118 protein-coding genes and 1 tRNA gene (1 of these 119 only partly in view) are annotated in these 115,026 nt (G+C 51.9%); 56 read left to right on the top strand and 63 right to left on the bottom strand.

Annotated elements, in window-relative coordinates:
• Positions 1-58 precede the first annotated feature (58 nt).
• The 4 genes from THS27_RS01585 to rph form a co-directional block, all read right to left on the bottom strand.
• Positions 59-145, bottom strand: a tRNA-Leu gene (locus THS27_RS01585).
• Between the two features lie 168 nt (positions 146-313).
• Positions 314-1,501, bottom strand: coding sequence for a radical SAM family heme chaperone HemW (hemW, locus tag THS27_RS01590; RefSeq protein WP_139835441.1), 1,188 nt, complete (start codon positions 1,499-1,501; stop codon positions 314-316).
• A 113-nt stretch (positions 1,502-1,614) separates the two neighbouring features.
• Positions 1,615-2,211 carry an RdgB/HAM1 family non-canonical purine NTP pyrophosphatase gene (gene rdgB / locus THS27_RS01595; RefSeq protein WP_085587277.1) on the bottom strand — a complete coding sequence of 199 codons (597 nt, stop codon included), beginning with the start codon at positions 2,209-2,211 and terminating at the stop codon, positions 1,615-1,617.
• 86 nt (positions 2,212-2,297) lie between these two features.
• On the bottom strand, positions 2,298-3,014 hold the full coding sequence (gene rph, locus THS27_RS01600; protein ID WP_085587278.1) for a ribonuclease PH: 717 nt from the start codon (positions 3,012-3,014) through the stop codon (positions 2,298-2,300).
• Positions 3,015-3,276: 262 nt separating this feature from the next.
• Between rph and hrcA the strand changes: the two genes are divergently transcribed.
• The 3 genes from hrcA to cobB all read left to right on the top strand — a co-directional run bounded on the left by hrcA (position 3,277) and on the right by cobB (position 5,938).
• Entirely contained in the window at positions 3,277-4,335 is a 1,059-nt protein-coding gene (hrcA, locus tag THS27_RS01605; RefSeq protein ID WP_139835442.1) for a heat-inducible transcriptional repressor HrcA, read from the top strand.
• Positions 4,336-4,387: 52 nt separating this feature from the next.
• A complete protein-coding gene (grpE, locus tag THS27_RS01610) occupies positions 4,388-5,032 on the top strand; it encodes a nucleotide exchange factor GrpE (protein WP_085587279.1) in 645 nt (214 codons plus the stop codon).
• A 144-nt stretch (positions 5,033-5,176) separates the two neighbouring features.
• On the top strand, positions 5,177-5,938 hold the full coding sequence (gene cobB / locus THS27_RS01615) for a Sir2 family NAD+-dependent deacetylase (protein WP_085587280.1): 762 nt from the start codon (positions 5,177-5,179) through the stop codon (positions 5,936-5,938).
• Here the strand turns inward: cobB and THS27_RS01620 are convergent.
• Positions 5,905-6,600 (bottom strand): helix-turn-helix transcriptional regulator, encoded by a 696-nt coding sequence (locus THS27_RS01620; protein ID WP_085587281.1) that lies wholly within the window; start codon positions 6,598-6,600, stop codon positions 5,905-5,907. The two genes, cobB and THS27_RS01620, sit on opposite strands and share 34 nt — an antisense overlap.
• A gap of 83 nt (positions 6,601-6,683) precedes the next feature.
• On the opposite strand from THS27_RS01620, the gene THS27_RS01625 reads away from it, so the two are divergent.
• The 3 genes from THS27_RS01625 to THS27_RS01635 are packed head-to-tail and all read left to right on the top strand — an operon-like array spanning position 6,684 to position 8,318.
• Positions 6,684-7,598: a DMT family transporter gene (locus tag THS27_RS01625; protein WP_085587282.1), complete on the top strand. Its 915-nt coding sequence runs from the start codon at positions 6,684-6,686 to the stop codon at positions 7,596-7,598.
• Between the two features lie 46 nt (positions 7,599-7,644).
• Positions 7,645-7,974, top strand: coding sequence for an NIPSNAP family protein (locus THS27_RS01630; RefSeq protein ID WP_085587283.1), 330 nt, complete (start codon positions 7,645-7,647; stop codon positions 7,972-7,974).
• Positions 7,971-8,318, top strand: a complete 348-nt coding sequence (locus THS27_RS01635; protein ID WP_085587284.1) for an antibiotic biosynthesis monooxygenase — start codon at positions 7,971-7,973, stop codon at positions 8,316-8,318. The genes THS27_RS01630 and THS27_RS01635 overlap by 4 nt, the downstream gene beginning before the upstream one ends.
• Positions 8,319-8,358: 40 nt before the next feature.
• Here the strand turns inward: THS27_RS01635 and THS27_RS01640 are convergent, their stop codons facing one another.
• A complete protein-coding gene (locus tag THS27_RS01640; RefSeq protein WP_085587285.1) occupies positions 8,359-9,315 on the bottom strand; it encodes a DMT family transporter in 957 nt (318 codons plus the stop codon).
• A gap of 250 nt (positions 9,316-9,565) precedes the next feature.
• Here THS27_RS01640 and THS27_RS01645 point away from each other — a divergent pair, with 250 nt between their 5' ends.
• The 7 genes from THS27_RS01645 to THS27_RS01680 all read left to right on the top strand — a co-directional run bounded on the left by THS27_RS01645 (position 9,566) and on the right by THS27_RS01680 (position 16,141).
• Positions 9,566-10,495, top strand: coding sequence for a LysR family transcriptional regulator (locus tag THS27_RS01645; protein ID WP_085587697.1), 930 nt, complete (start codon positions 9,566-9,568; stop codon positions 10,493-10,495).
• 102 nt (positions 10,496-10,597) lie between these two features.
• Complete coding sequence (locus THS27_RS01650) at positions 10,598-11,446, top strand: glycosyltransferase (RefSeq protein ID WP_085587286.1); 849 nt, start codon at positions 10,598-10,600, stop codon at positions 11,444-11,446.
• Positions 11,447-11,611: 165 nt separating this feature from the next.
• Positions 11,612-12,136, top strand: a complete 525-nt coding sequence (ppa, locus tag THS27_RS01655) for an inorganic diphosphatase (RefSeq protein ID WP_085587287.1) — start codon at positions 11,612-11,614, stop codon at positions 12,134-12,136.
• A 237-nt stretch (positions 12,137-12,373) separates the two neighbouring features.
• Positions 12,374-12,907, top strand: a complete 534-nt coding sequence (locus THS27_RS01660) for a L,D-transpeptidase (protein ID WP_085587288.1) — start codon at positions 12,374-12,376, stop codon at positions 12,905-12,907.
• Between the two features lie 70 nt (positions 12,908-12,977).
• Positions 12,978-13,952, top strand: coding sequence for a DUF2333 family protein (locus THS27_RS01665; protein WP_085587289.1), 975 nt, complete (start codon positions 12,978-12,980; stop codon positions 13,950-13,952).
• A gap of 149 nt (positions 13,953-14,101) precedes the next feature.
• Positions 14,102-14,674 (top strand): NifU family protein, encoded by a 573-nt coding sequence (locus THS27_RS01670; RefSeq protein ID WP_085587290.1) that lies wholly within the window; start codon positions 14,102-14,104, stop codon positions 14,672-14,674.
• A 477-nt stretch (positions 14,675-15,151) separates the two neighbouring features.
• Positions 15,152-16,141 (top strand): glucosaminidase domain-containing protein, encoded by a 990-nt coding sequence (locus THS27_RS01680; RefSeq protein WP_085587292.1) that lies wholly within the window; start codon positions 15,152-15,154, stop codon positions 16,139-16,141.
• Between the two features lie 161 nt (positions 16,142-16,302).
• Here THS27_RS01680 and THS27_RS01685 read toward each other — a convergent pair whose 3' ends face one another.
• The 3 genes from THS27_RS01685 to THS27_RS01700 form a co-directional block, all read right to left on the bottom strand.
• A complete protein-coding gene (locus tag THS27_RS01685; RefSeq protein WP_085587293.1) occupies positions 16,303-16,755 on the bottom strand; it encodes a hypothetical protein in 453 nt (150 codons plus the stop codon).
• A gap of 159 nt (positions 16,756-16,914) precedes the next feature.
• Entirely contained in the window at positions 16,915-19,182 is a 2,268-nt protein-coding gene (locus tag THS27_RS01690) for an NADP-dependent malic enzyme (protein ID WP_085587294.1), read from the bottom strand.
• A gap of 571 nt (positions 19,183-19,753) precedes the next feature.
• Positions 19,754-20,254, bottom strand: coding sequence for a hypothetical protein (locus THS27_RS01700; protein ID WP_085587296.1), 501 nt, complete (start codon positions 20,252-20,254; stop codon positions 19,754-19,756).
• Between the two features lie 161 nt (positions 20,255-20,415).
• On the opposite strand from THS27_RS01700, the gene mutS reads away from it, so the two are divergent.
• The 4 genes from mutS (at position 20,416) to trpS (ending at position 29,218) form a co-directional block, all read left to right on the top strand.
• Positions 20,416-23,112 (top strand): DNA mismatch repair protein MutS, encoded by a 2,697-nt coding sequence (gene mutS, locus THS27_RS01705; protein WP_371454916.1) that lies wholly within the window; start codon positions 20,416-20,418, stop codon positions 23,110-23,112.
• Between the two features lie 270 nt (positions 23,113-23,382).
• The gene (locus THS27_RS01710; RefSeq protein ID WP_085587298.1) at positions 23,383-26,127 is read left to right on the top strand and encodes a [protein-PII] uridylyltransferase; all 2,745 of its coding nucleotides are present in this window, start codon (positions 23,383-23,385) and stop codon (positions 26,125-26,127) included.
• A gap of 358 nt (positions 26,128-26,485) precedes the next feature.
• Positions 26,486-28,036 carry a murein biosynthesis integral membrane protein MurJ gene (gene murJ / locus THS27_RS01715; RefSeq protein WP_085587299.1) on the top strand — a complete coding sequence of 517 codons (1,551 nt, stop codon included), beginning with the start codon at positions 26,486-26,488 and terminating at the stop codon, positions 28,034-28,036.
• 180 nt (positions 28,037-28,216) lie between these two features.
• Positions 28,217-29,218 carry a tryptophan--tRNA ligase gene (gene trpS, locus THS27_RS01720; RefSeq protein WP_085587300.1) on the top strand — a complete coding sequence of 334 codons (1,002 nt, stop codon included), beginning with the start codon at positions 28,217-28,219 and terminating at the stop codon, positions 29,216-29,218.
• 185 nt (positions 29,219-29,403) lie between these two features.
• Here trpS and THS27_RS01725 read toward each other — a convergent pair whose 3' ends face one another.
• Together THS27_RS01725 and ribA are read right to left on the bottom strand one after the other, a co-directional pair.
• Positions 29,404-30,855 (bottom strand): hypothetical protein, encoded by a 1,452-nt coding sequence (locus tag THS27_RS01725; RefSeq protein ID WP_085587301.1) that lies wholly within the window; start codon positions 30,853-30,855, stop codon positions 29,404-29,406.
• A gap of 212 nt (positions 30,856-31,067) precedes the next feature.
• The gene (gene ribA, locus THS27_RS01730) at positions 31,068-32,204 is read right to left on the bottom strand and encodes a GTP cyclohydrolase II (protein ID WP_085587699.1); all 1,137 of its coding nucleotides are present in this window, start codon (positions 32,202-32,204) and stop codon (positions 31,068-31,070) included.
• Between the two features lie 240 nt (positions 32,205-32,444).
• On the opposite strand from ribA, the gene THS27_RS01735 reads away from it, so the two are divergent.
• Entirely contained in the window at positions 32,445-33,134 is a 690-nt protein-coding gene (locus THS27_RS01735; protein ID WP_085587302.1) for a response regulator transcription factor, read from the top strand.
• Between the two features lie 307 nt (positions 33,135-33,441).
• Here the strand turns inward: THS27_RS01735 and THS27_RS01740 are convergent, their stop codons facing one another.
• Positions 33,442-34,146, bottom strand: a complete 705-nt coding sequence (locus THS27_RS01740) for a YggS family pyridoxal phosphate-dependent enzyme (protein WP_085587303.1) — start codon at positions 34,144-34,146, stop codon at positions 33,442-33,444.
• A gap of 143 nt (positions 34,147-34,289) precedes the next feature.
• On the opposite strand from THS27_RS01740, the gene THS27_RS01745 reads away from it, so the two are divergent.
• Both THS27_RS01745 and THS27_RS01750 read left to right on the top strand, forming a co-directional pair.
• A complete protein-coding gene (locus tag THS27_RS01745) occupies positions 34,290-34,832 on the top strand; it encodes a thiamine phosphate synthase (RefSeq protein WP_168184799.1) in 543 nt (180 codons plus the stop codon).
• Positions 34,833-34,917: 85 nt separating this feature from the next.
• A complete protein-coding gene (locus THS27_RS01750; protein WP_085587305.1) occupies positions 34,918-36,144 on the top strand; it encodes a glycosyltransferase family 9 protein in 1,227 nt (408 codons plus the stop codon).
• A gap of 126 nt (positions 36,145-36,270) precedes the next feature.
• On the opposite strand, the gene THS27_RS01755 is transcribed toward THS27_RS01750, so the two are convergent.
• Complete coding sequence (locus tag THS27_RS01755; protein WP_085587306.1) at positions 36,271-37,341, bottom strand: porin; 1,071 nt, start codon at positions 37,339-37,341, stop codon at positions 36,271-36,273.
• Positions 37,342-37,876: 535 nt separating this feature from the next.
• Positions 37,877-38,929, bottom strand: coding sequence for a porin (locus tag THS27_RS01760; protein ID WP_085587307.1), 1,053 nt, complete (start codon positions 38,927-38,929; stop codon positions 37,877-37,879).
• 247 nt (positions 38,930-39,176) lie between these two features.
• On the opposite strand from THS27_RS01760, the gene THS27_RS01765 reads away from it, so the two are divergent.
• The 4 genes from THS27_RS01765 (at position 39,177) to holA (ending at position 42,057) form a co-directional block, all read left to right on the top strand.
• Positions 39,177-39,740 carry a DUF3576 domain-containing protein gene (locus THS27_RS01765; protein WP_085587308.1) on the top strand — a complete coding sequence of 188 codons (564 nt, stop codon included), beginning with the start codon at positions 39,177-39,179 and terminating at the stop codon, positions 39,738-39,740.
• Between the two features lie 90 nt (positions 39,741-39,830).
• Positions 39,831-40,493 (top strand): hypothetical protein, encoded by a 663-nt coding sequence (locus tag THS27_RS01770; protein ID WP_085587309.1) that lies wholly within the window; start codon positions 39,831-39,833, stop codon positions 40,491-40,493.
• 22 nt (positions 40,494-40,515) lie between these two features.
• Complete coding sequence (locus THS27_RS01775) at positions 40,516-41,007, top strand: hypothetical protein (protein ID WP_246832794.1); 492 nt, start codon at positions 40,516-40,518, stop codon at positions 41,005-41,007.
• An 18-nt stretch (positions 41,008-41,025) separates the two neighbouring features.
• On the top strand, positions 41,026-42,057 hold the full coding sequence (gene holA / locus THS27_RS01780) for a DNA polymerase III subunit delta (RefSeq protein WP_085587311.1): 1,032 nt from the start codon (positions 41,026-41,028) through the stop codon (positions 42,055-42,057).
• A gap of 450 nt (positions 42,058-42,507) precedes the next feature.
• Here holA and THS27_RS01785 read toward each other — a convergent pair whose 3' ends face one another.
• From THS27_RS01785 to THS27_RS01815, 7 genes are all read right to left on the bottom strand, one after another.
• Positions 42,508-43,743 carry a ParB/RepB/Spo0J family partition protein gene (locus THS27_RS01785; RefSeq protein ID WP_085587312.1) on the bottom strand — a complete coding sequence of 412 codons (1,236 nt, stop codon included), beginning with the start codon at positions 43,741-43,743 and terminating at the stop codon, positions 42,508-42,510.
• Positions 43,740-44,555 carry a ParA family protein gene (locus THS27_RS01790; protein WP_085587313.1) on the bottom strand — a complete coding sequence of 272 codons (816 nt, stop codon included), beginning with the start codon at positions 44,553-44,555 and terminating at the stop codon, positions 43,740-43,742. The genes THS27_RS01785 and THS27_RS01790 overlap by 4 nt, the downstream gene beginning before the upstream one ends.
• Positions 44,552-45,193 carry a 16S rRNA (guanine(527)-N(7))-methyltransferase RsmG gene (gene rsmG / locus THS27_RS01795; protein WP_085587314.1) on the bottom strand — a complete coding sequence of 214 codons (642 nt, stop codon included), beginning with the start codon at positions 45,191-45,193 and terminating at the stop codon, positions 44,552-44,554. Before rsmG ends, THS27_RS01790 begins: the two co-directional genes overlap by 4 nt.
• Positions 45,194-45,399: 206 nt before the next feature.
• Positions 45,400-47,286, bottom strand: a complete 1,887-nt coding sequence (gene mnmG, locus THS27_RS01800; protein ID WP_085587315.1) for a tRNA uridine-5-carboxymethylaminomethyl(34) synthesis enzyme MnmG — start codon at positions 47,284-47,286, stop codon at positions 45,400-45,402.
• A gap of 158 nt (positions 47,287-47,444) precedes the next feature.
• On the bottom strand, positions 47,445-48,860 hold the full coding sequence (gene mnmE, locus THS27_RS01805) for a tRNA uridine-5-carboxymethylaminomethyl(34) synthesis GTPase MnmE (RefSeq protein ID WP_246832795.1): 1,416 nt from the start codon (positions 48,858-48,860) through the stop codon (positions 47,445-47,447).
• A gap of 57 nt (positions 48,861-48,917) precedes the next feature.
• Positions 48,918-49,130 (bottom strand): hypothetical protein, encoded by a 213-nt coding sequence (locus tag THS27_RS27700; RefSeq protein ID WP_349595064.1) that lies wholly within the window; start codon positions 49,128-49,130, stop codon positions 48,918-48,920.
• 123 nt (positions 49,131-49,253) lie between these two features.
• Positions 49,254-49,502: a DUF6489 family protein gene (locus tag THS27_RS01815; RefSeq protein WP_085587317.1), complete on the bottom strand. Its 249-nt coding sequence runs from the start codon at positions 49,500-49,502 to the stop codon at positions 49,254-49,256.
• 290 nt (positions 49,503-49,792) lie between these two features.
• Between THS27_RS01815 and THS27_RS01820 the strand changes: the two genes are divergently transcribed.
• Both THS27_RS01820 and THS27_RS01825 read left to right on the top strand, forming a co-directional pair.
• Positions 49,793-51,844: a thioredoxin domain-containing protein gene (locus THS27_RS01820; RefSeq protein WP_085587703.1), complete on the top strand. Its 2,052-nt coding sequence runs from the start codon at positions 49,793-49,795 to the stop codon at positions 51,842-51,844.
• Positions 51,845-51,957: 113 nt separating this feature from the next.
• Positions 51,958-52,455, top strand: a complete 498-nt coding sequence (locus THS27_RS01825) for a methylated-DNA--[protein]-cysteine S-methyltransferase (protein WP_085587318.1) — start codon at positions 51,958-51,960, stop codon at positions 52,453-52,455.
• A 211-nt stretch (positions 52,456-52,666) separates the two neighbouring features.
• Here THS27_RS01825 and THS27_RS01830 read toward each other — a convergent pair whose 3' ends face one another.
• The 13 genes from THS27_RS01830 to THS27_RS01890 form a co-directional block, all read right to left on the bottom strand.
• Complete coding sequence (locus THS27_RS01830; RefSeq protein ID WP_085587319.1) at positions 52,667-53,212, bottom strand: HD domain-containing protein; 546 nt, start codon at positions 53,210-53,212, stop codon at positions 52,667-52,669.
• 265 nt (positions 53,213-53,477) lie between these two features.
• Positions 53,478-54,743 carry a transcription termination factor Rho gene (gene rho / locus THS27_RS01835; protein ID WP_085587320.1) on the bottom strand — a complete coding sequence of 422 codons (1,266 nt, stop codon included), beginning with the start codon at positions 54,741-54,743 and terminating at the stop codon, positions 53,478-53,480.
• A gap of 261 nt (positions 54,744-55,004) precedes the next feature.
• The gene (locus THS27_RS01840) at positions 55,005-55,361 is read right to left on the bottom strand and encodes a helix-turn-helix domain-containing protein (protein WP_085587321.1); all 357 of its coding nucleotides are present in this window, start codon (positions 55,359-55,361) and stop codon (positions 55,005-55,007) included.
• Positions 55,358-56,026: a Smr/MutS family protein gene (locus THS27_RS01845; protein ID WP_085587322.1), complete on the bottom strand. Its 669-nt coding sequence runs from the start codon at positions 56,024-56,026 to the stop codon at positions 55,358-55,360. The genes THS27_RS01840 and THS27_RS01845 overlap by 4 nt, the downstream gene beginning before the upstream one ends.
• Positions 56,027-56,224: 198 nt before the next feature.
• A complete protein-coding gene (locus THS27_RS01850; protein ID WP_085587323.1) occupies positions 56,225-56,941 on the bottom strand; it encodes an LUD domain-containing protein in 717 nt (238 codons plus the stop codon).
• Between the two features lie 14 nt (positions 56,942-56,955).
• Positions 56,956-58,386, bottom strand: coding sequence for a LutB/LldF family L-lactate oxidation iron-sulfur protein (locus tag THS27_RS01855; RefSeq protein WP_085587324.1), 1,431 nt, complete (start codon positions 58,384-58,386; stop codon positions 56,956-56,958).
• Between the two features lie 3 nt (positions 58,387-58,389).
• Entirely contained in the window at positions 58,390-59,178 is a 789-nt protein-coding gene (locus THS27_RS01860) for a (Fe-S)-binding protein (protein WP_085587325.1), read from the bottom strand.
• Between the two features lie 246 nt (positions 59,179-59,424).
• Positions 59,425-60,291: an ABC transporter substrate-binding protein gene (locus tag THS27_RS01865; protein ID WP_085587326.1), complete on the bottom strand. Its 867-nt coding sequence runs from the start codon at positions 60,289-60,291 to the stop codon at positions 59,425-59,427.
• A gap of 21 nt (positions 60,292-60,312) precedes the next feature.
• Positions 60,313-61,008 (bottom strand): DNA polymerase III subunit epsilon, encoded by a 696-nt coding sequence (dnaQ, locus tag THS27_RS01870; protein WP_085587327.1) that lies wholly within the window; start codon positions 61,006-61,008, stop codon positions 60,313-60,315.
• A 1-nt stretch (position 61,009) separates the two neighbouring features.
• A complete protein-coding gene (gene coaE, locus THS27_RS01875; RefSeq protein WP_085587328.1) occupies positions 61,010-61,612 on the bottom strand; it encodes a dephospho-CoA kinase in 603 nt (200 codons plus the stop codon).
• 20 nt (positions 61,613-61,632) lie between these two features.
• Positions 61,633-62,499 carry a shikimate dehydrogenase gene (locus THS27_RS01880; protein WP_085587329.1) on the bottom strand — a complete coding sequence of 289 codons (867 nt, stop codon included), beginning with the start codon at positions 62,497-62,499 and terminating at the stop codon, positions 61,633-61,635.
• Positions 62,500-62,556: 57 nt separating this feature from the next.
• On the bottom strand, positions 62,557-63,153 hold the full coding sequence (locus THS27_RS01885; protein WP_085587330.1) for a nucleoside triphosphate pyrophosphatase: 597 nt from the start codon (positions 63,151-63,153) through the stop codon (positions 62,557-62,559).
• Positions 63,150-63,980, bottom strand: coding sequence for a pyruvate, water dikinase regulatory protein (locus tag THS27_RS01890; RefSeq protein WP_085587331.1), 831 nt, complete (start codon positions 63,978-63,980; stop codon positions 63,150-63,152). The genes THS27_RS01885 and THS27_RS01890 overlap by 4 nt, the downstream gene beginning before the upstream one ends.
• Before the next feature lie 529 nt (positions 63,981-64,509).
• On the opposite strand from THS27_RS01890, the gene hemE reads away from it, so the two are divergent.
• The 3 genes from hemE to hemJ all read left to right on the top strand — a co-directional run bounded on the left by hemE (position 64,510) and on the right by hemJ (position 67,277).
• Positions 64,510-65,547, top strand: a complete 1,038-nt coding sequence (hemE, locus tag THS27_RS01895) for a uroporphyrinogen decarboxylase (RefSeq protein ID WP_085587333.1) — start codon at positions 64,510-64,512, stop codon at positions 65,545-65,547.
• 170 nt (positions 65,548-65,717) lie between these two features.
• The gene (gene hemH / locus THS27_RS01900; RefSeq protein WP_085587335.1) at positions 65,718-66,812 is read left to right on the top strand and encodes a ferrochelatase; all 1,095 of its coding nucleotides are present in this window, start codon (positions 65,718-65,720) and stop codon (positions 66,810-66,812) included.
• A 36-nt stretch (positions 66,813-66,848) separates the two neighbouring features.
• Positions 66,849-67,277 (top strand): protoporphyrinogen oxidase HemJ, encoded by a 429-nt coding sequence (hemJ, locus tag THS27_RS01905; RefSeq protein ID WP_085587337.1) that lies wholly within the window; start codon positions 66,849-66,851, stop codon positions 67,275-67,277.
• 127 nt (positions 67,278-67,404) lie between these two features.
• Here hemJ and secB read toward each other — a convergent pair whose 3' ends face one another.
• Positions 67,405-67,899 (bottom strand): protein-export chaperone SecB, encoded by a 495-nt coding sequence (gene secB, locus THS27_RS01910; RefSeq protein WP_085587339.1) that lies wholly within the window; start codon positions 67,897-67,899, stop codon positions 67,405-67,407.
• Between the two features lie 418 nt (positions 67,900-68,317).
• Complete coding sequence (locus tag THS27_RS01915) at positions 68,318-68,914, bottom strand: FxsA family protein (RefSeq protein WP_085587341.1); 597 nt, start codon at positions 68,912-68,914, stop codon at positions 68,318-68,320.
• Positions 68,915-69,222: 308 nt separating this feature from the next.
• Between THS27_RS01915 and THS27_RS01920 the strand changes: the two genes are divergently transcribed.
• The 3 genes from THS27_RS01920 to THS27_RS01930 all read left to right on the top strand — a co-directional run bounded on the left by THS27_RS01920 (position 69,223) and on the right by THS27_RS01930 (position 71,764).
• On the top strand, positions 69,223-69,921 hold the full coding sequence (locus THS27_RS01920; RefSeq protein ID WP_139835443.1) for a Tim44/TimA family putative adaptor protein: 699 nt from the start codon (positions 69,223-69,225) through the stop codon (positions 69,919-69,921).
• Positions 69,922-70,088: 167 nt separating this feature from the next.
• Positions 70,089-71,357: a murein transglycosylase A gene (locus tag THS27_RS01925; protein ID WP_085587345.1), complete on the top strand. Its 1,269-nt coding sequence runs from the start codon at positions 70,089-70,091 to the stop codon at positions 71,355-71,357.
• A 41-nt stretch (positions 71,358-71,398) separates the two neighbouring features.
• On the top strand, positions 71,399-71,764 hold the full coding sequence (locus THS27_RS01930; RefSeq protein WP_085587347.1) for a Dabb family protein: 366 nt from the start codon (positions 71,399-71,401) through the stop codon (positions 71,762-71,764).
• A gap of 79 nt (positions 71,765-71,843) precedes the next feature.
• Here THS27_RS01930 and THS27_RS01935 read toward each other — a convergent pair whose 3' ends face one another.
• The gene (locus THS27_RS01935; RefSeq protein WP_085587349.1) at positions 71,844-72,233 is read right to left on the bottom strand and encodes a helix-turn-helix domain-containing protein; all 390 of its coding nucleotides are present in this window, start codon (positions 72,231-72,233) and stop codon (positions 71,844-71,846) included.
• A gap of 52 nt (positions 72,234-72,285) precedes the next feature.
• Here THS27_RS01935 and THS27_RS01940 point away from each other — a divergent pair, with 52 nt between their 5' ends.
• A complete protein-coding gene (locus tag THS27_RS01940) occupies positions 72,286-73,263 on the top strand; it encodes an aldo/keto reductase (protein WP_085587351.1) in 978 nt (325 codons plus the stop codon).
• A 94-nt stretch (positions 73,264-73,357) separates the two neighbouring features.
• Here THS27_RS01940 and rlmN read toward each other — a convergent pair whose 3' ends face one another.
• The 6 genes from rlmN to THS27_RS01975 form a co-directional block, all read right to left on the bottom strand.
• Entirely contained in the window at positions 73,358-74,557 is a 1,200-nt protein-coding gene (gene rlmN, locus THS27_RS01945; protein ID WP_085587704.1) for a 23S rRNA (adenine(2503)-C(2))-methyltransferase RlmN, read from the bottom strand.
• 466 nt (positions 74,558-75,023) lie between these two features.
• Positions 75,024-75,575: an invasion associated locus B family protein gene (locus THS27_RS01950; protein ID WP_085587353.1), complete on the bottom strand. Its 552-nt coding sequence runs from the start codon at positions 75,573-75,575 to the stop codon at positions 75,024-75,026.
• A 242-nt stretch (positions 75,576-75,817) separates the two neighbouring features.
• On the bottom strand, positions 75,818-76,435 hold the full coding sequence (locus THS27_RS01955) for a hypothetical protein (protein ID WP_139835444.1): 618 nt from the start codon (positions 76,433-76,435) through the stop codon (positions 75,818-75,820).
• 3 nt (positions 76,436-76,438) lie between these two features.
• Positions 76,439-77,089, bottom strand: coding sequence for a polymer-forming cytoskeletal protein (locus THS27_RS01960; protein WP_246832796.1), 651 nt, complete (start codon positions 77,087-77,089; stop codon positions 76,439-76,441).
• Between the two features lie 153 nt (positions 77,090-77,242).
• A complete protein-coding gene (locus THS27_RS01965; protein ID WP_246832797.1) occupies positions 77,243-77,953 on the bottom strand; it encodes an EI24 domain-containing protein in 711 nt (236 codons plus the stop codon).
• A 599-nt stretch (positions 77,954-78,552) separates the two neighbouring features.
• Positions 78,553-79,266 (bottom strand): outer membrane lipoprotein carrier protein LolA, encoded by a 714-nt coding sequence (locus tag THS27_RS01975; protein ID WP_246832798.1) that lies wholly within the window; start codon positions 79,264-79,266, stop codon positions 78,553-78,555.
• Positions 79,267-79,467: 201 nt separating this feature from the next.
• Between THS27_RS01975 and gshB the strand changes: the two genes are divergently transcribed.
• The 5 genes from gshB (at position 79,468) to THS27_RS02005 (ending at position 85,146) form a co-directional block, all read left to right on the top strand.
• Positions 79,468-80,412, top strand: a complete 945-nt coding sequence (gshB, locus tag THS27_RS01980; protein ID WP_085587363.1) for a glutathione synthase — start codon at positions 79,468-79,470, stop codon at positions 80,410-80,412.
• A gap of 332 nt (positions 80,413-80,744) precedes the next feature.
• On the top strand, positions 80,745-82,208 hold the full coding sequence (locus tag THS27_RS01990) for an alkaline phosphatase D family protein (RefSeq protein WP_085587367.1): 1,464 nt from the start codon (positions 80,745-80,747) through the stop codon (positions 82,206-82,208).
• A 74-nt stretch (positions 82,209-82,282) separates the two neighbouring features.
• Complete coding sequence (locus THS27_RS01995; RefSeq protein ID WP_085587369.1) at positions 82,283-82,906, top strand: glutathione S-transferase family protein; 624 nt, start codon at positions 82,283-82,285, stop codon at positions 82,904-82,906.
• A 149-nt stretch (positions 82,907-83,055) separates the two neighbouring features.
• Positions 83,056-83,385, top strand: coding sequence for a hypothetical protein (locus tag THS27_RS27295; RefSeq protein ID WP_246832799.1), 330 nt, complete (start codon positions 83,056-83,058; stop codon positions 83,383-83,385).
• 243 nt (positions 83,386-83,628) lie between these two features.
• Positions 83,629-85,146, top strand: a complete 1,518-nt coding sequence (locus THS27_RS02005) for a YifB family Mg chelatase-like AAA ATPase (RefSeq protein WP_085587370.1) — start codon at positions 83,629-83,631, stop codon at positions 85,144-85,146.
• Between the two features lie 139 nt (positions 85,147-85,285).
• On the opposite strand, the gene THS27_RS02010 is transcribed toward THS27_RS02005, so the two are convergent.
• The 5 genes from THS27_RS02010 to THS27_RS02030 form a co-directional block, all read right to left on the bottom strand.
• A complete protein-coding gene (locus THS27_RS02010; RefSeq protein WP_085587708.1) occupies positions 85,286-85,897 on the bottom strand; it encodes a class I SAM-dependent methyltransferase in 612 nt (203 codons plus the stop codon).
• Positions 85,898-86,111: 214 nt separating this feature from the next.
• Positions 86,112-86,450, bottom strand: coding sequence for a phosphoribosylpyrophosphate synthetase (locus THS27_RS02015; RefSeq protein WP_246832800.1), 339 nt, complete (start codon positions 86,448-86,450; stop codon positions 86,112-86,114).
• A gap of 313 nt (positions 86,451-86,763) precedes the next feature.
• The gene (locus THS27_RS02020; RefSeq protein WP_085587372.1) at positions 86,764-87,252 is read right to left on the bottom strand and encodes a GNAT family N-acetyltransferase; all 489 of its coding nucleotides are present in this window, start codon (positions 87,250-87,252) and stop codon (positions 86,764-86,766) included.
• Between the two features lie 274 nt (positions 87,253-87,526).
• On the bottom strand, positions 87,527-88,471 hold the full coding sequence (locus THS27_RS02025; protein WP_085587374.1) for a glyoxylate/hydroxypyruvate reductase A: 945 nt from the start codon (positions 88,469-88,471) through the stop codon (positions 87,527-87,529).
• A gap of 325 nt (positions 88,472-88,796) precedes the next feature.
• Positions 88,797-89,216 (bottom strand): VOC family protein, encoded by a 420-nt coding sequence (locus THS27_RS02030; protein WP_085587376.1) that lies wholly within the window; start codon positions 89,214-89,216, stop codon positions 88,797-88,799.
• 111 nt (positions 89,217-89,327) lie between these two features.
• Here THS27_RS02030 and THS27_RS02035 point away from each other — a divergent pair, with 111 nt between their 5' ends.
• Positions 89,328-90,290, top strand: coding sequence for a LysR substrate-binding domain-containing protein (locus THS27_RS02035; protein WP_085587378.1), 963 nt, complete (start codon positions 89,328-89,330; stop codon positions 90,288-90,290).
• Here the strand turns inward: THS27_RS02035 and THS27_RS02040 are convergent.
• The 9 genes from THS27_RS02040 to hisB form a co-directional block, all read right to left on the bottom strand.
• Entirely contained in the window at positions 90,287-90,766 is a 480-nt protein-coding gene (locus THS27_RS02040; protein WP_246832801.1) for a DUF6314 family protein, read from the bottom strand. The two genes, THS27_RS02035 and THS27_RS02040, sit on opposite strands and share 4 nt — an antisense overlap.
• A gap of 264 nt (positions 90,767-91,030) precedes the next feature.
• Positions 91,031-91,402 (bottom strand): histidine triad nucleotide-binding protein, encoded by a 372-nt coding sequence (locus tag THS27_RS02045; protein WP_085587380.1) that lies wholly within the window; start codon positions 91,400-91,402, stop codon positions 91,031-91,033.
• Between the two features lie 36 nt (positions 91,403-91,438).
• On the bottom strand, positions 91,439-91,771 hold the full coding sequence (locus THS27_RS02050) for a phosphoribosyl-ATP diphosphatase (protein WP_085587382.1): 333 nt from the start codon (positions 91,769-91,771) through the stop codon (positions 91,439-91,441).
• An 81-nt stretch (positions 91,772-91,852) separates the two neighbouring features.
• Positions 91,853-92,614: an imidazole glycerol phosphate synthase subunit HisF gene (gene hisF, locus THS27_RS02055; RefSeq protein WP_085587384.1), complete on the bottom strand. Its 762-nt coding sequence runs from the start codon at positions 92,612-92,614 to the stop codon at positions 91,853-91,855.
• A gap of 15 nt (positions 92,615-92,629) precedes the next feature.
• Positions 92,630-93,358, bottom strand: a complete 729-nt coding sequence (gene hisA, locus THS27_RS02060) for a 1-(5-phosphoribosyl)-5-[(5-phosphoribosylamino)methylideneamino]imidazole-4-carboxamide isomerase (protein WP_085587386.1) — start codon at positions 93,356-93,358, stop codon at positions 92,630-92,632.
• On the bottom strand, positions 93,355-93,909 hold the full coding sequence (locus THS27_RS02065) for a GNAT family N-acetyltransferase (RefSeq protein WP_085587714.1): 555 nt from the start codon (positions 93,907-93,909) through the stop codon (positions 93,355-93,357). The genes hisA and THS27_RS02065 overlap by 4 nt, the downstream gene beginning before the upstream one ends.
• Complete coding sequence (hisH, locus tag THS27_RS02070) at positions 93,906-94,556, bottom strand: imidazole glycerol phosphate synthase subunit HisH (RefSeq protein WP_085587388.1); 651 nt, start codon at positions 94,554-94,556, stop codon at positions 93,906-93,908. Before hisH ends, THS27_RS02065 begins: the two co-directional genes overlap by 4 nt.
• Complete coding sequence (locus THS27_RS02075; RefSeq protein ID WP_085587390.1) at positions 94,553-94,993, bottom strand: DUF2628 domain-containing protein; 441 nt, start codon at positions 94,991-94,993, stop codon at positions 94,553-94,555. The genes hisH and THS27_RS02075 overlap by 4 nt, the downstream gene beginning before the upstream one ends.
• A gap of 86 nt (positions 94,994-95,079) precedes the next feature.
• Positions 95,080-95,679, bottom strand: a complete 600-nt coding sequence (hisB, locus tag THS27_RS02080; RefSeq protein WP_085587392.1) for an imidazoleglycerol-phosphate dehydratase HisB — start codon at positions 95,677-95,679, stop codon at positions 95,080-95,082.
• Between the two features lie 221 nt (positions 95,680-95,900).
• On the opposite strand from hisB, the gene hslV reads away from it, so the two are divergent.
• The 3 genes from hslV to THS27_RS02095 all read left to right on the top strand — a co-directional run bounded on the left by hslV (position 95,901) and on the right by THS27_RS02095 (position 98,743).
• Positions 95,901-96,470 (top strand): ATP-dependent protease subunit HslV, encoded by a 570-nt coding sequence (gene hslV / locus THS27_RS02085; protein ID WP_085587394.1) that lies wholly within the window; start codon positions 95,901-95,903, stop codon positions 96,468-96,470.
• Between the two features lie 85 nt (positions 96,471-96,555).
• Positions 96,556-97,866, top strand: coding sequence for an ATP-dependent protease ATPase subunit HslU (hslU, locus tag THS27_RS02090; RefSeq protein ID WP_085587396.1), 1,311 nt, complete (start codon positions 96,556-96,558; stop codon positions 97,864-97,866).
• 127 nt (positions 97,867-97,993) lie between these two features.
• A complete protein-coding gene (locus THS27_RS02095) occupies positions 97,994-98,743 on the top strand; it encodes a DUF3800 domain-containing protein (RefSeq protein ID WP_256376728.1) in 750 nt (249 codons plus the stop codon).
• A 153-nt stretch (positions 98,744-98,896) separates the two neighbouring features.
• Here the strand turns inward: THS27_RS02095 and THS27_RS02100 are convergent, their stop codons facing one another.
• A complete protein-coding gene (locus tag THS27_RS02100; protein ID WP_085587399.1) occupies positions 98,897-100,306 on the bottom strand; it encodes an ATP-binding protein in 1,410 nt (469 codons plus the stop codon).
• Positions 100,307-100,507: 201 nt separating this feature from the next.
• The gene (locus THS27_RS02105) at positions 100,508-101,089 is read right to left on the bottom strand and encodes a malonic semialdehyde reductase (protein ID WP_085587401.1); all 582 of its coding nucleotides are present in this window, start codon (positions 101,087-101,089) and stop codon (positions 100,508-100,510) included.
• Positions 101,090-101,407: 318 nt separating this feature from the next.
• Here THS27_RS02105 and THS27_RS02110 point away from each other — a divergent pair, with 318 nt between their 5' ends.
• The 7 genes from THS27_RS02110 (at position 101,408) to THS27_RS02140 (ending at position 107,643) form a co-directional block, all read left to right on the top strand.
• On the top strand, positions 101,408-102,574 hold the full coding sequence (locus tag THS27_RS02110) for a polysaccharide deacetylase family protein (protein WP_085587403.1): 1,167 nt from the start codon (positions 101,408-101,410) through the stop codon (positions 102,572-102,574).
• Positions 102,575-102,698: 124 nt separating this feature from the next.
• Positions 102,699-103,919, top strand: coding sequence for a bifunctional phosphopantothenoylcysteine decarboxylase/phosphopantothenate--cysteine ligase CoaBC (coaBC, locus tag THS27_RS02115; RefSeq protein WP_085587405.1), 1,221 nt, complete (start codon positions 102,699-102,701; stop codon positions 103,917-103,919).
• A 69-nt stretch (positions 103,920-103,988) separates the two neighbouring features.
• Positions 103,989-104,441 carry a dUTP diphosphatase gene (gene dut / locus THS27_RS02120; RefSeq protein ID WP_085587407.1) on the top strand — a complete coding sequence of 151 codons (453 nt, stop codon included), beginning with the start codon at positions 103,989-103,991 and terminating at the stop codon, positions 104,439-104,441.
• A gap of 77 nt (positions 104,442-104,518) precedes the next feature.
• Positions 104,519-104,974, top strand: a complete 456-nt coding sequence (locus THS27_RS02125) for an Rrf2 family transcriptional regulator (RefSeq protein WP_085587409.1) — start codon at positions 104,519-104,521, stop codon at positions 104,972-104,974.
• Between the two features lie 205 nt (positions 104,975-105,179).
• Complete coding sequence (cysK, locus tag THS27_RS02130; protein WP_085587411.1) at positions 105,180-106,127, top strand: cysteine synthase A; 948 nt, start codon at positions 105,180-105,182, stop codon at positions 106,125-106,127.
• Positions 106,128-106,403: 276 nt separating this feature from the next.
• Positions 106,404-107,204, top strand: a complete 801-nt coding sequence (locus tag THS27_RS02135) for a molybdopterin-synthase adenylyltransferase MoeB (protein WP_085587413.1) — start codon at positions 106,404-106,406, stop codon at positions 107,202-107,204.
• A complete protein-coding gene (locus THS27_RS02140) occupies positions 107,194-107,643 on the top strand; it encodes a DsrE/DsrF/DrsH-like family protein (protein ID WP_085587415.1) in 450 nt (149 codons plus the stop codon). The genes THS27_RS02135 and THS27_RS02140 overlap by 11 nt, the downstream gene beginning before the upstream one ends.
• Before the next feature lie 40 nt (positions 107,644-107,683).
• Here the strand turns inward: THS27_RS02140 and THS27_RS02145 are convergent, their stop codons facing one another.
• On the bottom strand, positions 107,684-108,376 hold the full coding sequence (locus THS27_RS02145; protein ID WP_085587417.1) for a LysE family translocator: 693 nt from the start codon (positions 108,374-108,376) through the stop codon (positions 107,684-107,686).
• A gap of 78 nt (positions 108,377-108,454) precedes the next feature.
• Here THS27_RS02145 and THS27_RS02150 point away from each other — a divergent pair, with 78 nt between their 5' ends.
• Positions 108,455-109,378 (top strand): LysR substrate-binding domain-containing protein, encoded by a 924-nt coding sequence (locus THS27_RS02150; RefSeq protein WP_210402809.1) that lies wholly within the window; start codon positions 108,455-108,457, stop codon positions 109,376-109,378.
• A 361-nt stretch (positions 109,379-109,739) separates the two neighbouring features.
• Positions 109,740-110,264 carry an MgtC/SapB family protein gene (locus tag THS27_RS02155; RefSeq protein ID WP_085587419.1) on the top strand — a complete coding sequence of 175 codons (525 nt, stop codon included), beginning with the start codon at positions 109,740-109,742 and terminating at the stop codon, positions 110,262-110,264.
• Between the two features lie 118 nt (positions 110,265-110,382).
• On the opposite strand, the gene THS27_RS02160 is transcribed toward THS27_RS02155, so the two are convergent.
• The gene (locus THS27_RS02160) at positions 110,383-110,787 is read right to left on the bottom strand and encodes a RidA family protein (protein ID WP_085587421.1); all 405 of its coding nucleotides are present in this window, start codon (positions 110,785-110,787) and stop codon (positions 110,383-110,385) included.
• Between the two features lie 153 nt (positions 110,788-110,940).
• Between THS27_RS02160 and THS27_RS02165 the strand changes: the two genes are divergently transcribed.
• Positions 110,941-111,537, top strand: a complete 597-nt coding sequence (locus tag THS27_RS02165; protein WP_210402810.1) for a TetR/AcrR family transcriptional regulator — start codon at positions 110,941-110,943, stop codon at positions 111,535-111,537.
• Positions 111,538-111,598: 61 nt separating this feature from the next.
• Here THS27_RS02165 and ddpX read toward each other — a convergent pair whose 3' ends face one another.
• A complete protein-coding gene (gene ddpX / locus THS27_RS02170) occupies positions 111,599-112,156 on the bottom strand; it encodes a D-alanyl-D-alanine dipeptidase (RefSeq protein WP_085587423.1) in 558 nt (185 codons plus the stop codon).
• Between the two features lie 19 nt (positions 112,157-112,175).
• Between ddpX and tsaB the strand changes: the two genes are divergently transcribed.
• Both tsaB and rimI read left to right on the top strand, forming a co-directional pair.
• Entirely contained in the window at positions 112,176-112,994 is an 819-nt protein-coding gene (gene tsaB, locus THS27_RS02175; RefSeq protein ID WP_085587424.1) for a tRNA (adenosine(37)-N6)-threonylcarbamoyltransferase complex dimerization subunit type 1 TsaB, read from the top strand.
• Positions 112,995-113,182: 188 nt separating this feature from the next.
• The gene (gene rimI / locus THS27_RS02180) at positions 113,183-113,686 is read left to right on the top strand and encodes a ribosomal protein S18-alanine N-acetyltransferase (RefSeq protein ID WP_246832803.1); all 504 of its coding nucleotides are present in this window, start codon (positions 113,183-113,185) and stop codon (positions 113,684-113,686) included.
• A gap of 169 nt (positions 113,687-113,855) precedes the next feature.
• Here rimI and THS27_RS02185 read toward each other — a convergent pair whose 3' ends face one another.
• Positions 113,856-114,113: a sulfurtransferase TusA family protein gene (locus THS27_RS02185; RefSeq protein WP_085587426.1), complete on the bottom strand. Its 258-nt coding sequence runs from the start codon at positions 114,111-114,113 to the stop codon at positions 113,856-113,858.
• A gap of 186 nt (positions 114,114-114,299) precedes the next feature.
• Here THS27_RS02185 and THS27_RS02190 point away from each other — a divergent pair, with 186 nt between their 5' ends.
• Together THS27_RS02190 and THS27_RS02195 are read left to right on the top strand one after the other, a co-directional pair.
• Positions 114,300-114,722 (top strand): Fur family transcriptional regulator, encoded by a 423-nt coding sequence (locus tag THS27_RS02190; protein ID WP_085578408.1) that lies wholly within the window; start codon positions 114,300-114,302, stop codon positions 114,720-114,722.
• A 163-nt stretch (positions 114,723-114,885) separates the two neighbouring features.
• Positions 114,886-115,026: the 5' portion of a GNAT family N-acetyltransferase gene (locus THS27_RS02195; RefSeq protein WP_085587428.1), read on the top strand. The gene runs 648 nt beyond the window's last position; the window shows 141 of its 789 coding nt (coding positions 1-141); the start codon lies at positions 114,886-114,888; its stop codon lies beyond the right edge, outside the window.

Below are 115,026 nucleotides of genomic sequence, written 5' to 3' on the forward strand. Positions count from 1 at the left end.
AGGCAAAATCAGCCCTGAAACAACAATACCCCAGCACATCGTTTGATGTACTGGGGTATGGTGCCCAGGAGAAGACTCGAACTTCCACGACCTTGCGGCCACTGGCACCTGAAGCCAGCGCGTCTACCAATTCCGCCACCTGGGCTTAGGGGCTGTCTGGTATGCCCCGGATTTGTCGTCCGGAACGGGGCGGAATATACGCGCTGACAAACAAGTGTCAACAAACTTTTTTGAAGTTTCTGCCGAAGTTTTTGCCGTTTTTTACCAAAGCCGTAAAAATGGCAAAAATCCGCCATTTCCACCACACCCGTTCCTAAACCGACTGATCGAAAAGATAGGCCAGAACCCCGTTCAACCGGTTACGGCCCTGCTGTGTCGCCCGCAAACCGGCATCGTCACACACCAGATCACCCGAAACAATCAGGGTTTCGAGGCGTTCAGCATCCAGCACATCACGTGGGCCAGCGTCCGCCACACGGTCAAACCGCGAGAGGGGAATCGCCTCGTTAAGGCGTAATCCCATCATCACCATTTCAATCAAACGTTCGTCGCTTTCCAGCGCGACTTCTTCCTGGGTGCCGTGGCCAAGCTTCTCGACCCGATCAAGCCAGATATCGGGCGCACGGTGACGGCGCACCGCCATCGGCGTAATATGCCCGTCTGTGCCCACCACGGCTTCGCGACCATGCGCGCCGGGGCCGATCCCCAGATAATCGCCATAACGCCAGTAAACCAGGTTATGGCGGCTTTCCTGCCCCGGTTTGGCGTGATTGGAAACTTCGTAACACCGATAGCCGGCCAGTTCGGTTTCTTCCTGGGTAATATCGTAAAGCTCTGCCGCCAGATCTTCACCCGGGACTTTCAGCTCGCCGCGCTGATGCAAGGTATAAAACCGCGTTCCCGGCTCAATCGTCAGCTGATAAAGCGAGATATGCCCATTGGCGATATCAAGCCCTTCGCGCAATTCGCGGCGCCAAGCCGCCGGGTTATGATCCGGCCGCGCGTAAATCAGATCAAACGAAAAACGATCAAATACAGTGGTTGCCACATCAAGCGCACGGCGGGCCTCTGTTGCATTATGGACCCGGCCCAGAAATTCCAGATCGCGGTCGTTCAGGGCCTGAATACCTAGCGATACCCGGTTAATACCATTGGCGGCAAAGGCCGAGAAACGGTCAATCTCAACCGTACCGGGGTTGGCTTCGAGCGTGATTTCAACATCATCGGCAACCCGCCAGTATGTTTTAATATCCGCAATCAGCGCCCCGGCGGTTTCCGGGTCCATCAGCGAGGGTGTACCACCACCAAAAAAGATTGATCCCACCACCCTGTCCGGATGCCGCGCAGCCCCCACCGCCAGTTCGGCCCGCAATGCGGCGCGCCAACGGGCGTGATCCACATGGCTGGCAACATGGCTGTTGAAATCGCAATAAGGGCATTTCGACAGGCAAAACGGCCAGTGGATATAAATACCAAACGGGACGGTTTCGGGCGTTATCAACGGTATGGTCTTTCATGGCAGCGGAAAACACAGCCCCACCCGGGGCTCATAAAATTCAGGCACCGCCGATATCAACCGACGGTGCCCGAGATCAGATAAGCCGGATCAGGCCTTTATGCAAAACAGGCCTTTACCAGCAAGTCAAAAGCTAGGGCACGATGGCTCATTTCATGTTTTTTGTCGGCAGGCATTTCACCAAAGGTTTGGTCATAACCACGTGGCTGAAACATCGGGTCATACCCGAAACCGTTTTTACCACGCTTTGGCCAAACCAGATCGCCTTCGATGCGGCCTTCGAAATTTTCAACATGGTCGTCCGGCCAGGCCAAAGACAGCGCACAGACAAAATCCGCCCGGCGGTCAGGATGGTTGCCCACCGCCGTTTGCACCTTTTGCATCGCCAGGTCAAAATCCCGGTCCGGGCCAGCCCAGCGCGCCGAATAAATGCCCGGCGCACCGTCCAGTGCCCAGACCGCCATGCCCGAATCATCGGCCAATGCAGGCAGTTTAGCCGCCCGTGCGGCGGCAAGGGCCTTTAATTGCGCATTGCCAATAAACGAGTTTTCGGTTTCTTCAGGTTCTGGCAAGCCCAGATCACCCGCCGAAACCACCTCGATTCCAAAAGGGGCAAGAAGCGCTGCAATTTCAACGATCTTGCCTTTGTTGTGGCTGGCAATCACCAGCTTTTTTTCCGTAAAGCGACGTACCATTTTCCGGCCTGCAAGTATCAGGATTAAACACGTTCAGTTTTTTGGTTTTTGGCCGTTAATCTTTGATCCCGGGCCAAAAACCCGTTTTACAGGCCCAGTGCAGCGCGCTGTTTGGCAAACAGCTCGTCACAGCCCTTGCGCGCCAGATCCAGCATCTGATCAAACGCATCGCGTTCAAACGGTACATCTTCGGCAGTCGCCTGAACTTCAACCAGCCCGCCCTTGCCTGCCAGCACAAAATTGGCATCGGCCCCGGCATTGCTGTCTTCGGCGTAATCAAGATCCAGAACCGGGGTGCCTTTGTAAATACCACAGGAGATGGCGGCAACAGCCTGGGTAAAGGGAATTTCCTTGATCAGGCCAAGGCGACGCACCCCCTGAAACGCGATATGAGCGGCAATATAGGCCCCGGTGATTGACGCGGTGCGCGTGCCGCCATCAGCCTGGATCACATCACAATCAAGGCGCATCTGCATTTCGCCCATGGCTTTAAGATCGGTGACCGCGCGGATGGAACGACCGATCAAACGCTGGATTTCCTGGGTACGGCCCGACTGGCTGCCCCGGGTGGCTTCGCGCTGCATGCGCGAATCGGTTGCGCGCGGCAACATGCCATATTCAGCTGTAATCCAGCCCTTGCCCGAATTGCGCATCCAGCCCGGCACCTTGTCTTCAACCGTTGCGGTACACAACACATGGGTATCGCCAAATTTAATCAGGCAGGAGCCTTCGGCATATTTGCTGACACCGGTTTCGATGGTGATATCGCGAAGCTGATCAAGGGAACGACCGGAAGGGCGCATGAAGGAAACCTCATAACAAAATGATTAAAGGACCCGAAATGCAATCCGGGCCAAATCTGGAATGGGGCCAAGCTAATGGTCCCTCCCCCAAAGGTCCAGTATTTTCGCCGGTTTCACCTGTATCGCTGACGTGAAAACAGCCGTACAATGGACAATCAGGGGAATTAACCGCCCGGCCCTGCCACAGCGCGCAATTGACGGCGCGATACGGGCTGTCTAAATTCAGCAAGATATAGCAAAACCGCATGGAACAATGTTTCAAATGGCACTTATGGACAACACAATGCTGGGCGATCTGAATGAGCGATCCCGCGAAGTGTTTCGCCAGATCGTAGATGCCTATGTTGAAACCGGCGAACCGATTGGCTCGCGGACCATTGCGCGGCGCCTGTCGGAAAAACTTTCGGCTGCCACCGTGCGCAATGTCATGTCCGATCTTGAAGATCAGGGCCTGCTGGTGGCACCGCATATTTCCGCCGGGCGACTGCCCAGCGAAAAAGGGCTGCGGCTGTTTGTGAATGCCTTGATGGAGGTTGGTGACCTTCCCAATGCGGAACGTGACCAACTGACCAAAAACTGTGAACGGGCGGGCTATTCGCTTGATGAAATGCTGGGCGAAGCCACCAGCATGCTTTCGGGTCTGTCGCGCTGTGCCGGGTTGGTGGTTGCGCCCAAAACCGACGGATTACGCCTTAAACAAATCGAATTCGTGCCACTTTCACCCGGCAAGGTGCTGGCTGTGCTGGTGGCACAAAATGGCAGTGTGGAAAACCGCATTGTCGATGTTCCGGCCAATTTGCCGACCTCGGCATTGACAGAGGCGGCGAATTATCTAAATACGCAGCTAGCTGGAAAGACTCTTGATGATGCACGCCTTCTGGTCGCGCGCGAGCGGGACCGCATTCAGACCGAGCTCGACGTTTTATCGGCCAATCTGATTGATGCAGGCATTGCGACCTGGGCAGGTGGTGTAAAAGATTCATCGCTGATCATTAAGGGGCAATCCCAGCTGCTGGAAAATATTGCGACCATTGAACAACTTGAAACCGTTCGACGGCTGTTTAATGTTCTGGAAGCCCGAGACCAGATGATCGAGCTTTTGGACGTTACATCAGAGGCGGAAGGGGTTCAGATTTTTATCGGAACCGAAAACAAGCTGTTTGGTGGATCGGGTTTGTCGATGGTGATATCGCCCTATCAGAACGCCGAAGGAAGCATTGTCGGCGCAATCGGGGTTGTCGGACCGACGCGGATCAATTATGCCCGCATAATTCCGCTGGTCGACTATACCGCCAAACTGGTCGGGCGACTGATTGGTTAAATTTTGTGGCGCTGCGTGTCAGGCCACACAACAAATGAAGGTAGTCCAACACATGACGGAAACCGCAAAAAACACCACCGAGGAAGAAATGCAGGACGCAACACCGGCCGAGCAGGTTGCCGCCGAAGAAGCCGCGCAGGAAGACATTGCGCAGGACGGGGCAAATGAAGCCGATGAAATCATCGCAGCCCTTCAGGCCGAAAATGCCGAACTGAAAGACCGGATGTTGCGCACCGCTGCCGAAGCCGAAAACATTCGCCGTCGCGCCAAAAAGGATGTCGAGGATTCGGCCAATTACGCAATTACCAAATTTGCCCGCGACCTTCTGGATGTCGGCGATAATCTGCGGCGCGCCCTTGAAGCAGCAGGCGATGGTGCCAACCAGAACGAAGCCATGAAAACGCTGATCGAAGGCGTTGAAATGACGGAGCGCACCCTGTTGAAATCGTTCGAGCAGAACGGTATTGAAAAGCTGGAACCGCTGGGCGAAAAACTGGATCCGAACAAACACCAGGCCGTGTTTGAGATGCCGAGTAACGAACATCCCGAAGGCCATGTCGCCCAGGTGATGCAGGCAGGTTACGTCATCAAGGATCGGCTATTGCGCCCGGCAATGGTCGGCGTTGCCAAAAAACCCGAAGGTTCCGCGCCTGATGCGGGCAGCGAACCGGGCAGTAATGTTGATACTTCAGCATAAGCGGTTAACACATTGATTTCGCAAAATGGCCCCGCACCCCCGGTGATCGGGGCCATTTTTTTGAGTTTGCCCGCAAACATTGATAAATTAATTTAAATATTGAATTAAAATCATTGTAATTGCACGTAAACACGAGGGGCCATCATGTCTCTTTCCCGCACTATTATTGATGTCTTGCGTGATGAGGCTGCGCCGATTGTCATTTTAACCGGAGCCGGCATATCGCGCGAAAGCGGGTTGCATACCTTTCGCGACCCGGACGGGATTTGGGCGAAATACGATATTTCCGAAGTCGCCACACCCGAGGCATTTGAAAACAACCCGGCCCTGGTTCACAGCTTTTATAATGACCGCCGCAAAATTTTGCACGACCCGGCCGTCATTCCCAATGCCGCCCATCATGCGCTTGCCGATCTGGAAAAGAACTGGCCGGGGGATGTGTTGCTGGTGACCCAGAATATTGATGATCTACACGATCGTGCAGGCAGCCAAAACCTGATCCATATGCATGGCGAGCTGTTAAAAGTGCAGTGCCTTCACTGCTTCGCCATTTCCCCCTGGCAAAATGACCTAGGCAGCGCAGATACCTGTGCCCGGTGCGGTCATACAGGTGGCTTGCGGCCCCATGTTGTGTGGTTTGGCGAAATGCCGCTGGAAATGGAACGGATTTACAGCGCGCTGGAAAAATGCGGGCTGTTTATATCGATTGGTACATCAGGCAATGTTTATCCGGCCGCCGGGTTTGTTGAAATTGCCCATCACCAAGCCGGGGCCGAAACCATCGAAATCAACCTTGAACCCAGCGATGGTGCCAGCCTGTTTGATAATGGTATTTATGGACCTGCCACCCAAACGGTTCCGGCCTTTGTCGATCAGCTGTTGGGTCGGGCAGAAAACAAATCGTAAAAGGCCCGCTCGCCTTTCGGCGTAAAATCCACCACGCGCGAGTCGCGTAACCGCCGTGCCCAGCCCAAATCCAGCATACGTTGCAATAATCCCGCCCCCAGCGCCCCTGCCAGATGCGAACGCCGCATCGACCAATCCAGACATTCACGACACAACGGGCGCCGCAATTGCCGCATATGAGCCAGATCAAGGCCAAACCCTGCGACAAAATCAGCCCCGGCATCGGTCAGCTTGATATCGCCGCCGGGCTCAAAGGTAACGAGCTGACGCTGTTGCAGGTTTTCAAACAGAACCACCCCCATTTCCCCGGCCAAATGGTCATAACAGATGCGGGCCTTGCGCAATGCCGGGTCTTTGGGGCCGGTACGCACACGATTCTGACCGGTGCGCTGGGCAATGCCCATCAGGGTTTCCAGCAATTCAACGATATCAGCATTACCAAGGGTGAAATACCGATGCCGCCCCTGTTTGCGGGCATCAATAATGCCGCCTTCTTGCAGCTTTGCCAGGTGCGAACTCGCGGTTTGTGCGGTTACCCCGGCTTCCTGTGCCAGTTCGGTTGCGGTTAAGGCACGGCCCGCCATCAGCGCGGTCAACATATTGGCCCGCGCCGGATCACCAATTAACGCCGCCACACGGGCAATGTCGGGTCCTTCTTTCATAGTTCGATGTTAATCGAAACATTGCAGTCGCACAATCGGGATAATGGCCAAAGTTCGTATGTTTTCCCGATGCAGGATCCATCATGCAAAACCCCAAAACCAGTTTGGCAACCGAGTTTCTGTTGCTGGCTATTCTCGCCCTTTTATGGGGGACGTCCTATATTTTCATCAAAATCGCCCTTGTGGACATTCCACCCATCACCCTGATTGCAATGCGGGTAAGCATTTCGGCCCTGTTTTTGACCGGTGTTGTTCTATGGCGGAATGATAAATTTCCACGTGATGGCAAAACATGGCGAATGTTGCTGGTTCAGGCCATTTTCAATTCGATTGGCGCCTGGACGGTGCTGGCATGGGGCCAGCAATATGTCGATAGCGGGCTTGCCAGCGTACTTAATTCCACATCCCCGGTTTTTCTGTTCTTTATCACCTTGTTTGTCACCCGCCACGAAACGGTAAACAAAGCAAAACTGATTGGCGCAATGCTGGGTGTTGCCGGTGTCGTCATGATTGTCGGCCCCGATGCTTTACGCGGTCTTGGCGCTAATATTGGTGGCCAGGCAGCCATATTGCCAGGCGCCCTGCTTTATGCCTGCGGGGCCATTTATGGCAAACATTTTGGCACACTTTCAGCACCCGTCACAGCGGCAGGCACCATGGTATGGGCCAGCATTTGCCTGATCCCAGCAAGTCTGTTGCTTGACCAGCCCTGGACATTAACCCCGGCACCCCGTGCGATTATCGCGGTTCTTATGCTGTCGGTATTTTGCACCGGTATGGCGCTGATGATTTATTTTCGGCTGGTGCGCACGCTAGGCTCGATGGGGGTTGCCAGCCAAAGCTATTTGCGCGCCGGAATTGGCGTTGCCCTGGGGGTTTTGTTCCTGGGTGAAAAAATCGGCCCTCTGACACTGGCAGGCATTTTCTGCGCCCTGTCCGGCGTTGCTGTCATCAATTGGCCGCGCAAACCGCGCCCGATTGCCACCAACCCCGCATAACTCCCCGACCCTTCATTTAATTTTTCAGCAACCAGGAAACCGTCAAATGCTGACCTGTTTTATCCGCTATGAAATCGACCCTTACAAAAAAGACGCCTTCGCCGAATATGCGCGTAACTGGGGTCAGGCGATCCCGCGTTGCGGGGCAGACCTGATTGGTTATTTCGCCCCGCATGAAGGCACAACAACCACCGCCTATGGGGTTTATTCGCTGCCCGATCTGGCGGCCTACGAGGCCTATCGCCAGCGCCTGCAAAATGATCCACTGGGGCAGGAAAATTACCGTTTCGCCCAAAAAGAACAATTCATTCGCCGCGAAGACCGGCAGTTTTACCGTCTGGCCTCTGGCCCGCATGGCACAAGGATCAAACCATGATCGCCGTTATTTTTGAAGTAACGCCCAAACCGGACCGGATAAACGACTATTTCGATATCGCCGGTACCTTGCGACCACTGCTTGATGAGATTGACGGCTTCATATCAATCGAACGCTTTGAAAGCATCAGCACACCGGGCAAAATTTTATCCCTGTCATTCTGGCGCGACGAGGATGCGGTTAAGGCGTGGCGAAACCTGGAGGCACACCGCCTGGCCCAAACCACAGGCCGTCACCAGATATTTCAGGATTACCGCCTGCGGGTTGCCACCGTGATGCGCGATTACGGCATGATCGCCCGTGATGAAGTGCCAGCCGATTCGCACCATCATCACGATATATAAATATACTTATTATACCGCCGGACCGCGCGGCCCGACATGATCAAACCTGTGCATCTGCACACTTCACCTTTGATGAAGAATCGTCTTTTAACGTTTTTTCATCCGGTTCATCGGCGGTGGCCGGTCTGGCCCCGCCTTTGAAATCAAGCAGCATCACCGCCAGCACCACCAACCCGGCCCCGACAAAAATAATCGGCATTGGCAACATGTCGAAAAAGATCAGATCCATCGCCATTGAGAACGGCAAAGCGGTATAGGCGGCGGGGGAAATAACACTGGCATCGGCAACACGAACAGCCCGCAAAACCATGTAATTGGTCGACATGGCAAAAAAGCCCGCCCCGCCCGACAGTGCCCAATCGGCGATGCTGGCCGGTTGCCACATGATAATGGCCACCGGCAACCAGATTACCACAGCAATCAGTTGCGGCCAGAACAGCATTGAAAAGTTGGTTTCAGTGCGGACCATAACCTTGGCAAAAAGGGTTTGGGCCGAAAAGCAGAACGCCCCGAACAATGCCGCAGCAATGCCCAGCGGCACGCCAAAACCGTCCATTTTGGGTACACACATCACCCAGACGCCGACAAGCCCCAATACCGTCGCACCAATTTTACGCGCCGTCAGTTTTTCACCAAAAAACACCACCGCCAGCATCACTGTCAGCAGGGCCTCGATAAACAGATAGGCGTTAACCTCGCTGATGCTCATTTGGCGCAAGGCAAAAAAGACACAAAAAAGCGAGCCATACCACAACACGCCCCTGGCAATATGCGCCATTGGGCGGCGGGTGCGGATTTGCCGGGTGCCCACAAAACAGACCACCACAACAAACACCACGACGGTTAAAATGGCACGCATCGCCAAAATCTGGGCGGTTGGAATTTCGGCTGAAACCAGCTTGGCGCACACATCGACAAAAACGCCCGACGCCATTGCAGCTGTCATCCATAAAACGCCGCGCAAATTTCCGCTCAGGCGCGTCAGCGTCCGGGTCATAGCCAAATTCCTGTGTTCAGATGAAAAGGATAAAGAGGGAGTTTCCAAAGCCGGGATCAGTCAGAACTGCGGGTGGCGCAAGGAGACATAGGGTATGGAAACCCTCTCTGGACGACATATTGCCCGGAACTATTCAAAAAAACGAATGAAGAGTTTTCACCGACCGATGAGAAAATTTTGTGCCAAACAAAATGCCGGTCCTGTTAAACAGAACCAGCCCACAATGCCTGTTAGCGGAAAACCATCCATCATGCGTCGCAAATTACCGCCCTTACGCGCCCTTGTCGCCTTTGAAGCCACCGCCCGTCATCAAAGTGTGAAGGATGCCGCCGAAGAGCTGAATGTTACCCAAAGTGCGATCAGCCACCAGTTGCGCCAGCTTGAAGAAAGCGTTGGTGTTGTATTGTTTGTGCGTAAGGGACGCGGATTATCGCTGACCAAATCGGCGCGTCAGCTATTACCGCGCCTGACCGCTGCCCTGGATGATATTTCCGGCATCACTAGCGAAATCGGCCCCGACAAGGGGCGTGCCATTCGCATTGGTGCGCTGGCAACCCCGGCCCTTAGCATCCTGATCGAAGAGCTGGAAAGCCTGAGAAACGCCATGCCCGGCGATATCCCGGTGCAATTTCGTAAAATCGAATTTGATGACGATCTTGATCCGTTAGAAATTGATATTGCCCTGCAAATCGCCCCGAAAGACCTGCCCGGCCCGGAGGGCTGGACAATGGAACTTCTAACCCCGGAAATTTACCATGCGCTGGTATCCCCGCAATGGCTGAAACAACGGGGCCTGAACGAAAACACTGTCGATGTTTCACGCCTTGAACCCCGCGACATTTTACTGATCGACAGCGACAGCGAACAGTTTTCGCAAATCAACTCGTGGTTTGAGGAAACACATTTCGCCCTGTCTGACTGCTGGACATTCAGCCACCATATATGGGCGCTGGAAGCCGCACGCGAAGGACATGGCATTGTCGCAAGTACCGATGTGGTGGCGCGCAAATATGTTGATCGCGGCGAACTGGTTGCCCTTAATTTCCCCGACTTCATGTCAAGCTGGTGGTACCGCTTGCTGATCCGCCCGTCGCGAGAACGCGACCCCGCCGTAATGGCCGCCGCGAACTGGATTCGCGACCAGATCGGCCCGCAATCGCGTGAAAACACATCACTGTAACCTTCACTTTGTTGCGAAATACCTTTCAGGCCTGTACAACCTTCTGGCACAATATTGTTGAGGGGCAATATTGGTATTAATCAGAATTCATCCGGGGGGAAGATGTCCAAGGTAAATCTGGTATCGGTTATCGTGACCACCTATAACTGGTCATCGGCACTTGCCATGGTTTTGCAATCACTGATTGATCAAAAAGACCGACATTTTGAAATCGTCATCGCCGATGATGGTTCTGATCGCGAAACCCGCGATCTTATTGAAAAATTTGCCAGCCGTTCCCCCGTTCCTGTTCATCATTTCTGGCAAAAAGATTCCGGTTTTCGTGTTGCCCGTGCCCGAAATGGCGCGCTTTCAATGTGTCATGGCGATCTGGTGCTGTTTATTGATGGCGATTGCTGTGTCATGCCCGATTTTATTGCCCGCCATCGTCAGGCGGCAACACCGGGTTGTTTTGTGACGGGAAAACGGGTTTTCCTTAAACGTCGCTTTACCGACTTGCTGTTGCGCACCCAGCTGGCCTTTCATAAATGGCCGCGGGCTGCCCTGTTCGGGCTGGGCCTGACCGGCCAGTGTAACCGCCCGTTCCAGTTTGTACCGATGTTGCAAACAGACAAAGGCCTGTGGAAACACGAAAATTGCTGGAAAAAGGCCCAAACCTGCAACCTTGCTGTTTTCCGCAGTGATATCGACCGGGTAGCAGGTTTTGATGAATCCTATGAAGGCCATGGAATGGAAGATTCGGACTTTGTCCTGCGATTGTTAAGGTCCGGTTTGCGGCGCAAAAACCTGGAATACAGCTCGCCAGTCTTGCATCTGTTTCATGGTCGAAAAATTGCCCAGCGCCATGCCGGTTCTGACAATAACGGGGTTCATTTCAAGAATCTTGAACAGGATGCAACCCGGTTCCTACCGGGAAAAAGCATATTTTTATCCCCCGAAGCCGCAGAATAACCCCCTACACGACCAAGGACGCACAAGCGCGTTCTTGGAACATGGCGCATTTCGCGATAAAAGGGCCGCATCATTTTTGCACGCCTGCCAAGGGCGCGTAGATGAATCCCATATCAAAGCCCGGCAACGGGCGATCTGAAGCAAACGCGAAAGGGTGTTTCCCCGATGGACCTCAGCAAGATTGCGGTTGGTAAAGACGTTCCCTGGGACGTCAATGTTGTTATTGAAATCCCGCAGGGCGGGCCGATCAAATACGAAGTCGACAAGGATTCCGGCGCCTTGTTCGTTGACCGTTTCCTGCATACCTCGATGTATTATCCGGTCAATTACGGCTTCATCCCCAACACCCTGGGTGAAGATGGCGACCCGGTTGATGCCATGGTCATGTTCCGCCAGCCTGTTGTTGCCGGTTCTGTCATTCGTGCACGCCCGATTGGCGTGCTGATGATGGAAGATGAAGCAGGCATGGACGAAAAACTGATCTGCGTGCCGCACGAAAAAGTTGATCCTTACTATAAGGACATCAAATCGCACGAAGATCTGCCCGAAATCCTGCGCGACCAGATCCAGCATTTCTTTGAACGCTACAAGGATCTGGAAAAAGGCAAATGGGTTAAGGTCACCGGCTGGAAAGGTGCAGACACCGCCGCCGAACTGATCAATGTTGCGATTGAACGTTTCGCAAAATAATGATGCCCGCCCGTTCTGACCAACATAACGGGCATGACTAATTTCAACGCCTCGCAGAAATGCGGGGCGTTGTTGTTTTTGGCACCGTCGAAATGGCGCAATATAGTATATATCATCTGAAAATATCGCAGCGATGCCAGCGACCATGCCGGGGCAAAATTCAATATCGCCCTAACCGCTCATGGTCATTTAAATGCGTTAACGTGTGTATCATTCCCCTGTCACAGGTACGACTTGATGGATAGTTTTGCCCCCAACCCGGCCCGACATAGCGACATCACCGTGAATAAAAACGGAGAGCTTGCCTTTGGCGGACAGACATACCGGGCAGCAATTGGCAAAACCGGAATGCAGCACAACAAAAACGAGGGTGATGGTGCCAGCCCGATTGGAATTTGGCATTTGCGATATGTGATGTATCGGGCCGACCGGGTTGCGCCACCGCGAACAAACCTGCCTGTTTATACCATAGCCAAAGACGATGGCTGGTGTGACGATGTACATAATGTGGCCTATAACCGCCCTGTACACCTGCCATTTGCAGGCAGCCATGAAAAACTTTGGCGCGACGACGGCATCTATGACCTGATCGTGACCCTGAACCACAATGACGACCCCGCAATACCGTGCTATGGATCAGCAATCTTCATGCATATTGCCCGCCCGGCATACGATGGAACCGAAGGATGCATTGCGCTGGCAAAAAATGATCTGGAAACAATTTTGGCAAATTGCGACGTCTACAGCCGCCTTTGCATTGGCATGACTTGAACATACCCTTGCAGGCAAACCTGCAACATCCTAGGTTCAAGGCCGTACATTTATCAGACCGGGACAGAACATGATCGAAGACGATTATCTATACACCAAGGGCGGCATTAAAGGATTTGGCGCAAAACTGCGCAAATTTTTTGGCAGCGGACGTTTCTGGCTGCGTGCATTTGCCGTCATTGTGGTTCTGTGCCTGATCTATTATCCGGTCGGGATGCTGATTGTTCAGAAAATCGACGATAATCCCGATTTTAGCGGCGATTACCAGGGCGGCAGCCACGCCGTTGCCACCGCCATCGGCCTGATTGACCGCGAAGTTAACCAGCATCAATGGACGGCAAATGACCCGTTCTTCATGCCCGGTGCCGCGCTGGACAATATGCCGAATTTCCAGAGCGGAATTATTTACGCCCTGTCGCGATTCGCAATCGAACTTTCAGACCAGATCGGTCGGGCGCGCGGCTCCAGCCAGGTCGATAGTGATCTCGATAACGCTGCCGGTGTTTTAAAATTCCGCGGTGACAAATGGGTATTTGATCCCAGCATTTCGCTTTTGCCCGGTGTGTCATCCGAACAGCAATACCGCCAGGCGATTTCAGCGTTGCGGCGCTATAACGAACGACTGGCAAGTGGGAACGCTGCCTTTGAACGCCGCGCAGACAATTTGCAGGAAACACTCGGACGGATCGCCAACGATCTGGGGTCCGCATCGGCCCTGATTGATAACAAGGTGATCAATCCATCCATTTTTGACACCACCGCTGATGACGTTTTTTACGCCACCAAGGGTCGGCTTTACGCCTATAGCCTGATTTTACGGGATTTGGGCACCGATTTTGAAAACATCCTTAACGAACGCCAGGTTAGCCAGGTGTGGGCAGAAATGGTGGCATCCTTGCAGGCCGCCTCCAGACTGGACCCGGTTGTCGTGATCAATGGCTCGGCCGATGGCATTATCCTGCCCAACCATCTTGCCGGACTGGGTTTTTACCTGTTGCGCGCACGCACCCAGATGAATGAAATCATCAGTATCCTGCAACGCTAGGCCCAATATGGTATTTTTCCGAATACCTGAGTTGCATGGTCGGACTTGATCTTTTATCAAAATTGGCCCATTTAGAGACCAAAGAGAAAGACATGAGGGCTGCCGCATGTGCCATGACTGCGGCGCCACAGCAAAAGGACTTGGTGAAAATGTTCATACAAACCGAACCCACCCCGAATCCGGCCACCCTTAAATTTCTTCCGGGCGAAGAAGTTATGGGACGCCAGGGTACCGCAAATTTCACCAGCAACGATGAACATGTGAAATCGCCGCTGGCGCGCAAACTGTTTGAAGTTGACGGTATTACCGGTGTGTTTCTGGGCGGTGATTTTATCACCATCACCAAAGAAGACAGCCGCGAATGGCAAACCCTGAAACCGCAAATTCTGGGCGGGATCATGGAGCACTACACTTCGGGCCAACCGGTTCTCGATCAGGGCAGCGATGCAACCAAAGCCACCAGCTCGGCGGCCGAAGGAGATGATGAACTGGTAACCCAGATCAAGGAACTGCTCGATACCCGTGTGCGTCCGGCCGTGGCCCAGGATGGTGGCGATATCGTTTTTCACAAATTTGAAGACGGCGTTGTCTATCTGGAAATGCATGGGGCCTGCTCTGGCTGCCCCAGCAGCACCGCGACCCTGAAAATGGGGATCGAAAACATGCTGCGTTATTATGTTCCGGAAGTTCAGGCTGTTGAGCCGGTGATGGCCGAATACTGATCGTATTCACCGTCTGACCAAGATATTTTCATATTCGCGCCGAATTTATGGGCTATTGGTGTTTGGTACTAAAAAGACTGACCGATAAAATATCGGCGCGAATATTGCGACCCGCTTGCGACCCTGTCGGCCACCTATCGGTTCCCTGCATGTGATATGCAGCACAGGAACCAATCTGCGCGTCATGTAAGATGCGTCTTACTATAGATGGTAGCCCAACAGGCACGGGGTACAAAACACAGTGTTTTGGCCCCATAAAAACAGGATGAAAACATCCATCATTAACCGATTCGTAACTATTTTTGCCCTGCGTGCGAACTTTTTCGCTCGCGATGCGTTGCTGTTCTGATCCGCAACGCAAGCATTGGTGGGGGTTTTTGCTGTGTGTATTTTTTCGGATTGCGCCAATACCGCGGTCCGGTCATAGATATTCATGCGCAGAAAACGAACAGGTTCAATGATCCTGGAGAGAGATGAATGAGTAGCGCAAATCAGAGTACATTTACCAAAGTCGCACTGGCGTCATTAGTTGGCGCTGTGGGATTACAGTATGTGCTGATGTTTGGCGGCTTCGATATCGCCCCGAAACCGGCCGGTATGGTCATTGATGCGTCAATTGTGGTGCCGGTCAAACCGGAAAAACCCAAGGTTAAAAAACTTTATCAGCGTGACCCGGAAGTGGTCGCGCTCGACCAGTATTTTAAAAGCATCGACTATAAACTGGCTAGTGCCGTTGAAATTCCGCGTGTCTATATCAAACGTGTCCCCAAGGGCCTGCGCGATCTAAGCTCGGTTGCGGAGCGCAAACAGATCTTTTTGCGCATTATCCTGCCGCTTGCATTGCGGGTAAACGAAGAAATTGCCGCCCGTCGTGATCGTTTGTTATCGATCCAAAGCAATGAATATGCCGGTGTTCCTGCCACCCCGACCCAGCAAAAATGGGTCGAAAAAATGATGAAACGCTATCGCGTAGACGGTGGTGGCATTGCCGCCCTGCTGGAACGCATCGACATCATTCCGCCTTCGCTTATTTTGGCGCAATCGGCTGAAGAAAGTGGATGGGGCACATCCCGCTTTGTGCGTAAGGGCAACGCCCTGTTTGGCCAGTGGGCCTATAACGAGGAAGAAGGCATTGTTCCCGAAGACCGCGAACTGGGTAAAACCCATGTCATCAAGGCGTTTGATACCTTGATGGATTCAGTCCGCGCCTATGCCGTGAATATCAATTCCCACCCGGCCTATGAAGCGCTACGCGAACAACGCGCCAATCTTCGGGCTGAAGGAAGCGATATTACCGGTTGGGAACTTGCCAAAACCCTGATCAAATATTCCGAACGGGGCGAAGATTATGTTCAGTCCCTGCATGCGATCATGAAGGCCAACGACCTTGATACGCTTGATGCAATGAAATTTGCCGTTGATGATGTGCCGCCGCCCCCCAATTTGCTGGCATCCCTGCAAGGCTAAGCAGCACAAAACAAAATGCAAAAACGACAAAAGGGTGCCAAATACGGCACCCTTTTTTATAATTCGATAGACGCCCTCTGAATGGGCGATTGGCATGGGCACAGTAAGTATCACCGGCCAATAATCGAAGGCCCTATCCGGTTTTGCTCAACCAGCTTACCTTATGGGCGATAGATCCAGCCTTTTTCGGACTTCACCAAACGGATTTCATTGCTAACCCCGCGACGATCCCCCACGGTAAAGCCGCCTTCTTTCAGGGCCAGCATTTTCATTTTCAAAACATCCACGGCGTCACGCGCAGCTGCCCCCGCCGCATCAAGATTTTCGGCCTGTTTGCTTTGTTCCACCACGTCATCGGCGAAATCGGAAATGCTGCGATCAAAAACCATGTCATAGCTGACCATGACAGTTACAGCACCTTCACCATCGCTAACGCTGTTGGTTTTATGGACATTTTCAACATGAGCCACCCGGGCATAAGGGTCATTGCGAAAACGTTCAATCACTGCCGTGGTAATTTCATCGGGGCTAGGTTCGGCCTTTACGGCATCATTACACCCCGCCAGTACCGGAAAAATCAGTAAAAATGCAAAAATACGGGCAAAACGCTGCATCAGGTGAAATCCTTCCTTATTTTGTCCGCGATTTATAACAGCCGTCTATGAAACAGATATGGCGGAAATCGGATTTTGCCAATTTCCGCCATATCAAAACATATCTTTTTCCCCATGCACAACCCACAGCCATGATTGGGGAGTTTACGGCATTCCGCCCTAGCCGTGTTCGGCTTCGTGTGCAGCAAGAGCTGCCAGATTAACCAGATCGTTCACAGTCGCACCCATCTGGGTGATCTGGGCCGGTTTGGCCAAACCAATCATGACAGGGCCAATAACGGTGCCCCCGCCAAGTTTACCCAGCAATTTGGACGCTGTGGTCGCAGCATGAAGGGCTGGCATTACCAGAACATTGGCCGGTCCTGACAAACGACAGAACGGATAGAGTTTTAAAAGTTCGGTATCAAGTGCGACATCGACGCTCATATCGCCGTCAAATTCAAAATCTACATCCGAATTTTCAAGGATCGACACCGCTTCGCGAATCCGGTCGGTATCCTTGGTCCAGGGATTGCCAAATGTGGAGTGAGAAATCATCGCCACACGTGGTTCATGCCCCAGCTGTCGCGCCTTTTTGGCCGCCTGAATGGCAATTTCGGCCAGTTGTTCAGCATCGGGTTCGTCATGAACACGGGTATCAGCAATAAACACCGTCCGACCCTTGGCAATCGCAATCGACAGACCCATCGGGATTTCGCCATCCTTGGCATCAATCACGGTGCTGATATCGGTGAAGCTGCGGTTAAAGTTCCGCGTTAACCCGGTAATCATGCCATCGGCCTGGCCCATGGCGACCATGGCAGCGGCAAACACGTTGCGCTTCTGGTTGACCATGCGCTGGCAATCACGCCACAAATAGCCTTTGCGCTGCAACCGTTGATACAGAAATTCAGCATATTTGCGGTTATCCGTGGTCAGGGCAGCGTTGGTAATTTCAACCCCGTCCAGGCTTTCGATCCCCAGCGATTTTGCCGTTTCGATAATACGGTCTTCACGCCCGACCAGAATGGGCGTGCCATAACCGGAATTACGAAACGCCGCAGCGGCACGAATAACGGTTTCTTCCTCGCCTTCGGCAAAGGCGATCCGTTTGGGATGCGCACGCACATAATCGGAAATCAGTTGCAAATGGGCCGCTGTCGGATCCAGACGGCTACGCAGCTGATTTTCATATTCAGCCATATCAAAAATCGGCTTGCGGGCAACACCGCTATCCATTGCCGCCTGGGCAACCGCCTTGGGCACGGCAATAATCAGGCGCGGATCAAACGGGGCGGGAATGATATATTCCGGTCCATATTGCAAACGACGGCCCGAATAGGCGGCAGCCACTTCGTCAGGTACATCTTCGCGCGCCAGTGCTGCCACCGCATTGGCGGCCGCAATTTTCATTTCCTCGTTAATCGTTGATGCCTGAACATCAAGTGCCCCGCGGAAGATATAGGGGAAACCCAGCACATTGTTGATCTGGTTGGGGTAGTCCGAGCGGCCGGTTGCACAAATCGCATCGCTGCGAATTTCGGCAACATCTTCGGGTGAAATTTCCGGGTCGGGGTTTGCCATGGCGAAAATGATCGGCTGTTTGGCCATGCTTTTGACCATGGCCGGGGTAATCGCCCCCTTAACCGACAGGCCAAATACGGCATCGGCCCCCTTCATTGCATCTTCAAGCGAACGGGCATCGGTATCGGCGGCATGGGCCGATTTCCACTGGTTCATGCCATCTTCGCGGCCTTTATAAATGACACCGCGTGAATCACACATGATGACATTATCGGGCGTCACACCCATGCTTTTGACCAGTTCGGCCACTGCAATGGCTGCAGCCCCGGCACCATTCACCACCAGCTTGATGTCTTCAAGCTTGCGACCAGTCAGATCGCAGGCATTGATCAGGCCCGATGCGGCAATAATCGCGGTTCCGTGCTGGTCATCATGGAATACGGGAATATCCATAATCTCGCGCAGGCGGCTTTCGATGATGAAACATTCAGGTGCCTTGATATCTTCAAGGTTGATACCGCCAAATGTTGCCCCCAAAAAGCGCACGCAATTAACGAATTCATCGACATCTTCGGTCGACACTTCCAGATCCATCCCGTCAACATCGGCAAAACGTTTAAACAGAACCGCCTTGCCTTCCATCACCGGTTTGGACGCCAGTGCGCCCAGATTGCCAAGCCCGAGAACGGCAGTACCATTGGAAATGACAGCAACCAGATTACCCTTGGATGTGTAGTCATAGGCAGTGGCAGGGTTTTTGGCAATTTCCAGACAGGGCACGGCAACGCCGGGCGAATATGCCAAAGACAGGTCTCGCTGGGTGGTCAGCGGCTTGGAGGCGGTAATTTCGATTTTTCCGGGGCGGCCACTGGAATGAAACAGCAGCGCTTCACGGTCACGAACCTTGATTTCTTTTTCTTCCATTATGTCTTCACTGACGCTTGCATGGTGGGTGAGAAAGCTGTGAACCCGCAAACAGAGTGTGGGACTGCCTGAGGGGGTCACCTAATAAATCAGGGTTCCGCACGCCGGTCAAAGGACCAGTTGATGAAAATCACGATTTTTCCTGCATTTTCCGTATGTTGCATCGCAGCAATATGGATACGGCAACATCAGCGAAATGTCATTTCCCGGAAAAGATGCAGGGTGTGGAATGCATTCTCAGGTTGAAAGGACAATCCTGGCGGGTAAATACGACCCCTTGCATTACTTTTTACGCAAATTCCCTGGCACCGAATGGTCTGCCCGTTATCAGGAAATTGAAAAGGTTTTGGGCTTCGATTTACCCAGGAATGCCCGGGAGTGCCCGGCAATATTCAGCATGGTGGTCCAATGAACGCCAAGGCTCACATACTCATGCAAGATCGTGGCTCGATGCCGGTTTCAAAACGAGCAACGTAAATATTACGGCAGAATCTGTGTTATTCTCAAAATAGTTAGGCGACCGTTCAAGATCGCCTAACTTCATAAATCTCAAAATAGCGTTCGTATTCACTTAATCGTTAGTGTGAATATGAACATTATGCGCGTTATTCAGCGCAAAAATCTCGCGGGCCTGGGCTTCCTTGCTGGCATCTTCCGGGTCCAGACGGACCCAAAGTGCTGCGGAACCTTCCCTGATCGCCTCGGCGAATTCTTCGGTATGGGGGGTGGATGTGACCTTGTCGATGAAATCAGTCAATGCCATTGTGCCCACCCCGGCACCAATCGCCAATGCAAGGGCCGCTGTAGCCGCCCCCCCAAACAGGGCAATGGCACCCGAGGCCACCAATGGCACCTCGTATTTGACTTCGCCAAACATTGCGGTCAGCACATCTGACCACGACTGACCATCCTTGCCGGCAACATCGATGGATTCATGTGTGCTAAGGGCGGAAAGGTCGGTATGGGCGAACCCGGCATCCGTCAGCGCACGCACCGCCGCATCAAAGGATTCTTTGGTATCAAACAGGCCGACCAGTTCCGGCACCTGGGCTGTGCTGTGTTGTTCAGACATTGTTGTTTTCTCCTGGGTCACTGGTCCGATAGAAATTCATACAAGTATTTTATCATATATTGCAAAACTTTAGGGCAAAATAACGGCCCCTCTCGCCAAGTGCGGCGGGGTTTGATATCAAGGCTTCCATGAACACAATGCCCGGATCACCTGACAAAACCATGACCGCACCCGATTTTAACCGCGATGGCGCAACCCCGATGATGGTTCAGTTCCTTGAACTGAAAGAACAGTATCAGGATTGCCTGCTGTTTTATCGTATGGGCGATTTTTACGAGCTGTTTTTTGACGATGCCGTCAAAGCCGCCGAAGCCCTTGATATTGCACTGACAAAACGTGGCAAACATCAGGGAAACGATATTCCGATGGCCGGTGTTCCGGTTCACAGCCATGAAACCTATTTGCAGCGTTTGATCCGCAAGGGATTTCGTGTCGCTGTATGCGAACAAATGGAAGACCCGGCGGAAGCCAAAAAACGCGGCGCAAAGTCGGTGGTCAAACGCGATGTGGTGCGCCTGATCACACCGGGTACCCTGACCGAAGACAGCCTGCTTGATGCGCGACGTCATAACTACCTTGCCGCCATTGCCGATGTGCGCGGGAAAATGGGGGTAGCATGGCTGGATATTTCGACCGGCGATTTTTATGTGCAACCCTGCACCATGGCCGCTCTGGGGGCCGCCCTTGCCCGGCTTGATCCCGGTGAAGTTCTGATTTCCGACCGGTTATTGAACCGCCCGGAAATGTTCGATCTTTATAACGACTACAAAAACATCATCACCCCGCAGCCTGCGGCCCGGTTTGATCCGGCCAATGCCGAATTGCGCCTGAAAAAGCTGTATGACGTGGCCGCCCTTGATGCCTTTGGCGGGTTTGAGACCGCCGAACTTTCGGCAGCGGGCGCGCTGATTGATTACGTTGAACTGACCCAAAAGGGTCAAATGCCGCGCCTGTCGCCGCCCACACGGATGGCACAAGGGGCGGCAATGGAAATTGATGCCGCAACCCGGCGCAGCCTGGAACTGACACAAACCCAAACCGGCGAGCGCAAGGGATCACTGCTATCGGTGATTGACCGTACCCGTACTGGCGCCGGAGCACGCTTGCTGGCCGCCCGTCTGTCGGCCCCGTTAACCGAGGCCGACAGTATTAATCGCCGCCTTGATCTGGTTAGCTATTTTCATGACCACGACGATTTGCGCAGCGATTTGCGGGCGTCCCTCGCTGAATGCCCTGATATTGAACGTGCGCTTTCACGCCTGTCGATTGGTCGGGGTGGCCCACGGGATTTGGCATCATTGCGCGATGGGTTGGCGTGTGCCTTTGCCATCCGTAATTTGCTCGATCGCCCGGCAGATAACAGCCTTGATACCCTGCCCGCATCGCTAAATGATCATTTAACCGAGCTGGGCCATCACGGTGATCTGGTTGATTTATTGCGCCGGGCCTTATCCGAAAGCCTGCCGCTTATGGCGCGTGATGGCGGTTTTATCGCCACGGGTTATCACCCGCCACTTGATGAATTGCGCATGCTTTCAAGCGAAAGCAAAAAACTGATCGCCAATTTACAGGCCCAATATACCGAACAAACCGCGATTAGCAGCCTTAAGGTCAAACATAACAACGTTCTGGGGTATTTTATCGAAGTGCCTGCCAAACAGGCCGATAAAATGATGGAAATTGACGAATTCATTCACCGTCAAACCATGGCCAATGCAGTGCGTTTTACCACCGTGGCCCTGTCCGAACTTGAAGGCCGGGTTTCCAAGGCCGGTGATCAGGCAATGGCGCTGGAACTCGACCTGTTTGCCGACCTGGTAACATCTGTTCTGGCCCATGCCGACCCGATTGCCCGTTGTGCCCAGGCATTGGCCGGGCTGGATGTTTCATCCTCTCTTGGCGAACTGGCCCGTGATCAGGGCTGCGTGCGCCCGGTGATTGATAACAGCCTGTCATTTGATATTCGTGGCGGCCGCCACCCGGTGGTGGAAGCGGCCCTTCGTACGGCTGGCGAATCACCGTTTGTTGCCAATGATTGCCGGTTGGAAGATGAACAAAAATTGTGGCTGATCACGGGTCCGAACATGGCGGGTAAATCGACCTTCCTGCGGCAAAATGCCCTGATCGCCGTGATGGCGCAAATCGGGGCTTTTGTGCCCGCACAATCGGCGCATATTGGTGCCATCGACCGGTTGTTTTCACGGGTTGGTGCCGCCGATGATCTGGCACGGGGCCGATCAACCTTTATGGTCGAAATGGTGGAAACTGCCGCCATCATTAATCAGGCGACCGACCGTTCGCTGGTTATTCTGGATGAAATTGGCCGGGGAACATCCACCTTTGACGGCCTTTCCATTGCGTGGGCAGTGGTAGAAAACCTGCACGAAATTAATAAATGCCGTGGGCTTTTTGCCACCCATTACCACGAATTAACCGCCCTTGCCGCCAAGCTGGACCATTTATCGTGTCATACCATGCTGATCAAGGAATGGCAGGGGGAAGTGGTATTTTTACACGAGGTCGGGCCCGGCAGCGCGGATCGGTCCTACGGTATTCATGTTGCCCAGCTGGCAGGTTTGCCCAAGGCCGTGATCAAACGGGCCGAACAGGTGCTTAAAACCCTGGAAAAAGGACAACAGGGCGGTGGTGTCGCCAAACTGGCCGATGATTTACCCCTGTTTGCTGCCGCCATGGCGCAAGTGGAAAAAGAAGAAAAATCATCGGTCCCTGCCCTGTCAGACCAGCAAAAAGCCCTGCTTGATGCCGTGGGCAATATGGACCCCGACGATATGTCGCCACGCGATGCGTTAGATGCCCTTTACCGGTTACGTGACTTGCAAAAGCAGGCTGCCTTTTGATCCGGGGGACCTGCGCTGTTTTGCCTGATCCCGGATTGAACACTGGAAAAAGCGGTTTCCTGCCAAATATATAAATAAACAACGGGCCAAAGTTTTTGCTGGTAATGCCAGGCATCGCACGCAAAAATCGCCGTTATATTGCCCGATCACAGATGAACGCTATATTCCCCCAAAGGGATATAAACGCCACTGTGACCCGAAAATCTGTCTGAAAATACCCGAAACGTGCCCGTTCCCTGCAAGCCCGGACCAAGGACACCGCATTCCATTATGCTAAAAGTTAAAAACCAGCGTGATATTATCGACCGTCGCACCGTTTATACCAAACTTGGCAATATTGGTCGGGATGGCGACTTAAAACCGCTAAAGCAACGGGCAGCCATACTGGGCTGTTTGAAAGAAACGCTGCAACAGGGACGCGACGAAATTCGCACCCGTTTTGAAGACAGCAATTCCGGGCACAATGCCGTTTTTTCATACAGCTTTCTAATCGATCAGATCGTACGTCTGATCCACGATTACGCCATTGAGTTTGTATACCCCCTGCATAACCCGACCAAGGAACAACGCATGTCGGTGGTGGCCGTGGGCGGCTATGGCCGGGGCGATATGGCACCGCATTCCGACGTCGATATCCTGTTTTTATTTCCCTATAAACAAACCGCGCACGGCGAACAGGTCGTTGAATACATCCTTTATATGTTGTGGGACCTGGGGCTAAAGGTTGGTCATGCCACCCGGTCGGTCGAGGATTGCCTGCGCATGGCCAAGCAGGACATCACCATTCGCACCAACCTGCTGGAAAGCCGGTATGTCTGGGGGGATGAAACCATTTATGACCAGTTCCGTACCCGTTTTATGGAAGAACTGGTCAAAGGCAGCGGCCTTGAATTTATTGAAGCCAAACTGAACGAACGCGATGATCGCCACATTCGCATGGGCGATTCGCGTTATGTGGTTGAACCCAACGTCAAGGATGGCAAAGGCGGCCTGCGCGACCTCCATACATTGTTCTGGATTGGCAAATACCTGTATCGCGTCAACACACCGATGGAACTGGTTGATCAGCGGGTTCTGACCAAAAAAGAAGCCCAGGGCTTTTTGAAAGCACAGAATTTTCTATGGTCTGTCCGCTGCTGGCTTCATTATCTGTCTGACCGCCCCGAAGACCGCCTGACATTCGACATGCAACGCGAAATTGCCACCCGTCTTGGCTATACCGACCATGCCGGTGCCAGTGGCGTTGAACGCTTCATGAAGCACTATTACCTGATGGTCAAACATGTGGGCAATCTGACCCGCATTTTCTGTGCGGCCCTTGAAGAACGCCATCAACGCCGCCCGCTGATCCGGTTTCCGGCGCGCTTTTTTGGCAATAAGGAAATTGACGGCTTTCAATTGCGCAATGACCGGCTGGCCGTGGAAAGCCGGGACGTGTTTCGCGAAGACCCGATCCAGATGTTGCGATTATTTCTGGTCGCTCATCAAAACGGGGTTGGCATTCATCCCGAAAGCCTGCGCTGGGTGACGCAAAATTTGCAACTGATTGACCAGAACTTGCAAAAGGACCCGGCGGCAAATGCCGTGTTCCTGCAAATTCTAACACATAAGGTCACACCCGATATTCCGTTGCGCAAAATGAACGAAGCTGGCGTTTTAGGCCGCTTTGTCCCGGATTTTGGCCGAGTCGTGGCGCAAATGCAGTACGACATGTACCATACCTACACCGTGGACGAACATACCATCCGCGCCATCGGGATTTTGAACCAGATCGAATGTGGCGACCTTGCCGAAGAAGCCCCGGTGGCAACATCCGTTATTCACAAGGTGATTTCCCGACAGGTTCTGTACGTGGCCGTGCTGTTGCACGACATTGCCAAAGGCCGTGGCGGTGACCATTCGGAACTGGGTGCCGAAGTGGCCGAAAAGCTGTGCCCGCGTTTGGGCCTAAGCCCGGCCGATACCGAAACCGTGGCCTGGCTGGTCAAGGCGCATTTATGGATGAGTGCAACAGCCTTTAAACGCGATTTAAACGACCCGACCACCATTCGCGCCTTTGGCGACCTGGTGCAGTCACAAGAACGTTTGCGTTTATTACTCTGCCTGACTGTGGCCGATATTCGCGCTGTTGGCCCCAATATCTGGAATGGCTGGAAAGCAACACTATTGCGCGAGCTTTATTATGCCACCGACGATTTATTGTCGGGCGGGTTAAATGCCGACAGCCGCGATTCCCGTGTGGCCCGTGCCCAGCAAAAAGTACGAGAAGCCCTGACCGGTTGGGATGCACAGGATATCGAGGATTTCATTGATCGCGGTTATCCATCCTACTGGCTGAGTTTCGATACCGAAACCCAGTTACGTCATGCCGAACTAACCCGGGATGCCAAAAAATCCGGTGCGGATATTACAATTAACACCCGCATCGAAACCGATATGGATGCCACCGAAATTACCGTTCACACCACCGACCATCCCGGCCTGTTTTCGCAAATTGCCGGGGCAATGGCAGTATGCGCCGCCAGCATTGTCGATGCAAAAATCCTGACGCTCAGCGACGGTATGGCCCTTGATACATTCTGGATTCAGGATGCCAATGGCGAGGCCTTTAACGACAAGGGCCGCATTGCCAAACTGCGTAAAACGCTGGAACAGGTTATTTCCGGGCAATTACGCCCCAGTGGCGAAATTAAAAAACGCCAGGTGGTGGATAACAAGGCGCGCACCGCCGTCTTTAAGGTGGAACCAAACGTTATTATCGATAACAAGGCAAGCCGCACCCATACCGTAATCGAGGTAACAGCACGTGACCGCCAGGGGCTCCTTTATGACATCACCCGGGTCTTGCGCGATCTGTCACTGCAAATTGCCTCGGCCCGCATTTCCACCTTTGGTGAACGCGCTGTTGACGTTTTTTATGTGAAGGATGTTTTCGGTTTAAAAATCGACAGCCGGACCAAGTTTGTCCAGATCAAGGAAAGCCTGACCGATATTTTAAGAAACGATGACCGGTAAAATTCGGGAAAAATCGAAAAGGACGACATGACGAGAGCAAGGGTATCACCACCGCCCGGGATCTACATTTTGCAGATCAGGCTTGCTCGGAGCTGACAGGTCGGGGGTCCCTGTTTTTTGCTCTCGTCAGTCAAATTTCCAAGTGCTCGTGTCCCAACAAAACTTGGTATCATTAAAATATACCGGCCCTTGTCGAGTTGCATGTGACAGCCATCACAAGCCATAAATATTTTGTGAGGGTGCGGCACCGCCTGGCGCCAAAATTACCAATTCTTTCACCTTCCAGTGGCAATCTCGCGACTGAAAAATTGCATCTGCCGCCTCTATAACCCTCGGAACCCTTCGGATTTAGAACATTATGTCGCTTGTTCGTTCAATTGCCACCGTCAGTGGCTTTACCCTGCTGTCGCGCTTGCTGGGGTTCGGCCGCGATATTCTGATCGCTGCAATGCTGGGTGCCGGAGGCATGGCCGATGCGTTTTTCGTCGCGTTCAAATTTCCCAACCTGTTTCGCCGCCTGTTTGGCGAAGGCGCTTTTTCGGTTGCCTTCATTCCCCTGCTGGCAGGTGACATTGAAAAACGCGGCATTGAAGAAGCCCGCGATTTTGCCGCTAATGCCCTGTCAATCCTGGTGGTCATCACCGGGTTTCTGGTCGCAATTATCGAAATTGTCATGCCATGGGCAATGCTGGTTTTTGCCCCCGGTTTTTCCGAAAACCCGGAAAAATTCCATCTGGCAATTGAACTTTCACGTATCACTTTTCCCTATCTGGCATTTATTTCTGCCGTTGCCCTGATGTCGGGCATTTTAAATACCCTGCACCGTTATGCCGCCGCCGCCGCCGCACCGGTTGTTTTGAACATTTTTATGATCGGTGCATTACTGGGGCTAAGCCCGATAACCGAAACACCGTCCCATGCCCTGGCATGGGGGGTTATGATGGCCGGGATTGGCCAATTTATTTGGCTGGTCATTGCCTGCAAACGGGCAGGTTTTGCCATCCGCCTGCAAATGCCCCGGCTTGATGACAAGGTAAAACTGCTGGGAAAACGCATGATACCCGGCATGATCGGCGTCGGGGTATACCAGCTGAATTTGCTGGTCGATACCATGCTGGCATCGATGGTATCTGACGGGGCTGTGTCCTGGCTTTATTATGCGGACCGGGTACATCAACTGCCACTTGGCGTAATTGGCATTGCCATTGGCACCGCGATGCTACCCACGCTGTCGCGCCAGTTGCAGGGCAAGGATCCCTCGGTTGCAATGTATAGCCAGAACAGGGGCATTGAAATTGCCCTGTTACTGACATTGCCAGCCGCTGTGGCCCTGGCCGTTATGGGCATTCCGATTATCAATGTTTTATTTCAACGCGGTGCCTTTACCGCCACCGAAACCGACGCAACCGGCATGGCACTTACCATTTTTGCCTGCGGGTTACCGGCATCAGTATTGGTCAAGGTTCTGGCGCCGGGCTTTTTTGCCCGCGAAGATACCAAAACCCCCATCCGTATCGGTATTATCTGCATGTTGCTTAATATCGGCATGATCGTGGTTTTCATGCCGTTCTTTGGTCATCTCGGCATTGCAGCGGCAACGGCCATTTCATCCTGGGTCAACGCCACATCGCTGGGAATGACCCTGCATAAACGGGGGCATCTGGTTCTTGATCCGCGCCTCAAACGCCGCATTCCACGTATTTTCCTGTCATCTACGCTGATGGGTTTAACATTATGGGCAGCCATTTTTGCCCTGTGGAATGCCGATAACAACGCAATCATGCGAATAACGACAATGGCCGGAATCGTAATTGCCGGAATGGTCGTTTATGCCGTTATCGCCCAGTTAAGTGGTGCCACCAGTTTTCGCGAACTTAAAACAACCCTGCGGCGTGGCAGCCCGGCCTGAATACCGCACAACACCATGGTAAACGGCATTTTTCCCCAATTTGCGACAAGCTGCTTGACCTGTCCGTGCTGCGGGGCTTAACTCCGCGCTCTATTCGTTTGCTCGTCCGCCGGCGGGTGTCCACAACCTGGCGGAGCATGCGGACCTTTTTTGAACCTTCCTGAAATGGACGATACACACATGCAACGTGTTTTTTCGGGCGCACAGCCCACCGGTAACCTTCATCTTGGCAACTATCTGGGTGCAATCCGTAACTGGGTTCCCCTTCAGAACGACTTTGAATGCATCTATTGTGTCGTCGATATGCATGCCATCACCGTGTGGCAAGACCCGACCGAACTGCGCGCCAACATCCGCGAACTTGCTGCCAGCATGATTGCGTCGGGCATTGATCCGGAAAAACACATTCTGTTTAACCAAAGCCAGGTTTCAGCCCATGCCGAACTGGCGTGGATATTTAACTGTGTGGCCCGTATCGGCTGGTTGAACCGCATGACCCAGTTCAAGGAAAAGGCTGGCAAACACCGTGAAAACGCCTCGCTGGGCCTGTATGCCTATCCTAGCCTGATGGCGGCTGATATTCTGGCCTATAAGGCCACCCATGTACCGGTTGGCGAAGACCAGAAACAACACCTTGAACTGACCCGCGACATCGCGATCAAATTCAACAATGACTTTAATGCCGAAGGCTTCTTTCCAACCCCCGAGCCCCTCATTCTGGGGCCGGCAACGCGGGTAATGTCGCTGCGTGACGGAACAAAAAAAATGTCCAAATCCGATACGTCGGATATGGCGCGGATCAACATGACGGACGATGCCGATACGCTATCTAAAAAAATTCGCAAAGCCAAAACCGATGCCGAACCACTGCCGTCCGAAGCAGAAGGCCTGGAAGGACGCCCGGAGGCCCGCAATCTGGTCACCATTTATGCAGCACTGCTTGAAAAACCGGTGGCCGATGTGCTGGCCGAACATGGCGGCACACAGTTTTCCGGCTTTAAACAGGCCCTGACCGACGTTGTGGTGGAAAAACTGGCCCCGATCACCGAAGAAATGGCCCGTCTGAAAAATGACACTGCCTATATCGATGCGTCCCTTGCCAAAGGTGCCGAACGCGCCAATGCCATCGCCCAGCCGATCCTGCGCGAGGTCAAGGAAGTGGTTGGCTTTCTCAACAGCTGATTGATCCGCATTATACAGTCAAAGGCCCGGTCCCGGTGAAAGGGAGCGGGCCTTTTTTATGTTGGAATTACGCGCAATTTGACTTCTGGCAACACAGATAAATCATACCAATGTTCGTTGATCATAAACGGTTACCGGAGCCCTTGCCTTTCACAGCACAGGCCGTTTTGTGACATCGCGCCTGATCAGATCGAACCCGAAGCCTTTTGCTGCTTTTGCATGGCCTGATATTTTTGCAAACCATCCATCATGGTCTGGCTAAACCATGCCCCGACCGGCGCCTCGCCAGCATTATGCTGTTCGGCTTCCTGCACAAGCGGGTGTTCGGCAAGCGGATCGGTGGGTGTTGCAGTGCTGGCAGATGTGGCAGATGCCCGTGCCGGTTCGTTGCGGCTGGCAACCGGGCGGCTATCATTGTGTGACTGCGACCTGGTGTTCCGATTTGTCGCAGTATCCGCCGCCTGGGTTACAGGGCCAAGCCCCAGCGCCGCATTAAACCGGGCCGCCATTTCGGCGGCTGATAATACCGGCCCACCCGCCGTTTCATCACTGGCAACCGCATCAGTCATCATTGCCGGATGTACATTTGCAGCAAAATCATCCTGTTTCGAGCGTGCCTTAATCAGTTCACCCTGAATTTCCGTGCCAAAAACCGGGCCGGAAACACGACCGGTATTTTCCGCCCGCTGCCATACTGTGGCACCTTTATCGTGATTAACATGCACATTTCCAGACCGCCTTGATGAGGATGTTACGGGGTCGCGCTGTGCCACCAGTTTGGAGGCGTAATCACTGTGCCCGGCCCGGGCCAGGGTAACGGCAAGTTCTGCCGGGTCGGCGTCGCTGGCGGCCTGGGTTGCTGCATCCTCGAATGAAGATCCCGAACGGGGGTTTTGCAATGTCGAGGCAGAATTATTTGCCCCCGAAAAAGGCATCCCGGCAGAAAATGCCGCCTGATTTGCCGCAGATACCGGGGTTGCCCCGATATTTTGGGCTATATTTTCGGAAACCGGGGTGGTGCCGCCAAAGGGCAATGTCTGATTATTGGCCTGTTCTGTACCAGTTTGGCTATCGGCCATAACCGATGCCATCGACGTATCGCCAGTCGACCACGGCAATACCAAACCATTTGCACTGGCAACCCCACCCATACCAACTGCCGATTCGGCGCCATTTTTCGCACCACCAGGCCCGTTATCGTTTTGGACGACTGCGGTTCCGGCCGCAGGGGCAGCGTCGCTGTCATCCCCTTCAAACAGGGCCAGAACATGCTCGCCGGTATCAGCCCCGGTCGTACCATCGACAACGGCATCAATTGCCGCCCCGGCCAGGCCAAAAATGCCACCGAAAAGGCCGCCACCGACAACACGGGCCGCATTTCCCATTTCATCGCCGGTCAATTCGCGATACAGCGCGCCGACAACAGGAATATGTTGCAGCGGATTAATCACATCAATGATGTCACCAAAATCAAAGCCATCATCACCAAACAGAAAACTGGCAAAACCACCGGATTCACCTTCTTTTGCTGTTTCTGGCGTGGTCGCACCGGCCCTGGCTGCACCTTGCTGTGCGCCATTTGCCGTTTGTGCCCCCACACCGGGCGATATTTGCCGCCAATCTGCACCTATCGACATCGCGATCCTCCTCTTGCCAAAGGATATGCAACCCTGATGCCAAATCGTATTGTTCGACGAATTTTTTCAAAACCGGTGAGAAACTGAAACGCCCGAAGCCCGTAAGAATGCCGACAAAACAATTGCCCAACATACAAAAATGCCCCGACAAAAGTGCCGGGGCAGAAATAATTTAGCTCGATACGTTACCCCAAACCAGGCGGAACCAGCCCTTAAAACAAATGACCGGCCCGTTCTTTTTTGGTTTTCAGGTAAAAAGCATTATGGCCATTGGACGGAAATTTATGAGGGACCCGTTCGCTCACTTTTACCCCCCAGCTTTCCAACCCGCGCAGCTTTTCGGGATTATTGGTTAAAATCCGCACCGATGAAAAACCAAGCTGACGCAACATTTCGGCTGCCGGGCGATATACCCGTTCATCGGCATCGAACCCAAGTTCTTCGTTGGCATCAAGCGTATCAAAACCCCGGTCCTGCAAAGCATAGGCCCGCAATTTATTGACCAGGCCAATCCCGCGGCCTTCCTGGCGCAAATACAAGACAATACCGCCTTTGCCGCTGGCCGATATTTCAGCGATGGCACCGCGCAATTGCGGCCCGCAATCGCATCGTAATGACCCGATCAAATCGCCGGTAAAACATTCCGAATGCAAACGTACCAGCACCGGCGCATCGGCGGCAGGTTCATCAATAATAATCGCAATATGCTCCTGCCCGCCATCGGCCGGGCGAAAGGCCACAACACGGGCATTTTCGGCATTTTCCAGCGGCACACGTGCTTCGCTTACCTGGCGCAGGGACCCGGCGGCGGCATCTTCATAGCCGTTTACCGATTCTGCAGCCAAAACCAGCAGATTTTCGCGGGCGGCAAAATCATCAACTTTTGCCGGATCAACCGGCACGGTCACAATGGCGGGTAACAAACGCGCCAGCTTTGCCAGCCGAATGGCAGCGTCTTCGCCCGTTTGTGTTTTGCGCCAGGTTGCAACCGGTTTTTCAACCATATCAAGCAACGGATTGGCCCAAACACCCAAAGCAAGGCTGTCGACCTCGGCATGATTTTGCGGCTGCAAGGCACAAAAGCCATTTTCAGCGTCAACATGGCCCAGCGCCCGGGCGCGTACACGCGGCAGCACCAAGGCAATACCGGCTGCATTTAACGCAATGACACGCAAACGTTCCAGCCCGTGATCAGACAGGGGTTCGGTTGCAATGGCGGCAATCGCCGTTTTGTCAGACCGGATCAGGATCATTTCGCCACGGCGCAAATCGGCAACGGCACGGGAAACCGAAATCAGCTCGGTTGTTGAAATTTCGGATCGGGCCGAAATGCTGTTGGGCGAGGTCATCGTCATACTTAATTTTATTACCGATTTAGGGTCAAAGCGATCACAACATCGCGATCAGGCCGGTATGGGGCTGGATCATTCGTTCGTCAATGTCTAAAGCCAAAACAGTTTGTTCTTGAAAAAGTGACGATTAGAGTGTGAGACTTGTTTATATTGCAAATAGGCAACGCACACCTAATTGCCACAAAAAAGAACAGGGCCTGAATATAGACCGAATTTAGGGACCAGCAAGGGATGGCAATGACGACAGGAAAACAGGTTTTAGTGGTTGAAGATGACGCAGCGTTAAGCCAGTCACTCACCGAACAACTTCGCCTGCATGAAGAATTTGATTGCGTTGTTGCCCATAGCGGCCAGGAAGCGCTTGAGGCGGTTAAAGACAACTATTTTGACGTCATTCTGCTTGATGTTGGCCTGCCCGATATTGATGGCCGCGACGTGTGCAAACTCATGCGCCGCGCCGGGGTGAAATCGCCCGTTATCATGCTAACCGGGGCCAATAGCGATTCTGATACCATTTTAGGGCTCGAATCGGGTGCAAATGATTATGTCACCAAACCGTTCCGCCTGAATGTGTTACTGGCCCGGATCCGGGCCCATATTCGCCAGCATGAACAAAGCGAAGATGCCGTTTTTGCCATCGGCCCCTACAGCTTTCAGCCCAGTGCCAAAATTCTGGTAGAAACAGCCACGGAAAAGAAAATCCGCCTAACGGAAAAAGAAACCTCGATCCTGAAATTTCTGTTCCGGGCGGGCGACAAACCGGTTTCACGTGAAACCCTGCTTGATGAAGTCTGGGGATATAACGCCGGGGTAACGACCCATACCCTGGAGACCCATGTATATCGGTTACGGCAAAAAATAGAAAAAGATCCGTCGAGTGCGACCATTCTGGTAACCGAACCAGGTGGCTATAAACTGGTCCCCTAACGGTCATATCGGTCAGTATTGAAGACATGCTGGCGTCACATTGCCCTAACATAGCCTAAAATAATTACAGGATAACAATGGTGCATTGTTATCCTGTTTTTGTTGCCGTGTTCTGACAAATGAAAAACGTCGTCACAAAATAATCGCAACAGCGTCTTTACATCTTGGCCATGATTCCATCATCTCACCCAATAGAACATTTCAACCTTGGGCGCTTTTACAAAGAGCATGAAGTACGAACGATTCCCGATAGATTTAACGCCAGAAGCACGGGTTTTTATCCTTTTTTTCCCAAAAATCAGCCGTTTTAATCAATATTATAGGCGCGATGCCCAAAAATTGCCGTTCCAACCCGGATATGAGTCGCTCCAAGACGAATTGCGCTCTCGTAATCGCCACTCATCCCCATGCTCCGAACTTTTAAACCATGACGGTCGGCAATTTTGCCCAACAAGGTAAAATATGGCGCAGGTTCTTCATCAACAGGGGGAATGCACATCAGGCCTGTCACCGGCAATTTTAAATCTTCAATACATTCGCGAATAAAATCATCCGCATCTTCCGGGGCGATGCCAGCTTTTTGCGGTTCGCAACCAATATTGATCTGAATATAAAGGTCGGGGCAGTGGCCGGTTTCATCACGCAAACGGGCAAATGTTTTTGCCAGCTTGGGCCTGTCCAGGGTTTCAATGACATCAAATAACGCGATTGCCTCGCGCGCCTTATTGCTTTGAAGCGGGCCAATCAGATGTAGCTCAACACCCTGATAATCCTGCTTCAATAACGGCCATTTTTCAGCGGCTTCCTGCACACGGTTTTCGCCAAATATCCGGCGCCCGGCTTCAAGCGCCCCGCGCACATGGTCTGCCTCATGGGTTTTGCTTACACAAACCAGGGTAACCTCATGGCTATCACGCCCAACAACAGTCGCAGCCTGATCGATATTTTCCTGAATGCGGGCAAGATTGGCAGCGATATCGACATCGCCAGATGAAACGCTATGATCGCTCATGATATGCGAGATATCCTGGTTAAGTGCCCAAAGAAGGACGTTACAACGCAATGGAGCCCAACCTAGCAAAACTTGCCCGGCAACTCAATTTACGTAACGCCGATAGACCCCCTCTCCTTCGGTCCCTGCCTGCTGTCATACTCATGACCGACGATCATCGCCTTGTCGATCCCATACCTGCGCTTGCCAGGCTTCCTTTACACAGCATGGTTATTTACCGGCATTATAACCATCCTGATCGCGATAAACTTGCATGGCGGGTTCGGCAGGCATGCCGTAAATATGGCCATCTGTTTTTTGTATCGGCGGATATAGGGCTCGCAACTCGCATTGCCGCACATGGCCTGCATTTACCCGACCGTGCACAATCACACCTCCGCCATGCGCTTCAAACCGCACAATCATGTGGCCTTATGGTCAGTGCATCAGTTCATGGTCTGTCACAGCTTAACCGGTTACGGGTCTTTGCCCATAATATTGATGCCGTAATTATTTCACCGGCCTTTGCCACCCAAAGCCATCCAGGGGCCAAACATTTATCACACCAGGTATTTAACCAACTTGCCTGCCTTGCCTATCGGGCCGGGATTGCACCCTACGCATTGGGCGGCATTAATTATAAACATTTGCTGCAACTTAAATCCGCCCCCCTTTCCGGCATTGCCGGAATTGGCTTTGCCACCTAAATTGGCTTTGGCTGTGATATAGACCATAGCCGAACATTAATATCCGCCGGTTTTCCCGATTTCTGCCATTCCAAGGATCGTTACTTTGGCATCCACATCCCTGCATTTGTCTCGCGCCCGTTTTACCCGTTTCAAGACGAAGCAGCCCTTTGAATTTGGCCTGCCCAATGTTGCAGCCAATATCCGCCAAAAATCCGATGGCAGTGCCAGTTATTTAACCCGGGTGTCATCCCTTTTGCGCCAGCAAATCCTGCCTAAGGCTGCATCGGTTAAAATTGTCTCAGACACCATTCATCTGGATGTGCTGCCGCGTGATCACTGGCAACATCCTTTTAACCGCAAACGCATATTATTTTTAATACCGGCCGATGCCCTGGGCGATTGTGTTGGTATGACGATGTTTTTACGCGCTTTTCAAATAGCCTATCCAACTTGCAAAATAGGTTTGCTAAATACCGGCAGCGCCAGCGACATCTTCGCCAGCTTGACGAATATTGAAATCTTTCAGCTTTTCATTTCCGCCAATCAGCTTAAGCGGTTTGATATGCTGATTGATTTGTCTGAAATGGCAGGCTGGAAAGATATCGCAACGGCACCGGTTGATTGCGAAGGTGTACTATGTCGCGAATTTGCGATACCGCCTGTGCCTGAACCAGTGCCGGCACGACCAACAACTGAAAAGTTGCGAATCGGCATTTTACCAATGGCTTCCTCACCGCTTCGCACGCTGCCACCGCAATTTGTCGCGAAAACGATATCGGCAATTACCGATCAGGCCAGCGATATCTCGGTTGTCCTTAATGCCTATCAGGGCGTCAAGGATGCGTATAAGTCCGCCATTGGGCCGCTCCCGACAACGATAAACCTGATCGACGGCTTTAAAACAATTGCCGATCTGATGTCGTTCATTGGCACGTGCGATTACGTCATTGTTGCTGACAGTGGCCCGGCCCATATCACCAAACTTTATGGTATTCCGGGAATCGGCGTTTATACGTCGGCATCACCGACGGTGCTGCATGGCAGATTTACCAATATTACAGCATGGCAAAGTGATTATCACGGTGACTATTGCTCGGCCCCGTGTGGGCTTGCCAAACTGCATGCGACCGAAAACGGCGAAATCGGCTGCATGGGCAGCCTTGAAACATCGCGTGAAAAGCTTGTGGCCTTGCCATCCCGTCGTGATCCGGCGCTTGTCCAGCGTCTTTCAACTGTTCAACCCGTACCATGTGTCAGCCACCTCGTAGCAACATATGAACGGTTTAAAATATCCCTTACCGCAGATATCGCTGCCCGCTGCCATAGCTGATCTGTTGTTAAAAATCATTTTCTATGGACAGCCACTCGGCCCACGTCGCATAGCTGATAATATCGTTCAAAAAAAAGAGGGCGCCAAAGGCACCCTCTTTCTCGCGATTGCTGATCGTCAACTTGATTAGAAGTCGAGACGCAGACCGGTAACAGCGCCGTAGCCGTCATTGTCGGCAGCAGAGTTGTCATTGTCATCGTCGAACCAGAAGATCGACGATTTCCATGCAACGCCAGCGCCGAGCTGATAAGCGAGACCAAGATCCACCGTGCTTATTTCGCCATTTGCACTCGGACTAATGTTGTTGCTCATAGCTTTGGTCGAACGATTACCGTAATCAGAGTAAGCGTAGCTCAGGGAAACACTTGCTGCGTCCATGGCATAAGCGATACCGATGTCGTAGTTGTTGGTGTCCTTGGTAGCCTCAGTTTCCCGGTCGTTAATGCCATAATCGTCTTCAATTTGGCTCCAAGAACCACCAAATGTAAAGTTCCCAAAACCAACATTTACACCAAGGCCGTACCAGTTACCCTGACCTTTATGTTCGCCAACAGCGGACAGGCCAAGTGCAACACCATCAAAATCATGGTCGTAAGACAGACCAGCAGAAACAACCGGCAGACCTTCAGTTGTGCCCTGACCCAGATTACCACCGCTACCACCAGCATTTTTCGACTCGTCGCTATCGGTGTAAGAAACACCAGCGCGGAAGCCGCCCATGACCGGGGTGAAGTAGGTGATCTTGGGATCATCACCAGAACTCTGGACTGTGTCAGGAAGATAAGTGTCAACCCAGTTAGTCAAGTCGCCGTCATTGACGCCAACCGGGCCGACTGCCGGTGCTGTGAGTCCCATGTCGTCGGCTGCACCGTCGTCTTCGCCCATTCTGATCTGACCAAACGAACCATTAATATAGAGATACTGTTCGTCAACCTGATCGTCAGAAGTTTCACCTTCAAGTTCAACAACGGCGCCAACTTCGATGCCGTTATCAAGAATGGTCGAACCCGAGAAATGAATTTCGGTATCGGACTGGAAAGCATTTTTGTTATCAAATGCATCATCCTGCGAGGTGATACCGGCCCACTGTTCCATGTAACCACCGACCGAAAGTTTGATCGGTTCGGATGCGCTGGCAGAAACGGCGAAACCGGAAACGGCGACAAGTGCCGTGGTCGCAACAAGAATCTTTTTCATCTTTTCCCTCATTGAAAACAAACGCTGTTGGCGTTGGTTAGCAGAACATTTTTCTGTTTGCTGAGGACTACCTAATCCAATAAATGACCTTCGGTCAATTAAAAGAGATGATTTACGTGATGTTTTTGCCAAGTACGTGACAAAAAAATCACACTTCGCTCTTACACAGTTAATTTGGCTGATTCAAGCCATCGCTTCGGACTATTTTACACTGGTTGTAGCACGTACAAAACTGAAATGAGTTTATTTAATGACCATAGGTCACTTTGCGAGCATATTTTAAAGACGAGGCACCGACTTTACTTAATTCATTATCGAAAAAAACCACATCAAAGGCCCAAAGAAAGAATCGATTCCATCCCTGCAAAGCCCGCAATATCAAGACTGCATGATGTTCGCTGGCATCCAAAAATACAGCAAGACAGCTCTACGACGATTTTTGAGCGCCCTGAGGAGCAAAATTCAATCCAATTCAGACAAAAAAAGAAGGGAGCGAAAAACGCTCCCTTCTCCATTCGTCGATCTAATCGAAAGATTAGAAGTCGAGGCGAAGACCGGTAACGGCACCAAAACCATCATTGTCGCCAGCACCGCCAGCAGCTTTGTCGTCGTTGTTAAACCAGAAGATCGAGCTTCTCCAGCTAACGCCAGCACCAAGCTGGTAACGCAGACCGAGGTCAACGGTATCAATCTCGTTGCCGGTCGAAGCTGCGCCAGCATCATTGGTAACAATGTCACCATTTGCATAAGACAGAGAAATCTGGGCTGCATCCATTGCATAAGCAACACCGATGTCAAAACCGGTGGTGTCATCAGCAAGTTTGGTCGCGCCGCCTTTTACGCCGTAATCGTCGCTCTTCTGACCGTAAGAACCACCAACAGTGAAGTTACCAAAACCAACGGTGGTACCGACACTGAACCATTCGCCTTCACCTTTGTGCTCGCCAACAGCCGCGAGGCCGAGGCTTACACCGTCAAAGTCACCGCGATATTCGAGGCCAAGCGAGGTAACCGGCAAACCGCCAGTGGTGTTCTGGCTGCTTGTTGCAGAACCGTCATTCTTGGAGGTGTCGCTATCGGTGTAAGAAACACCAATGCGGAAGCCGCCCATGAACGGGGTGTAATAGGTGATTTTGGGATCATCGCCATCATCCCACACGGTGTCCGGCATTGCAGCGATATCAACCCAGTTTGACAGGTCACCATCGTTCACACCAACTGGACCAACAGCCGGAGCAGTGATACCCATAGCACCAGCAGCGCCGTCGCCTTCACCCATGCGGAACTGACCGAAAGAACCGTTGACATACAGATACTGTTCGTCGATCTGGTCGCCAGAGGTTTCGCCTTCGAGCTGAATCATGGCACCAACTTCGATGCCGTTATCAAGGGTGGTCGAACCCGAGAAATAAACTTCGGTGTCGGACTGGAAAGCGTTGATGTTATCATGGCCATCATCCTGGGACGCGATACCGGCCCACTGTTCCATGTAACCGCCAACCGACAATTTAATCGGTTCAGAGGCCTGTGCCTGGCCTGCTGCTGCAACAGCGACGAGTGCGCTGGTAGCAATAAGAATCTTTTTCATCTTTTCCCTCAACGTCTTCTTCAACCCGCTTAAGCGGTTATTTGAAGTGTGAACGACAATTATGGTGTCGCCCGGTTCGACGCTATGGAGCCAGCATTTTGCCCCCCCGTCAACCAAACTGTGGCGACAATGTAACATTTTTGGGGACCCGTGGCAAAAAGGACACACTTGTTTTCTTTGCCCTCCTCGCAATTGCTGCTTATAGTGCGCTCAGCATTGCCATTGACTGATCAGAAGGCCGCACAAAGTGACTGTTTCCAAATTAAAATTGATTGCCGCTTGCACCCTAGTTTCCGCGCTTGCTGCTTGCAGCGGTGCTTCACAATCAGACTATGACAATTACCCCGGATCTGCGCCTGGCAACGACCGTGTTCTCGGTCGTTCGGCAACTATTGCAGACAAGAAAAAACAGGGAAGCGTTTTTGGCGATGATGGGCTGAACATTTTTGGCAGTGACAGTAAAAAACAGCAAGGCGGTACAGGTATCGGTGTAAACAGCTTTTTGTGGCGTGCTACGCTCGATACGCTGTCTTTCATGCCGCTGAATTCTGCTGATCCTTTTGGTGGCGTCATCATTACCGACTGGTACAGCCCGGCTGAAACGCCGAATGAACGGTTCAAGATTACCGGATATATTCTGGGTGTTGCCTTGCGTTCAGATGCTGTCAAGGTTGCCATCTTCCGCCAGGTTCGCGCCGGAGGCAATGAATGGGCAGATGCTGTTGTTGATCCGAAAACCGTGACTGCAATGGAAGATTCGATTTTAACACGCGCCCGCCAGTTGCGTATCGATAGCGCCAGCAATCAGTAAATAGTACCAATGTGCTTAACTGGTGCAGACACCCGATATACCTCGCCAACATACAATCCCCATTCGCTTAATCGCCGATGGGGATTGTTTTTGTCCGAGAAAAAGCAAGAAATACCGGCAGCCTTCACCGCCGGAAGTGATCTTAAAAGCGACACTGCAAGAAACTTTCGTGAAAACCTTGGCTTTCACATCCAGAACAATCTGGTTCAAATACCCTGTTTATTATCAGCAACGAATAGCCTTGACCTTGCGGGCAAACCGCCATCGCATCATCGTCAGGATAATATTGTCGGCCCCATCATTTTGCATGATGGCATAACCGATATCCCAACCCTGATAGACGAGGTGGGAATCGACATTGTGACCCTGGCCGTATTATCAGACGTACCATTACACCGTCCGCGCCGCCTTGAACTTGAAGATCTGGTCAGCCAATGGCGCTGGTTACGCCAGGTTTGGCAATTTTTCTGTCGAACTAAAGTCGACAATTCTCACCATATCAGCTCGAATGAAGCAGACCTTATTACGGCAAGGTCTGCTAATATTGTTCGTGAAATCAGCCAGGCTCGATACAACATCGCGATTGCCGACATGCGCGCCATGTTTCAGGGTTTGAAAAAAGCACCTGATAATTGCAACGAACCAGATCAATTGCAGTTTCTATACCTGATGCGTTTGTTTTGCCCTTACATCGGGCATGAATTATTGTATCGCTATGGATTAGTCGAAAAGCCTGACCAATCGGAGTCCTGAAACGATGTTACTGCGTCCCATCATGTCATTATTTCTTTGTCTGGCAGTACCATCTCTGGGTGCATGCGGATTTCACCCGCTTTATGCACAAAATCAGGCCAATGAAACAACTTCGGATGTCTTATCCAGGATAAAAATCGATTTAATCGAAAACCGTGTCGGACAATTAACCAGAAGCGTCCTGCTGGAAAACCTTACGCCAAAAGGTGCTCCGGTAAATGCGGAATATGAACTGGTCGTCGACTTAAACGAAACCACAAACGATCTTGGCTTCACCAAAGCAAATGAAGCCACCATTTCCGACTATATTCTGGCCGGAACTTACAAACTGATCCGGATTTCCGACACCAAAATTATACGTAGCGGCACATTGCGCGCACGAACCAGCTTTAACCTTGTCCAATCTGATTTTGCCAGCCTTGAAGCCGAAGCAACCGCCCGCGAAGATGCGGCACGTAATCTGGCAAGACAAATTTCGAATCAGGTTGTAATTGGCGTCAACAATGCTGAATAAATTCAGTTCCGTAATTTTATGAAACTCAAAGCAGCCCAGGTCGAGTCGTTTTTACGTTCCCCCGATGCCAAGGCACAGTTCATCCTGATTTATGGGGAGGATGAAGGCCTTGTGCGCGAGCGAGGTGCCACACTGGCGAAAACCGTTGTCGATGACCTGAAAGACCCCTTTCGTGTCGTCGAACTTGGCCCTTCGCATTTAAAAGAAGACGGCGGGCGATTACGCGATGAAGCAGCAGCCATAAGTTTTGGTGGTGGCAGACGCGTCGTACGACTCCGTGATATCGGTGATGCCCACGCAGCCGTCGTCTCGGACTTTCTGCAACACCCCGCTGGCGACGCCTTGATTGTTTGTGAAGCAGGAAGCCTGCCTTCCCGCTCAAAGTTGCGGCAGGCCGTTGAAAAAGCCTCTAACGGCATGGCCCTGCCCTGTTATGCCGACTCGGGACGGGATCTGGAAGGCCTGATCAAATCTGTGATGGACGAGCATCATCTTCAGATTGAACGGGATGCAACGCGTTATCTGATTGCCAATCTTGGCAGCGACCGCATGATTTCCCGCAACGAGCTACAAAAACTTGCCCTTTATGCCTTAAATCAGCAGCAGGTAACCCTGGCTGATGCCATGGCCTGTATCGGCGATAGTTCTGCCCGCCATTATGATGACGTGCTTCAATCTGTTTCTGCTGGAAATGTCGCCAATCTTGATCTTGCCCTCACCCGACTGGTCGAGGAAGGCCTTAACCCCGTTGGCGCCCTGCGCATGATGATCGGATATTTTCAGAAATTACATTTGGTGAAGGGTCAGGTTGCCCAGGGTACATCTGTTGAACAGGCGATGAAATCCTTACGCCCGCCCCTGTTTTTCAAAGCTGCGGACCAGTTTCGCGCCAATTTATCCTACTGGCCGCTACCGCATATTCAGCGGGCCTTACAAATATTTCTTGAAGCTGAAAAAGACTGTAAAAGCGGCTTGGCAGTGCCTGAAACCCTTGCGCATCGGGCCATGATCAAGGTTACCGTAGCCCGGCAAAAACAGGGCCGTCGCTGATCACGATTTCCCAGTTGTACGCCGGGCTAACGTTCATCCTTCAAACGCCTCAGTTGGCCGCTATATACGTAAAATCATCAGCTTTTCGTAATTTCAGCCCAGGGAACGCAACTGCATCCTAGCGGCACGCTATCGCATTTTCGTGCGTACGCCCCTTTTCATCATATGTAATGACAGCTTCTTAAAAGCTACTCCGGACGATACACAAGACCATATCTTACCCGGTCGACGTTTGCTTTTCCTGGGCCTCACGGCTTGGATTCCAACGAGTCGGTATCTATCCGAATCAGGATATAACGAAAAGTAACAATGCTACCGGTTGGTCAAATGCAGCCAGATTTGAACAACAAATTTGGTCTCGTCAAAAGCAAACTCAAAAAGAAATAAGGCCGGTTTTCAAAGAAAAACCGACCTTATTGCAGTGCAGCATTTAACGTTCTGTCGTTGCAATTATCGACGCTCGTTATCCTCTTCTGCAATAACATCAGCTAAAACGTCATCGTCAACTTCTTCACGAGACATCGGAGCATCTGCTTCCGGTGCTGTTTGACGATCGCTGTCATCCTCGTCCTTGCTTAAATCAAGCATGATGCCCGACGTGTCAGCAATCGACTCCAGCTCCTTTGTAATATCTTCGTCCGCATGGTTATTTTCGTCGATATCAGCCGAGTCGTCCATGAACATCGAGTCAAATTCATTTTCGCCAGCATCCGAGGCGTCAGACATGTTAGTACCGTCCTCTGCCGTCACACTATCAGCGCGCCCATGCGTTAACCGCTGAAGAATATCATCAAGTTGTTCAAGCGTGTCATAACGTACGGTCAAACGGCCACCCGCTCCGTCAAAATCAATGCTAACCGCCAATCCCAGCATATTGCTGAGGTCTCGTTCCAGCGACACAGTATCCGGATCTTTTTGCGGGCCGGACGCACCTTTTTCCCGCTTGGGTCGCGATGCCTTGCCACCATCGGTCTTAACCAGCTTTTCGGTCTGACGAACATTCAAACCTTTTTTAACAATCTGGGTTGCCAACTCTACGGCATTATCTGCACCTAGCAATGCCCGTGCATGCCCTGCGCTTAATACCTTGTCAGATAACATCTGTTTAATCGGCGACGGCAAAGACAAAAGCCGCAAGCTATTGGCAATGTGGCTGCGACTTTTACCCAGTGCCTGCCCCAGGGCTTCCTGGGTATGCGAAAATTCCGCCATTAACCGGTTATAACCTTCGGCCTCTTCCAGAGCCGACAAATCCTGCCGTTGCAGGTTTTCAATCAGGGCAATTTCTGCCGTTTCGCGGTCGTCAAATTCCCGCACCAGGACCGGTACTTCGTGTAACTGGGCTCGTTGAGCCGCACGCCAACGCCGTTCACCCGCGATAATTTCGTAAACTGTTGCGCCGGTCGACGATGCCCGCACCAGAATTGGCTGAATAATCCCTTTTTGCCGGATCGACGCCGCCAGATCATCAATGGCCTCGTCATCGAAATTACTGCGTGGCTGGAATGGTGATGGTGCCAGGTCACTAATCGCGACCAGCTGCGTCGTCCCGCCAGGACCAGGATGTGCCACGTCGGACGAACCCGCAACATTACCACCACTTACCGCAGCGCCAACTTCCTCGTCTTCTTCGCCCAATAACGCCGAAAGCCCTCGTCCCAAACCGCGTTTTTTTGCTTCACTCATGCCTTCACTCCTTCGCGTTTCAGGACTTCGCTTGCCAAATTCAGATACGCCTTTGAACCGGGGCATTTGATATCATAAACAAGAACTGGTGCCCCATGGCTGGGTGCTTCGGAAACCCGCACATTCCGCGGAATGACGGTTTTATAAACCACATCACCAAAATAATCCCGCACGTCATTGGCAACCTGAGCCGACAAATTATTGCGCTTGTCATACATGGTCAACACGATGCCCTGAATTTCCAGCTTGGGATTAAAGGCCTTTTTCACCCGTTTGATGGTCCGCACCAGATGGCTGATCCCTTCCAGCGCAAAAAATTCGCACTGCAACGGCACCAAAACGGCATCAGATGCCACCAGCGCATTAAGCGTCAACAATCCCAAAGATGGCGGACAATCGATCAATACATAATCAACGTCTTGCGGCAAACGCGACAACGATTCCTTAAGCTGCATTTCCCGGCGTTCAAAATCGACCAATTCAATCTCGGCGCCGGACAAATCCATGCCGGACGGCACAATATTCAGGCGCGGAATCGCCGTCGGTCGACGGGCTTCCATTAAGCTGGCCCCATTGATCAGCACATCATAAGAACTGATATCGCGTTCCGACGGTCGTAAGCCCAAACCGGTGCTGGCGTTGCCCTGCGGGTCAAGATCAACAATCAGAACACGCTGATCGACAGCCGCCAGCGCCGTTGCCAGATTGATGGTGGTCGTTGTTTTACCCACCCCGCCTTTCTGGTTGGCAATGGCGATAATACGAGGGCGTCTACCGCCCGTATTTACGGGCAAGTCAATCACATCTGTCATCGCTCTACTCCCTCAAGAATCATCACCACGCCCTCCGGATCAACAAGCCCCGGAAAGGTTGTTACAGAAAAACGCCATCCGGCGTCCCGCGCATCGGCCAGTTCACTTTCAAAGGCACGTCCTTTTAGCAGCACATATTTTCCGCCTGGTTTTAAATGGCGCTGCCCCATTTCCAGCAATTTAGGCAAAGGCGCAAAAGCCCGGGCGGTAATAATATCGGCATTTTCGGGCTTTGCGGCTTCGATTCGCTCTCGGGCGACACGGGTCTTATCCAGGCATCCACCAACCCGGCAGGCCTCGGTCAAAAAGACCGTTTTTTTGGTAACGCTCTCCATCATGGTCACATGGTTTGCACCCAAAATGGACAAAACCACCCCCGGAAATCCGGCACCGGAGCCAAAATCAACAATTTTTGTATCGGGTTTTTGGGCAATATCGGCAAGATGCGGCCAAATTTGTGCCGAGTCCTGTAAATGACGTGCCCAAACGTCTTCGGCCGTGCTGGCGCCTACAATATTAATACTCGGCTGCCACTTCACGACCAGATCGGCATAATGCTCCAGGCGAGACAGTGTTTCACGTGAAACATGAAGTTCAGTCTCAAACCATTTTTTGACAGATTCTGTGTTTGCTTGCATAAATTTCTTATAAAACTGGATTGATCACCACGCCAGCGTTGTTTTTGCCAAACATCGGTTTAATGCATTTATTTCCAAATTTTTTTGAAAAAAAAGCTGCCAATGTTTCACGTGAAACATTGGCAGCCAAAATTTATACCTAAAATCGTTTTCAATAACAGTTGATAGATAGAGAGATCTCCCTACTCCAACGGCCGTCTACACGATCAGGCAGATTTTTGATTGATTGTCTGATGACGATGCGACCGGATATGCCCTAACAAAGCGGTCACCGCCGCCGGGGTAACACCCGGAATGCGTGACGCAGCGCCAATGGTTTCTGGCATGATCTGCTGAAGCTTCAACCTGATCTCGGTCGACAATCCACCAACCCGGCCATAATCCAGATTGCGCGGCAAGCGCAGCTCTTCGTCGCGACGAAATGCCGCCACATCCGCTGCCTGACGATCAAGATAACCTTTATATTGTGCATCAATGGCAAGCTGCTCGCGGATCGCCGGAGCAACATCACGAAGCTCCGGCCAAACATCGGCAAGCTGATCATAGGAAATATCCGGGTATGCCAGCAGGTCAAAGGCACTACGGCGCACACCATCCTGATTAACCCTGATCCCGTGTTTGACCAGCTGATTAGGGGTTTCAGCCAAATCGCCAATCCGCTGCTTGGCCGACGCCAAGGCATCGCGTTTATCCGTCCAGGCATTTTGACGGGCCGATGCGACACAGCCAACAGCCATGCCCAACCCGGTCAAACGCTGGTCGGCATTGTCGGCCCGCAACATCAAGCGGTATTCCGCGCGGGAGGTAAACATACGGTAAGGCTCGCGCGTGCCCTGGGTCACCAGATCGTCAATCATCACACCGATATAAGCATCAGCCCGGTCGAGAACAAATTGCTGTTCGCCACCATCGGCGACCAAGGCCGCATTCACGCCGGCGATCAATCCCTGCCCTGCGGCCTCTTCATAGCCCGTAGTACCGTTGATTTGCCCGGCGAAAAACAACCCGGCAACTTTCTTGGTTTCAAGCGTATGGCGTAGCTCGCGCGGGTCGACAAAATCATATTCCACCGCATAACCGGGGCGGAAAATTTCGACCTTTTCCAACCCGGGGATACTGGCCAACAATGCCAGCTGAACATCCTTTGGCAGCGATGTTGAAATCCCGTTGGGATACACCGTCGGATCATCCAGCCCTTCGGGTTCAAGGAAAATCTGGTGCTCGGATTTATCGGCAAATCGAACCACCTTATCCTCGATCGACGGGCAATAGCGCGGGCCGCTGCTGCTGATCTGGCCGCTATACATGGGCGCACGATGAAGATTATCGCGAATGATCTTGTGCGTTTCTTCGGTGGTATGCGTCATATAACACGAAATCTGCGGCACCGTGATCGTGTCATTCAAGAATGAAAACGGCTCTGGCGGGTTATCGCCAGGCTGTTCAATTAACCGCTGCCACTCAATCGTGCGGCCATCCAGCCGGGCCGGCGTTCCGGTTTTTAGGCGACCCAAAGCAAATTCGTATTTGGCCAGCGTATCGGACAATCCCATAGACGGGGCATCGCCCATACGGCCCGCCGCCATGGTTTCTTCGCCAATATGAATAATGCCGCGTAAAAACGTTCCGGTCGTCAATACAACCGCCCCGGCCAGATACTGCGCTCCCTCGCCGGTTATAACGCCACCGACCCGGTTATTTTCATCAATAACCAAATCTTCAACCGCAGCTTCAATAACCGTCAGGTTTTCCTGCTCGGCCAGAATATCCTGTACAGCATTGCGATACAGCTTACGGTCGGCCTGCGCACGCGGGCCCCGTACGGCTGGCCCCTTGGAGCGATTAAGCATCCGAAACTGAATACCGGCACGATCAATGGCGCGGCCCATCACGCCGTCAAGCGCATCGACCTCGCGCACCATATGGCCCTTGCCCAACCCGCCAATCGCCGGGTTACAAGACATTTCGCCAATACGATCAGCACGATGTGTGATCAGGGCGGTTTGCGCCCCCATGCGTGCAGCGGCAGCCGCAGCCTCACATCCGGCGTGGCCACCACCGACCACAATCACATCAAAACGGTTCTGTGACATCAGTTCCTCATGCCCGCAACGGGCGGTTTCTAGCGACGCAACCCCCAGGACGAATTTCCCGGATTGCTTTTACGGTCAACTTAATCGGGCATTATCCCGGCATCGGAATCGGTACTGTTTCACGTGAAACATATTCAATTAAACCTATTGCCAGATAACTATTTACCAATGCAGAAATCACCAAAGATGATATCGAGCAAATCTTCAACATCTACACGTCCGGTAATCTTTCCGATTTCCCGCACTGCCAGGCGAATATCCTCGGCAGCCAGTTCGGCAATATCGGTCCCCAAGCCCCGTTGAAGATGGGACAGCGCCTGTTCAAGGGCGCGACGATGACGCATTCGCGTCAGCGGGACAGGCCCGGCAAAATCGAGCCCCTCTTTTACGCGACTTTCCAGCAGTTGCAAGAGACTTTCCATCCCCGCCCCGGTCATAGCCGATATCGCCAAAACCGGTAGCTCCAGCGCCGGCCCTGAGGAGTCCACACCCGACCATACACGTCCGGACGGCTGATCATGTAACGGGGCGGCGGCGATAACCTCCCCATCCTGATCCGCCTTGTTAATCAGAATAACGGTGTTGCAATCAAGCAACCGTGCGGCTTCGGCATCGATATTTGGCCAATCGGCACGGTCAATAACGACCAGCCTAAGATCGGCATTTTCCGCCCGCTGGGTTGCCCGGCGCACGCCTTCGGTTTCAATCGCATCGCCGGTTTCGCGCAGGCCCGCCGTATCGACCATCGTCACCGGGAACCCGCCCAAATCAAGATGGATTTCAATCGCATCACGCGTAGTGCCGGCAATGTCAGAAACAATTGCCGCATCACGCCGGGCCAGCCGGTTTAACAGGCTTGATTTTCCAGCATTGGGTGCACCAAGAATAACAATCTGAAACCCTTCACGCAGCCGCTCTCCGCGCCGGTTATCGGCCAGGTGGGCAGCAATTTCCCCGCCGATCCGATCCAGATCGCCGCGCAGCACCGCAACAATACCGTCGGGCAGATCTTCGTCGGGAAAGTCAATATCAGCTTCGATATGGGCAAGAGCCCGCATCAGGCGCAAGCGCCAGTCTTCGTAAAGCCGGCCCAGTTCCCCAGCCATTTGCCGTACGGCCTGGCGACGCTGTGCTGCGGTTTCGGCATCAATCAAATCGGCAATGCCTTCGGCTTCCGTCAGGTCCATTTTACCGTTCTGAAAGGCACGGCGGCTATATTCCCCCGGCTCTGCCAATCGCAAACCGGGCTGACGACCAAGGCATTCCAGCACGCCCTCGATCACCGCCCGCCCGCCATGCACATGCAGTTCCACCACATCTTCACCGGTAAAACTGGCCGGGCTTGCAAAATACAGGGCAATGGCATCGTCCAGCCGTTCACCACTCTGCGGGTCGGCGATGGGCGCATACACCGCCACACGCGGTTTGGGCGGCGTTTTACGGCCCAACAGCGCACATAAGACCGGCAGTGATTGCGGACCCGACAGGCGTATAACCGCAACGCCTGCCCGGCCTGCACCGCTAGACAGGGCAAATATCGTATCAATCATGGGGGTAGGACCGTGCAAAACCATATTCCGTATCCTGGCAGTGTAAAAAATGGCCGCCTGTTTGGCGGCCTTTGTTAAATCTTACTGATCAGGTTGCAATTGCAATCGTTCAACCACCCGGCCTTCTATCAAATGTGTTTGAAGAATTTCCTCGATGTCATCCTGATTTTCATAGTGGTACCAGGTTCCCTGAGGATAAATCACCATTACCGGTCCCAGTTCGCAACGGTCCAGGCAACCGGCCGTGTTGACCCTGGTTTCAGGTAATCCCAGTTCCTTAACCCGAACCTTCATATAATTGCGCAGCCGGGTTGCTCCTGCAGCCTGACAACATCCACGTGGATGCCCCTCTGGCCGCTCATTTTGACACACAAAAATATGGGACTGATAAAAATGTTCTGTATCACTCAAGTCCGGTCAATCCTTCTTCATGGGGCCACCATTGTTAAACTGGTTCCAGAATGCCTTTTGCATCTGTTCCCAGTTTTGCATTCCCTGCGGCAACCATGTTTTTAACATGGTTTCCGGGTCCATCGCCTGCAGATTGGCCTTCATCCGGTCTTCAATTTCCTTCATCAGGGCCTGCTGCATCGGCTGGACATCGGGCAATCCGAAAAATGTGCGTAACTCTTCCGGACTGCAATCGATATCAACTGAAATTTTCATAACCAAACCTCCTGACTGACCCGTTTTTATTTTATGACAATGGCCGTTTACAAAAGCTGAAAACGGCACTTTTTTGCTATTGCCAGACTTTATCCCTGGCCCATCTTCGTCGCATTTCCTTTATATGGCAATTGTGCAAAGCATTTTCCTTTCTTTTCAATAGTTTTGACCCTATTTTATGAAAATAAGAATTTGCGAATTTACCTTTTTCAATGTGGCGGTGCCCTATCGACGCCACACTGAAGGGCAACCCTGAACGCAATCAAACCAGCTTGGGACAGCATGTGATTATGGATTTTGGACGCAACAATCTGGGTCAGGAAACCAGCCCCTATCTTTTGCAACACCAGACAAATCCGGTCCATTGGCAACCATGGTCTGAACAGGTGCTTGCCGCCGCACAGGCCGCAAACAAACCCGTTTTATTATCGGTGGGTTATGCCGCCTGCCATTGGTGCCACGTTATGGCCCATGAAAGTTTCGAGGATCCCGAAATCGCCGCGCTGATGAACGATCTGTTCATCAATATCAAACTTGACCGCGAAGAACGCCCGGACCTTGATGCCCTGTATCAAAACGCACTGGCGTTACTGGGCCAACAGGGTGGCTGGCCGCTAACCATGTTTCTCACCCCCAAAGGTGAACCCTTTTGGGGCGGAACCTATTTCCCCAAGCACGCCAAATACGGTCGGCCGGGATTTGACGATGTTTTAAATTCCATTGCCAATATCTATAACAGCGAACCCGAAAACGTCGCCCATAACGTCAAGCAGATAAATACAGCCCTGATGCGTATGAATACGGCACGAAGTGGCGATGTACCCCTGCTTGAAACGATTGACGAATTTGGCAAAAGCTGCCTGCAATTAATGGATCTGGAAAATGGCGGTACCAAAGGTGCTCCCAAATTCCCCCAACCCACGCTGCTGGCATTTTTATGGCGAACAGCGGCACGCACCCGCGACGAAAACCTTCAAAATGCCGTCACTCTGACGCTGGATCGCATGTCACAGGGCGGCATTTATGACCATCTGGGCGGCGGTTATGCCCGCTATAGTGTCGATGACCAATGGCTGGTGCCGCATTTTGAAAAGATGCTCTATGACAATGCCTTGCTGATCGAAATGCTGTGCGATGCCTGGCGTGTCACTGCCAATCCGCTTTATGCCCAACGGATAGAAGAAACCATCGACTGGATCCTGCGCGAAATGCGGGTTTCCGGCGGGGCGTTTGGCGCCAGCCTTGACGCGGACAGCGAAGGCGAAGAAGGCAAATTTTATGTCTGGAACGCATCCGAAATCTCCGGTTTGTTAAACACCGCAGGTGTAAGCCTGTTTAATCGTTATTACGATGTTACACCGGCAGGCAACTGGGAAGGCCACACCATCCTGAATCGCACTTCATCAGGCTTGACACTGGCAGACCATGACGCCGAAGCAGCCCTTTCCAATATGCGCCAAACCTTGCTGGCAAGCCGTGACAAACGCATCCGCCCGGGGTGGGATGACAAGGTTCTGACTGACTGGAATGCGATGGCAATTGCAGCCCTGTGCGAAGCCGCAATGACGTTTCGGCGTTCCGAATGGCTGGATTACGCCAAACTGGCCTATAATTTCATCCGAAAAACCCTTGGCAACAACGATACGTTATTGCACAGCTATCGGGCCGGCCGGGCGCAACATGCCGGTATGCTCGAAGATTATGCCCATATGATTCGCGCCGCCTTGCGACTTTTTGAAATTTCAGGTTCTGCATCCTATCTGCGCGATGCCATCAGCTGGGCCGAACAGGTGGAAAACCAGTTTGTCGACCATAAACAAGGTGGATATTTTCAATCTGCCGCCAACAGCAACGACCTGGTCGTACGCAGCAAACCGGCTACAGATGGCGCTGTTCCCTCGGGCAATGGCATTATGGTGCAAAACCTTGCCAGGCTTTATGCACTAACCGGTGACCAGCGGTATCAAACACGCGCCGAAACGACCCTGGCCTGCTTTGGTGGCCGTCTGCGTGACCAGTTTCCCTCCATGCCGGGCCTGTTGCTCGGCGCGGAAATGCTGCAAAATACAGTACAAATTGTTATTCTCGCATCTATTGGCAGCGCAGAATTATACGCCATGCGCCGGGCCGTTTTTGCCACCTACCTGCCTAACCGGGCGCTCACAATTCTGGGCGACGAGCATGACCTTCCCCAAAACCATCCTGCTTTTGGCAAAACCCGCATAAATGGCAAGGCAACCGCCTATATTTGTCGCGGTCCCGTATGCTCCGCCCCGATTACCGATATCGATGCACTGGCCAAGTATCTTGATGAAATTGCAAAGGGCGAAGATCCGGCCTGAGAGACAGCCTCCTTTTCACCAATTAACCTTGCGACACAAAGGATAAAAACGGCATATAAAGCAATTGAACGTGGTTTTAATGCCGATATTTTCCGCCAACAGGAGCCAGAACAATGCCACAGATATCCTTCAACAGCCCTGTTGGCGCGCTGACAATTTTTGAATTTGACGATCAGATTGTGTCGCTGGACTGGGGGTTTGTCGAAGATATGGAGCCAAGCCCGGTACTTAACGAAGCAAAGTCACAAATTAACGCCTATTTCGCCCGCAAGCTGGACCGCTTTGACTTGCCACTCGCACCTGGTGGAACAGCTTTTCAGGCCGCTGTATGGGCTGCCATGTGCGAAATTCCGCTAGGACAAACAGCCACGTATCAGGACCTCGCCCGCGCCGCAGGCTCCCCAAAGGGATTTCGCGCTGTTGGCATGGCCTGCGGTAAAAACCCTATCCCAATCGTGATTCCCTGCCATCGCGTCCTTGCCACCGGTGGCAAACCGGGCGGATATTCGGGTGACGGTGGCCTGGAAACCAAGGAAATATTGCTGAAACTTGAAGGCGTTGACTTGTACCCTGCTTCAAAAACCCGCAATCAAACAGAACTTGATCTTTGATTGGACTATACTTTTAGGCTGAAGATAATATCTTAATTTTCAAAATAACCCGTAAAAGTCAGGTATATTTTTGAAAATTGATCAAATGCATATATCTATTTTCATCACAAATTTTGTGATTTTCCGGCTTCGCCACAATCTATATCCCTTCCTTATCGGCGGGCTACCTCGCTGTCGTTATGATACCCGGCGAAAATCCAGCTTTTAAAAATCAGGCTCCGCCATTACTGGCGTGCCAGGCACGAACGTCACGGCTGATCGCATCAAAACGGTCACTTAAGTTCTGGCTTACAGCGCGGCACGGGGTAACAACAGCTTCCGCCCAATCGACATATCCTAAAATCTGGCTTTGGTCCCAACCTAGCGGGGTGTCGGTCAACATTGCCCCGACATTCGCAATTTTATCGGCCAAACGCACCAGCTTTGCATCATTGCTCAGTTCCGGTGCCTGCTTAATTTGCATTGCCTTGCGCTCGTCGCGGGGCAATGCTTTGTCGTCGCTCACCTCCAAAACGATATTGGCAATATTTTCATTAAAGCAGGAGGCAATTTCACCGTGCGTTGCACCGCAATCCTCGATCACGTCATGCAATATGGCCGCACATAATACATCTTCGGCGGTGTCTGGTTCGCATTCGACAATTAAACGCGAAACTTCAATCGGATGATTAATATAGGGTTCCCGGGCAGGTCCCTTGCGGCGTTGATCACGATGGGCACGGGCGGCAAAATCGACAGATTTTAAAAGAAGCTGCATGTTCCTGACGGTCATTGTGAATAATTAATCACAGCGTCCCATGCCTTGGCAAAAGCTGCAAGTCCCGATCCACCCATATCCGGTTCAATACCAGCATCGCCCCCCCCTGCCCTGTTAAAGATGAAGCGGTAAAACGGCGAAGTATCGCCCAAATGTTTCCCGTGAAACATTTCTTGCCAACATGAACACAAAAAAAACGGAGCCCGATGAAGACTCCGTTCTAATCTGCCTGGATCAATATACCAGATATTCCGACAACAACGTTTTATCCGTTCATCGAATCGAAGAAATCATCGTTATTCTTGGTCGATTTAAGTTTACCAAGCAGGAATTCCATCGCGTCCTGCGGCCCCATCGGGTTGAGGATACGGCGCAGAACCCACATTTTGGAAAGCTCGCTTTTGCCAACCAGCAATTCTTCCTTACGGGTACCCGATTTAAGGATATCAATCGCCGGGAAGATACGCTTGTCAGCCAGTTTCCGATCAAGAATAAGTTCGGAGTTACCCGTACCCTTGAATTCTTCAAAGATGACTTCATCCATACGCGAACCGGTATCGATCAGCGCGGTTGCGATGATGGTCAGCGAGCCACCCTCTTCGATATTACGAGCGGCACCAAAGAAGCGTTTCGGGCGCTGCAGGGCATTTGCATCCACACCACCGGTCAAAACCTTGCCTGAGCTTGGGACAACGGTGTTGTATGCACGCGCCAGACGGGTGATCGAGTCGAGCAGGATGACAACATCATGCTTGTGTTCGACCAGACGCTTGGCCTTTTCCAGCACCATTTCCGTCACCTGAACGTGACGCTGCGCCGGTTCGTCAAAGGTCGAACTGATCACTTCGCCTTTTACCGAACGGTCCATGTCAGTCACTTCTTCCGGGCGTTCATCAATCAGAAGAACGATCAGATAGGCTTCCGGATGGTTTTCCTCGATCGCATGGGCAATATTTTGCAGCATCACGGTTTTACCGGTGCGCGGCGGTGCCACGATCAGGGCGCGCTGGCCTTTACCCAATGGCGACACAAGTTCGATCACCCGGTTGGTGATGTCCCTGTTATTGCCGTCCTGGTCCAGATTGCGCTCCATTTTCAGGGGCTGATCCGGGTAAAGCGGGGTCAGGTTATCGAAATTGATGCGATGACGGACTTTTTCCGGCGCATCAAAATTGACCTTGTCGACTTTTAACAGGGCAAAATAACGTTCACCTTCCTTGGGCGAGCGAATTTGTCCTTCCACAGTATCACCGGTACGCAGGCCAAATCGGCGAACCTGGCTTGGCGAGACATAAATATCATCCGGTCCAGCCAGATAGTTGGCTTCCGGGCTCCGCAAAAAGCCGAAGCCATCGGGCAATACTTCCAGGACACCCTCGCCATAAATAGCGTGGTCGTTCTCTGCAAGCTGCTTGAGAATGGCAAACATCAGCTCCTGCTTGCGCAAGGTGCTGGCATTTTCGATTTCGAGCTCTTCCGAAAGGGCAAGAAGCTCGGTCGGAGATTTAAGTTTCAGGTCCTGGAGATGCATATGTGCGTATGATGATCTGTGATTGCCGGGGAAAGGGCGAATAGGTCAGGAGGGGCGATTTTTGAGTGCAGTTTTCTATGCCGCATTAAAGAACACGACGTTAAAATACCGAAAATAAACCGCTGATTGCTTAAGGTAGGAATGTTTCGTGCAAGAGTGACGAAACATGAGAAACAGATAACGCCGATCCGACAATTAGTCAAACCGGTTTGGTCCAAACGGCCACCGTCATTGTGATTGAGGTCACACTGGCAGGCTTTTTCAACCGCGTTCCTGCACAATTCGCAAGATTCGCGTCAATTGATCCTGATTTAATCCCGCAATACGTTCGGCCAGCAGATTGGCAAGCTCCGTCGCAGCAGGTTCAAGGCCAGCGGTATCAACTGTCACTTTGGGATGAGACAATTGCGCCAGACGCTTTATCTCATCGACTTCATCCCAAATCAAATTAAAATAACCACAAATTTGCTGAACCAGCCCCGGGCTTGGTCGGCCGCGGTGCCCATGCTCCAATGCAGACAAATAGGCAGGCGACAATTGCAGCGCATTTGCCATTTCTGTCAGGGTTACATTCTGGCGCGTTCGCAATTCGCGAATGCGATTGCCAAAAGGTGTCACACGCGTCTCCGTTTCAACAAAACATAAAAGGCACCTGCCCCGCCATGCCCGATCTGCGCCTGGCTTACCGCCAATATATGCGGGCGCAGACGCGGCGCGCTTAGCCATTGCGGCAATCGTTGCCTCAACAAACCGGTCCGGCCATATTCATCAGCCCGGCTGCCTTTACCCGTAATCACCAGCACACACCGTTTATCACTACGCCAGGCGCTTTCAATAAACGCATTAAGGGCATGGTGCGCCACCTCCTGGGTCATACCATGCAAATCGATCCGACCTTCAATCGCCATGCGGCCTTTTTTGAATTTATCGGCAGTCGATTTGTCAATTCCGGCCGTTTTGCCAGTTTGCAAGTCTTCCAGGCCTTTGGCCCGGGCACCGGGTTTCCGATCGGCATCGCGGGCAGATGGCAAATTACGCGCCAAACGGGTTGCTTCAGACCGGGCAATTTCCTCGCCTAGCGAGGCAGTTGGCGGCAAAGCCGTTTCGCCCCCCGTTATCGTGGCTTCTGTCCCTACTGCATCTGCAAACGCGCTGGCATCTTCATCGCTTAACCCCTTGCGGCGCGCACGCAAAGGCGCAACATCACGGGTAAAAGCCTGCCATAGGGCTTTTTCCGACTCAGTTACGTTACGGCGCTTTCGGTGGTTCTTGCGATCTGTCATCGGCTAACATATAGCCGCATTGTTTTAAAAATGCACCGCCGGGAAACAGTAAAATCATACGAAATTGACCAAAAATCAGGTCAAAACGGCATAGATCATCAAAAAAACCGGCAGGCAGAGCCACCGGTTTTCATGATTTGATAAAATTACCCACGCGACATATGCATCAATTCCGCGCCAACTGCCCGTTTTCACAAATTAATCAGGCTGGGCAACGGGCGTCTCACCAGTATCATCAACCAGAATAATATGCAGGCGGCGCGGGCCATGCGCCCCCAACTGCAAAGTCTGTTCAATATCACCGGTACGTGATGGGCCAGTCACCCACAAAAATGTACGGGGCATTGTCCCCCGGCCCTGACTTTGCCGTTGCAACCCCCACACTTCTTCATAAGTGCCCACAATCTGGCTGGCGCGAATCACAACGATATGGGTATCGGGCAGCATATTAAGCGTATAGGGCTGATCCGGCCCGGATCGCAGCATCAGGCTGCCGGTTTCTGCCACACCCGCAAAAGCCGGCGTCACACTCACCAGATCCAGCGGCCCGGCAACGCCAGACGATATTTCCAGCGTCGTCTTATCCCAGTCCAGCCCGGTAATAAACGAGTCCGGTGCCAGGCGCACCACCGCGGGCTGGTTATGCTCGGCAAGATATCGCGAAACCTCGCCCACAATAGCCTCGCTATTTTCAATCCGGCTAACACTGGCATTCACATCCCCGGCCATTTTGACAAACAGGTCCAATTGCTGGTCATGGGGGATTTGCGCGCGGGCGGGCGTAATGTTGCGTGGCGGGTTGCCAAGCCGGGCAACAACCTCGGCCGGGGCATCCTGCGGGCTAGTATCGCGGCCCAGATTTTTGCGAATCCGCCCTAAAATGGCATTTCGCGATGACGATGATGACTGGTTCATTTACGGCTCCGGGATCAGGCTTTTTTCGCGGCTTGCTGTTCCGCCCAAAGCTGTTTGAATGTTTTACCCTGCGGGGCTGGCAAATCGCGAATGTCAGTCCAGCCACGCGCCAGCGGCAATTTATGAATGGCGCGCTTGCGGCCCCCCATTGATTTTAGAACTTTGGCGGCAAAACCGGTGGTAAGCTGATACAATTTTGGTCGGCTGGCCATCCAGGCCCAGGCCTGAATGCCGAACCGCATTGATTGCGGACCCAAATGTTTTTCAAATTCGCGTTCGCGCCAATGGCGCATCATTTTTGGCAAAGGAATGCGCATCGGGCATACTTCTTCGCATTTGCCACAAAAAGTCGATGCATTGGGCAAATGCCCGGCTTCGTCCACACCGATAAGGGACGGTGTTAGAACCGACCCCATCGGCCCCGGATAAACCCAGCCATAAGCATGGCCGCCCACCGCCCCGTAAACCGGACAATGGTTCATACAGGCGGCACAGCGAATACAGCGCAACATTTCCTGAAATTCGGTGCCCAGCATGTTGGACCGGCCATTATCAAGCAAAATCACATGATATTCTTCTGGTCCGTCAAGGTCTTCGCCCCGGCGCGGACCCGTTGAAAATGTAGTATAAGACGACATTTCCTGCCCGGTGGCCGAGCGGGCAAGAACCCGCAAAATCGTTGAAGCATCTTCAAGGGTTGGCACCACCTTTTCCAGGCTGGCAATCGCGATATGCACCTTGGACAGCGTCTGGGTTAAATCGCCATTGCCTTCATTGGTGACAATCACCGACGTCCCGGTTTCCGCGATCAAAAAATTGGCGCCGGTAATGCCAATATCGGCTGCAAAAAAATGCTCGCGCATCACTTCGCGGGCTTCATCAAGCAAATCGCGCGGTTCATCAAGCGGACGGTTAATATCGCGCCCTTTGTGGGTTTCACGGAAACTGTCTGCCACCTGTTCCTTATGAACGTGAATGGCCGGGGCAATAATATGGCTTGGTGGTTCGTTGCGCAGCTGAATGATATATTCGCCAAGATCGGTTTCAACGACCTTCAAATCCTGCTTTTCCAAAAAGGCATTCAGGCCGATTTCCTCGGAAATCATTGACTTGCCCTTAAGGACCGATTTGGCTTCTTTATCCTGGCAAATTTTCAAAACCGTTTGCCGGGCTTCCTCGGCATCAGCACACCAGTGCACATGGCCGCCATTGGCAATCACATTGGCTTCAAACGCTGTTAAATAATGGTCCAGATTGGCCAGGGTATGATTTTTAATATCGCGCGCGGCGTCACGCAGTTGCTCAAATTCCGGCAATTGGGCAATGGCAGCGGTGCGTTTATCCTTGAACCCGGTTTTCAAACGGCCAAGGGCACGCTGCAAACTGGCATCATTTAAAGCATCATGGGCGTTTTGTTTGAAATTGGGCGATGTCGAATGTTCCATGACTTAGCCCTTCTCCGATCCGGCAATGCCAGGGGCTGCCATTGTCATATCCGCCAAAACCTCGGCCACATGGCGAACTTCAATGTCCGAGCCTTCACGGCGCAGCTTGCCTGCCATATTCATCAAACAGCCCATATCCCCGGCCAGCAGCATGTCGGCGCCACTGTTTTTAATATCGGTGGTTTTATCGCCCACCATTTTCCCGGAAATTTCAGGATATTTGACGCAAAAAGTGCCCCCAAAACCACAACAGGTTTCAGATTCCTGCAATTCGTTAATCGAAAGGCCCTTTACGGAGCGCAGCAATTTGCGCGGCTGTTCCTTAACCTTTAATTCGCGCAAGCCCGAACAACTGTCATGATAAGTGATGCTGCCATCAAAAGCAGCGGCAACACCATCAAGTTTCATAACATCGGTTAAAAACGATACCAGTTCCCAGGTTTTTGCCGCCAAAGCCTTGACCGGTTCTGCCAGTTCCGGGTCATTGGCAAATAATTCAGGAAAATGCTTGATCATCATACCCGCGCACGAACCGCTAGGGGCGACCACATAATCATGATCAGCAAACATCGCGATCAGGGGCTTTGCCACCTTGCGCGCCGATGCCAAATCGCCCGCATTAAAGGCAGGCTGACCACAACAAACCTGTTCCATCGGCACATCAACAACACAACCGGCTTCTTCAAGCAGCTTAACCGCCGAAAAACCGACCGTTGGGCGAAACATATCAACCAGACAGGTCACAAACAGACCAACCCGGGGCTTGGACGTGGACGACGGCGCGAAAGACATCCTGGTTCCCTCTCTGATAGGCACATTGGCAAACATGATTTGCGGGATCTGTTTGCTCTATTGCCAAAAACATCTAACTGGTATTACCAATTTTAAAAACCATGGTCCAGCACTTGATGAGCAACACCATGACCATTTAACTGGTACCAACCAAAAATGCACACAGCCCTAGCGATAGGCCAAACCGTTAAATCTCTCATTTTTTCAAAATAGGATTAAATAGAAATTCTTATTTAAAATATAAAACTATTCGACATCAATACAGCCAACATTACGGTTGGCGGGGTCCTGAATGGCCTGAATAAAATCACTTTCAGGATTGGCGTTCAGGTCAAAACCCATACGCATTCTTAAAAAACGCCCACTACGATAAAATTCATCGAGGCTGTTTTGCAATTTATCGACATCTGTTTGCGGGCTATCCTTGCTTAACGCAAAATACAAATAACAAACGCGGTAACTGGCTAGGCGGCCGACATTTTGTACGGCTGCGTTTTCGGCATCACTTTTTAAAAAACCAAGCGGTGAAGCCCCCATCGCCAGCACATCTACCCGATCTGCCAACAGCATCGCCAATAACTGATCATCGCGTTGAACGGCAACAATATCTTTTACGCCGCGCAATTTCAGATAATTTTCCCGGGCCGATCCCATCGCCACACCAATACGGGCTGACTTGAAAATATCCCCTGGTTGACGGTGCGCCCAACCAGCATTTTTCAACCCGTATAAATTCCATACCGTCCGGCTCACCGGACCAACCCATTTCAAATCATCTTCACGATCTGTGGTGCGGGTTGTTGGATAAATAACATGGCGCGGTCCATAAATCGTTTCCTGATAGGCACGCTTCCATGGCTGTTGATCCTGTTCGATAAAGGGCAAACCTGCATTTTTGAAAACGGATCGTGCCAGTTCGTCAAAAAACAACTGTTCAGGACGGCCTTCATCAGCATTGTTCGGGTAACTTTGATGCAGAACATACGGGATCGTATTTGAAACTGATGGTGCTTCTGCCAATGCCGTTCCGATAAAACCACACAACATCAGAACAACTATAAAACCAGCCCGTCCAGCCAGACAAAAAAGCTGACCCTTTTTTTGCCCCATCATCCCCACCCCGAATAATGTCTGCTATTTCAACCAGACCGCATCTTTAATTTTTTCGCTGATATATGCCTGATGTGCCGAGATTTCCTCGGGCTTGGCTGCATGTGGACGCGGAGCCCGAAACGGCTTGGCCGATGTACCAGCCCGCATCCCTTCGTCATTGTTCGCCTGTCCCTGCCCATTGGTATCAAGAATTAACCCATGTTGGCGCCCGCCCAGTAATTCCAGATACACCAGTGCCAGCAAATCGGAGTCAAGCAAGGCACCGTGCAAGGTACGATTGGAATTATCAATTTTAAACCGGCGGCACAGTGCATCCAGACTAACCGGGGATCCCGGAAATTTCTTGCGTGCCATTTGCACGGTATCAATCGCCCGGTCATTGGCGATCAGCGGCTTGTTCAGCCAGCCCAGTTCCGCATTCAAAAACTTCATATCGAAGGCGGCATTATGAATAACCAGCTTTGAATCATCGCCGATAAATTCAATAAAATCATCAACCACTTCGGCAAAAACCGGCTGCTTTGCCAAAAATTCATCACCCAATCCATGCACGTCAAAGGCTTCCTTGGGCATGCTGCGCTGCGGATTGATATATTGGTGATACTGTTTGCCGGTCGGCATATGATTGATCAGTTCGATACACCCGATTTCAACCAGCCGATGGTCTGAATAAGGGTCAAGGCCGGTGGTTTCCGTATCGAGAACAATTTCACGCATGTCAGGTCCGTTTATTCCGGTTGTTCAAGTACGCGATAATGGACTGAATGGATCGAAATGTCACCGCACGACCCAACCCAGTAGGAATAATAAAATCCGCCCGGCGACGTTTGTCATAATCTGGCACCTGTTTTTGTAAAATTCCGGTGAATTTCTGTTCGTTCATACCCTCCCGGCGCAACACACGCTGGCGTTGAATAAACGCCGGCGCCGATACGACCGCCACATGGTCACAGTTTTTGTCACCACCGGTTTCAAATAATAACGGAACATCCAGCACAACCAGCGCATATCCCACCCGCCGGCAATTGCGAATAAAGGCATCGCGTTTGGCACGAATTAACGGGTGCAAAATTCCTTCAAGCCGGGTTAATGCATCGGCATTGCCAAAAACATGTCCCCCCAAAAGGTGCCGGTCAATTTTACCCCCCACAATCACATCAGGAAACAAACTGGCGATCTCGTCAAATGCTGCGCCACCTGGCATTGTTAAATTATGGGCATTGGCATCGGCGTCATAAACCTGCACTCCAAGATAGCGAAACATGCCCGCTGCCGTCGATTTTCCCATACCGATTGATCCGGTCAGGCCAAGAATAACCATTTTGGAAATATCCTTTGTTCTTAAACCGGCGAAAGAACGAATTCGCACAATTCCGGCGTCACAACAGGATCAATGCCAAACCATTTATGAAATCCCGGCCGCGCCTGATGCAATAACATGCCCAGGCCATCCACCACCCTGTTGCCACGGGCCTCGGCCTGTAACAGAAGGTCCGTTTTCAATGGCGCATAAACGATATCGGTCACCACAGCATTTTGTCCCAAACCATCCAGGTCAATGTTCAATGCCGGTTGCCCGACCATGCCCAAACTGGTGGTGTTTACCAGCAAGGCAGCATCACAAAGGGTTTCCTTGCCAATTGGCCAATCCACCACAGTGACACGATCATCACCAATTTCACGGGCCAAATCATGGGCACGGCTGGCAGTTCGATTAGCCAGGCGAATTTGCGGGCAATTTTCATCCAATAACGACACAATAATTGCTCGCGATGCGCCCCCTGCGCCCAACACAACCGCCGGGCCGGATGAAAAATCGATATCAGGCACATGCTGACGCAAATTTTCGATAAACCCGAAACCATCGGTATTATCGCCGTGAATTTTACCATCGGCCAAAAATGTAACAGTATTTACCGCGCCAATGCGTTTCGCCCGATCGGTTAATTCATCACAAACGGCAAAAACAGCCTGTTTATGGGGAATGGTTACATTAACCCCGGCAAACCCCAAATCCCGCAGGGATTTAACCGATACCGCAAAATTTTCCGGGGCAACAGGCAATGGCATATATGTGCCATCAATACCGTATTTTACCAGCCAATAGCCCTGTAACCGCGGCGATTTTGAATGGGAAACAGGCCATCCCATAACACCGGCCAGCCGGGATGTACCAGTTAATGTCTGTATCGATACCGGGTTATTCATTTATCGTTTTCCGCTTCTTTGGGCAAATTCGGGTTGTCAGGATTAAAAGGATCAAATCTATGCTTTTAAAATTCCATGATCGCGTAAAAACCCGATCAGAGGCAAAAGCGGCATCCCCAGAACGGTAAAATAATCGCCCCTTATCTCGGTAAATAACTGTGCGCCCAAACCTTCAAGTTGATAGCCGCCAACACATTGAAAAATGTCTTCACCAGCAGCATCAAGATACCATTCCAGCCATTCATCACTGAAATTGCGCATGGTTAAATGGGCGGTATCAATTTTGCCCCAAATCCGCGAACCTTCCTTATAAACCACAGCCGCTGACACCAGTTGATGGCGCTTGTTACGCAGGGCTCGCAATTGTGCTCTTGTCTGATCACAATCGGTTGGTTTGTCAAACCACACCCCATTGCATTCCAGCATTTGATCAGCAGCGATCACAATGGCGTCGGGTCGCTGGCGATACATCCGCAAGGCTTTCATTTCTGCCAGGGTTTCGGCGGCTTCCATCGCCGATGCGCCTTCGGCTTTCATCGCCTGCTTATAACCATCTTCGTCAATCATCGACGCAACGGCTTCACAATCTATCCCGGCATTTTGCAACATTTGCTGCCGGGCCTTGCTGCTTGATGCCAAAACAAGACGGTTCATTCATTTTCCTCCCGGCGGTCGTTTAATGTCGCCATAATCATTGCTGCTGTTTCTTCAATGGATCGGCGGGTTACATTGATAATCTTCCAGCTGCGTTCGGTAAAATAACGCCGTGCCTGAAAAACTTCGGCACGAACAGCAACCGGATCAACATAATCACCGCCCTCGCCCCGTTCGATTTGGCGTAAACGGTTTTTACGAATGGAAACCAGTTGATCCACATCCTTGATCAGGCCGATTACCAGCGGGTTTTTCAACTGGTCAAGCTCTGGTGGTAACGGACAACCCGGCACAAACGGAATGTTTGCCGTTTTGATCCCGCGATTGGCCAAATAAACCGATGTTGGTGTTTTTGATGTACGTGATACGCCAACAATCACCACATCAGCTTCTTCCAGGTCCCAGGTTGCCTGCCCGTCATCATGGCTCAGAGCATAATCAATCGCTTCAATGCGATTAAAATAATCCTCGTCCATTTTATGAAGGGCACCAATGCGCCCACGTGATTGCTGACCCAAATATCCAGCCATCATGGTGATGGTTGTATCAAGAACATGACTATGAGGTACCTGCATTCGACGGCAGCCTTCTTCCAGCTTGCGGCGAATTTCACTGTTAAAAACTGTATAAAGAACAATCCCGGGATGACGTTCAATATCGGCAAGAACCCGGGCAAGCTGGGCATCGGTTCTGATCAGGGGCCAAACATGTTCATGGGCCTGAACATCGGGAAACTGCGCTACACAGGCACGGGCGACCCCGTCCACGGTTTCACCTGTTGAGTCAGAAACAAGGTGCAGATGAAAAATGCTGGTTTGGTCGCTCATATCTGCTCCATCGCGAATGCCTGTTTTTTACGCACTAAAAAATCGCTTTTTCCAGAATCGGAGTCGGGCCTGTGGATAAATGTGCATAACGGGTGCGACTCCGGCAAAATTCATCAGACAAATTTTATCCTCAACCCTTTACAATTTTCCTCAAACCAGTTGTCCCGCTATGGATAACCGGAAAATTTTTTACCTGATAGCAGGGATAACGGGCACAAAACCAGTTTAATCCCCACTATCCCCATTATTCAAAATTGTCTTTTCCCAAGGTAGAGCCTAAGAGTCGTTCGGAGTCGTCCCCAGTTTTCCCCAAGATTGATTGCGACGGATCAATTTATCCGAGTCGCAATGTGGATAAGATGTGAACCAAATTTAATCCCGGTTATCCACAGGCATCCACTAACAAACAACATCCTTTTTTATTTAAAGTGGTTTTGTTAGAGAGACGGTGGAAAAAACGCATGGATAGGCCACGACCCATTTCGGACATCGTGGACCGGGGATCGAAAAACAGGAACTGGACAGACATATGCCTAACCAAAAAAAACTGTTTCTGCGTGCGTTAGCTGGCGAAACACTGCCAACGCCACCTATCTGGCTTATGCGTCAGGCAGGACGTTATTTGCCCGAATATCGCGCTACCCGCAGCGAAGCAGGCTCGTTCCTCGATCTATGCTATAACCCCGATCTGGCCTGCGAGGTTACATTACAACCTTTGCGCCGATATGACTTTGATGCTGCCATTCTGTTTTCCGACATTCTGGTCATCCCACAGGCGCTAGGCCAGCATTTGGCCTTCAAGCAGGGGGAAGGCCCCCAATTGGACCCTATTCGCGACCAGGCAGGCCTTACACGCCTGAATATCGATGGTATTCACGATGTGCTGGGTCCCATTTACGAAACAGTTGCCAAATTATCCTCTGCCATTCCTGAGCATACCACACTTATTGGCTTTGCCGGTGCCCCCTGGACCGTTGCGACCTATATGGTTGAAGGTAAAGGCAGCAAGGATTTTGCCAATATTCGCCGGTTTGCCTATGGCGATCCTGACGGTTTTTCAAAACTGATCGACATTCTGGTCGAAGCAACCACCCAGTATCTGTTAGCTCAGGTCAAGGCGGGGGCCGAAACCATCCAGCTATTTGAAACCTGGGGCGGAGTGTTATCAGAAAACGGCTTTCATCGCTGGGTGATCGAACCAACCCGTAAAATCGTGCAAAGCATCAAGGCTGAATATCCGGATATGCCGATCATTGGCTTTCCAAGGGGAGCCGGTTTGCATTTATTGGATTTCAAAAACCTGACTGGTGTGGATGCGGTTGGCCTTGATAGTGGTGTTCCATTGAAATGGGTTGCCGAAAACCTGCAAAAGCTGGGCCCGGTTCAGGGTAACCTTGACCCGATGTATCTGATTACCGGGGGCGATGAAATGCTGGCCGAAACCCGCCGTATTTTAAAAACCCTGGGCAAGGGTCCGTTCATTTTTAATCTTGGTCACGGCATTACCCCGGAAACATCGCCGGAAAATGTTGGAAAGCTGGTGGATTTCATCCGCAAGGGCGCATGATTTCTTTAATCAATGAAATCCATTGAAAAAATCAATTCGTAATCAAAGCAGACTTGATTGCTTTTAGGAATTGTACCCGTCATCCTTCGTGCCGGATGACGGGAGGGATTTTATAAATTAAGGATTTACACCTGTTTTCCGGTTTTCTGGAACGCCAGAAGGATTTTTCGATGCCTGATCATGCTCAAAAAAAACGCGCCATCATTCTGTTTAATCTGGGTGGTCCCGACAGCCCCGAAGCTGTAAAGCCGTTTTTGTTCAATCTGTTCAATGACCCGGCAATTATCAGCTTGCCTAATCCGTTTCGTTATTTGCTGGCAAAATTGATTTCATCGCGCAGGGCCCCGGTTGCCCAGGAAATTTATGCGCATCTGGGCGGTAAATCTCCTTTGCTGGAACTTACACAGGACCAGGCCAATGCATTGCAAACCAGTTTGAATGACAGTGATAACGGTTTTGAAAACCGCTGTTTTATTGCCATGCGATATTGGAAACCATTTGCCAGTGAGACTGTAAAACAGGTGAAAGACTGGGGCGCAGACGAAATGATTTTGCTGCCGCTCTATCCGCAATTTTCTACTACCACCAGCGGATCATCTGTAAAGGACTGGAAAGAAGCCTGTAAAACGGCAGGCCTTGCCATTCCAATGAAAACAGCCTGTTGTTACCCAACCAATTCGGGTTTTGTTAATGCAACAGCCGATATGGTCAAGGAAGGGTACGAACGCGCACGGGACCAGAACAAAGGTGTGCCACGTTTGTTATTTTCGGCGCATGGTGTGCCCAAAGCCGTTATTACCAGGCGCAACGATCCTTATCAGTCGCAAATTGAAAAATCGGCACAGGCCGTGGTTGATAAAATGGCTATTCCCGATCTGGACTGGCTGGTGTGTTATCAAAGCCGGGTGGGGCCAATGGAATGGATTGGTCCTTCGACCGAAGATGAAATTAAACGCGCTGGCAAGGATGGTGTGCCATTGGTGATTGTTCCAATCGCTTTTGTGACCGAACATTCCGAAACTTTGGTCGAACTTGATATTGAATATCGCGAAATTGCCGATCATTTGAAAATTCCGGTCTATGAACGGGTAAGAACCGTATGTTCGCATTCAAAATTTATTGCCGGTCTCGTAAACGTGATCGATGAAACGCAAATGGCTCTCGACCAGAACGGTATTGATAATGATAGTGCTCAAACCCGTGGTTGGTGGTGCCCTGATGATCATGTTTGTGCAACTGCACAACAGCCAGGGGCACATCGTTAGTCCGTTTGAATTTTAAAAATCATAACCGAGAGATCGATGGATTTATTTAGCATTATCAAATCATTACACGTCATCAGCGTTATTGCCTGGATGGCGGGAATGCTATATTTGCCCCGGCTTTATGTTTATCATTGCGACGTAACCCCTGGTTCCGAGGCCGATGAAAAGTTCAAAATCATGGAACGGCGTTTGCTTCGCGCCATTATGAACCCGGCGATGATCGCGACCTGGATTTTTGGGGGCTATCTGATTAGCGCAACCGGTGCCATGACCGAAGGCTGGTTTCACGTGAAACTTCTTTGCGTGGTCCTGATGACGATTGTGCATATGGTTTTGTCGAAATATCGTCGTGTTTTTGCTGCTGGTGCCAATACCAAATCCCCAAAATTCTATCGTATTTTAAACGAAGTTCCGACGATTCTGATGATTGTAATTGTGTTTATGGTTATCGGAAAACCTTTCTGATTTTGAAAAAATCGACAAATACGATTTTTCGTCACGGATCAAACATAAAAAAACCCCGCTAAAGACTAGCGGGGTTTTTGCGCATTAGATTATTCATCTATGCTTAAATTCCGATAATCCTGATTAATCAGGCATTGCCAGCCGGGGTGCTTTCAGCAGCCTGGGCATATTTTTTACGGAACAGGTCGGCAAAATCGATCGGATGCATCATCAGCGGCGGGAAACCACCATCTGCGGTCAGATCAGCAACAATTTTGCGGGCATAAGGGAACAGAAGACGCGGCACTTCGATCAACAATACCGGCAGGCGATGTTCATCAGGAACATTCAGGGTAACAACCGCACCATATTGCAAATCGATCACAAAGGCTGTTTTGTCAGCAATTTCAGCTTTGACATCAATTTTCAAAACAACTTCATGCAAACGCTGGTCTTCGGTTGTCCGGGCCTGAACATCAACATCAATGTTGATCTTGGGCTGCTGTTGCAGAGCAACGCTTTCCGGTGCGTTCGGATTTTCAAACGACAAATCCTTGGTATACTGGGCATGAATGGTGATCGGATTGCCAGCTTGCTGTTGTGCTGCGTCCGTGCCTTCTGCACCGGTGGTATTTTCAGCCATTAAAAGATAACTCCCTAATATCTTGGAATTTGGTCAGGAAAAAGCCGTTCAACCCTGACGAAACCAGTTGCCGACGGCCGGTTTATTTCCGACGGGGCACACTGTAATTTTGGCTGAAGGCGGCTTTTTTCTGACACCGTGAGGTTCGGTTCCCGGGTTTTGACAACACGAAAATAACGCCTGATGGCCTAGCATGTCTGGAACAGGTGGGCAAGATCAAGGCAGGCTGTTATGTGGTTTTTAGCAGCACGGGGACATATCCCCTGGCCGGGCCGGGGCAAAGGTTAAGGCAAATTTTTTGACAGGCTGGATTTTAGGGGTTTGACAGAAAAAAGCCGGGCAAAGTTTACCCGGCTTTTGAATTTTTCATGATCAAACGACGTTAAAATCTGCCTGTCAGACGACAGTGGCAGCTTCTTTAGCCGCGTGGTGGCAAATTCTGTTTTGTATCGGTGTCGTCCTTGTCATCAGAATCATTGGCTGATGTGTCTTTTTGCTGATCAAGGTTTTCGTAATCGCCATCAATAACAGGGCCGCCGCCAGGGCCACGTTGCCGGTGCGATCCGCCGGCACTGTTGGTACCGGTTCCGCCAAACGGGTCGTTCTGACGATAAGCCCGGCCACTTGACCCGGCACCAAATGACATGCGCATTTTTCCCGATTTCATCATTTTCAGGATCAATCCGGCGCCAATTACCCGGCGTAGCGGTGGGATGAGTAATAAAAAGCCCATCGTGTCGGTGACAAAACCGGGTGTTAGCAGCAAAATGCCTGCAATCAAAATGCAGACCCCGTCAAACAGCGGGCCGAGGGGCATTTCGCCCTGGTCAAGTTCCTGCTGTGCTTTGGCCAGGGTTTGTAACCCCTGGACCCGCATTAACGATGTGCCCAGAATGGCGGTTAACACGACAATTGCAATGGTCGGCCACAAACCGATCAGTTCGCCCGCCTGAATAAAAACGGCGATTTCGACGATCGGCATCACGACAAAAATGCCAAAAAGAATAAAGCCCATAATTGCTCCGTCTGGCGCTGGCTATTTGTAAATAAACAGAACTCACCAAAAGGCGAAATTCTGCATTAAATGATAACAGATGATAAATCCACGCTGGTGCGATACCGACATAACTGGACGAAAATGCGGCAGCGTGCCAGCCACGCTATGTCGTTTTAGCATGTTTGAAGCTGTTCTGGTGAAGTTGATCACATTTTTCCAAGTTCGATAGTTGCCCTTGCATTCAGATAAGGTCATACCATTTCACGAACACAGGCTGTATGATGGCGGTTGCCGTCCGTCGACACCCCAAAAGCAAGAGTCCGGAATTGCAATATTTTGATATTATTCTTTTTGCGCTGATCGCCATCTTTCTGATTTTGCGCCTGCGTAGTGTGCTGGGCCGTAAAACCGGCAATGAAAAACAGGGACCGACCGATGTTTTCGGGCGGCGTACCCACGAAGATGCCGCTGGTCAAAACCAGAAAGACGGCAATGCTCCGTCGGGTGAAGATAATGTGTATCGTTTACCTGATACCAGCCGAAATTCCGAAACGGAAAATCAGGTATCTAACCCTGCCCTCACCCAGATCCAGCTTGCCGACAGGTCTTTTACCCAGCAGGATTTCCTGAATGGGGCGCGCATGGCGTTTGAAATGATTGTCGAAAGTTTTGCCAAGGGCGACAAGGAAACGTTGAAATCATTGTTGTCGCCGGAAGTTTACAAAAACTTCGCTACAGCAATTGATGATCGTGCCTCCAGTGACGAACATGAAGAAACAACCCTGGTTGGAATTAAGTCCGCCGTTATCCATGATGCCAATGTGGAAGGCCGCACAGCTTATATCACTATTAAATTTGTATCCGAGGAAGTGTCGATTGTTCGGAACAAGGCAGGTGATGTGATTTCAGGTGATCCAAATAACGTGATCGAAGCCGAAGATTTGTGGACATTTGCTCGCAATATGGAAAGTTCCGATCCAAACTGGCAGCTTGTTGCGACCGAAACCCCCGATGATGAAAACTGATATCGGTTTTCCGGGGTTTTAATGATGCAAAGGCGGTTTCCCGAAAGGCGAAGCCGCCTTTTTGATATTTGGTGTTCTTTTTATTTGCCGACATGGCTGGCGCTTTTGGTTTTTTAACCGTTACCACCGACACTGTGCAGATCTGAATTTTGGTTCCGGTTTGTTTAATGGCGGCCTTTTTGATTAAAAAACGATCCCCCTTGCTGTTTGGTGTTTTGCTGGCATTTATGGCGATCATCCTTGTTGGCAGTGCTGTCTGGTTTTTTTGGCCCCGGATTGTCGAATATGTCACACCGCCCGAAAAGCCGGACCATTTAACCCTGTCTCCGGCCCGTTTTAGCGACCTGGATGGCTGGCAAACCGATAACATGCAACCAGCCCTGATTGCCTTTCAACGCTCGTGTGAGCGGATATTAAGGCGGGCAGACGACAAGGATATTGGCCCTGACCCCCGTGTGGGGACGGTGGCGCAATGGCGACCGGCTTGCGAAACAGCACTGGAAATTAATGCCCAAACTGTACGCAGCGAAGATTTGCGCGTTTTTTTCCAAACTGCGTTCAAACCCTGGCGGGCGGGCAATAATAACGATCCCGTAGGATTATTTACCGGTTATTACGAGCCGGAATTGCGCGGCAGTTTAACCCGGCATGACCAGTTTCAAATTCCGCTTTATTTAAAGCCGGATGATATGGTCGATATTGATCTTGGTGCCTTTCGTACGGACCTGAAAGGCCAAAAGGTTGTGGGCCGTGTGACCGGCAAAAAAGTGGTGCCTTATTATAACCGTACCGACATCGAGGCCGGTGCCCTGGCAGATCGTGGTCTTGAACTGGTTTGGGTGGATGATGCGGTTGATGCGTTTTTCCTGCAAATTCAGGGATCCGGCCGGGTGGTGCTTGATGATGGCAATATTTTAAAAGTGGGATATGCCGCTACCAACGGGCAGGCCTATTTTGCTATCGGTCGGGAATTGATCAAACGTGGCGCGTTAACGCCGAAAACCGTGTCGTTGCAAACCATTCGTCAATGGCTGCATGATAACCCCGATCAGGCCGATGACGTGATGAACCTGAACGCCTCCTATGTGTTTTTTCGTCAATTGCCCGGGGATCCTGATGCCGGTCCGATCGGGGCGCAAGGGGTGCCGTTGGAAACGGAACGATCCCTGGCCGTTGACCGGCGCTTTCATGCCATGGGGGTACCGATCTGGCTTGAAACCCGTGATGCAATGAATGCTGATCGTAAGTTTCACCAGCTTATGATTGCGCAGGATACCGGCGGGGCCATTCGCGGGCCGGTGCGGGGTGATATCTTTTTTGGCCCCGGTGAAAAGGCCGCCCTGCATGCCGGGCATATGAACCGGCAGGGGCAAACGTATCTTTTGTTACCGGCCGGTATTTCGATTGATGAATCCCCGTTAAACCGTCAGGATTAACCAGGGAAATTTCAATAAAATAGCAGGCAGGAATCAATGTGATGATTCGTCATATTGTTTTGGTACAGGTGCCCTATCATGCTGACCCGGTTGAAACAGCGGCGGTGTTTTCCGGCATGAAAGAAATTGCCGAAAATGTTGAAGGGATGCTTGGTTTTGTCGGCGGGCGAAACCTTGATAAAGATGGCCTGCATCAGGGTTTCACCCATGCCTTTACCATCGATTTTGTCGATATTGCCGCCCGCGATGCCTATGTGGTCGGGCTTGACGAAAAACAGATCGGTCATCGTCTGACCAAACTGGCGCAAGGCGGGTTGGGTGGCATTATGGTGATGAATACCGCCATAAACAGCACATCGGTAACCGGGCCTAAACGTCCGCGTAAACTTGAAGCCAGTTGGAGCTAAAGCAAATAATTTTTATATAAGTATAATTAATAATATCTAATTTTCAATTATATTGGATTAATATCCGATTTTATCTTGGTTAAGGAACATTGGCATCACCCTGATTTTTTAGCGAAACGCCGATTTTACGTAACATTCGTAGTGGATCGCGCAGGGAACTGCCCAGTTCCGTCAGGCTGTATTCTACTTTGGGCGGAATCTCCGGGTAAATATGACGGCTGATAAATCCGTCCTGTTCCAGCTCCCGCAATTGCTGTGCCAGCATTTTTTGCGAAATTCCGCCAATATTGCGTTCCAGTTCCGAATAACGGCACGGCTGATACGCAAACAATGAAAACAGGATTTCAACCTTCCAGCGGCCAGCCAGCGCGGAAAGGGCATCCGATACATGTTCTGCCGACCCTCCGGCACTAAAACAGGGGCCCTTACCTTTTGGTAAGTTACTGTGAATATTGTGCGTTCTTCCCAATTTCTACCAATCCTTCTATGTGTCAAACCATCATGACACGCGGAGAAGGTTGATGAAATATCGATTATTGGGACGCAATACTGGTGTTGCGGTGTCGCAACTGGCCCTGGGTACGGCACGAATGGGGCGCCTTGAAAATGGTAAAAGTGACCCGGCCGAATCGCAAAAAATCCTGCATCATTTTGCTCATGCTGGCGGCAATTTTATTGATACTTCCAGTGCCTATCAGGGTGGGTTTTCCGAACAGATGGTGGGGGATTTTTTAAACGCATCATCCCGCGATGATTTTGTGATCGCCTCGAAATATTGCCGGACACCTTTAAAGCAACCAGGTGCCGCCACCCATGGCAACCATCGCAAAGCGATGATGGCCGAGGTCGAAGGCAGCCTGAAGCGGCTTAAAACTGACTATATCGACGTTTATTTCGTGCATTTTGACGATAGTATTACACCGATTGCAGAAATGATGCGCGGGCTTGATGATCTGGTACGTGCAGGCAAGGTTTTATATATCGGCCTGTCAAATATGCCGATGTGGCGCCTGGCATCGGCCAACATGCTGGCACAATGGCGTGGTTTGAGCCCGGTTAGTGTGATGCAGATTCAATATAACCTGCTTGAACGGGCCATTGAACGGGAATATATGCCCTTTGCCGAAGCAACCGGAATGGCTGTTATGGCATGGTCGCCACTTTTTGGGGGTGTTTTGGCAAAAAAGGATACGGAACATCCTGAACATGCCGCTTCATTGCAGGCGTTGGGTCACATTGCCGATCAACTGCAAAAAAGCCCGGCTGAAATTGCCCTGGCCTGGCTTTTGGCAAAAAATACATTTCCGGTATTGGGGCCACGCACCCTTGATCAGCTATCAAGTGGGATAAAGGCGCTAGATGTTGTTTTGTCTGCTGCCGATATCGCGGCACTTGATCAGGCTTTTGCCTTTGCGACCGGATATCCCTACGATTTGTTGTCAGCCACCCAAACTAAAGCGGGATATGACGTGTTACGTTCTGACTATCCGGTTTTGTAACGGGTTATTTTCATAAAAACGGGCAGGAACCACGCCCTGCCCGTTGATATTGGCTGGTATTTCAGTGTTGGTTGGCCGGTAAATTTATCGGGTATTACTGGGCAGCAACCGTGTCACTATTGGTGGTATCGCTATGGCAGGCGCGCGACTTGCGCAGGCGCTGGCTTTCGGATTTAAGCTGGCCACAGGCTGCCAGAATATCGCGGCCGCGGGGCCAGCGGATTGGTGCCTCATAGCCACATTCATTCAGGGTATTGGCAAATTTCTTGATGCCAGCCGTTGGCGTGCATTCATAATCCGAACCCGGCCATTTGTTAAACGGGATCAGGTTAAACTTGCAATTTACCCCTTGTACCAGCTTGGCCAGTGCACGGGCATGTTCGGGTTGGTCATTCACCCCTTTTAACATCACATATTCCATTGTGATGGGGCGCGAATTGGACATGCCGGGATAGTGGCGGCAGGCATTCATCAATTCTTTAAGCGGGTATTTTTTATTGATCGGCATGATTTCATTGCGCAAATCATCGTCCGGGGCATGCAGCGAAATTGCCAGGCCAACGCCCAGTTCTTCACCTGCACGGACAATTTCCGGCACTACGCCCGATGTTGAAAGCGTAATGCGGCGCCGCGAAATCGAAATGCCTTCGCCGTCCATGGCAATGCGCAGGGCATCGCGCACATTTTCATAGTTAAATAACGGTTCGCCCATGCCCATCATAACGATATTGGACAGGCGACGAATGCCATTGGCCGGGGTCGGCCATTCGCCGTAACTGTCGCGTGCGACCATGAACTGGCTAATAATTTCGCCCGGTGTCAGGTTACGCACCAAAAGCTGGGTGCCGGTGTGGCAAAACTTGCAGGTCAGTGTACAGCCCACCTGGGAGGATACACACACAGCGCCCCGGTCTTCATGCCGGTCGGGAATATAAACGGCTTCGGCTTCGTTACCATCGCCAAAGCGCATCAGCCATTTGTGGGTATCGTCTGAGCTTTTTTGATCCGCGGTCAAAACCGGGCGGCCAATGACGTAATCCTGGCTGAGCCTTTCGCGCAGCTTGACCGAAATATTGGTCATGCCGTCGATGCTGGTCACACCCCGGTTATACATCCAGTTCCACAGCTGTTTGACGCGAAACTTGCTTTCCCCCATGCCCGAAAGAACTTCGGTCAGTTCCTCGCGCGACATGCCGATCAAATCCTTGCGGCCATCCGCTGTCAGCCCACCTTTGGCACGGGCGACAAAATCAGACAGGCCCGGCTGGCTTGCAGCGGCGGGTGCGGCAGGCATGGTATGGTTTTCGCCTTGGGTACCGGAATTTTCCACATCCATGCGGGTTCCCTGATCAGCGTTTTGGTGCTGCGGGGTTATGTCGCTTTTAGATGCGTGTAAGACATCGCTGTCGGTCATTCCGGTCTCTCTCTTGTCTGGCAAGGGGTATTTTGATGTTTTGGTCTGGCATGTGCAGGGTGCCCGTGGCAGCCAGCCATAACATATTCAATTCACCGGTCATATGGTCATGACATTTGAGAATGCAAATGCCGCCGGAATTGCCATGTTGCGGTTTTGGCTAAAACAGGTGTTTCGCGGGTATTGTAACTGGCACGCCAGCATGAATTAAAAAACCAATCGCCCCGCATATAGCGGAGCGATGGTTAATTATAAACGATAAAATTCACATTGCAGCTATCAACCGGAAACAGGGGGAATTTTGAATTCCGGTCGAGATCGTGTTTTGCAATGGTTTCGCAAGGTTTTAATCAACGGGCTTGGTACCACAAGCCTTTGAAATTGCATTATAGGCGTCGGTAAAACCGGAAAGTGAATAGGTGTCGGTGGTTTTCGTGTCTCGCGATGAAAAACCAACGACCGACATTTTGATACCGGCTTTCATGGCCTTGACCAGCTTGCGGTCTTCTTCGCTGTTCACGGCCCAGGCTGAATCGTCATAGGTAAAGAGTTTAAAACGATTCGAATCGACCCGGACATCAACCTCGCTGTTTTTCTTGTAGGTGTAGCCGGTGATAAAGCTGACTTCGTTAAACAGTTTCAGGGCGGGGCGATGGGTTACCATCACATAGATTTTCCCACGCTTGCTGTAGTCACCTTTGGCCGAGGTCGGCTGGCTGCCCATATAGCAAACTTTTTTGCCTTTTTCCGTATAGGTATAGGCTTCCCACTTATTATAGACGTCGATCAATTCCGGGGAATTTTGCGCAAAGGCTGAACTGCTGCCGGTCACCGACACCATCAGGGCAATTGCGCCGAGAAGAGTGCTTTTGACGAGACGATGTACTGCTTTTTCCATGGTATCCGCGTAACTAATCTGTGGTTATCAGGATCTTGGTGCCGGCATTTTGGGCCGACAAAGGCATATCATGCGATTAAAACAGCGGACCAAACCGGAAAATCCCGTGTCAGACGCCTTTGTTTTCATCACATTATAAACCGAAGAAATTATTACCCATCAATGTGGCGTGGAAAGGTAAAGATTCGACCAAGGAATGGCAGGTTATTCGGTATTTATAGATGTATCTGCACAGGTGAAATTCATCCCTTGTGCGATTGCTTGTCTTTTACCACTTCGTCAAGGCAGTCCTGTAACGCAATTTCGCCGTTTCCGTCACGCAATCGGGCCAGCATATGAACCAGTACAGGCTGCTTTTTGCCCCCTTGCGGATAGAAAAAAACATCCAGAGCGCAACGATCAGACCGGTATTGCCAAACTTTGGCTGAGCCCTCGCCGCGTTGCATTTCCGGTTTGCCAAGTTTGGCCTCAATTGCTTTGCTATCAAGGTTGGCAAGGCTGGCGGCCTTGATCTGAACAAACGGGATTGCGGCGGTTTTTTTCGGTTTTACATCGGGTCTGATCGGCGGTTTACGGGCCGCCAGGGATGCGGCCTGGTTATTTGGCACGGTATTATCGGTTTTTTTTGCCGCATTGCGCGCCGGTGCTTGCGCCATACCGTCGCTATAGGATGCGCCGTTCAGGGTATTTTTGCCGTAATCTGTGTTGGTTACCCCGGGGCCAACCGCATTACCGGCACAGGCTGCCAGTAACCCCGATAACAATGTTACCGATATAATCGCGCCAAGCCGTTTCCGGGCGCTGCCTGGCAGCGCACCGGTAAAGTCGGGCATGAATTTTAAACAAATTGCGGCGCGCACGGATCAGGAATCGTCGCTTTTACGTGGAATGGTAATGGCAGCCGACGGTGCCTGGCGGCTCGACGGGTCATCATTGCCTTCGATATAATCAAGGCTGCCCTTGATCCGCGCGCCATTTTCAATTTGCAGGCTGCCGTAATTAATGGCGCCCTTGATATCGGCCGTACCCAGAATGGATACACGACGGGCGTTAAGTTCGCCCTGGAAATTGCCGCTGATTTCAGCTTCATCAACTTTGACTGTGCCGACAAAGGTGCCGCCGTCGCAAATTTCGATGCGCTGGCAATCGTTGATCTGGGCTTCAACATGGCCTTCAACGACCAGAATGTCGCAAGACCCGATTTCACCTGACAAACGAATATCCCGGCCAACAGTCAGCTTTTTGCCCTCGGTATTTGAGACCGGGGTGCTGGGACGGTTGGCACTGCCACGGGTCGGAATTTCCAACGGACGTTTCGGAATTTCCGGGCGGAAGTTGGTGGAATGGGGTTTGCTGGACATTGCGGGTTCATCCTTGGTGCGCGTCTGGGTAAACAGGCGCGGCTCACTACGTTTTTCAGGTGTATCTTCCGGCTTTTCTACCGGTGACGGTCCGGTCTTTACCTCGGGCCGGTTCGGCGTATCTTCCGTCTTCCCGGCAACTGCGGGTTCCAAAGATGTATCCGACGAAGCGGGTCTGCTGTCGACTGTTTTGTTGGCTTTTTTCTTACCGAACATGGGATTGGTCAATCCTTGTCTTGCAGTTTCCGGCGCGAGGTAACGCCATAGGGTTGGTTTTGCGAAATAATCAGGTCAAATTAAAAATTGTCAGGCGGCCACACCGGGCTGGAAGGCGCCAAGACGAATGCAGTAATGAACCATGAAAGCCGTTGCAATAATCGGGGCGATCAGATTAACGAAAGGCACTGTCATTAAAAATGTCAGTGCGACACCGGCAATCCACAATTTCATCTGGCGGCGCTTACGAAAGGCCGTCATGGTTTGCACATCATAACGACGTGCTGCAACCAGTTCAAAATATTCACGCGACAGCAAATAACCGTTCATCGCATAAAAAGCCACGATGTAAACCGGCCCCGTGATAAGCAAGGGCAGGATCAGAATATTAAGCAGCAATGCCGTCAGGGCAAATTTAAGGCCGTTGATCAGCGCTTCGAAAAATGGCTGATGCCGGGGTTGGGGCAAATGCGGGTAATGTTTGTTTTCAACCGCTTCGGCCACCTGGTCCAGCAACAGACTGCTGATCAAAACCGTCATTGACGGGAACAGCAGCAAGACCAAAACAGCCAGACCAACACCAAGCAACCAGTCGGCCGCGGTTTCCATCCAGCCGCCATCGGTGAAAAAAGTTACCGAATTCAGGCCAAAACCGATTAGTCCCCACAATGCCAGAATGGTCAGGATGGCACCGCCAACCCCGATCAGGACCACACGCCGAAACCGGGGGTCCGAAAACTGGGCCAGTGATTTCATGAAGTCGTTGATCATTTCTCTGGTCGGGTCCTGTTCTGGTAGCATTTGTCATTTAGCATCATGCCCGATCCTGGCGACCGGCTCGGGCACGCAATTTTCAACATGCATCATACTTGATAGGCAATGAAAATTAACAGCGGGTGAAGCTGTTGCTCTGCTTTTGTCAAAATCGTTAAGAAAGATGAAAAAAATTATTCTTTGGTCGCAAAGGCCCCCGAAATTCGGGCTTTGATCAACATTCAAGGCCTGAAAATATCGGTATTTTTACTGGGAAGGGTATATTGCGGACAAAAAAGAGGCGTCCGGCCAGGGGGGTAACCGGACGCCAGCGCTCCAATATTCTGGAGTGTCGAGGAAACGGTAGGGGAAACCGCATCCTCACACCGGCTTTCCTGAAAATAAGGAAGCCTTGTGACAAGTGATGATATGGGAATGTGATGCGCTGTTTACCAGTCTTGCTAAGGACATGGCGGCTATAAATTTAATGCATGGCAGCGGGTGTTTTTCCGATTTTGGGCCGGGCAAAAAATTACCGGCCAAAACGCACATCAGGTTTTGGCCGGCGGAAAATTTGTATTGTTTTGAATTTGCAGCGATTTTTTAAAAATCGCGCCAGCTTTGCAATCATTCGAGCCTTATCAGCCCTAGTTGCCGTTGCCGATCCAGATACGTTTAAATTCAAACAATTTTTGATCCAGTTTCATGCCTTCTTCGGCATTAAACAGGGTAACCGTGGTTTCAATACCGGTGGCATCCTCGACAACCCACTGGCGCAACTGCATTGGATTATCCTGAAATACCAGGGTGACATTGCCAGCACCGGGGTCGGATTTGCGCACCAGCTTGACCCGGATGGTTTCAGCCGTACGGCGAAAATCAATGATTTTAACATCACGGCTCAGCGAGACATTCTCAGCCAAAATCAACCCGGCAGGGGTTTCGTCGATATCAAAATAGGTCGGCGCGTTGATTTCCTTGTCGTAATAAATGAAATCATGGCCAGTCGCGACCAGCAGAATTTGGGAAGGCGGTGCATATTCAAACCGCATCTTGCCCGGGCGCTGCATATAAACGGTGCCCTTGGCGGCCCCGCCATCCGACGAGATTTGTACAAAATCGGCTTTCAGGGTGGTGATTGCGTTTAGATAGTCTTCAATCCGTGCAACATCCTGCTTGTCCTGGGCGTCAAGCGTTGCGGCGGCATCCGCAGCGTGTGCAATTCGTGCCCCCATAAGCGTTGTCGCCGTAAATGGCACAATCGTGATCGCTGCACCGGCCAGCATGGTCGATGTTGCAAGCGGGCGAATGAAGGTAGCAAGTTTTCTGGCAATACTGGCGAAGCGCAAATCTGAACCCATTTATGTAGCCTGTTTATCAAATCTGCTTCGCGCAATGGCGATTGCGAAAGACAGATGGCAGATGATAGTAATTTCATCAAACATTTAACATATCGCATCATTTGGGGCACAAGGCCAGTCTGGTCAAGCTGTGCCTGCAAATGATCACAATTGGCGGAAAATTGCCCGAATTGGCACCCGCGACAAGGAGATACCCGGAAGATGAGCCGTATTGTCGCCATCCAGATGGACCCGGTTGAAGATATCAATATCAAGGGTGATTCGACCTTTGTAATGGGTCTTGAAGCACTTGAACGTGGTTATCAGCTTTATCACTATCACCCCGATGACATGTTTTATGATCAGGGCCGGGTGAAGGCACAGGTCCGCCCGCTGGTCCTGCGCAATGAAGCAGGCAATCATTATGACTTGGGCGATGCAAAGATCATTGATCTGGCGCGTGAAACCGATGTGATCCTGATGCGTCAGGACCCGCCCTTTGACATGAATTATATCACTGCCAGCCATTTGCTTGAGGCAATCCACCCGGAAACCTTTGTGGTTAACCATCCCGGTCATGTGCGCAATGCACCGGAAAAGCTGTTTGTTACCGAATTTCCCGATCTGATGCCGCCCACCATGATCACACGGTCGCTTGAACGGATCAGGGATTTCCGCAAACAGCATAAAGACCTGATCGTAAAGCCGTTATTTGGCAATGGCGGGGCTGGTGTCTTTCACATCAAACCTGATGATGAAAATCTGGCATCCCTTGTGGAACTGTTTGCGGTGCAGTCTCGCGAACCCTTGATGGTGCAGGCTTATGTTCCTGCCGTGCGCAAGGGTGATAAACGCATCATTCTGGTTGATGGCAAACCGGTGGGTGCGATTAATCGTGTGCCCGCCGATGGCGAAGCCCGGTCAAATATGCATGTGGGCGGTGTTGCTGAAAAATCGATGCTGACCGATCGTGAAAAGGAAATTTGTGACCGCATCGGGCCGGAACTTAAAAAACGCGATCTGATTTTTGTTGGTATCGATGTGATTGGCGATTATCTGACTGAAATTAACGTTACTTCGCCCACTGGTCTGCAGGACATTAACCGGTTTGACGGGTCAAAACTTGAAGCATTGATCTGGGATGCGATTGAAACCCGCCTGCCCTGATCAACGACAGTTTGATCAGGGATTATAGGCCCGGTTTATGATGAGGCCTGTTTTCACAGTTTGATCGCCGGTTGATCGCCGATTTCGACACCCCCTTGGGCCGATGATGGACCAAGGGGGTTTTATTTTGTGGTTTTATCGGGCCGATATAACCGTAACATTTTGTTTAATTGCCATTTTAACCAAAATATTTGCCACGAAGTCGTCACAGCAAGCAGGCAGGGTAGCTGTACCAAATCAATGATATTGCTGATTTTACGGAACTTATCACAGGGCCACGGCGTATCACCTGTTCTGGGCATGACATGTAACCGGTTAAAAAAGGCAGCGATATGAACGAAGCGCAGCACGACGAAACATCTGATTGCTGGCTGGCGGGGCCGTTTTTGTTTGGCCGTGGCTGCCATGCCGGGGCCGTGAAAATCGCAGCGTTGCTTATTACCCGTCATGATGATGCGCCACCGGTTTTGTCACCAATGGGGGAAGGCAGCATCACGCCGGTTAAACTGGCCGAAAAGTTTGATCGCAGTTATTGGCGTTATGATTTTACCCTGCCCCGGCAAGCCGGTACCTGGTATGCAATTGGCGATAACCATTTCCCTGTTTCTACCGATTTTGGTGACAATCTTGATCTGGCTTTTGTGTCTTGCAATGGGCAGGAACAAGACGATCTTGACCGGCCGATAGACCAGCGCAATGCCTTATGGGCCGATTTATGTGATCGCCACGACTTGCAACCGTTTTCACTGTTATTGCATGGTGGCGATCAGATTTATGCCGATAATGTCTGGCAATGCCACCCCGAAATCACTGCATGGCAAAAGGCACCCAATCGCCAGAAAAAAGAAACGGCCTACACCGATGATATGGCTGATGCAGTTCTGAAATTTTATCTTGATCATTATATCACCGTTTATTGCCTGCCCCAGATTGCCTATCTGATGGCGCGGGTGCCGTCGGTTATGATGTGGGATGACCACGATATTTTTGACGGCTGGGGCAGCCATCCTGGTGGATTTCAGGACATGGCGGTGGCACGGGGTATGTTTGACGCTGCCCGTTATGCTTTTATGCTGATGCAATTATGTATTGCCCCCGACGGCAGTGATTTGCCCGATAGCATATATGACCCGACTGCCCGTTCTCTGGGCTGGCGCTATGATTATCCCGGTATGAGCATCATTGCCCCTGATTTGCGATCCGAACGGCGGCGGGATGCCTTGATGGGGGATGTCGGCTGGGCCATGCTGGAAAAAATGGTGCGTGACGTGCCAAAATCCAGCCGGATTTTGCTGATGTCGAGCGTTCCGGCCATTGGCCCGCGCCTGTCGGTGGTCGAGGCGATTTTATCTTTGATGCCAAAATCGCAAAAATACGAGGATGACCTGCGGGATCAATGGCAAAGCCGGGCACATCGCCGGGAATGGCGCCGTTTTCTGGAATTGATTGAAGACATCGCCACCACCGATGATCACGACGTGACAATTCTTTCAGGTGAAATCCATCTGGCGACGCGGGGTGTTTTTGAAACCCGGTCGCGTGTTGTTCATCAACTGGTGGCATCGGGCATTGCCCATAATGCTCCGCCAAATGCCTTTGCCCGGTGTTTGGGCTTTTTGGCGTGGCTGGGCGATAATCCTTTGCCGGGGCGGCCTACCCGGCTGCGTCCGTTGCCCGGTCAATCCTCCATTTATGTTGCTGAACGTAATTACCTTACATTGACGCGGCATAAATCGTCATGGCATGCCAACTGGCGTCTCGAACAGTCGGGTCTAAGCCCGGACATAAAAATTTAATTGGGATCAGGCGATACATTCCAAACTGTTGCTGCTGCCTCAATGCCCTTTCCCTTTGATGATCAGGATAAACGATGCGTTTGTTTTTTGCTTCAACGTCGCCTTTTGCGCGCAAGGTTCGTATTTGTGTCCGCGAGCTTGGCCTTGGCGCCGATATCGAAGAAATTTTGATCAATCCCTGGACCGACGAAAAGTTGCGCGCGATTAACCCGCTGGCCAAAGTGCCGACATTGCTGGCGGATGATGGCCAGGTTCTTTTTGAATCCGGGGTAATTTGTGATTTTCTTGACGAGTTGGCACGAAACACGGGCAAAACAGATCGGCGCCTGTTTCCCATCGCCGGGCCAAGTCGCTGGCACGCCCTGCAGCTTCAGGCACTGGCCGACGGTATCATGGCCGCAACCGGGCGCCTGTTTGCCGATCAGCAACGCCCCGTGGGCGAACGGTCGGATTTTGTGATGAAACGTCAGGCTGATGCTGTGGTTTCCGGCTTAAATGCCCTTGATCGGCAAGTTGACACCCTGAATGGAACCTTACCGGGCATTGGCGAAATTGCAGTGGCATCGGCGCTGGAATATCTGGCGTTTCGCTGGCCCGATGAACATCAGTTTCCCATGCCGGCGACATTGGCGGTGTGGCGGGCCGAATTCGGGAAACGTCCGGCCATGGTTGAAACCCGTTTTTATCTGCCAGAATAACGGTGCTGAAAGGCATTTTACCCAACAGGCAGCATCAGGATATGATGCGATAAAGGATATCTCCCGATAATCGCCCTGTCGTATTTTTTAAAATCGTCTATACAGGGCGCCTATCTTCCCGCCATGCCGTATTTAAAGATCAGGATGACATGACCCCAATTTCCAAAGCTGTTCGTGAACGTGCCTGGGCGCGGGCGCGTAAAATCAAGGGGGAAAACCCCGACGAAGTTCGTGTGCATAAGGCCAGCGGCATTACCATGAAACGTGAAAGTTTCGGCAAAATGCGCAATTTTGGCTGGACCGTGGTAGAAGGCAAAGCCGTTCCCTGCCGCAAGGAATTTCTGGTGCCACGTGAAGACGGCGTTGTTGCCAGTGAAAGTGACAGCGAGGTTGAAGACGAAAATGATGACGACATCGAAGATGGTGACGTTGTTAATGCCGATATTGCCGCAGACAATAACAAAAACAGCCGCGAATAATAAAATCATCTATAATAACCATATAAGATCATATTATTGATTTTGAATGGTAAATTATTCGGTTTTATTGACATCTGCACCCGTTTTTGACGGTTACGCATCTTTAAATACCCGTTTTTCAGATGGTTTTTGCCACGGGTCTGTTTTTGATCCGGGCATGTATTGGTAAATTTGCACGTGCTGGTTGCCTGTTTTTCCGTTTAGCGCCAAAGTGATGGCCTTGGGGATTACACAGGCTTCATCATGACTGCACATGTATCGACCGTGGCCTTTTCCGGCATTAACACCATTGTGGTGGATGTACAGGTGCAAATGGCCAGCGGCCTGCCTGCCTTTACTGTTGTTGGCCTGCCGGACAAAGCGGTATCAGAGGCCCGCGAACGGGTGCGTTCCGCGCTATCGGCGATGGGTCTGTCCCTGCCACCCAAACGCATTACCATCAACCTTGCCCCGGCCGATTTGCAAAAGGAAGGATCTCATTTTGATCTGCCGATTGCGCTGGGCTTGCTGGCGGTGATGGATGTCATCAGTTTTGAAGATGTATCATCGTGGGTGGTTTTGGGGGAATTGGGGCTGGATGGCTCGATCTCGGCGGTGGGTGGTGTGTTGCCCGCCGCGATGGAGGCTGCAGGCCGTGATTTTGGCATTATTTGCCCCAAAGCCAATGGTAACGAGGCATTGTGGGCGGGCGAGCTGGACATTCTGGCAGCACCCAGCCTGATATCGTTGATCAATCATTTTAAAGGTAGCCAGATTTTACCGCGCCCGGTGCCAGTGAAAGCGCTTTCACCCACGGTGGATCAACCTGATTTGCGTGATATCAAAGGGCAGGAAAGTGCGAAACGGGCATTGGAAATTGCTGCTGCAGGTGGGCATAATTTACTGATGAACGGCCCGCCGGGATCGGGGAAATCGATGTTGGCGGCGCGCCTGCCCGGCCTGCTGCCCGATCTTTCCCCGGCCGAGGCTTTGGAAAGCACGGTTATTCATTCGGTATCGGGGATTTTGCCCGAAGGCGGGCTGGTGCGCGCACGGCCTTACCGGTCGCCACATCATTCGGCCAGTATGCCGGCCCTGGTTGGCGGGGGGCATCGGGTACGGCCTGGTGAAATTTCATTGGCCCATCATGGGGTATTGTTTTTAGACGAGTTGCCGGAATTTAATCGCAATGTTCTGGATGCCTTGCGCCAGCCCCTGGAAACCGGTGAGGTATCGGTGGCGCGCGCCAATGCCCATGTTACCTATCCGGCCCGGGTGCAGTTAATTGCTGCAATGAATCCGTGTCGCTGCGGGTATCTGGGGGACGAACATGCCGCATGCAGCCGCGCCCCGCGGTGCGGCGAGGATTATCAGTCCAGGTTGTCCGGCCCGTTAATTGACCGCTTTGATATTCAAATAGACGTGCCTGCCGTGACTCCCGACGAACTTGATGCGCCGGCCAATGGTGAAACCACCGCGATTGTCCGGGAACGGGTTTTGGCGGCCCGTGCCCGCCAGATTATCCGTTATGGCCCGGACAACAAGGTAAGCTGCAATGCGCTGGCTGATGGTGACCTTTTAACGCGCTGCGCCACCCCCGACCCGGAAGGCCGCGAATTATTACAGGATGCCACCCGGCGCATGAAACTTTCGGCACGCGGATATCACCGTGTTTTGCGTGTTGCCCGTACCATTGCTGATCTTGGCAATAGCGATACCGTTACACGTGGCCACATTGCCGAAGCATTGATGTATCGGCAAATGGTCTATCGTCGCAAATAACCAATAACCAGCCTTACTGGCCAGATGGTTGCGGCAACGGGGATATAAAATGACATGGTTAAGTCAGATGAGGGGCATATCGGGGAAGGAATTTGACGAAGGAGAAGGCAGGAAAGGGCCGGGTTAAATTTTTATGGATTCAGGCATAATGCTGGGGTTGCTGGTTGTTGTCGCCAAACCAGTCGCTATCGTCGCTGCGTGACAGACGATAGACGCTTGAGGGTGGAACATTGCGTATGGTGTGGCCGACACGGGTGGCTTTCAGCCCTAACCGGTTAAGGATATTGGCGTGAACCGGGCACCGTGGACCATAGGTGAACTGGTAAAAATACCCGCCGGGCCGAATATAGCGAAAAGCACCTGTCAGCACCCCCATTACCTGGCGCGGATTCATTGAAAGCAGCGGCAAGCCACTTATAACAGTACCAAGGTTTTGGTCAGGGTAAAGGTTGGCTTTGGCCAACCGGGTGGCATCCATGCACATCACCCGTGTCCCGGGAAACCGCCCGGATAAGGCATGGGCAAAATCCTTGCCGGCTTCGATCAGGGTCAGGTCGTGGGGGTCAAGGCCGCGGGCCAGAAGGGCGCGGGTAAAAACACCCGTGCCAGGGCCAAGTTCCAATACCGGGCCGTCCTGGGGGTTTACTTCACGGGTCATCAGTTCAGTCAGGGCTGGCCCGGACGGGCTGATTGCGGCAACACGCCTGGGGTCACTAACCCAGGCGCGTAAAAACGGCAACAAATCGGACATCGAATTTTCCATCTCTCCGGCGGCGTTTAACCACACTGCTTTCGTTATGACGCGCCCTTATATGTTCGCTAGAAGGTGGTGATTTTGCGGCAAAATTTCTATTTTAAAAATGAATTTTTACCGCCTTTGTCATCGCTTACTCCAATATCCTGGCCGGGCCGCAGGCATGACGACAGGTTTTTGCAACCTGTTGTGATGTTGTCAGATGTCGCCTCTAGTGACGATGAAGCAACTGATCAATGATTTTCGCCTTGGCCGGATCAGCATAAAAACCTGCCGGTACAATCAGGGTACCTTTGCTGCCGTCGCTGGCTTCGATCATGTAAATTGTGGCGTCATCACCGGGGTCAGTGCCGGTATCAACACTGTTGCTATGCACGATGCGAAGATCCGAGACCGGGTATATCGGCCCGTCGCCATCCCGTTTGACACCGCTTTCGGTGCAAACAAAACTATGGGTGAAGCCATGTTCGACTGCATTGTCTTGTAACTCTGACAGGTTCATCATGCTCTCCTTGGTCTGATGCGATGTGCTTTTAAAACGTAGCAGCATCGCGTCTGTTCCCGGCTTTATTGCCGGGGTCCCGGCCCTACCGGGGTGCATTGCGCAAAAACGGCACTGCAAACTAACCCGTTATCAGGGGCCAACTGGCAAGCTATGGTGTGGATACCCGGCCTTTCATATCAGCTGCAACTAGGTACATTTCCACCTGATCCGGCCTTGCGAAGTTTTTTCGCCAGACCTTGATACAGGCTGACATCCTGCACCTGAATTGTGGCAATGCTCTGCCAGTGTATTGGATGCCTGCAAGGTAAACCGGGTTTTGGGGAAGCAAGAACAGGAACCGGCCGGATTGGCACAGGGTTTAAAGTTCGCGTTTCATGCCTTCGTGGCTGGCGACAAATCCAAGGCGTTGATAAAACCGGTGGGCGTCGGCGCGGGTTTTATCGGTGGTAAACTGCATTAGCGATGCGCCAAGGTCGCGGGCGATATTAACGGCATGTAAAATCATGGCTTCGCCAATTTTTTGCCCACGATAATTTGACGATACCCGCACCCCTTCAATCTGCGCCCGTAACCGGCCCTGACGGGATAAACCGGGGATCAGGGTCAGTTGCAGACATCCCACAATCTGTTCATCCATAATTGCCAGTAAATACTTGTTGGGCAAGGCATCGGTACTGGTGGCTTCCATGGCGTCAAAGGCATTGCCATAAACATCGGGCAACGGATTGGTGAAGTTTTCGCGGGTTTTTCCTTTTTCATCATCAGCAAGCAACGCGACGATGGCGGGTAAATCGGCGCGGATGGCATACCGAAAAACCGGTAATGCTGATTGTGTTGATTGTGACATGGAAAACCCCTGTAAATATTGGCGATTGGATGTGTTTTACGAAAAATTGGGGTATTCCGCCACATGGAAACGGGGGGCGATTTTAATACAAAAAACCCCGCAACCAGCGTGGTTGCAGGGTGAAATCAGCATTTTTTCGGGTATTTATCGGCTTTAAAGCCTTTTTCCCAATAGTCCTGTTTGCCATGCCGGATATGGCAGGGGACAAAGACCGAATAGGGAAAATCCCCATGAAACCGGATGAACCGGGCCTCGCCCGACCAAACAGGGGTTTTTAATAACCGATATTCAGATCTACCAGCCCAATCGGGGTTTCCCCCTTGTCGATGCGACTAATATTTTCGGCAATCTGGTCCACTGCCGGGCCAATGCGGGTGGCGGCAGCGATATGAGGTGTCAGGCGAATTTTGGGGTGATTCCAGAACGGATGGCTTGACGGCAGGGGTTCGTTGACGGCCACATCCAGAAAAGCCCCGCGCAAATGCCCGGTATCAAGCAGACGCAAAAGGTCTTCTTCCACAATCATCGCCCCGCGCGAGGCATTGATGATGGCGGCATTGGCGGGCAATTTTGACAGGCGCGCACTATCAAGCAACCCTTCGGTTTGCCCGGTGCGTGGCAACAGGCAAATCAGGATGTCGGTCTGGCCCAAAAACTCATCCAGGGTTTCAGCTCCGGCAAAGGTTGTTACCCCTTCAATGGCTTTCATCCGCCGGCTCCAGCCTGAAACGGCAAACCCCATATTGGCAAGATGGGTGGCAACGGTTGCACCAAGGGCACCCAACCCCATCACACCCACGCGGAAATGTCCAATTTCGGCAACATCGCGGGGGTGCCAGTCGCCATTATTTTGCGAGCGCATATAATGGTCAAAATCACGCATGAAATGCAGGGCGGCATATGTGTGATATTCCACCATCTGCTGTGCCATGCCTGCATCTTCGAGGCGGACGATCGGCACATTTTTGGGCAGGAACGGGGCGGATAACACATGTTCAACACCGGCACCCAGCGAGAAAATACCGCGCACATTGGCAAGGCTTTTCATCATGCCCTGTGGCTGTTTCCAAAGCATGGCAAAATCAATTTTGGCCGGGTCGTAATTTTCATCCTGCGTATAAATGGTGGCGTCTGGCAGCCGGGCGGTCATCGCCTCTTTCCAACGTTGTTCCTCGCCTTGGGCGGCAATCAGGATTTTGTAGGGGGCGGACGCAGGCATTGCTGCTCTCCTTGTTTGTTTTTAATTTGTTAGTTGTTTCGGGTGTCAATTTATAACGCATGCCAGATGGCGGCGTTCCCCAAACATGCAGCTTTTGGCAATTTATCTGTTTTGCGGTGGTTATCTTTGGACAGAATACAGGCGACGGCACCGTCGTGCCATGCCCTCACCGGTTTAAAATATTGATATCGTTTTACATCCGCGTGTAACCCGGTCTGGTGTTTAACCGGGGCCAGGAATGCACGGCATCAACCCTGTGCTAAAAGCAGCTTTAATCCGGCTGTGACCAGCTATTGGGCAGGATGGTCACAGCCGGGCATGTTTGTTAGTGGGCAAAAATCATGGCCGGATCGCGGAATGTCTTAAATTCCAGCCCGTTTCCGGCGGGGTCGGTGACAAAAAACGTGCCCTGCTCGCCGGGTTCACCCACAAAACGGATTTTCGGGTCCAGCAAGAATGTAATCCCGGCATTTTTTAACCGGTCTGCCAGATCATGCCATTGTTGCCATTCCAGAACTGCCCCGAAATGCGGGATTGGTACGGCATCGCCATCGACTGTGCCGGTTCCTGCATTTTGTCCAGCTTCGGGGCGGACATGGGCGGAAAGCTGATGGCCGAAAAAGTCAAAATCGATCCAGTTTTCGGTCGATCTTCCTTCATCACAGCCCAGAATATCGATGTAAAAAGTGCGGGTATCGGCAATGGATTTAATTGGAAATGCCAAATGAAACGGCGGAATTTGCATGGGTTTAATTTCCAGAAAAATTAACGGTAATCGCTGGTCATGACTGTAAATCAGAATGATAATGGCTAAAAAGTCAGAAGTTCTGATTATACCAATAGGAAAACTATCGTTATGGCTTTGCGCCCTGCCACTCCGTCGTTAAATGCCTTGCGCGCGTTTGAGGCCGCAGCAAGACATGGCAGTTTTGCCCGTGCGGCAACGGAACTGGCCGTGACACCCGGTGCAATCAGCCAGCAGGTTGCCAATCTGGAAGCACGGCTGGGCATATCCCTGTTTGATCGCAACGGGCCGCAACTGGTGTTGCGTGATGCTGGGCGGGCTTATTTACCGGCTTTGCAAAAGGCGTTTGACGAAATTGAAGCCGCCACATTGGACCTTTTGACCCACGGGGGCGCCGATCGTAAACTGGTCATCGGCGCTTTGCCAACATTGGCAACTGTGTGGTTGATCCCGCGTTTGGCCCGGTTTCAAACCGCCTTTCCCCATATCCGGCCTGTCATTGAAACCCTGTCGCTGAACTTTGCCACGCCAAACCGCATGCCGGATCTGGGGGTGCATCAAATGGATGTGGGGCTATATTTCGGGAATGGCCACTGGCCGGGATTTGCCAGTTTTAAAATACTCGAAGAACAACAGATTGTAGTCGCCGCCCCCGGCCTGATCGGCCAAAAAGACCCATCCGATGCCGTGGACAGCGCAACGTTGCTGGCGCGCTATCCGCGGCTGGTACATACCACCCGGCCCCGTGCGTGGCATCAGTGGGGCCTGGCCAATGATGTGGTCATTCACGGCGAACCGGGGCTGGGGTTCGAGCATTTTTTTATGCTGATCGAAGCGGCCAAAAGCGGCATGGGCATTGCCCTGCTGCCGCGTATTTTAATTGAAACAGCATTGGCAAAGGGCGATCTGGAAATTGTTGCAAAGGGCAGTTTGCAGGCAAGTGACGCCTATTACCTGATTTGCGATGAAACCCGGCAAAATGACCCTGAAATAACGGCATTTCGCCAATGGTTATTGAGCGAGGCCACATTGGCGGAGACGGCCGGCACCAACACCGGGGTTAATATACCCTAATCCTGTGTGGGTGCCCGGTGATAAAGGGTATGAAGTTCATAATCCTTTTTCGGGCCAACCACTTTAATTCTGGTTTCGAAATGATCTGTATGGTGCCAGAACATGCGGTGATGATACATGTCCTCGCCGCAGGGATGGTGGTCTTGTGCGGCAAGTACGTCATTGTCAGAAATATTGTCAAAATCGAGCAAGACATAGCGGTTGCCAAAACCGACGGGATCACGAAACAGCATTTCAATCGCCTGCCCGCGCAAGACGAAATCATATTCGCGGTAGCCCTCAAAACGTTGCCCGTCAAAACGCTGTAGCATTCCTTCTTCACGGTAACGCAGGCTGTTTTCCGGGCTATCAGGGGCGGCAAAGAACCGGGCTGTTCCGGCAAAAGTACCCATTTCGCCCATTGCCCGGCGCAGGGTCCAGTCCCCGGTCAGGCTGGTAAAAATGCGTTGCGCGGCGATTTCAGGTTTAACCGACATTTCGGGGTTTCATCATTCGGGCCATCGGCAGGGGGAAATGGCATATTGGGAAAAGTGATTTAAAATCAATTGGTTTTCCCCAGGTCGATTTCACAAGATCGTGGTTTTTACCGTGTTATCCGGGTTTTTCCACAGGATTGGTTGATTTTTGTTTTGATTTCGAAATGTTGTAAGGGTTTGATGCGGAGCGAAACCCGCATATCGCCTTATGCGATGTGAGAGCAGGCCTAACTGGCGTGCTATAGGCACGCCAGCATTTGCCGGTTAGTCCTGGGGCAGCATCAGGCCCAGTTTTTTACCACCGATGATATGAACATGCAGATGCGGTACATCCTGACGGCCATGCTCGCGGGTGTTCGAGATCAGGCGATAGCCATCTTCAACCACACCGGCAGCGGCCGAAATTTTGCCAATCGCGCGGGTAAAAGCCAGAATTTCTTCGTCGGATGCATTCATCGCGAAGTCGTCATAGCTGGTGTAAGCGCCCTTGGGGATCACCAGAATATGGGTTGGCGCCTGCGGGGCGATGTCGTGAAAGGCAAGGACGTGGTCATCTTCAAAAATCTTGTTGCACGGAATGTCACCGCGCAGGATTTTGGCGAAAATGTTTTCGGAATCATATTCTTTAACGGCCATCGGAAGGCTCCTGATATCAGACGGGATGTAACCGGATTATTCGCTACGCGATGCCTTTTCGGCAATACCTGAAATGCCCTGGCGTTTTGCCAGAATTTCCCAGACCTGTTCGGGTTTTACGCCGCGATCAGCCCATAGCACCAGCAAATGATACAGCAGGTCGGCACTTTCGGATGCGACATTTTCCGGCCCTTCGGCAAGGGCGGCAATCACGGTTTCTACCCCTTCTTCACCCACTTTCTGGGCGATTTTGCGGGTACCCTTGCTAAACAGCCTGGCGGTATAGCTTTCTTCGGGGTCGGCACCCTTGCGGGCGGCAACTGTATCGTACAGCCGGTCAAGAATTTCGCCGTCCAGTGCTTTGGTCATTTTCCCGTCCTGCCCTTTGGCAAACATTGGCAAACAGTGAATAAACTACACTATTTCGAAAAACGTTATGTTTTCGAAATATTATGCGTCGCGAACCGGAAGGCCGGCTGCTTTCATATGGTTTTTAACATCGCGAATGCGATAAGTACCAAAATGAAAGATCGATGCCGCCAGCACAGCCGAGGCATGGCCTTCGGTAACCCCTTGAACCATATGGTCTAAAGTACCAACGCCACCTGATGCAATGACCGGAACAGATACCGCATCGGCAATGGTGCGGGTCAGCGGAATGTTAAAGCCGGACTTGGTGCCATCACGGTCCATCGAGGTGACCAGCAGTTCACCTGCCCCATATTCGGTCATTTGTTTTGCAAACGAAACAGCATCTATTCCGGTTTCGTTACGACCACCATGGGTGAAAATTTCAAACTTGTCCGGCCCGGTGGATTTTGCATCAATCGACACCACAATACATTGTGAGCCAAACTTGCGCGCCGCTTCGCGTACAAAGTCCGGGTTGTTCACAGCTGCTGTGTTGATCGATACCTTATCGGCCCCGGCCAGCAGCAATTTGCGGATATCTTCCAAGGTCCGCACCCCGCCGCCGACGGTGACAGGCATAAAGCAGGCTTCTGCAGTCCGGGCCACAACATCAAATATGGTATCGCGGTTATCGCTTGATGCCGTGATGTCAAGAAAGCAAAGCTCGTCGGCCCCTTCGGCATCATAGATGCGGGCCTGTTCGACCGGGTCGCCAGCATCAATCAGATCGACAAAATTCACACCCTTGACCACGCGACCGTCTTTGACGTCCAGGCAGGGTATCACACGGGTTTTCAGCATGTCGGCTTCCTGTCGTTATGCCAGCGCGGCAATGGCTTGTGCCAGCTCGATGCGGCCATCATAAAGTGCGCGGCCCGAAATGGCGCCATCGATGCCGGCATCGGCCTCGGCTTTTACGGCCAGCAAATCCTCAAGCGAGGAAACCCCGCCTGATACAATGACCGGGGTGGAAATGGCACGGGCCAGGGCAACGGTCGATTCAATATTCGGTCCGCCCATGGCGCCATCGCGGTCAATATCGGTAAAGATGATGGCTGATACGCCACAATCTTCAAACTTTTGCGCCAGTTCCAGTGCGGTAATTTCCGATGTTTCGGCCCAGCCTTCAACGGCAACAAAACCATTTCGGGCATCAATGCCAACGGCAATGCGGCCCGGCCATTTGGCACAGGCTTCCTTGACCAGGTCGGGGTTGCGCAAGGCTACCGTGCCTAAAATCACGCGGTGAACGCCTTTGTTTAACCAGTAATCCACGGTGTCCATGGTGCGGATACCGCCACCCAGTTGAACCTTGGCACGTTCGCCAACAGCGGCCAGAATAGAATCAACCGCAGCGCCATTGACCGGTTCGCCGGCAAAGGCCCCGTTCAGGTCAACCACATGAACCCAATGGCACCCCTTGGCAACAAATTCGCCCGCCTGATTGCCAGGGTCGTTGTTAAACACGGTGGCCTTGTCCATATCGCCGCGCAGCAGGCGCACACAGGCACCATCTTTCAAATCGATTGCCGGATAAAGGTTCACTGCTCGGTTTCCTGTATTTTTTTGGTGTAGTAATAGCCCTCGACCATCTTGCCGTCGATCATGGCGTAATAGGGGTTAATGCCCCAGCGGACATAGCCCATGCTATGATAAAGGGCGATGGCAGCGGTTTGCGTTTCGCGCAAATCCAGCTTTAAAACGCTGTAACCCTGCTGGCGGGCGAAATATTCAATCGCCCGGACAATTGCCTTGCCATTGCCGCGCCCGCGTGCCCACGGGGCGACAAAATGGCCGGTAATTTGCGCCGAATGGCGTTGGGCTTCCAGGTTTGAAGGCGTTTCCAAAAGCTGGGCCGCGCCGGAAATAACCCCGTCCACGCGCGAGACAAACAAATGCCGGCCGGGCATGATCAAAACGCCGCGCCAGTATTTTTCCATTTCCGGGCGGCCAGGTGGTGTTAACCAGCCAAATCCGCCGCCTTCGACAATTGCCTGAATGCAGGCATCAACAATGTCGGATAAATCACCGGCCGAAAGTTCGGTCACATGTTCGGCAAATACGCTGGGGTTCATGGTGACGCTGGGTCCGCTCATGGTTTCCATCCCAGGAAATTCCCGATCAGGGTCAATCCGGTTTTTTGGCTTTTTTCAGGGTGAAACTGGGTGCCGACCATGTTGTCGCGCCCGACCACGGCGGTAATGTCGGTGCCATAATCCACGTAAGCCAGCCGTTGTGACGGGGTGGCGATTTTCATGTGAAAACTATGAACAAAATAGGCGTGGTCGCCGCTGGCAATGCCATTCAATACCGGGTGACTGGCACCGGCATCGTCCAGAACCAGTTCATTCCACCCCATATGGGGAATTTTAAGTGACGGGTCATTGGGCTCAATTGCAACCACTTCGCCGTCAATCCAGCCAAGGCCATCGGTATTGGCAAATTCGCGGCCCACCTTTGCCATCAGCTGCATGCCGACGCATATGCCCATAAAAGGTTTGCCGTCGTTAATGACCTGTTGTTCGAGCATCTCGACCATGCCGCCAACAGCATCCAGCCCGGCCCGGCAATCGGCAAAGGCCCCGACGCCGGGCAACACGATATGGCTGGCAGCCTTAACCTGATGCGGATCATTGGTGACCACTACATCAAGGGCAAGGTTGTTTTCGCGGGCGGCGCGTTCAAATGCCTTGGCGCATGAACGCAGATTGCCCGAACCATAATCAATAATCGCGACGGTCATGGGGTGGGGATGCTCCCGTTATAGGACGAATGATAGGATGAAACAGCGCCGGGGGTTATTTTCGGGGCGGTGACTGCTGTGCTGATAAAGCGGTGCAGGGCGCCGGCTTCATTGGGGCTGGCAATGATATCGACCATTTTCCAGCCCTGACGGGCCAGTTTGCGGCGGCGCAAATCATTGGCGATCAGGCCAAAGCCGATGCCGGTGGCAAGGGCCAGTAAAAAGTCCATTTCCGGGCCGCCATTGGCCAGTTCTACCGCAATATTGCACAGCATCGACACCACCAGCAGGCCGATAAATGCCAGCCATTGCCGGTGATACAGCGCCCACAGGCCGGACAAGATAAATGCCCAGAAATTGAAACCTTCACGGATCAGCACAGCATCCTCAAGCGGATCAGCATGGCCGGGGTGGATATGGACGGTATAAACCTTCATCGAAATTCAGACTTTCGTCCCAAAACCGTATCAAGGGCATTGGGCTATTGTGGCCTGATGATCAGGCCCAAAATACACAGGTCGGGTTATAATGATCCGCCCAGAACGCCCTTGGTCGATGGAATGGCATCGGCCTTGCGCGCATCAATTTCGATGGCTTCGCGCAGGGACCGGGCCAAAGCCTTAAAGCAGCTTTCGATAATATGGTGGTTATTTTCACCATACAGGTTTTCTACATGCAGCGTAATCCCGGCGGCCTGGGCAAAGCCCTGAAACCATTCGCGAAACAGTTCGGTATCCATATCGCCGATTTTGTCGCGGCTAAACGTGACATTCCAGATCAGATAAGGCCGGCTGGAAATATCCAGTGCCACCCGGGTCAGGGCCTCGTCCATTGGCAACAGGCAACTGCCATAGCGATAAATGCCTTTTTTATCACCCAGTGCCTTGGCAAAGGCCTGGCCAATCGCAATGCCGGCATCTTCGGTGGTATGGTGAAAATCGATATGCAGGTCGCCTTTGGCACGAACGGTCAGGTCCATCAGGCTATGGCGTGAAAGCTGTTCAAGCATGTGATCCAGAAAACCCACCCCGGTCTGCACATCATAGATGCCAGTGCCGTCAAGATTAACCTCGGCGGTGATTTGGGTTTCGTTGGTGTTGCGCTCTACGTGGGCCTTGCGCATGCAAAGGCTCCTTTCCTGCAAAATCAATGCGTCTGTCAGGTGGTTATTTAGCAACATCGCACCGCAATTGCCAGTTTAACCGCATACCCAATGGCCGCAAAAATCATAAAGGGTTAAAAACAACACACTGTTAGCGCCGGGCCTTGCCCTGCCCCTTGACCCTGACTTTCTACGTGCTAACTCTTGATCGGATAAGTTAAGGCCAATTTCAGGAAGTTTTTATGAGCGATCAATCGCAGCAAAGCTGGCACGGCACGACGATTCTTTCCGTTCGCAAGGGCAATCAGGTGGTGATTGCCGGGGATGGTCAGGTGTCGCTGGGCCAGACCGTGATCAAGGGCAACGCCCGCAAGGTGCGCCGCATTGGGGCAAAGCAGGACATTATTGTCGGCTTTGCCGGGGCCACCGCCGATGCCTTTACCCTGCTTGAACGGCTGGAAGCCAAACTGGAACGCCACCCCGGCCAAACCATGCGTGCCTGTGTTGAACTGGCCAAGGACTGGCGCACGGATCGTTACCTGCGCCGCCTGGAAGCGATGATGGCGGTGGTGGACCGTGATATTTCGCTGGTTCTGACCGGCATGGGGGATGTGCTTGAGCCTGAAGACGGCATTATCGCCATTGGCTCGGGCGGGAATTATGCCCTGTCGGCGGCCCGTGCCCTGATCGATCAGGACATGGATGCCGAGGAAATCGCCCGTCGGGCCATGAAAATTGCCGGTGAAATTTGTGTTTACACCAATGGCAATGTCACGCTTGAAAAAATCGATGAGGCAAAGGACGTCGCCTAGCCCCTGACCCTGGGACGTTCATCATTTTTCGCAATGATTGCTCATTACGGGGATCATTGCGGTACAAAAACCGGACCGGAAATACATGACACAGCAATTCAGCCCGCGCGAGATTGTTTCAGAACTTGATCGCCACATTATTGGACAAAAAGACGCCAAGCGCGCCGTTGCGGTGGCGTTGCGTAACCGTTGGCGTCGCCAGCAGCTTGAAGAACCGATGCGCGGTGAAGTCCTGCCGAAAAATATTCTTATGATCGGCCCGACCGGGGTGGGTAAAACCGAAATCGCCCGCCGCCTTGCCAAACTGGCCGATGCGCCGTTTTTAAAGGTTGAGGCGACCAAATTTACCGAAGTCGGCTATGTTGGCCGCGATGTGGAACAGATCATTCGTGATTTGCTGGAAGTTTCCATCGATCTGACCCGCACGACCATGAAACGCAAGGTGACCGCCAAGGCCGAATTGCAGGCCGAAGAACGGATCCTTGATAGTCTGGTTGGCGACAATGCTTCGGCGGAAACCCGGCAGAAATTCCGCAAAAAGCTGCGCGAAGGTGAATTGCAGGACAAGGAAATCGAGATTCAGGTACAGGAAAATGCCTCGACCTCGATGCCGACCATTGATGTGCCAGGCATGCCCGGCGCACAAATGGGGATGCTGAACCTGTCGGACATGTTTGGTAAAGCCTTTGGCGGCCAGACCAAACCCAAACGCATGAATGTTGCCGAAGCCTTTGAGCGCCTGATCGAGGAAGAGTCTGACAAACTTCTCGATATGGACAAAGTGACCGCTGAAGCGATTGAGAATGTTGAACAGAACGGCATTGTCTTTCTTGACGAGATCGACAAGATCACCGCGCGGTCCGAACGCAGTGGCGATGTCTCACGCGAAGGCGTGCAGCGTGATTTGCTGCCTCTGATCGAAGGCACATCGGTTGCCACCAAACATGGCACGGTTAAAACTGACCATGTGCTGTTTATTTGCTCGGGCGCGTTTCATCTGTCCAAACCATCCGACCTGCTGCCGGAATTGCAGGGCCGTTTGCCGATCCGGGTTGAGTTAAAAGCCCTGACCGAAGCCGATTTCCGCTGCATCCTGCTTGAACCTGAAGCCTCCCTGATCAAGCAATATATTGCCTTGATGGGAACCGAAGCTGTCACGCTGGAATTTAGCGATGATGCGATTGACGAAATCGCCCATATTTCGGCCAGTGTGAATGAAACGGTTGAAAATATCGGTGCGCGCCGCTTGCATACGGTTCTGGAAAAGCTGCTTGATGAAATCAGTTTCACCGCAACTGACCGCTCGGGTGAAACCGTTAAGATTGATGCCCAATATGTGCGCGATCAGGTCGAGGAGCTTTCGAAAAACACCGATCTGTCGAAATTCATTCTCTAATTGATTTAATCAAAATTCGGTGATTTTCGAAATTAAAGGCCAGCATTTTTAATGCTGGCCTTTTAAATTTCTGTGGGAATAATACAAATATGTAAAAATTATATTTTGGGGTCGCTTCATGTATATGATGTATGTCGATGAGAGTGGGGATTCGGGGGTGTCTACCCTACAGACGAATCACTTTATTCTTACTGGTTTGGTGATACATGAAACAAGATGGCATGATTTCATTGATGTTCTTTTGAATATGAAGAAGACATTCAAGAGCGTTTATGGTTTGCCTATGAGGACAGAGATCCATGCTTCAGAGTATCTTAGAAAACCAGTGCATGATATTGAAAAGCATAAGCGTCTATCAATATTGAGAAATGTTGTTGATGAAGTTGCTAAATATGACTTTATATCGATAACTAATATTGTTGTGAGAAAGCAAGATAAGTCGGTTGACTATGATGTTTTTTTGAGAGCATGGCAGGTTCTTTTTCAAAGATTTGAAAATACATTAAGGAACGGAAATTTTCCAGGTGGGTATCGTGATGATTACGGACAAGTATTCACTGATGCTACATCTGGAGAAAAGTTAATAAAACTTATGAGAAAAATGTCTGTATACAACCCTGTGCCGAATAGACTTGAATATGGTGGTGGCTATCGTAATCTGCCTATTCGTAGAATTATTGAAGATCCTCATGAGAAAGATTCTAGAAACTCACTTCCGATTCAAGTTTGTGATGTTTGTGCTTATTTCTTACAGCAGTATTACTCGCCAAACGGGTATATTCGGCGAAAAAGAGCATCGAAATATTTTGAGCGGCTTGATCCGGTGTTGAATAAGCGGGCAAGTGTTGCTCATCCAATGGGGATAGTTGAGATTTAAAAAGAAAGGGCGGGAGTGTTACCTCCCGCCGGAAAGATCCTACTACCAAGTTAGGCTTGGGTTCAGATCTTGTTTAAAATATACATTAAAATTCCAATAAAATCAATTAATTAATATTGATTCGTTTCAATGGCTTAAGAGTCAAGGGTCTTTTCATGCCCGATAAAGTTTATGCACGTTATCGCCGGTTTGGGCCGGGAGATAGACGGTAAAGACTGACCCCTTCCCCACTTCGCTATCAATGATCATGGTGCCGCGATGGCGTTGCACCAGATGTTTGACGATGGCCAGGCCCAGGCCGGTGCCGCCCACTGCACGCGAACGCGCGGTATCAACACGGTAAAACCGTTCGGTCAGGCGGGGCAGATGTTCGCGGGCAATACCGTCGGACTGATCACATACCGAAACGGCCATGATGCGGTTGTGACGATAGCGCGCAAGTGCTGCTGGCGGGTTTGTTACCAGGCCGATTTTGACATCGACCGTGCTGTCCTGATGGCCGTATTTGATGGCGTTTTCGATCAGATTCTGGAAAACCTGAACCAGTTCCTTTTCCTCGCCAATCGTTGTTGTCTGATCCAGCGTCGATGTGACGCGGATATTCATGTTTTTGGCGTCGGCCTTTACCTTCAAACCTGCGGCAACCTTGTCAATGATGGTGGCAACATCACAATCATTTGACGGTGGGGTATGTTCGTTCAGCTCGATCCGGGCCAGGGACAGCAAATCCTCGACCAGACTTTGCATGCGCTGGGCCTGGTCGCGCATCACGGGCAAAAACTGGCCCAAAGCATCGGGGTCGTCCTTGGCCGGGCCTTCAAGGGTTTCGATAAAACCGAGCAAAACCGATAATGGTGTGCGCAATTCATGCCCGGCATCGGCGGCAAAATCGGCGCGCATCTGTTCAACCTTGCGCAGTTCGGTAAGGTCGCTAAACGATAAAACAAAATTCCGATTGCCGGTTCCGGCGGGCAAATGGGCGGTTAGCACATCAAAATGGCGCTGGGCGTCGCTGGCAACGACAAATTCGGTATGTTGGAGGGTACGGCGGCCCGATGACACCATATCAAAAGCATCAAGCAAAATGGGATCACGGATAAAGCGCGTCAGGTCGTGCCCGGTTTCCAGATTATGAAACAGCGACTTTGCCGCCTGGTTAAACCCGGTAACAGTGCGCTGGCGGTTTACCATCACCACCGGATTTGGCAAATGATCCAGAATTTCGGCATCGGTATTGGTTTGGGCTTCCAGGGTCAGGATGCGTTCGCGAAAGGCCGCCGTGATCTGGCTGTAAAGCGATGAAAGTTCGGAGGCTGCCTCGAACGAGAGGTGCTGGGGCGGGGTGCCGCGAAAATGGTCGCGCAGGGTCGCGGCATAGCGCGCCACACTGCGCAGATCCTTGAAATAAATTCGCAAAATGCCAATGACACCGGCATAGGCGGCCACAGCGCACACCACAGCGATACCCCAGGTGATCTGATCCGTTGCCGCCAGTAATATCATAATGGCAGAAGGGGGCACGTTCAGTGCGAATGCGGTTGCAAGCAATTGCCGGAAGCCCAAGCGATTCTCCAGATCATAATGGCGGCAGAAATTTGCCTGATATACGAATAATTTTGCCTAACATGATGATGTCTTCGCGAATATCAAATCAACTTTAAATGACAGTTTTCAATTCGTTGAAATGTTTCGTGTTTTTCATATGAAAAAACCGCCCCGCGCAAAAACGGGGCGGTTTGAAGCGGAGTCGCCGATGTTTTTGGCCTAAATGATGCTAGCCCCGTCATTAAATGCCAGGCGCGGGCTGCGATCAAACAGTTTCGATGCGTCGCCATAACCGATATTGACCATGAAATTGGTTTTGATTGTTGTGCCAGCGAAAAATTCGCCATCCACACCATCGGCATCAAAGCCCGACATCGGCCCGCAATCCAGCCCAAGGCTGCGCAAGGCCAGAATCAGATAGGCGCCCTGCAAACTGCCATTACGAAAGGCGGTGGCTTTGATCAAATCGTCGTTTCCGGCAAACCACGACCGGGCATCAGCATGGGGGAAAAGCTGCGGCAGTTTTTCGTAAAACGCCATATCCATGCCGATAATGGCCGTTACCGGTGCAGCCATGGTTTTGGCGGCGTTGCCTTCGGACATAAACGGTTTGAGGCGGTCCTTGGCGGCTTCGCTTTGTACAAACACCACACGCATCGGTTCACAATTGGCACTGGTCGGCCCCATTACGGCCAGGTCCCACGCCTTGTGCAGAAGGTCCGTATCCACCTTTTTGTCCAGCCAGCCATTGTGGGTCCGGGCCTTGTTAAACAGAACATCAAGGGCTTTTTGATCAATCATGACGAGGTTTCCTTAAAGCGTTTTAGTTGCAATGGACCTAGCCTAGGTAATTAAAACGGCAATGAGAAGGCCGGAATTATGATCTTTGCCCTGTGCGGGCCGTTTGCCGGTGCCCGGTATTCAGATTGCCCGGGATCATGATGCCCGTCGGTGCGTTATGACAGGGTGGTATAGGGCGGCGGGGTTTCAGAAGCATCCGTATAATGTATCGCCGAAACGACAGAATGAACATTGTGCCTTGCCACAATATCGCGACAATGGGGCTGTTGAATATCACCGACAGCGATGCACACATCATTGAATGGCATGGATATTTAGATGCAGACTGATAAAATTATCCCCGCTTGCGGTACTTTGGGCAAAGACGGGATGAAAGGGCATTATATGCGTGGCGCGCTTTTGACAGCAGCGACTGCACTGGCCTTTATTCTGGCGGCGCCGGCACAGGCGCAAAATGCGCAAACGCCACAAACCGGACAAACCGCGCCAGCCACCGACACCCGGAATACAGCACCGGCCAAATCGACGGCGGAATCTGCATCGGCTGTCGTGTTTATGTATCACCGCTTTGACGAAGGTGAATATCCCTCGACCAATACACGGGTGGACCAGCTGTCGGCGCATATCGCTGAACTGGGCAAAGCCAAATATCATGTGATGGATACGGGTGAGATTGTGTCGGCTATTGCCAATGGCACAGCCCTGCCCGACCGGACCATCGGTATTACGGTCGATGATGCCTATCGTACTTTTTACAATGTCGCGTGGCCGATGTTTAAAAAGGCGGGTTTGCCGGTGACGGTTTTTGTATCCACAAGCCAGCTTGATGCCGGTTATGACAGCTATATGACCTGGGACATGCTGCGCGACCTGGTGAAGCAGGGGGTCAAAGTGGGCGGTCATAGTGACAGCCATGCCCATTTATCATCGGTGCCAATTGCGCAAACCAAAGCCGAACTGGAAAAATCTGCCAAACGTTTCAAACAGGAACTGGGTTTTGTACCGGATCTGTTTGCATATCCTTACGGCGAAGCGGATACCGACGTGCAGCAGGCCGTGCGTGATGCCGGGTATAAGGCAGCGTTTGGTCAGCAAAGCGGCGGGTTTGATAAATCCGCTGATATGTTCTATTTGCCGCGTTTTGCCCTGAACGAACATTATGGATCGCTTGACCGGTTTGAACTGGCGGCAAATTCATTGCCACTTGATGTAAGCGACCTGACACCGGCCAATTATACCCTGCAGCGAAACCCGCCCGCCTTTGGCTTTACCTTGCTAAAGCCAACCAATGATGTGAAATGTTATCCGTCCGAAGGAGCCGCCACCATGAGCCGACTTGGCGATGAACGGGTGGAAGTGCGCCTTGACGGCCCTGTTTCACCGGGGCGCTGGCGGATAAATTGCACGGCTGGCGGGCCTGATGGCCGGTGGCGCTGGCTGGGAATGCTTTATACCGTGCCCAAAGATATCAAGACATCTGGCTGATTTGGCATAAATGCCTTTCTACGGTTATATTTCGTTTTTTTCTGTTAAATAACGGCTATTGCGTGTTGAACCGCAACGCGCTAGGTTATCCACACTTCGATAACGTAGATAATGGCTAACCACAGTGCTGACAGGAAAAAACATACTTTTGATCATCTCGGGCGGTATTGCCGCCTATAAGGTGTTGGAAGTCATCCGTCGTTTGCGCGATCAGGGGGCATCGATTCGTGCCATTCTGACCAAGGGTGGAGCCGAATTTGTCACCCCGCTGTCGGTGGCGGCGTTAACCGAAAACAAGGTTTACCAGGATCTTTTTTCCCTGACAGATGAAGCCGAGATGGGCCACATTCGCCTGTCACGCGAGGCAGATCTGGTTCTGGTGGCCCCCGCCAGTGCCGATTTACTGGCAAAAATGGCGGCAGGTATGGCCAATGATCTGGCAACCACCGCCCTTTTGGCAACCAACAAGCCGGTGCTGGTTGCACCCACCATGAATGTCGAAATGTGGAACCATGCCGCGACGCAGGCCAATATTGCCACGCTGGAAAGCCGGGGCATTTTGCGCATTGGCCCGGCGGGTGGCGATCTGGCGTGTGGGGAAACCGGTACCGGGCGTTTGGCCGAACCTGCCGAAATTATTGCCGCTGTTCAAAATTTCTTTGCTCAGCAAGACGGCCCCAAACCCCTGGCGGGCAAAAAAGCCGTGGTCACCAGTGGCCCGACACATGAACCGATTGATCCGGTACGCTTTATTGCCAATCGATCCTCGGGCAAGCAGGGCCATGCCATTGCCGCCGAACTGGCCCGCGCCGGGGCCGATGTCACACTGGTTAGTGGCCCGGTAACATTGGCTGACCCGGCCGGGGTTCGCATGGTACGGGTGGAAACAGCCCAGGAAATGCTGACTGCCGTTCAGGGCCAGTTACCTGTCGATATTGCGGTCTGCGCTGCGGCGGTGGCCGATTGGCGGGTTTTGCATCAGGCGGATCAGAAACTTAAAAAATCCGGCGATGGTGTTATCCCCGCCCTGCAATTTGCCGAAAATCCCGATATTCTGGCAACCATCAGTCAAGACGGGCCAAATCGCCCGTCACTGGTGGTGGGCTTTGCCGCCGAAACCGAAAAAGTGGTCGATCATGCCCGTGCCAAACGTGACCGCAAGGGATGTGACTGGATATTGGCCAATAATGTCGCCCCCGAAACGGGCACCTTTGGGGGTGATGACAACGAAATTCATTTGATTGGCGGTTCTGACCCGGCCCGCGACGAAATTTGGCCCCGGCAAAGCAAAACCGGTGTCGCCCGATCGCTGGTGGCGCGGATTACCCGCCATTTTAACCCTTAAAACCAACCGGCCCGGAATGTCCTGTGTGGCAAACGGGGCGGATAAACAGATGCGATACAGGATACATAAATGACCGGCTTATCTGTGGATTTAAAAGTACTGGATCACGGGCAGGGATTGCCCCTGCCCGCTTATGCGACCGCACAGGCTGCTGCGGTTGATCTGGTTGCCGCCATTGAAGATGTGCTGGTAATTGAACCGGGTAAACGGGCCATGGTTGAAACCGGCATTGCCATTGCCCTGCCCGCCGGTTTTGAAGCCCAGGTGCGGCCCCGTTCCGGGCTGGCGGCAAAAAACGGTGTCACGGTTTTAAACAGCCCGGGCACGATTGATGCCGATTATCGCGGCGAGATCAAAGTCATTCTGGTTAATTTTGGTGATGTGGCATTTCGCATTGAACGCGGTATGCGTATTGCGCAAATGGTGATCGCACCGGTCAGCCAGGTGGGCTGGAATGTGGTGGCGGATTTGGATGCAACCGACCGTGGTGAAGGCGGTTTCGGGTCCACCGGCGTTGCATGACCTGGCTGTAATTTGGTGCTCAACGCGGTTTTCGGGCTGCGATGACAGACATAATCGAGGGGAGCAAACGAGAGACGATGCTTAAACTTTCAAAGAAGATGTTGTTTGCCATCGAAGCCGTGGTGGACATTGCCTATAATGCGGCGGGTGAACCGGTGCAAAGCCGCGATATTACCGCGCGCCAGGGCATTCCCAAACGCTATCTGGAACAGACCCTGCAGCAATTGGTGCGGGCGGATATTTTGACCGGTGTGCGGGGGCCGCGTGGTGGTTATCGTTTGGCGCGTGAACGTCGCCGTATTACCCTTGCCGATATTGTTTCGGTGATCCGGTCGATGGAAACATCGGATGATCCGATCGAGGATCCGGCAGGCTCGCCATTGGGCAAGGAAGTGGTTCGGCCCTTGTGGCGGGAATTGCAAGATACCATGATGCAGCAGCTTGAACTTATTACGGTCGAAGATTTGTGTAATCGTGCCCGCGATGCCGGGTTACGCAGCGGGATTGAAGAATCGCCAGATTTTATCATCTGAATTTTTCATCCCGGTCTGGCTGTGCGATATTTTCAAACCACAGAAAATTTTCGCATATCAGTTTGATTGCACATTTACGAAATTGCACCCCGGTGCAGAAAAACCGTAAATATTCCTTGTCGACCCTTTGACTTGCGGTAAACTCGGAATAAATACAAATACAATATGTGTTGATTTGTAATGCACACAAAAATGCGAGGAAATCATGACTGAATTTCGCGGCAAGATTTATGACAGCATCATCGACACCGTCGGTGCAACGCCGCTGGTTCGCCTTTCGCGGATTGCGGATGCCGAAGGTGCGAAAGCCGAGATTCTGGGCAAACTGGAATTTTTCAACCCGCTGGCTTCGGTCAAGGATCGCATTGGCCTGGCAATGATCAATGCTGCCGAAAAAGACGGCAAAATCAAACCGGGTGCCACCCTTGTTGAACCGACATCGGGCAATACCGGCATTGCGCTGGCATTTGTTGCTGCGGCCAAGGGCTATAAGCTGATTTTGACTATGCCTGAAAGCATGTCGCTGGAACGGCGCAAAATGCTGATGTTGCTGGGCGCACAGATTGACCTGACCCCGGCAGCCAAAGGCATGAAGGGGGCTGTTGCCCGGGCCGAGGAACTGGTTGCTGAAATTGACGGTGCCGTCATGCTGCAACAGTTTGACAACCCGGCCAACCCGGAAATTCACCGCAACACCACTGCACAGGAAATTTTGAAAGATACCGACGGCAAGGTTGACATTTTTGTTGCCGGTGTGGGCACGGGCGGCACGCTGACCGGTGTTGCCGATGTGTTGAAAAAACATAATCCCGATGTGCAGATCATTGCGGTTGAACCCGAAGACAGCCCGGTTATTTCAGGGGGCGCACCCGGCCCGCATAAAATTCAGGGCATTGGGGCAGGTTTTATTCCCGGTAACCTTGATACCAAACTGATTGATCGGGTCATGACAATCGGCAATGAAACCGCGTTTTCAACGGCGCGAAAACTGGCCGCCCTTGAAGGTCTGCCGACCGGCATTTCCTCGGGCGCTGCGGTGGCCGCTGCCATCGAACTGGGCCAGATGCCGGAAAACGAAGGCAAGCGGATTGTCGTGATCATCCCGTCCTTTGCCGAACGTTACCTGTCGACCCCGCTGTTTGAAGGGCTGTAAGCCAGCCTTTTGCCCGTTGAGATGATTAAATAATACAAGGCCCGGAAACATCGATGTTTCCGGGCCTTGTCATTTTTTTGTCCGCTTTTATGTCCGGCAAATCGTTGCTGAGATATTGTTATATTACAATATGTTGTGTGAAATGGCGGCCCCTGGCATGTCCGGGTAAATGTTTGCTTGGCGGGCATGTTAATAAAACAGCGGGCATGCAAGTTTGTGGTTGAGCAATGGGGGGCTGCACCCTATCTGTAGGGCGGTAACCAGTGAGGCCTGAATATGGATTTTGACTTCAGCGACAGCGAAATACAGCGTTATGCACGCCATATTGTTTTAAAGGATGTGGGCGGCACCGGGCAGATGAAGCTGAAGCACGGGCGTGTGCTGGTGGTCGGTGCTGGTGGTTTGGGCTCGCCGCTGGCGATGTATCTGGCGGCGGCCGGTGTGGGCACGATTGGTATTGTTGATGACGATGTGGTCGAACTTTCCAACCTGCAACGCCAGATAGCCCATGGCATGGGCGACATTGGCACCCCCAAGGTCGACAGTGCGCGCGCGACGATGTTGAACATGAATCCGGATGTCACGGTTCAGACGCATCAGATGCGGCTGAACGCCAAAAATGTTCAGGACCTGATCGCGCAATATGATGTGATTGCCGATGGATCAGATAATTTTGAAACCCGGTTTTTGCTAAACGATGCCTGCTATTTTGCCGGGAAAACCCTGGTTAGTGGTGCGGCATTACGCTTTGATGGGCAGGTTTCAACTTTTAAGGCGCATTTGGGTGCGCCGCATCCGTGCTATCGCTGTATTTATCATGCGCCACCCCCGGCTGATGCTATTCCTTCTTGCTCGCAAGGGGGTGTTTTAGGTGCGGTGGTGGGTACCATTGGCGGTATGCAGGCAACCGAAGTGCTTAAGGAACTGATGGGAATTGGCGACAGTTTGTCGGGACAATTGGTGATTGTTGATGCGCTTTCGGCCAGTTTTCGCAAAATCCGTGTTCCGCGTGATCCTGGCTGCCCACTTTGTTCTGAATCCGCAACAATTAAGGATTTAAGCTGCCATGAGCATTAATAATTTTGCCGATCCGGATGCCGCCGGGGTTGAAAAACTGTCGCTGGTGGTTTTTTCCGGCAGCTTTGAAAAAGTTCATTACGCTTTGGTAATGGCAAGTGCGGCTTTGGCGACCGGGCGGGCGGTAACCCTGTTTTTCACCATGGAAGCCAGCCGGGCGTTGCTGGCCCCGTCGGGCTGGCGCCATTTGCGCCCTGATGCTCAAGGGGCCACCGCCACCAGCCTTGATTTTGGTTATTCCGAACGGGGTGTGGCAACTTTTGAAGAATTGTTATCAGCCTGTGCTGATCTGGGGGCGAAATTCATGGTTTGTGAAATGGGGCTGCGCGCCCTGGGGCTGGAGCATGAAAAACGCCGGGCAGAGCTGACCATCGAGGTTGGCGGTGTGGTGACATTTTTAAACGATGCCCGTAAAAACGGCGAGATGCTGTTTATTTAAACGAAGGCACAAACGGTATTTGGGAGTGCAGGTGCGGGTTTTATCCGTTTGCCAGAATTTTGATGCCTAGCCCGGCCAGACACACCCCGACCCCGCGTTCGATCCAGACCCGTGCCTTGGCAATTTTTGCCTGTATTGCGGGCAAGGTCAGCGCGGCGGCAACAATGGCGAACCACACCATATGGCACAGGGCAATAAACACACCATAACCAAGCTGCATGGCGGCACTGGTGTCGGCCGAAATAACCTGGCTGAACAGCGAGACAATAAACAACATTGCCTTTGGGTTTAAGGCATTACAAATAAAACCGGCCCAGAAAGAGGACGCGTTTTTCCGGGTTTCGGGTGCGTTTGGGGTGATCAGGATATTTGTACTTTTTGAATTAGAAAGGGCTGCTTGGGCAGAGCCGATGCCAAGGCGTAATTTCAACCTTTGCCATATGTCGGGTAAAAATGCGCTGATTCCAAGCCAGATCAGATAGGACGCGCCGAGAATACGGATGGTGTTTAACACCCAGATATTATGGGCAAAAATCACACCTAACCCGATCATGGTGTAAGCGATATGCACCGAAATACCGCTGCCAATGCCAATGGCGCATAACATTCCGGCTTTGCGCCCCCGGGCAATGGCGATGCGGGTGACCATGGCAAAATCCGGGCCGGGGCTGATGACGGCCAGCACCGTAATAATGCCAACAGCCATAATTTCAACCGAGATACCATCGGGCATTTTGATTTTCCTTAATTTGTGAGAAAATCCAGTATCAGGGATAATTTTTCCCCGGAAAATCGAAATAAAATAGGAATTATGGTGAATAATATTCACATAAAGCGCGGGTTCTTACCGCTTGCACCCCTGCCCGCGTTTGAGGCCGCAGCCCGCCATCAAAGTTTTTCCCGCGCAGCCGAGGAACTGAACCTGACCCACGGCGCGATTAGCCGCGCTGTTGCCCAGATTGAAGAACGGTTGGGGGTGGATTTGTTTGTGCGGCGAAACCGGCGGGTTTATTTAACGCGCGCGGGTGAAAGGTTGCTGCGCACCGCCGAAACGGTGCTGCATGACCTTGACCGTGCGGTAGAGGATATTCACCGCCATGATGCGCAGTCGCCGATTTTGTCGGTATCATGCGAACCCAGTTTGGCAATGCGCTGGTTAATGCCACGTTTGGGGCGTTTTCGCGAAGAGAACCCCGATTTGAATGTGGAAATGCACATGGCCGGTGGCCCGATTGATTTGCTGGCTTCGGGCAATGATATTGCCATTCGCCGCCGTGATTTTGGCCTGCCCGATGACTATTTTGTCACCCCGCTTTGGGCGGAGATGGCCGGGCCGGTGTGTGACCCCGATTGTTGGCAAAACATATTGGCCTGCGATTTAAGCAATGCCCGCTGGTTACACAGCCGCACCCGGTCTGATGCCTGGGATATCTGGAAAAAAGCCAGCGGCTTTAAGGGCCGCCCGGCCAGCGAGCAATATTTTGATCATTTCTTTTTTGCCCTGCAAGCGGCAGTGAATAGGCTGGGTACGGCGATTGGATCCTTGCCGCTGGTGATTGATGATCTTGCTGCGGGGCGTTTGTGTGCGCCCCTGGGCATGGCGCCAACCGGGGTGGATTATGTGATGCTGAGCCTTGACGATCCGAAAAAAGATCGCCGGATTACCCGTTTCGCCGATTGGCTGGCAACCGAAGCACAGGCAACCGAAACATGCGCGCAAGAGGTCATTGGGTAATGTCAGATGACTAAAATGGATTTTCGCGCCGGGCAGTGAAAGCGTTTTCACTGCCGTTTTTTACTGCCGTTTATTGCATCTGTATTGAAATTCGGGTCACGGTGATGACTGCAGGTTTGTCGTGATCTGTCTTGCTGAATGGTCCGGTTTTGTTCCGCCTTCGACAAATGGTTAACCCTTGGCGGGCAAGCCAAGGTGGCCCGGTTTAATCGGGATGCTGTTTTTGAGTATTTTTTATGTTGTTCAGACTGTTTTTAGCGTTTTTAGCGCCTTGCCGGTGAAATGCCATTTGCAGCGGCGTGGAACATAGGGGCAACAGGCGCGTTACAGGACGTAACCCAACAATTGCGGAAAAACCGGCATGTTTGAGCTGCCCTATTTTACCACGGCCAGTCAGTATTTTGACATCGAATTGATTGACGTGATTTTACGGCTGCTTGCTGCGACCGTAATTGGCATGGTGATCGGGCTGAACCGCGACATTAACGATAAACCGACCGGAATGCGCACGCTGGCGCTGGTGTCGCTTGGCGCGGCAGTGGTTTCGGTGGTTGCTGTTCATTTCGAAGATCTGATCGACCATCCCGATGCGTTATCACGCGTGGTACAGGGGATTTTACAAGGTGTTTTAACCGGTATCGGTTTTATTGGTGCGGGTGTGATTATGCGCCAGCCAAAGGACAAAACGGTTACCGGCCTGACAACTGCGGCCACGGTCTGGATTACCGCGGCCCTTGGTATTGCCTGTGCGTTGGCGGCATGGCAAATCGTGCTGGTGGCCAGCGTTCTAACCTTTTTTGTTCTGGTTGTTTTAAAACCGGTCGAACTTTTTCTGGTGCGTTTATTTGGTGGCGACCCCGAGGCCGTTCGCGAAGACAAAAACTGATTTCACGGTTTTCACGGTATTTTTGTGCGCCGATAGGGCGACACTGATCCGCGATGATATTGCCGGAACACATCTGTGATGGATGTGCTCCGGCTGTTTTGGTTTGGGCCACTTTTAATTAATCCTGGGCCGGGATACGGGCGATTACCTTGATTTCAAAGTCAAACCCGGCCAGCCAGGTGACACCCACTGCCGTCCAGTTGGGATAGGGTGGCTGGGGGAAAACCCGGTTTTTGACCTCCATGATGGTGTCAAACTGGTTTTCCGGATCGGTATGAAAAGTGGTGACATCAATCAGGTCATCAAAGCTGGCACCCGCTGCACTTAACGTCGCTTTCAGGTTGTCAAATGCCCGTTCGACCTGGCTTTTAAAATCCGGTTCGGGGGTGCCATCTTCGCGGCTGCCGACCTGACCCGAGACGAATAACAGATCGCCTGATCGAATGGCGGCAGAATAGCCGTGGGCATCATAAAGGGCATGGCGGTTTTGATTTTTGGGAAAAATTGCTTCACGTTGTGTCATGAAAGTCAGTCCTTTGGTGTTTTTGCGACAGGCCGGTTGCCAATGTGCTGGTTTTTTGCCGGTCTGTGTTTTACATACGGTATGTATGTTAAATATACAGATACGCTTCGTATGTCAATTGATATACGTTCCGTATGTGAATGGAGAAATGGCATGGCCGCCAAAAAACGAACAGAAATGATGGCGGAAAATCGGGCCAGGTTGATTTCTGCCGCCCGAAAAGCCTTTGCCCAAAAGGGCTTTGCCGCCGCTTCAATGGATGATCTGACGGCTGCTGCGGGCCTGACACGCGGTGCGCTTTACCATAATTTTGGCGATAAACGTGGTTTGCTGGCTGCCGTGGTCAACCAGATTGATGGTGAAATGGCTGCACAGGCCCACAAAACCGGCGCACAGCAAGCCGACCCGTGGGACGGGCTGCTGGCCGAGGGTGTTGCCTATATTGAAATGGCCCTAAACCCGGAGGTGCAGCGCATTGTGCTGCTTGATGGTCCGGCTGTGCTGGGGGACCCGTCGCAATGGCCCAGCCAGAACCAGTGTTTGATCGAAACCCGCAATATGGTTGCGCAATTGATTGATCAGGGTGTTTTAAAACCGGTCGACGCCGATGCCGCCGCCCGGTTGTTAAGCGGAGCGGCGTTAAATGCGGCCCTGTGGATTGCCGCAAGCGACACCCCGGAAGATGTTTTACCCAAAGCGTTAGAGGCGTTTCGCGCCCTTGCCAGCGGCTTGCGGCTTGGCTCGTCATGATTTGCAGCAAAATGAAAGTTTAGGGCATATTTTTTTTAATAAGGCCCATTTTGCCTGTGCTTTAACCCATCATGGCAACCGGAAGGGCGCTGTCGGAAAAGAGTGGATACCGGCTTCGCGCATTGGGCAATTGATAATGCCACCATTCGTGATCGTAAAATTCGAACCCGGCGCTGACCATGATGCCCAACAGCAATAGGCGATTGGATTCGGCAGCTTGCGAAAGGCCCTCTGCCCCGTGATAGGATTTAATATCCATTTCATCAAAGCCGGTTCCCATATCCAGTTCCTTGCCGTTTTCGTCTAACAGCGTTAGATCAATGGCGACACCGCGGCCATGCGGTGATCCGAAATCGGGATTGGCGACGAAATCGGCATTCGGGGTGTGGTTCCAAAGGGCGCGCTGGGCTTCTTGCGGGCGGAACGCATCTAACAGGCGAAATTTAACGCCTTGCCGTCTGGCGATCAGGCTTGCCTTTTTCAGGCAGACTGCCGCATCCTGATGCAGATAACATGCTGGCCGCGAATAAATTGGTGCCCCGGTAAAATTGCGATCGGTGGCATAAACAATGTCGATTTCGACATCATATTCTTGCGGCGTAATTTCGACCAGCGCCATTGGCGGAGGCTCCCTGTTCTTGACGTTTACCGACTACATCAAAAAGATGCTGACCGGGCAGATGGTTAAATCATCGCATAGCGCAGATCTTAATTCTGCGCAAATCCCTGACGTCGGTATTTCCGACCAAAAACCGTTTGGGCCAACCTTGCTGGCGATTGATACGGCGTCGACCTCGCTGGCAACCGCGGTGCTGGTTAATGGCGAGGTTAAGGGCGAGCTGTTTGAAAATATGGAGCGCGGCCAGGCCGAGCATCTTTTGCCCTTTATTATGAAAAGCCTGCGCGAAGCCGGGCTTGATTTTGCCGATATTGACGGCATTGCCGTCACCGTTGGGCCGGGTGCCTTTACCGGGATGCGTATTGGTCTGTCAACGGCACGGGGCCTGGGGCTGGCGCGGAAAATTCCGGTTCTCGGGGTCAGTTCGCTTGAGGCGGTGGCTTATGGTGTGAGCGAGCGGGACCATCAGGGCCGCAATATACTGGTTGCCCTTGATAGCAAACGAAACGAAATTTTTGCCCAGGCCTTTGACGCCCGCAAAAACCCGATCAGCTCGCCCGAATGCCTAGGGCCGCGCCAGGCGTTACTGCTGGCCCCGCCGGGCCCGACGATATTGGTGGGTGATGCGACCGCCCGCTTGTTAACTGCTGCCGCCAATGGTGGAGACGACTTTTTCACCGGAACAGCACCTGGTTTGCCGCGTGCAGGCAATGTTGCCCGGATTGCAGCACAACGCTGGGAAAAAGGTGAAAATCTGCCACCGGTGCCGCTTTATTTGCGTGCGCCCGATGCCAAACGCATGGATGAACTGGCCGCTGAAAAACGGGCAAAGTTGTAAAATGACGACGCGGACGGGGACTAAATGTTCGGGACGGGTTTTTGACCGGCCATCATGGTTATTCTTTTTGAAGGATATAGGGTGCGTTCGGGTGAATTTTGAACCGTCAGATGCTTTGGTTTTAAGACATCATCGGGATGCCCCTTCCCTTTGTGATGACAGGTTTATGCTGTGCAAAGGATAATGACGTGACAGCACTGGATGATACAGCGCAGGTGGATGTTATTGCCCTGACCCCGGCATTTGCGCCGGTGGCGGCAGCCCTGCATCAAACGGGGTTTGATGAATGCTGGGATGAAAATGCCTTGTGCGATTTGCTGGCCGTGCCAGGGGCATTCGGGTTGCTGGCTTTTACCCCGGGGCTTGATCATCAGGGCAATGGTGTATTGGAAGACGATATTCCGCTCGGTTTTGTGCTGGTGCAAACGGTTCTGGATGAGGCGGAAATCAATACGATTGTTGTGGGACCACAGGCGCGACGACGCGGTGTTGGCCAGGCCTTGATGGAAAATGTGCTGTTATATCTGCAAAAGCAGGGCGTTAACCGGCTGTTGCTGGAAGTGGCTTGCGACAATGAAGCGGCCATTGCCTTGTATCGAAAACTGGGTTTTGCCGAAATTGGCCGACGGCGTGAATATTATCGGCGCAAGGCGGGGCCAAGGGTTGATGCGCTGGTGATGGAACGGCTATGACAGCCCGTTACCAGGATGATTTGAATTTTACAAAATAATCTAATAACCGATTGAATTTAAATGTGAAATAAACCACATAAAGGGTGTGGTCTTGATCTTGAAATTGTTATAATATTCTGGTCATCAACCATGGTTTGGCGGCCTTTGCCTGTGAAGAACGCCCGACCGCTTAGTTTTTTCGGATTGTCAGCCGGTACGTATCGGTTTCATCAGCCATTTTTGTCAGGTCCAGAACGTCGTCGCCCATATCGGTTACTGAACGCGGTACATTTTTAAGCGGTTCGCCGTCTTTAAGGATGACCTGCAGAATTTGACCCGGTGTCATTTTTTCAAGTTTCAGGCGCGTTTTGACGAAAGTCATGGGACAGACATCGTTTGTGATATCTATTGTGATATCGGGCGTCGGGATTTGGCTGTTGTTAGGCATTCCATCCTCGTGATCGGTACTTCTGATGACGAGGTAACCATATATAATGAAAACGGCAAGGTGCCCGGGTTATTTTCGTGAAATCGGTCTTGCGACCGGGCAAAGATTTCTCGATATTTAAGCGATCAGAGCGTATGTAGCCTGCGGGCCTTGGGGACAGGCGGAACCGGAAACGAGAACAAGAGTATGTTGGCAGAATCAACCATCGAGCAAAAATGCATTGACGCGGGCCTGAAAATGACCGGGCAGCGTCGCGTTATCGCCAGAGTATTGTCCGAGTCCGAAGATCACCCGGATGTTGAACTGGTTTATCGTCGCGCCACCGAAATTGACCCAAAAATTTCGATCGCCACCGTTTACCGGACGGTACGTCTGTTTGAAGAAGCAGATATTCTTGAGAAACATGATTTTGGTGACGGTCGTGCGCGCTACGAAGAACTGACCGAAGAACATCATGATCATTTGATCGATATGCGTTCGGGGCGGGTGATTGAATTTTCGAACGAAAAGATCGAAAAATTGCAGGAAGAGATCGCTCGCGAGCTGGGTTACGAGCTGGTCGGTCATCGCCTGGAACTTTATGGCGTTCCTGTTAAAGACGGGAAATGACAGTTCTCTAACTGTTTACGCTCAATAGGTGTATATAAAAGCCATCCGTGCTACAGTGCGGGTGGCTTTTCATATTTTTGTTACGTGTTCTTAACAAAGCCTTCACTCGCTCTTGGTGTTAATCTTGCGCAAGATTAATGTAACTGAACGAAAGGGAGTTGCGATGAGCGACGTTCGACAGCAGGGACTGGAAGTTCGCCTTGCAGAAAGCGAAGCGGAAATTCTGGCCAGCCAGCGTTTGCGCTATAAGGTTTTTTACGAAGAGCGTGGTGCGCAAGCAACTGCTGAGATGATGGAAGCGAAA

The organism is Thalassospira sp. MCCC 1A01428 (genome assembly GCF_002115825.1).
Classification (GTDB): Bacteria; Pseudomonadota; Alphaproteobacteria; order Rhodospirillales; family Thalassospiraceae; genus Thalassospira.

Bases quoted from the DNA above. Each gene is read 5' to 3' on its own strand.
- rdgB (WP_085587277.1), bottom strand. From the start codon at position 2,211: ATGGTACGTCGCTTTACGGAAAAAAAGCTGGTGATTGCCAGCCACAAC.
- rph (WP_085587278.1), bottom strand. From the start codon at position 3,014: ATGCGCCCTTCCGGTCGTTCCCTTGATCAGCTTCGCGATATCACCATC.
- hrcA (WP_139835442.1), top strand. From the start codon at position 3,277: ATGGCACTTATGGACAACACAATGCTGGGCGATCTGAATGAGCGATCC.
- grpE (WP_085587279.1), top strand. From the start codon at position 4,388: ATGACGGAAACCGCAAAAAACACCACCGAGGAAGAAATGCAGGACGCA.
- cobB (WP_085587280.1), top strand. From the start codon at position 5,177: ATGTCTCTTTCCCGCACTATTATTGATGTCTTGCGTGATGAGGCTGCG.
- THS27_RS01620 (WP_085587281.1), bottom strand. From the start codon at position 6,600: ATGAAAGAAGGACCCGACATTGCCCGTGTGGCGGCGTTAATTGGTGAT.
- THS27_RS01625 (WP_085587282.1), top strand. From the start codon at position 6,684: ATGCAAAACCCCAAAACCAGTTTGGCAACCGAGTTTCTGTTGCTGGCT.
- THS27_RS01630 (WP_085587283.1), top strand. From the start codon at position 7,645: ATGCTGACCTGTTTTATCCGCTATGAAATCGACCCTTACAAAAAAGAC.
- THS27_RS01635 (WP_085587284.1), top strand. From the start codon at position 7,971: ATGATCGCCGTTATTTTTGAAGTAACGCCCAAACCGGACCGGATAAAC.
- THS27_RS01640 (WP_085587285.1), bottom strand. From the start codon at position 9,315: ATGACCCGGACGCTGACGCGCCTGAGCGGAAATTTGCGCGGCGTTTTA.
- THS27_RS01645 (WP_085587697.1), top strand. From the start codon at position 9,566: ATGCGTCGCAAATTACCGCCCTTACGCGCCCTTGTCGCCTTTGAAGCC.
- THS27_RS01650 (WP_085587286.1), top strand. From the start codon at position 10,598: ATGTCCAAGGTAAATCTGGTATCGGTTATCGTGACCACCTATAACTGG.
- ppa (WP_085587287.1), top strand. From the start codon at position 11,612: ATGGACCTCAGCAAGATTGCGGTTGGTAAAGACGTTCCCTGGGACGTC.
- THS27_RS01660 (WP_085587288.1), top strand. From the start codon at position 12,374: ATGGATAGTTTTGCCCCCAACCCGGCCCGACATAGCGACATCACCGTG.
- THS27_RS01665 (WP_085587289.1), top strand. From the start codon at position 12,978: ATGATCGAAGACGATTATCTATACACCAAGGGCGGCATTAAAGGATTT.
- THS27_RS01670 (WP_085587290.1), top strand. From the start codon at position 14,102: ATGTTCATACAAACCGAACCCACCCCGAATCCGGCCACCCTTAAATTT.
- THS27_RS01680 (WP_085587292.1), top strand. From the start codon at position 15,152: ATGAGTAGCGCAAATCAGAGTACATTTACCAAAGTCGCACTGGCGTCA.
- THS27_RS01685 (WP_085587293.1), bottom strand. From the start codon at position 16,755: ATGCAGCGTTTTGCCCGTATTTTTGCATTTTTACTGATTTTTCCGGTA.
- THS27_RS01690 (WP_085587294.1), bottom strand. From the start codon at position 19,182: ATGGAAGAAAAAGAAATCAAGGTTCGTGACCGTGAAGCGCTGCTGTTT.
- THS27_RS01700 (WP_085587296.1), bottom strand. From the start codon at position 20,254: ATGTCTGAACAACACAGCACAGCCCAGGTGCCGGAACTGGTCGGCCTG.
- mutS (WP_371454916.1), top strand. From the start codon at position 20,416: ATGACCGCACCCGATTTTAACCGCGATGGCGCAACCCCGATGATGGTT.
- THS27_RS01710 (WP_085587298.1), top strand. From the start codon at position 23,383: ATGCTAAAAGTTAAAAACCAGCGTGATATTATCGACCGTCGCACCGTT.
- murJ (WP_085587299.1), top strand. From the start codon at position 26,486: ATGTCGCTTGTTCGTTCAATTGCCACCGTCAGTGGCTTTACCCTGCTG.
- trpS (WP_085587300.1), top strand. From the start codon at position 28,217: ATGCAACGTGTTTTTTCGGGCGCACAGCCCACCGGTAACCTTCATCTT.
- THS27_RS01725 (WP_085587301.1), bottom strand. From the start codon at position 30,855: ATGTCGATAGGTGCAGATTGGCGGCAAATATCGCCCGGTGTGGGGGCA.
- ribA (WP_085587699.1), bottom strand. From the start codon at position 32,204: ATGACCTCGCCCAACAGCATTTCGGCCCGATCCGAAATTTCAACAACC.
- THS27_RS01735 (WP_085587302.1), top strand. From the start codon at position 32,445: ATGACGACAGGAAAACAGGTTTTAGTGGTTGAAGATGACGCAGCGTTA.
- THS27_RS01740 (WP_085587303.1), bottom strand. From the start codon at position 34,146: ATGAGCGATCATAGCGTTTCATCTGGCGATGTCGATATCGCTGCCAAT.
- THS27_RS01745 (WP_168184799.1), top strand. From the start codon at position 34,290: ATGACCGACGATCATCGCCTTGTCGATCCCATACCTGCGCTTGCCAGG.
- THS27_RS01755 (WP_085587306.1), bottom strand. From the start codon at position 37,341: ATGAAAAAGATTCTTGTTGCGACCACGGCACTTGTCGCCGTTTCCGGT.
- THS27_RS01760 (WP_085587307.1), bottom strand. From the start codon at position 38,929: ATGAAAAAGATTCTTATTGCTACCAGCGCACTCGTCGCTGTTGCAGCA.
- THS27_RS01775 (WP_246832794.1), top strand. From the start codon at position 40,516: ATGTCATTATTTCTTTGTCTGGCAGTACCATCTCTGGGTGCATGCGGA.
- holA (WP_085587311.1), top strand. From the start codon at position 41,026: ATGAAACTCAAAGCAGCCCAGGTCGAGTCGTTTTTACGTTCCCCCGAT.
- THS27_RS01785 (WP_085587312.1), bottom strand. From the start codon at position 43,743: ATGAGTGAAGCAAAAAAACGCGGTTTGGGACGAGGGCTTTCGGCGTTA.
- THS27_RS01790 (WP_085587313.1), bottom strand. From the start codon at position 44,555: ATGACAGATGTGATTGACTTGCCCGTAAATACGGGCGGTAGACGCCCT.
- rsmG (WP_085587314.1), bottom strand. From the start codon at position 45,193: ATGCAAGCAAACACAGAATCTGTCAAAAAATGGTTTGAGACTGAACTT.
- mnmG (WP_085587315.1), bottom strand. From the start codon at position 47,286: ATGTCACAGAACCGTTTTGATGTGATTGTGGTCGGTGGTGGCCACGCC.
- mnmE (WP_246832795.1), bottom strand. From the start codon at position 48,860: ATGGTTTTGCACGGTCCTACCCCCATGATTGATACGATATTTGCCCTG.
- THS27_RS27700 (WP_349595064.1), bottom strand. From the start codon at position 49,130: ATGAAGGTTCGGGTTAAGGAACTGGGATTACCTGAAACCAGGGTCAAC.
- THS27_RS01815 (WP_085587317.1), bottom strand. From the start codon at position 49,502: ATGAAAATTTCAGTTGATATCGATTGCAGTCCGGAAGAGTTACGCACA.
- THS27_RS01820 (WP_085587703.1), top strand. From the start codon at position 49,793: ATGGATTTTGGACGCAACAATCTGGGTCAGGAAACCAGCCCCTATCTT.
- THS27_RS01825 (WP_085587318.1), top strand. From the start codon at position 51,958: ATGCCACAGATATCCTTCAACAGCCCTGTTGGCGCGCTGACAATTTTT.
- THS27_RS01830 (WP_085587319.1), bottom strand. From the start codon at position 53,212: ATGCAGCTTCTTTTAAAATCTGTCGATTTTGCCGCCCGTGCCCATCGT.
- rho (WP_085587320.1), bottom strand. From the start codon at position 54,743: ATGCATCTCCAGGACCTGAAACTTAAATCTCCGACCGAGCTTCTTGCC.
- THS27_RS01845 (WP_085587322.1), bottom strand. From the start codon at position 56,026: ATGACAGATCGCAAGAACCACCGAAAGCGCCGTAACGTAACTGAGTCG.
- THS27_RS01850 (WP_085587323.1), bottom strand. From the start codon at position 56,941: ATGAACCAGTCATCATCGTCATCGCGAAATGCCATTTTAGGGCGGATT.
- THS27_RS01855 (WP_085587324.1), bottom strand. From the start codon at position 58,386: ATGGAACATTCGACATCGCCCAATTTCAAACAAAACGCCCATGATGCT.
- THS27_RS01860 (WP_085587325.1), bottom strand. From the start codon at position 59,178: ATGTCTTTCGCGCCGTCGTCCACGTCCAAGCCCCGGGTTGGTCTGTTT.
- THS27_RS01865 (WP_085587326.1), bottom strand. From the start codon at position 60,291: ATGATGGGGCAAAAAAAGGGTCAGCTTTTTTGTCTGGCTGGACGGGCT.
- dnaQ (WP_085587327.1), bottom strand. From the start codon at position 61,008: ATGCGTGAAATTGTTCTCGATACGGAAACCACCGGCCTTGACCCTTAT.
- coaE (WP_085587328.1), bottom strand. From the start codon at position 61,612: ATGGTTATTCTTGGCCTGACCGGATCAATCGGTATGGGAAAATCGACG.
- THS27_RS01880 (WP_085587329.1), bottom strand. From the start codon at position 62,499: ATGAATAACCCGGTATCGATACAGACATTAACTGGTACATCCCGGCTG.
- THS27_RS01885 (WP_085587330.1), bottom strand. From the start codon at position 63,153: ATGAACCGTCTTGTTTTGGCATCAAGCAGCAAGGCCCGGCAGCAAATG.
- THS27_RS01890 (WP_085587331.1), bottom strand. From the start codon at position 63,980: ATGAGCGACCAAACCAGCATTTTTCATCTGCACCTTGTTTCTGACTCA.
- hemE (WP_085587333.1), top strand. From the start codon at position 64,510: ATGCCTAACCAAAAAAAACTGTTTCTGCGTGCGTTAGCTGGCGAAACA.
- hemH (WP_085587335.1), top strand. From the start codon at position 65,718: ATGCCTGATCATGCTCAAAAAAAACGCGCCATCATTCTGTTTAATCTG.
- hemJ (WP_085587337.1), top strand. From the start codon at position 66,849: ATGGATTTATTTAGCATTATCAAATCATTACACGTCATCAGCGTTATT.
- secB (WP_085587339.1), bottom strand. From the start codon at position 67,899: ATGGCTGAAAATACCACCGGTGCAGAAGGCACGGACGCAGCACAACAG.
- THS27_RS01915 (WP_085587341.1), bottom strand. From the start codon at position 68,914: ATGGGCTTTATTCTTTTTGGCATTTTTGTCGTGATGCCGATCGTCGAA.
- THS27_RS01925 (WP_085587345.1), top strand. From the start codon at position 70,089: ATGGCGGCCTTTTTGATTAAAAAACGATCCCCCTTGCTGTTTGGTGTT.
- THS27_RS01930 (WP_085587347.1), top strand. From the start codon at position 71,399: ATGATTCGTCATATTGTTTTGGTACAGGTGCCCTATCATGCTGACCCG.
- THS27_RS01940 (WP_085587351.1), top strand. From the start codon at position 72,286: ATGAAATATCGATTATTGGGACGCAATACTGGTGTTGCGGTGTCGCAA.
- rlmN (WP_085587704.1), bottom strand. From the start codon at position 74,557: ATGCCTGCCGCACCCGCCGCTGCAAGCCAGCCGGGCCTGTCTGATTTT.
- THS27_RS01950 (WP_085587353.1), bottom strand. From the start codon at position 75,575: ATGGAAAAAGCAGTACATCGTCTCGTCAAAAGCACTCTTCTCGGCGCA.
- THS27_RS01965 (WP_246832797.1), bottom strand. From the start codon at position 77,953: ATGCTACCAGAACAGGACCCGACCAGAGAAATGATCAACGACTTCATG.
- THS27_RS01975 (WP_246832798.1), bottom strand. From the start codon at position 79,266: ATGGGTTCAGATTTGCGCTTCGCCAGTATTGCCAGAAAACTTGCTACC.
- gshB (WP_085587363.1), top strand. From the start codon at position 79,468: ATGAGCCGTATTGTCGCCATCCAGATGGACCCGGTTGAAGATATCAAT.
- THS27_RS01990 (WP_085587367.1), top strand. From the start codon at position 80,745: ATGAACGAAGCGCAGCACGACGAAACATCTGATTGCTGGCTGGCGGGG.
- THS27_RS01995 (WP_085587369.1), top strand. From the start codon at position 82,283: ATGCGTTTGTTTTTTGCTTCAACGTCGCCTTTTGCGCGCAAGGTTCGT.
- THS27_RS27295 (WP_246832799.1), top strand. From the start codon at position 83,056: ATGACCCCAATTTCCAAAGCTGTTCGTGAACGTGCCTGGGCGCGGGCG.
- THS27_RS02005 (WP_085587370.1), top strand. From the start codon at position 83,629: ATGACTGCACATGTATCGACCGTGGCCTTTTCCGGCATTAACACCATT.
- THS27_RS02010 (WP_085587708.1), bottom strand. From the start codon at position 85,897: ATGTCCGATTTGTTGCCGTTTTTACGCGCCTGGGTTAGTGACCCCAGG.
- THS27_RS02015 (WP_246832800.1), bottom strand. From the start codon at position 86,450: ATGCTGCTACGTTTTAAAAGCACATCGCATCAGACCAAGGAGAGCATG.
- THS27_RS02020 (WP_085587372.1), bottom strand. From the start codon at position 87,252: ATGTCACAATCAACACAATCAGCATTACCGGTTTTTCGGTATGCCATC.
- THS27_RS02025 (WP_085587374.1), bottom strand. From the start codon at position 88,471: ATGCCTGCGTCCGCCCCCTACAAAATCCTGATTGCCGCCCAAGGCGAG.
- THS27_RS02030 (WP_085587376.1), bottom strand. From the start codon at position 89,216: ATGCAAATTCCGCCGTTTCATTTGGCATTTCCAATTAAATCCATTGCC.
- THS27_RS02035 (WP_085587378.1), top strand. From the start codon at position 89,328: ATGGCTTTGCGCCCTGCCACTCCGTCGTTAAATGCCTTGCGCGCGTTT.
- THS27_RS02040 (WP_246832801.1), bottom strand. From the start codon at position 90,766: ATGTCGGTTAAACCTGAAATCGCCGCGCAACGCATTTTTACCAGCCTG.
- THS27_RS02045 (WP_085587380.1), bottom strand. From the start codon at position 91,402: ATGGCCGTTAAAGAATATGATTCCGAAAACATTTTCGCCAAAATCCTG.
- THS27_RS02050 (WP_085587382.1), bottom strand. From the start codon at position 91,771: ATGACCAAAGCACTGGACGGCGAAATTCTTGACCGGCTGTACGATACA.
- hisF (WP_085587384.1), bottom strand. From the start codon at position 92,614: ATGCTGAAAACCCGTGTGATACCCTGCCTGGACGTCAAAGACGGTCGC.
- THS27_RS02065 (WP_085587714.1), bottom strand. From the start codon at position 93,909: ATGAGCGGACCCAGCGTCACCATGAACCCCAGCGTATTTGCCGAACAT.
- hisH (WP_085587388.1), bottom strand. From the start codon at position 94,556: ATGACCGTCGCGATTATTGATTATGGTTCGGGCAATCTGCGTTCATGC.
- THS27_RS02075 (WP_085587390.1), bottom strand. From the start codon at position 94,993: ATGAAGGTTTATACCGTCCATATCCACCCCGGCCATGCTGATCCGCTT.
- hisB (WP_085587392.1), bottom strand. From the start codon at position 95,679: ATGCGCAAGGCCCACGTAGAGCGCAACACCAACGAAACCCAAATCACC.
- hslV (WP_085587394.1), top strand. From the start codon at position 95,901: ATGAGCGATCAATCGCAGCAAAGCTGGCACGGCACGACGATTCTTTCC.
- hslU (WP_085587396.1), top strand. From the start codon at position 96,556: ATGACACAGCAATTCAGCCCGCGCGAGATTGTTTCAGAACTTGATCGC.
- THS27_RS02095 (WP_256376728.1), top strand. From the start codon at position 97,994: ATGTATGTCGATGAGAGTGGGGATTCGGGGGTGTCTACCCTACAGACG.
- THS27_RS02105 (WP_085587401.1), bottom strand. From the start codon at position 101,089: ATGATTGATCAAAAAGCCCTTGATGTTCTGTTTAACAAGGCCCGGACC.
- THS27_RS02110 (WP_085587403.1), top strand. From the start codon at position 101,408: ATGCAGACTGATAAAATTATCCCCGCTTGCGGTACTTTGGGCAAAGAC.
- dut (WP_085587407.1), top strand. From the start codon at position 103,989: ATGACCGGCTTATCTGTGGATTTAAAAGTACTGGATCACGGGCAGGGA.
- THS27_RS02125 (WP_085587409.1), top strand. From the start codon at position 104,519: ATGCTTAAACTTTCAAAGAAGATGTTGTTTGCCATCGAAGCCGTGGTG.
- cysK (WP_085587411.1), top strand. From the start codon at position 105,180: ATGACTGAATTTCGCGGCAAGATTTATGACAGCATCATCGACACCGTC.
- THS27_RS02135 (WP_085587413.1), top strand. From the start codon at position 106,404: ATGGATTTTGACTTCAGCGACAGCGAAATACAGCGTTATGCACGCCAT.
- THS27_RS02140 (WP_085587415.1), top strand. From the start codon at position 107,194: ATGAGCATTAATAATTTTGCCGATCCGGATGCCGCCGGGGTTGAAAAA.
- THS27_RS02145 (WP_085587417.1), bottom strand. From the start codon at position 108,376: ATGCCCGATGGTATCTCGGTTGAAATTATGGCTGTTGGCATTATTACG.
- THS27_RS02150 (WP_210402809.1), top strand. From the start codon at position 108,455: ATGGTGAATAATATTCACATAAAGCGCGGGTTCTTACCGCTTGCACCC.
- THS27_RS02155 (WP_085587419.1), top strand. From the start codon at position 109,740: ATGTTTGAGCTGCCCTATTTTACCACGGCCAGTCAGTATTTTGACATC.
- THS27_RS02160 (WP_085587421.1), bottom strand. From the start codon at position 110,787: ATGACACAACGTGAAGCAATTTTTCCCAAAAATCAAAACCGCCATGCC.
- THS27_RS02165 (WP_210402810.1), top strand. From the start codon at position 110,941: ATGGCCGCCAAAAAACGAACAGAAATGATGGCGGAAAATCGGGCCAGG.
- ddpX (WP_085587423.1), bottom strand. From the start codon at position 112,156: ATGGCGCTGGTCGAAATTACGCCGCAAGAATATGATGTCGAAATCGAC.
- THS27_RS02185 (WP_085587426.1), bottom strand. From the start codon at position 114,113: ATGCCTAACAACAGCCAAATCCCGACGCCCGATATCACAATAGATATC.
- THS27_RS02190 (WP_085578408.1), top strand. From the start codon at position 114,300: ATGTTGGCAGAATCAACCATCGAGCAAAAATGCATTGACGCGGGCCTG.